This window comes from Plantactinospora sp. ZYX-F-223, from assembly GCF_039649625.1.
Taxonomy (GTDB): Bacteria; Actinomycetota; Actinomycetes; order Mycobacteriales; family Micromonosporaceae; genus Plantactinospora.
Window position 1 is genome coordinate 1 of the sequence record NZ_JBDJAV010000031.1, and the last position, 113,213, is coordinate 113,213.

Below are 113,213 nucleotides of genomic sequence, written 5' to 3' on the forward strand. Positions count from 1 at the left end.
GCGTCGCTGCGGGTCTCGGCCGGCGCTCGCGCCTACTACGACCGGCAACGCGCCCGCAGCGCCACCTACAACGCCGCGCTGCGCCAACTCGCCAACCGGCTCGTCGGCATCCTGCACGGATGCCTCAAAACCGGCACCCCGTACGACGAGACGACCGCCTGGTCTCACCACCTCAACGAGGCCGTTGCTTGACATTCAAGCTCCTGGGATGTCTTTCGGCCGCCAGGATGCCGGACGACGTCGTACCAGCGGTCTTCCACATGTCCCATCAGGCCGCCGCCTGCCGACGTACCCACGACCGGACCGCTTCCGGCTCGTACCGCAGGTGTCGACCGACCCGGGCCGCCGGCGGACCGTACTTGACCTTGCGCCAGCGGTACAGCGTCTCCGTCGGCACCCGCAGGTACGCCGCCACATCCTGCATCGTCCAGAGCCCATCGTTCGCCACCATCACAGCCCCTCCCCCGTCGTGCCGCCTGCTCCCGTCGCCGACCCGTCCTCCGGTAGCTGGGCAGCCCGGTCCTTAGCGGCGAGAAGTTCGGAGCGCCAGCGGGCACGCTCACTGATCAAGAGCGCCGCTGCGCGGCGCGCGGGCGGTAGACCGCCCGGCGGCGAGCCGCAACGGACCGCTACACGGCCGGGGCGGAAAACCACCGACTACCGCCGGCAGCCGCCCGCGTGCCGAGATGGAACAGTCAACCCAACGAACTACGGGCGTGCAGCCTCTCCCCTGGCCTGGTCGACCCCGAGGCAGGCAACGACGCGGGAGCCCTCAGGCGTGAGGAAGAGCTGGAAGAACCAGGCTGTCTCTGTACCGCCAACCTGACCGAGCAGCACCTCTCCCGGTCCTTCTGCCGAGGCCAGCCGATTCACCGCCTGGACAAACCCGAGCGTCCGGATGCCGCGTGTGCGGGTGTGACGCTCTCGACGCCGGTAGATAGTGACCAGGTTCCCGATTGGCACTGTCCCGTCGAAGATCTGAAAGTCGCAACCCGCCCGTAGAGCGTCGCGACATGCCACGTAGACGTCGCCCGCCTCAGCGCCGAGAAGGGTGACCAGGGTGTCCCGTTCCACCCGGTCATCCTGCCCGTCGGCCGAGGTTCGAGCCGAGGAGGGATCAGACTGCAACTCCGGCGAGTTCGACCACCGCCAGGCGGTACGGAAGCCGGCGGGGGTTGGCCGCCGTCGTGGTCCCGGCTTCCGGTTGCCGCGCCAGTCCAACCCCGGACTGACTTGCCACCGAGTCACCGGGAACAGCCACCAGTTCCACCGCCAGGACGTGCCCGACCCCCCTCCCCCACGGCGCCCGCCGCCCACGGAAAGACCGCCACGGAGACCGTACTCACTCAGCCTGCGGAGCCTCGCCAGGTCGGCCATGACCACACTCCAGGACATTCCCGGACCGGCCGTCGACCACCTGCACCTCGTAGGGGTCGCCAGCGTTCGCCCAGACAATCACGTGATCGGACATGACACTGACCGAGAATTCAGGATCGACGGCACCGCCAATCACGACAAAGGTCTCCTCCGGCTGCAACCAGAAGTCCTCCCCGAAGGGCTCGACGAAGAGGCAGACCACCTGGTCGCCAACGTTACTCACGGGCAGCCTGCGTCTACCATCCACGCCGGGCAGGAGCTCATCCACAGCCCGGCACCTTAACGCCTACCTGTGCCCGGCCACCCCCCGACCGCCGCGCCACAGAGAGGGCACCACTCCCCGCCCGTAGCGGAGAGCCGGGGTCCAGGTCGCCCATTCCACCAGACAAAGAAGCAGGTCACGGCCTAGATCAGGACCGCGACCTGGGGTACGACGGACGAGTCGACCTGTACGCCGGATTTTGTGCCCGGCACGCACCGTTGCCGGTGGTGCCGGCGGCGGTCATCCATCTCGGCCTACCGTTGCCGGCAGGCTCCAGCGGCCTACCCGCAGGCATCGGGCGGGCAGCCCTCGAACGCCTGCGCGGGCCGTTGCCTTTCGGCGATGGCCCTCTCTTGGCCTTGCTCCGGGTGGGGTTTACCGAGCCATCCCGGTCACCCGGGATGCTGGTGGGCTCTTACCCCACCGTTTCACCCTTACCGAACCGGTCGATCCACGCGTTTCCGTGTAAACCACCCCGGTTGGCGGTCTGTTTTCTGTGGCACTTTCCCGCGGGTCACCCCGGGTTGCCGTTAGCAACCACCCTGCCCTGTGGAGTCCGGACGTTCCTCGGCGGCGGGCTCGCGCTCCGCCGACGCGACCGCCCGGTCGACTCGTCCGTCGCGTACCCAATGGTAGCGATGATCCCGAAGAGCGATCCACCGGGCCGCCGCCACTCAGCCCGCCAGGCGATCAACCAGATCGAACCAGCCCGCCTCGATCCGCTCCGGCGGGACACGTCGGTGGCTGTGCAGCCGGTTGAGGAACGGCGTGCCGAGATAGCTGCTGAGCACCTCGGCGATCACGTCGAGGTCGCCTGGGACGCCCGCCGCCCGTAGCAGGCTCGCCAGGTGAAGGGTCCGCACCTCGTACGGCGGATGCGGGCTGTACTGGCGGGCCGGTTTCGGTTCGGCCTGGAGATAGAGGTCGAGATAGCGAATCTGGTGCCGGATCGTGGCGACCCCGAAGGCCGCCAGACGTTCCCGGGGCGGCGCCCCCGGACCCAGTGGCGGCGGACCGGACAGGAAGTCCTCTTGGAAGGTGCGTTCGGCGTGGTCGAGCAGCGCGAACATGAGGCCGACGCGGTCACCGAACCGGCGATAGACGGTGCCCTTGCCCACGCCGGCCGCGTTCGCCACCGCCTCCATGGTGACGTGCTCGGCCCCTCGCTCCCGCACCAGCCTGGCGGCGGCGTCCAGCAGGCGCACCCGGTTGCGGGCCGCGTCGACGCGTTCAGCCGCAGGCTGTCCGGCGAGCGGGAGTCCGGAGTCAGGGTCGGTTGCGGGTGACGTCACAGTCGCAGCCTAGCCAGCCCGGGAACAGAACCGGACCACAGTCCGTTTCGAAGGATGAAAAGCGGACCGCAGTCCGCTTCTATCGGAAAGGACATGTCATGGGCACACTCTCCGGGCAGGTGGCTGTCGTCACAGGAGCGGCGCAAGGCATCGGGGCCGGCCTAGCGAAGGACCTCGCGGCTGCCGGCGCGGCGGTGGTGGTCAACTACTACCCCGGTGACACCGAGCGGGCTGATCGGGTCGTGGCAGAAATCGCCGCCCTGGGCGGTAAGGCGGTCGCGGTGGCCGCGGACGTACGGAAGCCGGACGATCTGACGGCGATGTTCGATCGGGCCGTCAACCAGTTCGGCAGGCTCGACATCCTGGTGAACAACGCGGGCGTGTACGAGTTCGGCCCGCTCGAAGCGGTGACCGAGCACGACTTCCACCACCAGTTCGACACCAACGTGCTCGGCGTGATCCTGGCGACCCGGGAAGCGGTCAAACGATTCGGCCCGGACGGTGGAAGCGTGGTCAACATCAGCTCGACCGCCGTCCAGTTGTCCCAGCCCAACCAGATGATCTACACGGCCACCAAGAGCGCGGTGGAGGCGATCACCCGGGTACTGGCGAAGGAGCTAGGCCCCCGCCACATCCGGGTCAACGCCGTCGGCCCGGGCGGCACGGAGACCGAGGGAGGTCACTCGCACGGCCTGATCGGCAGTTCGTACCTCGACGAACTGGTCGCGGCGACCCCGCTCGGTCGGCTGGGGCAGGTCGGGGACGTCGCCCCGGTGGTGACCTTCCTGGCCTCGCCCGCCGCCGGATGGGTGACCGGAGAGGTACTACTGGCCTCGGGCGGCCTGCGCCCATAGGTGGTCCCGCCGTGGCGGGGGACGGAGCAGGACATCCGGGCCCTGCTCCCCCTTGCCTGTGGTGGGTGGCCTGGCGGCCTTTCCGGTGATTGGCTGGCGGCGAGACGGACCGGCAGGCCACCGAGAGGTCGGCAACGCCGCCGATTAGCCTCGACAGGCTATGGATTTTCCCGAGGCGCTGCTGCTGCTCGCTGCCGGGCTCGCCGCGGGCATTGTCAACGCGGTGGCCGGTGGCGGCTCGCTCATCACCTTTCCGGCCATGATCGCGATCGGGCTGCCGGCGATCCCGGCCAACGTGAGCAACTCGGTGTCGGTCTGCCCCGGCTACCTGGCCAGCGTGTGGGGCAGCCGGGACGATCTGCCGGACCGCCGGTGGCTGCTCCGGCTGGTCCCGGGCACCGTGCTGGGCACCGCCGCCGGCTGCGCGCTGCTGCTCTCCACTCCGGCCCGGGCGTTCGAACTGGCCGTACCGTTCCTGGTGCTGGGCGCGACCGCCGTGCTGGCGTTCCAGGACCGGCTTCGCCGTCTCATCGGACAGAGCGGCGGCCAACCCGCCCCGACCGGGTCCGGCTTCGCCGCCTCGGGCCGGACGGCGGTGCGGAGCCCCTCCCGGCAGAGCCTCGCGCTACACACCATGGTCGTGGTCGGCGCGGTCTACGGCGGATATTTCGGCGCCGCGCTCGGGGTCATGCTGGTGGCCGGGCTGGCGCTGGTGCTGGACGAGACGCTGACCCGGGTCAGCGCGATCAAGAACGTGCTCTCCGCGGTGGTCGGGCTGACCACGACCGTCGCCTTCGCCGCGTTCGGCCCGGTGAACTGGACCGCCGTCGCGGTGGTCGCCCCCGCGACCATCATCGGAGGGTACGCGGGCGCGCGGCTCGTCCGCCGGCTGCCGCCCGAGGTACTCAAGACCGTGATCGTGCTCTTCGGTACGGCAATCGGCCTGCTGCTGCTCTACCGCTCCTGGATCTGACGTCGGCCGTCCGGCAGGACGGCGGCTCAGTGCCCGCGCCGGGCGGGATAGCGCCGACGGACCTCGGTCAGCATCCAGCCGAAGAACGCCACCTCCAGCAGACCGAAAGCACCGACCAGCAGCATCTCGATCATCTGCCGCACCTCCGGTCCGGATCGGCTCGTCGTCGCTCCTCCACGCTATCAACACCCGCCGATCGGCGCTGGACAAGAGATCCCCGTGACCAGGTCGGCGTACCCGAATCTCGGGTTGCCTGCCCTGGCCACGGGGATCCCCCCGGGGGGCGGGGTGGTTGGTGTCGGTGTGTGTCGGGTCGGTCAGACCTTCGGTGCGGGTTCGACGGGCTCGCCGGCCACCTCGGCCGACTCCCTCGGGCTGGGTACGATCCGCGGGTCGCCCTCGTCGGCGAAGTAGTCGTCCTGCTCGGTCCCGTCCACCCCGTCGGCGACCTTGGCGGCCCGGAGGATCAGCGTGACGATCGCCGCGACCAGCAGGTTGACCACGACCGCGACCAGGCCGACGTAGATGGTCTTGGTTGAGCCGTCGAAGCCGAGCTTCTCCAGCGGGAACGCGGACCCGCCGAAGTGCGCCCGCTTGGTCGCCGGGTTGGGAATCTGGTAGAGCATCCACATTCCCAGGCCCATTCCGGCGACCCAGCCGGCAACCAGCGCGCCCCGGTGGAACCACCGGGTGTAGAGGCCGAGGGCGACGGCCGGCAGCGTCTGCAGGATGATGACCCCGCCGATGAGCTGGAGGTCGATCGAGAACTGCGGGTCGAGGAAGACGATGCAGGCAACCGCACCGATCTTCACCACCAATGACGTGATCTTGGAGACGTTCGCCTCCTGGGCCGCGGTGGCGTCCTTGCGCAGGTACTCCTTGTAGATGTTCCGGGTGAAGAGGTTGGCCGCCGCGATCGACATGATGGCGGCCGGCACCAGCGCGCCGATCCCGATCGCGGCGAACGCGATCCCGGCGAACCAGCTCGGGAACTGCTGCTCGAAGAGCAGCGGCACCACCGTGTTGTTGTCCACGGTGCCCTCGGTCGCGCCCGGCAACGGGGTCACCCCGGCGGCGATGGCGGCGTACCCGAGCAGGGCGATCAGACCCAGCAGCAGGCTGTACGCCGGCAGCGCCGACATGTTCCGCTTGATCACGTCCCGGCTCCGGCTGGCCAGTACGCCGGTGAGGCTGTGCGGGTAGAGGAAGAGCGCGAGCGCCGAGCCGAGGGCCAGGGTGATGTACTGCAACTGGTTGTTGGCGTTGAGCGTGATGCCGTCGTTCGGGGACGGGCTCGCGTCGAACTTCGCGTCCGCCGCGTCGAAGATGCTCCCCCAGCCACCGAGCTTGTACGGCAGGTAGACGATCGCCACCAGGATCACGATGTAGATCAACGAGTCCTTGACGAACGCGATCAGCGCCGGTGCCCGCAGCCCGGACTGGTAGGTGTAGGCGGCCAGGATGGCGAAGGCGATGATGATCGGCAGGTGCCGGGCGATGGCGCTCTCCCCGCTGACCCCCATCGTCTTGAGCACCGCCTCGATGCCCACCAACTGGAGCGCGATGTAGGGCATGGTCGCGACGATGCCGGTGATCGCGATGATCAGGGCCAGGGTCGGCGAGTCAAACCGCTTCCGGACGAAGTCGGCCGGGGTGACGAAGCCGTGCCGGTGCGAGACCGACCAGAGCCGGACCAGCACCAGGAAGACCAGCGGATAGATGATGATCGTGTACGGCACCGCGAAGAACCCGGCTGCCCCGGCCCCGAACAGCAGCGCCGGTACGGCCACGAAGGTGTACGCCGTGTAGAGGTCGCCGCCGACCAGGAACCAGGTGATCCAACCGCCGAAGCTGCGCCCACCGAGACCCCACTCGTCGAGGTGCGCCATGTCGCTCGGCGCCCGCCATCGGGCCGCGACGAAGCCCATCCCGCTGACCAGCAGGAACAGCAGCGTGAAGATGATGATCTCAGTGAGATGGTCCTGCCACACCGTCGGTCACCCCCGCTTCTTCGTCATCTGGTACACCACGGTCGTGGTGCCGACCCCGAGCAGGATGAAGGCCAACTGGAGCCAGTAGAAGACCGGAAAGCCGAACAACCGGGGTGAGTCGGCGTTGAACAGCGGCGTGATCAACGGCACCACGATCGGCAGGAAGAGCAGCCAGTTCCACGGGCTGTGGTCCTTCGCCCGGGCTCTCGCCACCACCCCACCGGCCGGCGCCGTCGGCGTCTCAGATTCGCTCATGCCGGCACTCCGCTTCGCTCCGTACCGACATGAGGCACATTGGCACTCAGTCCGATGATTCGCTCGCTGCGCTCGCTCATGCCGGCACTCCGCTTCGCTCCGTACCGACATGAGGCACATTGGCACTGAGTCCGATGATTCGCTCGCTGCGCTCGCTCATGCCGTCTCCTCTGCTGCGCTCGGCCTGGTGACCCGCCTGGTTGCGCTCGGCCGTGGTTGAACTTCGTGTGACGTCGTCGTTGACCTATGTGTGACGCCGGAGGTTAGGACAGAGTGACGGCGGTCACCTCGACGACACCGGACCGGTGCGCCCAACGGCCAGCACGGTGCGCCGAATGGTGATCAACGACCAAAATAAGGTCGCGCCAAACGGATCTATCAGGCCAAATGCTACATCGAAGTACGACGATTGCTCTTGATCGGGGGTCGGCCGGTTGCCATGCTGGCCGGGTGCCGCGATTTCCCTCGTACGACTGCATCGCACTCGGGTACCACGTGCTGGGATCCGGGCCGCCGATCGTCTGCCTGCCCGGCGGCCCTGCCCGGGCGTCGAGCTATCTCGGCGACCTCGGTGGACTGAGCCGGGACCGCACCCTGCTCAAACTCGACCTCCGGGGCAGCGGCGAGTCGGCCGTCCCCGAGGACCCGGCGAGCTACCGGTGCGATCGGCTGGTCGACGACGTCGAGGCGTTCCGGGTCCACCTCGGACTGGACCGGATGGACCTGCTCGCCCACTCGGCCGCCGGCAACCTCGCGGAACTCTACGCGGCCCGGCACCCGCACCGGCTGTCCCGGTTGGTACTCGTCACCCCGGGCCTGCGCTCGGTCGGGGTGGAGACGGTCGGCTTCGCGGAGGCGGTCGCCGCCCGCGCCACCCAGTGGTGGTACCCGGAGGCGAAAGCGGCGATGGACGCCTGGCAGGAGGCGGCGGGCCGGGGCGCCGGGCCGGACGAGGTGAACCCGTTGCGCAGCGGCGCCGCGCCGTTCGCGTACGGCCGGTGGGACGAGCGGGCCCGGGCACACGCTGAGGCCGAGCCGGAGGAACGGCCGGACGCGCCATCCGCCGGGTTCTACGACGGCTTCGCCCCGGACACCGCCGCGGTCCGCGCCGCACTGGCCGGGCTCGACGCCCCGGTGCTGGTCCTGGCCGGCGAACTGGACCCGGCACCCACCCCGGAGGCGGCCCGGGCGCTCGCCGCGCTCTTCCCGAACGCCGAGACCGTGGTGCAGGACGGTGCCAGCCACTTCCCCTGGCTCGACGACCCGGCCCGGTTCGTCAAGACCGTGCTCACCTTCCTCACCGACGAGCCCCGGACCCTCGCCGACCGGCCCTGACGGGCTTCGGCCCGGCCCGGCCCAGCCGACCCGGCCCGACCCAGCCGACCCGGCCCGATCCGATCAGCCTGCGGTCGGACCGGGTCGGCTCACGGTCAGATGCCGGTCAGGTGGGCGGTGTCGTTGACGGTCCGTACCGCCATGCCGCCGTCCGGCCAGATGTCCAACAGGGACAGGCCGGCCGGGTCGAGATAGAGCCGGTGCAGGAAGGCGTCGGTCGCGGCGAGCGCGTCGCGGAGCGCGATCTTCACCGGTGAGACGTGCGAGACCACCACCACGGTCTCCCCCGGGTACCCGGCCAACAACTTGGCCATCGCCCGGCTGACCCGGGTACCGACCTCGACGAAGGACTCCCCGCCGGGCGGGGCCACGGCCGGCGAGGCCAGCCAGGCGTCCAGCTCGGCGGGCCAGCGTTCGCGTACCTCGGCGAAGGTGCGGCCCTCCCACTCGCCGAAGTCGCACTCGATCAGATCCGGCTCGACCACCACCGGCACGCCGCCGAGCCCACCGGCGAGGATGCCGGCCATCGACGTACACCGGGACAGGGGCGAGCTGACCACGGCCGCGACCGAGTCGACCAGCCCGGCCACCCGCCGGGCCGTCGCACCGGCCTGGGCCAGGCCCCGGTCGGAGAGCGGCACGTCGCCCCGGCCCGAGTAGCGGCCCCGCGCGGTGTACTCCGTCTCGCCGTGCCGGAGCAGCAACAGCCGGGTGGCGGTCTCCGCCGGGCGTGGCTCCCAGGAACTCTTCGCGGTCGACCCCTGCGCGGCGACCTCGTGTGCCTCGGCCCGCCCGGTCGCGCCGGACGGCGGCGCGGCCGCCGGCTCGGCCGCGCTGTCCCGGGCTGCCTCCGGCACCTTGCCAGCGGCCAGGTCCATCGCCGCGTTCGCCAGCGCGTCCGCGTGCCGGTTGCGCTCCCGGGGAATCCAGGTGTACGCCACCGAGTCGAACTTCCGGACCAGCCCGGCCGCCTGGGCGGCGAGCGGACGCAGCCCCGGGTTCTTGATCTGCCAGCGGCCGGCCATCTGCTCGACCACCAGCTTGGAGTCCATCCGCACCTCGACCCCGGACGCGCCCACCTCGCGGGCGGCCTCCAGCCCGGCGATCAGGCCACGGTATTCCGCGACGTTGTTGGTGGCGACGCCGATCGACTCGGAACGCTCGGCCAGCACCTCGCCGCTGCCGGCATCCCGGACCACCGCGCCGTAACCGGCCGGGCCGGGATTGCCCCGGGCGCCGCCGTCCGCCTCCACCACGACCTTACGACCCGGCACGGGTCCACCCCCCGATCCCGCCACCGACGCCGGTCACAGCCCGGACTCGGCGGTACGCACCATGATGCGGCGACACTCCTCGCAGCGCACCACCTCGTCCGGGGCGGCGGCCTTGATCCGGGCCCGGTCCGCGCCGTAGAGCTCCAGCCGGCAGCCGCCGCAGCGCCCGCCCGCGACCAGGGCCGCGCCGAGCCCGCCCGACGTCTCCCGGATCTTGTCGTAGAGCGTCACCAGGTCGGCCGGGAGGTCGGCCGCGAGCGGCTGCCGCGAGCCGGCCTTGAACTCCTCCTCCTTGCCGATCTCGGCAAGGGCCTGGTCCCGCCGCTCCTCGGTCTGCGCACGCCGCTCCCGGGCCGCCGTCAGCCGCTGCTCGATCCCGTCGAGTACGCCCTGTGCGGTCTCCCGCTGCTCCATCAGCTCCAGCTCGGCGTCCTCCAGCTCGGTCTGCCGCCGGTTGAGCGAGGCCAGCTCGTGCTGCAACGCCTCCAGCTCGCGAGCCGGCCCCGAGCCGACGGTCAACCGGGCCTGGTCCCGGTCCTTGCGGATCCGCACCTGCTCGACATCCCGCTCCAGCCGGGCGATGTCCCGGTCCAGGTCGTCCACCGCCACCTGGGCCCGGACCCGCTCGTCCTCCAGCGCGGACAGCTCCCGAGCCAGCGCCTCCAGCTCGGCGTGCTCCGGCAGCGTACGGCGCCGGTGGGCGAGCTGGGCGAGCCCGGTGTCGATCGCCTGCAGGTCGAGCAGGCGACGCTGGTCTTTCGGGTCGGCCTTCATCGGAGGGACTCCTTGTCCACGGAGGATGCGGGGGTTAGCACGGGTGGTACCGGAGACGCCGCCTGCACCGTCCACGGATCGGTGTCCAGATCGGACACCAGGGTCTCGACGCCCAGCCGCTCGCGCAGGCGTGCGGCGAGGTCGTCGAGCCAGGGCCGCTCGGTCGCCCAGTGCGCGGCGTCCAGCAGCGCCGGCCCGTCCTCGGCGAGATATTCGCTGACCGGATGGTGCCGCAGGTCGGCGGTGAGGAAGGCGTCGACACCGGCCCGGAGGGCGTCGCCGAGGAAGGAGTCGCCGGCACCGCCGCTGACCGCCACGGTCGAGATCGTCCGTCCGGGGTCACCGGCGGCGCGTACGCCCCAGGCGGTCGGCGGGAGCGCCCGGGCCGCGTACCCGGTGAACTCGGCCAGCGTCGTCGGCTCCGGCAGCCGGCCGATCCGCCCGATGCCCCGCCCCTGGCCGGCGGCCGGACCGGAGGGGTCGGCCGGGCGCAGCGGGCGCAGGTCGGTCAGGCCGAGCCGGACGGCGAGCGCGTCGGAGACCCCCGGACTGGCCACGTCGGCATTGGTGTGCGCCACGTACAGGGCCACGTCGTTCTTGATCAACTGATGCACGATCCGGCCCTTGTACGTCGTCGCGGCCACCGACGAGACCCCGCGCAGCAGCAGCGGATGGTGCGCGACGATCAGGTCGGCACCGTACCCGAGCGCCTCGGCGACGGTCTCCGGTACCACGTCCACGACGCAGCAGACCCGGCGTACCGGTGCGGACGGCTCACCGACCACCAGTCCCACCCGGTCCCACCCTTCGGCCCACGCCGGCGGATAACGCTGGTCCAGCGCTGCCACGACGTCGGCCACGCTGACGGCCGGAGATCCGGATGCACCCACGGCGGCCCAGCTTACCGGCGTCCGGCCGGCCGCGGCGCCGACCGTCGCTACCGGCACCGCCGGACGTGCCACGGCACCGCTCCCACCCCCACCCGGTCGCCGGTGGAGGCCGGGCCGCACCCCGCCGGGCTCAGCCGAGTTGGCCGCTGACCGAGAGCCGGGCCCGCAGTGCGGTCACCGCCATCTCCCAGGGGAACCTCTCCAGGTAGCGCTCCCCGGTGCCCGGCGGGTGCAGTGGCATGACGTGGTCGCCGAAGAGCACCGTGACGTCCCAGTCCCGCAGCCGGGCGAGGCTGGTCAGGAAGGCCGGGTGGGCCGCCATCGCGGCGTTGGTGAACGGCATCGCCACGATCGGCAGCCCCTTGCCGAGTCCCTCGACCAGCAGTCCGAGGGCGAGGGTGTCGGCTATCCCGGCGGCCCACTTGTTGATCGTGTTCACCGTCGCCGGAGAGACGATCATGGCATCCGCGTCGGGCAGCACGTCCGGATCACCGGGATTCTTGTACGTCGACCGCACCGGATGCCCGGTCTGCCGGCTCAGCGCCGGTACGTCGACGAACTTCGTCCCGTCCGGGGTCAGTACCACGCACACGTCCCAGCCGTCGCGCTGCGCGCAGGTCACCAGCCGACCGACGTGCCGGGCCAGCGGCGAACCGCAGGCGAGCACGTACAGCACCCGTGACCCGGTCGACTCCGTCACCGGACGCTCCCCTGTACCGCGGTCATACGGCCACTCCCATCTGCTCAGCCAACTCCGCAATCGGCGTGGGCGGCGCACCCCGTGTGCGACGCAACACGTTCGACATCACCTCGTGCGCGATCGGCCGGCAGCGGATCTCGGACGGGGCCAGCCGGTCGCCGTCGACCAGCGCCTCGCCCGCCCGGTCCAGGTCGCCGATCTGGGCGAACCCGCGGGCCAGGTCCAGCATGTGGTGCGCCCGCCGCTCCGGCAGCAACGCGTTGAACCCCTCCCGTCGCATGATCCGCCGCTCGTGGGTGTGCACCGCGTTCCCACCCTCGCCCAACTCCACCGCCGCCGCCGCGCGGTGCAGCTCGAGGTTGGTCGGGCCGAAGCTGGTCCAGTAGTGGTTCTGGTCGCCGCCGAGCCGGTCGGCCGCCCCCTCGGCCTCGTTGACCAGGTCCTTGACCGTGTTGTTGTCGCCCATCCGGGCAGCCGCCATCGCCCCCTGCAACAGCAGCATCCCGTAGACGGAGAGCCGGTCCGGCCCGGCGTCGTTGCTGCCGCCCGGCGCGAGGCGGTTGGCGACGCTCACGTTCACCTCCAGCGCCGGCCGGGCCCGGCCGAGCGCCAGCAGGGCGTTGCCGACCCGGTAGGTGGCCACCCCGGCCAGCAGCGGATCGTCGGCCCGCTGGGAGACCGCCATCGACCGGTCGGCGGCAAGCCAGGCCAGCTCGTACTCGCCGAGTTTGCGCAGCGCCGACGAGGCGATCTGGTAGACCTGCCCGAGCAGGTGGGCCGCCTTGCCGGCGTCGTCGCCGCCGGCCACGCTGTCCAGCGCCTGGGCGTCCCGGAGCAGCTTCGGCAGCGCCCGGGTCAGCACGCCGTACCGGGCGTACTGGTACGTCAGCCAGGCATGGTTCACCGACTTGGTCATCTCGGCCGGTGAGGGCGGCTGCGGCGTGGTGGTGAAGAACGAACTCATCGAGTCGTACCGCTCCAGGGCGGAGCGGATCTCCTCGACCTCCACCTCGTCGATGCAGGTGAGCCCGTCGGCCCGGCGTTCCGGCGCCTTGCCGAGCAGGAGTTGGGCGTCGAGCTGGAGTACGTCGGCGATCTCGTACAGCACCGAGAACTTGTCCAGCCGGCGTACGCCCCGCTCGACCTTGTCCACCCAGCTCTTCGACTTTCCGAGCCGATCGGCGAAGACCTGCTGCGACATTTTGCGGCGACCGCGCCAGTAGGCGACGCGACGCCCGATCGGCAGTTCGTCCACGTCCGGCCCTCCTTTCTGCGTCGGCGGTCCGGTCAGGGGGCCCGCGCCGGTGCGAAAACGGGGTGCGACTCACGTCTGTGCTGGTCGCACAGCATGTACGTCACTCCGGAGACGGCCGCTCGTAGCTTTCGATGCAACTTGCGGCTGTCTGCCCGGACAAACGACCGCGTCAGACGCCAGTGACGGGCTTCGACCTGCGTAACTGGCCGAGATCAATAAATGTAGGGGGTTCGCAGAAATGTGGGAGAAAGTCCGTCCACGTTCGGTCCGTTTCGCCCAGCTCGACCGGGTCCGGCTGCGCCGGATCGCGCTCCGCTACGCCGGGCACGGCTGGCAGGTCACCCCCGGCGCCTGTCTGGCCCGGCACCGGTTCGTCTGTGGCCGGGCCGGCTGCCCGACCACCGGCTGCCATCCGGCGCTGGAGCAGTGGGAGCAGAGCGCCACCGCCGACCCGGCCCGGGTCGCCACCTGGTGGCGGCTCCGCCCGCACTCGATCCTGCTGGCCACCGGCCGCGCCTTCGACGTGCTGGAGGTCCCGGCCTACCTCGGGCGGTTCGCGCTGGAACAGGCCCGGCCCCGGCTGTTCGGCAGCATCTCCGGCCTGGTCCGCGGGCCGGTCGCGGCCACACCGGGCGGCCGGTGGATGTTCCTGGTACGCCCGGGCGAGCCGCTCCGGCCCGAGCTGGAGCACAGCCTCTACGTGGTCCGGCACGGCCCCGGCTCGTGGATTCCGGCCCCGCCGACCCGGCTGCCCGAGGGAACGGTGCGCTGGGTGGTGTCCCCGGAGGAGACCCGCTGGCGCCTGGCCGACCCGTACGGCGTCCAGGAGCTGATCGTCGATGCGCTGGAGGCCGTCGCACCGGCCCTGCCCGAGCCGCTCTTCCCGGCACACCTGCCCGCCCCGCGCCGGGGTTCCTGACGCCCGGGTCGTCGGGTTCCCGACTGCGCCCGAACCGGGAACATCGTCCCGCCCCGGCTGGAGCCCGGAAACGTCGGTTCCGTCCCCGCCGAACCCGGAGTGCCCGGCCAGGCCGCGTGAACCCGGAGTGCCCGGCCGACTGAACCCAGAGTGCCCGGCCAGGCCGCGTGAACCCGGCGTGCCCGGCCAGGGCCGACTGAGGCCAAGGAGGCATCCGCCGGGGCGGATCCGGCCACGAGGGACGACCCGTGGCGACCAGGTCGAAAGCCCGCGACCGGCTCAGCACGGGACCGAGCGGACGGCAACCGCGCGGGCGGGGGCCGGGGCGAGGCGCGGTCCCGGCGGCAGGGCCGGTAGCAGGGCACGAGCAGCGTGAGAGCGGCCCCGGACCGGGTAATCCGGCGCCGGACTGGTTGACGCCTGAGGAAAGGGCCCACGCCATGCTCAGCAAAGAGGATCAGCGCCGGTTTGACGAGATCACGCACCAGCTCCGGATAACCGATCCCGAGTTCGTCGCCCGGCTGGGCGACCGGGGCAAACTGCGGCGCGCTCGGCTGATACTCGTGTTGACCTTCGTACTCTGGGCCACCGTGCCGGCCCTGGTCGTACTCGGCGGCTGGCTGGCCGTCGCGATCGCCCCGGCGGTCCTGGTCGCGGCCACGCTGTTGATGTGGCAGGCCCGGCGGACCCGGTGACCCGGCGACGGCGGGGCACCGTCTCCGGCGGTGGCCGGCCGGAGTGAGCAGCCGGTCGGGCGGTCGGATGGTACGGGCCCGGTCCGGTGTGGTCGGCCCGGTGCGGTGTGCGGCTCGCTCAGTCCGGGTCGACGTCGCCGAACCGGATGTAGGCGCGGCGGAGCCGCTCGGTCAGGCCGGGGCCGCCGATCGCCGCACCCGGCGGACCGAGCTGGCGCAGCACCAGTTCCGGTTCGGTCGCCAGGGTGGGCGCGCGGGCCGGCAGCGGCACCGGGGCGACCCAGAACCGGTCGAGCATCCCGGTCAGCGGCTCGGCGGGCAGGTCGGCGAGGGCCAGTCCGGCGCCGACCGGCGGCGGGTCGACCGGGCCGGGGCCGACCGGCACCGGCAGCTCGGCATCGTCGGCGTCGGACCCACCGGTACGCGCCCGTCGCCGGCTGGCCGGCCGGCGGCCGCGCCCCGGGCCGGTGTCCCGCTCGGCCACCCCGGCGCCGGGGTCGGCACCGCGCAGCGCCCGCAGCCGGGCGAGTAGCCGTTCGCGGTCCCGCCCCCGCCAGTGCAGCAGTTGGAACGGATCCGCGTCGAACGCCTCGGCGAGCAGATAGAAGGTCGCGGCCAGGTGCTTGCACGGCACGGCGAAGTCGGGGCAGTCGCAGCGCTGCGTCAGCTCGTCGACGCCGGCCGGGAAGAGCGGCGCGCCCGCCTCGGCGAAGACCGCCTCCAGCTCCGGCGGTACGTCGCCGGCCAGCAGCCGCGCGCTGAACAGCGCCTGCGCGGCGAGCAGCGTCTCGAGCCGGGTCCAGACCCGCTCGGCCAACGGCCGGAACCGGATCGACACCTGGTACGGCTCCGGCCGGGAGCCCTGCACCACGGCGGTCACCTTGCCCGGTGCCACGTCGAGCGAGACCACCTGCCCGGCGCGGGCGTACGAGCGGCCCCGGGTGAGCCGGGTGCCCAGCGCGAAGGACTCGAGTACGTCGAGGAAGCGGCGGGACCACCACGACCGCCCGATCGCCCCCCGGGCGGTACGCGCCCGCAGTCCGCCGTCGACCTTGCGCGGGCGGCCGTACTCGCGGAAGTCGGTCATGCCGGGATTCCAGACCTGTGCGCACCGAGCGTGGCGGTTCGCTCGCTCATTCCACCACCGCCCCGCTCTCCAGGGCGAAGAGCTGGCGCAGTTCCGAGGTGGACAGCTCGGTGAGCCACTGCTCGCCGCTGCCGACGATCCGCGCGGCCAGCCCCCGCTTCTCGGCGATCATCGCGGCCACCTTCTCCTCCACGGTGCCGGCGCAGACGAACTTGCGTACCTGCACGGCGCGGCGTTGACCGATCCGGAACGCCCGGTCGGTGGCCTGGTCCTCGACCGCCGGGTTCCACCACCGGTCGACGTGGATGACGTGGTTGGCGGCGGTCAGGGTCAGCCCGGTCCCGCCGGCCTTGAGGGAGAGGACAAAGAGGGCCGGGCCGACCGACCCGTCCCCGGCGGCGTCCTGGAACCGGGCCACCATCGCATCCCGGTCCGCCTTGTCGACGCCGCCGTGCAGGTAGAGCACCTCCCGGCCGAACCGGGCGGCGAGGTGGGCCCGGAGCATCCCGCCGAACTCGGCGTACTGGCTGAAGATCAGTGCCTTCTCGCCGGCTGCGAGTACCTCGTCCAGGATCTCCTCCAGCCGGGCCAGCTTGCCGGAGCGGCCGGGCAGCGCCGAGCCGTCCCGGAGCACCTGGGCGGGGTGGTTGCAGACCTGCTTGAGCCGGGTCATGGTGGCCAGCACCAGCCCGCGCCGCTCGATGCCGTCGCTCGACTCGATCTTGGCCATCATGTCGTCGACCACCGCCTGGTAGAGGGACGCCTGCTCCCGGGTGAGGTTGCAGAGCACCTCCATCTCCAGCTTCTCCGGCAGGTCGGTGATGATCGACCGGTCGGTCTTCACCCGGCGCAGCACGAACGGGCCGGTGATCCGGCGCAGCCGGGCCGCCGCGTCGTCGTCGCCGTGCCGCTCGATCGGTTCGGCGTACCGCTTCTTGAAGGCGGTCGCGGCGCCGAGCAGGCCGGGGTTGGCGAACTCCATGATCGACCAGAGGTCGGCGAGGCGGTTCTCCACCGGGGTACCGGTGACCGCCACCCGGTGCCGGGCGGGCAGTGACCGGACCGCGGCGGCCTGCCGGGTCGCGGCATTCTTGATCGACTGCGCCTCGTCCACCACGATCCGGTGCCAGTCGACCTCGGCCAGCGCGGCGGCGTCCCGGGCCGCCAGCGAGTAGGTGGTGAGCACCAGGTCCGCCTCCCGCACCGCCGCGGCGAACTTCGCCCCGCGCGGCCGTTCCGCGCCATGGTGTACGTGCACCCGCAGCTCCGGGGTGAACCGGGCCGCCTCGCGCTGCCAGTTGCCGACCAGCGACATCGGGCAGACCAGCAGGGTCGGACCGGCGTCCGGCGGGTCACCGGCGAGCAGCGCGAGCATCATGATGGTCTTGCCCAGCCCCATGTCGTCGGCGAGGATGCCGCCGAGGCCGAGCGACTGGAGGAAGGCCAACCAGGCCAGCCCGCGCTGCTGGTACGGCCGCAGCGTCCCCCGGAACGACTCGGGCGCGTCCCGGAGTGTGAGGTGCCGCTCGGCCTGGCCGGCGAGCAGGTCTCCGAGCGGGCCGTCGGCGCTGACCCCGAGCACCGGCAGCGCCGCCGGATCGTCCTGCGTCGCCAGCCCCAGCCGGAGCAGGTCGCCCACGGTCAGCTCACCACCCGCGCGGAGCAGCTTGAGCCCGGCGGCGAGCCGCTTCGCGTCCAGCTCCACCCACTGGCCACGCAGCCGGACCAGCGGTGTCTTCAGTTTGGCCAGCGCCCGCAGCTCGGCGGCGGAGAGCGGCTGGTCGCCGAGCGCCAGCTCCCACCGGTAGTCGACCAGCGCCTCCATGCCCAGCGCGCTACGCGAGGCGACCGTCCCCGGCGCGGTACGGGTCTTGGCCTGCAACCGGGCCCCGAGCCGGGCACCCGGCCGCTGCCACCAGGAGGGGAGCAGCACCCCGAACCCGGCGGCGTGCAGCACCGGCGCCCCGTCCCGGAGGAACCGGTGCGCCCCCTCGGTGTCCAGCTCCAACGCCTCCGGCGCGGCTGTCCGCAGCGCGTCGTCCAGCTCCGGCCAGAGCCGGCTCGCCCGGCCCAGCTCGGTCAGCAGGGTCTCCTGTGGGGCGGCCAGGTGCCGGGCCAGCGCCCGCAGGTCGCCCCGGGCCGCCCAGATCCGGTCCGCCCCGACCACCAGGCTCGGCTCGTCGGCCGCCTGGAGCGCGAACTCCACCCGCCAGCGCTGCGCCGCCCCGCCCGCCCCGGCCAGCCCCTCGGCCTCGGTCAGCTCGTCCGCCTCGGTCAGCCCGGTCAGCCCCTCGGCCTCGGTCGGCTCGTCCGCCTCGGTCGACTCGTCCGCCTCGGTCGGTGCCACGTCGATGTCGACCGGCGCGGGTGGCTCGACGAGCCGGAAGCAGGCCCGCACCGAGCTACCAGCGGCATCCCGCTGCCAGGCGCGCAGTTCGCCGTCCAGCCCGGCCAGTGCCTCCGGTGCCGCGGTGAAGTCCCGCTGCCGCCCGGTCAGCGCCCGGAGCCAGGCCCGTACGGCAACGTCGGCGGCGCCGGCCCGAGCGGCCCCGATCAGCCGTACCCCCTCCAGGGCCGTCCGGGCGGCGGCGTCGGTGAGCGCGTCCAGGGCGTCCACGACGGTGGCCGCCGCCGAGCCGCTCGCGCCGGGAGCGTCGCCGGGCTGGACCGCTCCCGACCCGGTGCCGTCGTCCGGTCGGGTGGGTGCCGGCCCGCTGGTGTCGTCCGGTGCGGCGGCCCCGGCCGCGGGCGGGTCGAGCGCGGCGCGGGCCGCCGGGGGCAGCGCCATGGTCAACGCGCGGGCCCAGCCGGCGTCGGCCCCGGTCAGCAGCGGTCGCCACACCGCCCGGGCCGAGCCGACCGAGCCGGTTGAACGGCCGGAGCGATCGGAGCCGCGTGGGCTGCGGGAGCCGGCCGGAGCGCCGGGGCGGGCCGGGCTGTCCTCGGAGAAGGTGCTGGCGCCGCCGGGGGTGGTCGGTGCGGAGAGGCCGGGCAGGATCCGGCCCCGCCGGACCAGCTCGACCGCGAACTCGGCGAGCCCGGCGAGGTGGCGCAGCGACCCGCCCCGGACCGCCGGGCCCGACCCGTCGGGTTCCCGGTCGGCAGACTGCTCCGCGGCGGTCGTCCGGCGGGCGGGCGAGGGCCGGCGGGCGGGCCGTTCCGGGCCAGCGGGCGCCCCCCGACCGCCAAGCGGCTCACTCTCGCCGAAGGCGAGCAGCACCGGCAGCGCGTGGTCGGCGTCGTACTCCAGCACCGGCACCCGCCACGGCGCCAGACCGACCGGGCCGCGGCCCGGCTCGACCGGCTCGGTCCGGACCAGCTCCGCCGAGTCGACAGGTGCGCCGGCCCGGGTGGGTAGGGCGAGCAGGGCACCGCCGGTGGTCGCCTTCGCGGCCAGTTCGCCGAGCGCACCGGCCAGCCCGGCATGTCCCGCCGCGAACGGGTGCGGCCGGTGCCGGGGCGGGCGGCCGGGCCGGCGTGGCGGCCGGACGGGCAGTGTGGAGTCCTCCCCCCACACCGCGAGCCGACCGCCGGCCAGCCAGAGGGCGTGGACGACCAGCACGCACAGGTCCCTTCTCGGCCGTGGGTCAGCGGGCGGATCCCTTTCTAGCACCCCGTCCGGCACCGCCGCCGTTCCCCGTGCCGGCATTCGGCTACGGATCGACGCCGTACAGCGGGGTGATGGCCGCCGCACACCGCTCCAGGAGTTCCCGCTCGGCCGCGCCGAACGCGGCGAGGTGCTCGCTCTCCAGGTCGAGCGTGCCGAGTACGGCGCCGGTGCGCGGGTGCAGCACCGGCACGACCATCTCGGAGCGGGTGGTGCCGAACACGGTGCGGTAGCGCGGGTCAGCGGTCACGTCGTCGACCACCACGCTGCGGCCGGTCGCCACGGCCGTGCCGGTCAGCCCGCTGTCCGGGGAAAACGTCGGGTACGCCGGCTCACCCGGTCCGGAATAGCCGAGGATCCGCACCTCGGTTCCGGTCACCCGGTACACCCCGACCCACCGGTGCCCGGTCTGGCTCCGTACGGCGGCGGCGATCTGGGCACTCCGGCGCCCCGCGTCGTCGTCGGCGACCGCCGTGCCGGTGATCCCGTCGGGTCCGCCGGCACCGGTGGCGCCATCTCCGTCGGCGAGGGAGGCGACGACCGCGGTCAGTTCGTCTGGCGTCATTCCGGCAGAGTATGGGCTCGACCGCCCTGGCAGAGCGAATATCCGCGACCGCCGGGCGGTAGTTCCTGGCGATTTTCGGCCTTACCCCAGTCACGAATCGAACAGTTCCGCCCCGGCGGCCGTACTAACGGAGAAGATGACGACAGGCATGGATGCGTCGGCATCACGAGCGAGGCGGTGAGCATGGACTTCCCCATCGTGAAGCGGGCCACGCCAGGGCGCTACCTGCTGCGCGGGCTGATCTCCTGCGGGCCCTGCGACGAACTGCTGATCCCGTCCTTCTCGTCGAGCGGGCGCCGCTACTACGGCTGCCCCCGGCGGCAGTGCCCCCGCCCCTGGATCCCGGCTGAGCAGGCCGAGCAGGCCGTCTGGGCGCACGTCGCGGCGACGTACGGGGACGCGGCCCGGGACCTGCCGCAGGACCGGCGGCAGGCGCTGCTGACCGCCGTACTGGCCCGGGTCAGCATCGGGGTACGGGTCGCCGATCTGCACTACCAGTGGCGGTGACCGGCCGGGTACGCCGATCCGCTGCGCCGGGGCGGATCCGGCGGCAGGATGACCACATGGAGGCCACCACGGAGATTCCGCTGGTCGGCGGCGTGGGTGACGGCGGCAGCGTGATCGTCGACCTCGACGTGCACGGCCGCCCGCCGCTCACCCACCACCACCTGATCGACGGCGGACTCGCCCGGGCCGAGATCTACGAACTGGAGGCGGTAGTCGGCGAGGGGCCGCCCTGGCTGTACCGGTGGCGCGGGCCGGCCCCGTCCTGAGCCGGTTCCGGCCCGCCGAGGACGCTTCCGGCCCCGCCGAGGACGGTCCCGACCCCGCCCGCGTCGGCGAGTCCGCTACTTGCCCCGGAACACCCGGACCGTGGCGATGCCGCCCAGGGCCAGCGCACCGAGCAGGACCGCCCAGATGACCGTGGTGTTCAGGCCGGTGCCGAACTCCGCGTTCGCCTTCGCGTTGGCGGCCAGCGAGTTGTCCTGCGGGACGGGCACCACCACCGGGGGAAGCTCGGCGTAGCGCACCAGGCCGGTGCTCTCCAGCAGGGTCATGTGGGTCTGCACGAAGCCGTTGGCCTGCTCGGCGAGCGTGCGTACGGTCTCGTTCCGGGTCCCGGCCCGGACCGCCCCGATGACCGGGAAGATCGCGCCGTGCGCCGCCCGCAGCCGGTCCACGAAGATCCGGTCGAACCGCGCCCCGGAGGCGTTGGTCATCTCGTCGAGCCAGCCCTTCTGCTGGGCCGTCGGGTCGGTGGGCAACTGGACGCCGAGCTTGTTCGCCGCCTCGACGGTGAGCTGGTCCAGCTCCACGTGCTGCTTGGCGATCTCGGCCCCGATCTCCCGGACCCGGGCACTGTCACCCTTCTCGGCCGCCATCTGCCCGGCCGGCATCTCCCAGAGCCCGGCCAGCCGTACCCCGCTGAGCAGTGCCATGTCGGCGGCGCCGAGCTGGGTCGGCCCGGCCGGTGCGGCGATCGCCGCCCCGGGCAGCACGAGCAGCCCGACGACCAGGCCAGCCAGCAGAGCAGCCGTCCGGCGCATTGCCTTTACCGCAGATCGGGCCGTGGCCACGTACTCAACCTCCCAGAAAGCGGCGCCAGAGTGGCAATGGAGTTGTCGGCCAGGACGGTATTGCGGTGCGCGCTTATGAGTCAATCTCGGATGCCCGAGGAGAGCGAAGCTTAGGCCACATTTAAAGGAAACCTATACCGGCGGGTAGCGCCGACCCCGGTGGCGGCGGAGCCACGGGTACGAAAGTACCTGCGGTTCTGGTTCGGGAGTTCGGGACGCCGGTCGGTGCGCTCGGCGATCGGCCGGCGCACCGGGATTCGGGCCGATCCGCGGCACACCGGGATTCGGGCCGGTCGACCACGATCGGCGACCCGGCGTTGACAGCAGGTGAGACCTCGGGCGAGGTGGAGACGGATCGGTGGTGGGCGCGGCAGGTTTCGAACCTGCGACCCCTCGCTTGTAAGGCGAGTGCTCTCCCACTGAGCTACGCGCCCGGAGCGCCTGACGGCCTACCGGCGGCGGCAAGCTTACCCTGCCGCCCCGGCACCCGCTCCACCCAGTTCGCCGATCCGGGTGTCCGCGACGGCGGCCGCCCCGCCCCGCCCCGCTCGGCTCCGGTGCCGGGCTCAGGCGCGCGCCGCGGCCAGGGCCTTGCGCCAACCCGCCTGGTCGCGCGGCTCACCGGGTCCGTTGCACTCGGCGAAGCGCACCGTACCGGTTTTGTCGATCACGAAGGTGCCCCGGTCGGCGAACCCCGCGGTCTCGTTGAAGACGCCGTACGCCTTCGCCACCGCCCCGTGCGGCCAGAAGTCGGCCAGCATCGGGAACTGGTAGCCCTCCCGGTCGGCCCAGACCTTGTGCGCGTACACCGAGTCGACGCTGACCGTCAGCACCTGCACGTCGTCGTTCTGGTATTCGTCGAGGTTGTCCCGCAGCTCGCCCAGCTCACCCTGGCAGGTGCCGGTGAACGCCAGCGGATAGAAGACGAGCAGCACGGCTCGCCGCCCCCGGAAGTCGGACAGGCGTACCTGCTGGTTGTTCTGGTCCTTCAACACGAAGTCCGGCGCTGGCGCGCCAACCTCGATCGGCATCCGGCTCCCTTCCTACTTCCTGCCCTTGGCGCCACGGCGGAGGACCAGTCGCGCGCCGCTCCAGTCCTTGCCGGCGTTGACGGTCGACGTCTGCTGGAGGCCGGCGGTGACCGCCGTCTCGCTGATCTCGCTCGGCTCGACGTGGCCGTCCCGCCCGGCCTTTGGCGTCAGCAGCCACACCACGCCGTTGTCAGCCAGCGGGCCGAGGGCGTCGACGAGCATCTCGAACAGGTCACCGTCGCCGTCCCGGTACCAGAGCAGCACCGAGTCCACGACCTCGTCGGTGTCCTCGTCTACCAGCTCTCCGCAGCGATCGGTCAGGGCGTCCCGGAGATCCTGGTCGACGTCGTCGTCGTAGCCCATCTCCATGACGACCATCCCCGGCTCGATGCCGAACCGGTCCGCCAGACTCCGTACGCCGTCGGCGGCCTGACCAGCGGTCGCGCTCACTGTCACGTGCCTCCTCATCTCCACTGCCAGCGGCATCCGTGCGACGCCGATGACGCAAAGTCCACACAGTTGTCCCGCCGCGCGCAAGTGGCGCACCGAGTCGAAGGGAATTTACCGTGCCAGCAGCGTTCGGGCACCCTGGGTAATGGCCTCTTCGGAGACCAGTACGTGACGGGCGGCCGGACCCAACGGGACAAAGGTATCGATAGAAGCTACCCTACGGGCAGATCCGACAAAACCGGCATCGACCAGTGCCGCCACCACTCCCTCGCCGACCCCGCCGGACCGGCGTGTCTCGTCCACGACCAGCACCCGGCCGGTCGCCTGGGCCTCCCGGATGATGTCCGCCACCGGCAGCGGAGCCAGCCAGCGGAGATCCAGCACCCGGACGCCGACATCCTCCTCGGCCAGCTTCGCGGCGGCCCGCAGCGACATCCGAACACCATTACCGAACGTGATGATCGTGACGTCCTCCGCCGAGCCGACGCCGTACACCCGGCCCCGGCCGATCGGCACGTGGCTGGCCGTCCAGCCGCCCGGGCCGAGGTAGGGGGCGAGCCACTCCCCGTCGCCCTCGGCGTGCAGGTCCCGGGTGTGGTAGAGCGCGATCGGCTCCAGGAAGACGCAGACGCTGCCGTCGACCGCCGCGCTGGCCAGGCAGGAGCGCAGCATCGGGGCGGCGTCGTCGGCCCGGGCCGGCACCGCGAGCACCAGCCCCGGAACGTCCCGGAGTACGGCCAGCGAGTTGTCGTTGTGGAAGTGCCCGCCGAACCCGTCCTGGTACGCCAGCCCGGCGATCCGGGCCACCATCGGATTGCGGTAGGCGCCCCGGGAGAAGTACTGCATCGTCGCCGCCTCGCCCCGGAGCTGGTCCTCGGCGTTGTGCAGGTACGCCAGGTACTGGATCTCGGGCACCGGCAGCATCCCGCTCAGCCCGGCGCCGAGACCGAGCCCGAGGATCGAGGTCTCGTCCAGCAGCGTGTCGAAGACCCGGGGGGCACCGAACCGCTCCCGCAGGCCCTTGGTGACCCCGTACACCCCGCCCTTGGCCGCCACGTCCTCGCCGAAGACCGTCATGCTCGGATAGTCGAGCAGCCCGTCGGCGAGCGCGGCGTTGATGGTCTGGGCCAGGGTGAGCGGGCCGGCCTGCTCCGGCAGCTTGCCCTCGAAGGCGGCGCCGCGGGCGGCGGCGCCCGGCCCGGCGGCCCGGCCGGCGGCGTCGGTGATCGCCCGGGCGACCCGGACCGGGCGCCTCGGCGCCAACGGCGCCACGATGTCCGCCGCGCTGTCCAGCTTGCGCTCGCCGAGCACCTCCTCGGCGACCTTGCGGACCTGCCAGCCGACCTCGTCGTAGCGGGCGATCAGCTCCTCGGGCGTGCCCAGACCGGCCTCGGCGAGCAGCCGGGCGGTGGCCACCACCGGATCCCGGGCCACGTCCCGGGCGATCTCGGCGGCGCTCCGGTACGCGATCTCGGCGTCCGCCCCGGCGTGTCCCATCAGCCGCACCGTGGACAGGTGCAGTACGGCGGGCCGGCGGTGCCGGCGTACCCAGGCGGCCGCCTCGACCGCCACGTCGTACGTCTCGACCAGGTCGCAGCCGTCCGCCGAGAAGTACCGGATCCCCGGCTTGGCCCGCAGCGCCTGCGCCACCCAGCCGTCCGGCGACTTCACGCTGATGCCGAGCCCGTTGTCCTCGCAGACGAAGAGCACCGGGATGCGCAGTCCGGTGTGGTCGCACCAGCCGGCGGTGTTGAACGCGGCGACGGCGGTGGCGTGGTTGACCGAGGCGTCGCCGAACGAGCAGACCACGATGGCGTCGCTCGGCCAGGCCGACTCGGCCTCGCCGCGCTGCCAGGTCGCGCCGCCGGCCGCCCGTCGCCCGGTCGGCCGCCCCCGGCCGTCACCGAGCCGGCGCAGCCGTTCGATGGCGAAGCCGATCCCGACCGCCCGGGGCAGGTGCGAGGCGATGGTGGAGGTGGTCGGTACCACCGCGACGGCCGCGTTGCCGAAGACCTTGTGCCGGCCACCGGCGATCGGCTCGTCGGCGGAGGCCACCACCCCGCGCAGCACGTCCCGGGCGGCGTCGAGGACCGCCTCGGGTGCGGCGGCCCCGTCGTCGTCCCCACGGTCGCCGGAGTTGCCGTTGCCGTCCTGACCGCGCATCGCCTCGGCCACCCGTTCGGCGACCCCGACCCGGTGCGCCGCACCGCCGGCCTGCTCGGCCCGCGCGGCGGAGCCCTCGGCCTCGGCCTGGGCGACCCGGGCGCAGTAGAACGCGCCGGACCGGTAGTGCAGCAGGGCCGGATCGGTCGGCCGGACCGCGAGCGCCACCGCGGCGTTGCCCTCGTGTCCGGAGGAGCCGATGGTGTAGAACCCCTCGCCGAAGCTACGCAGCCAGCGAGCCGCGAGATCAAGATGCCGGCTGACCAGTTGGGCGTCGAACAGTTCCAGGGCCGTCCGGCCGTCGAGCGTGCCGCCGTCCCGGACCGGCTCGGCGGCCGTGCGCCCGGGCGCCGACACCTCGATGGCGCCGACCGCCTCCCGGAACCGTTCGTCGAGATCTTGGGGGGTGGTCACGTCCGACAGCATTACCGACGCCGGCCACCCGTGACCACTCAGACACGTCACAACCGCCCGTGGCGTCCGCGACGCCCCGCGCGGTCCGCCGGGCGCACCCCGCCCAAAGCCGGACCCTTGCGGTACGCGGGAGACGCCCTAAACTGAAAGTTCAGAACTTCTTGAATGTTCGAACAGGATAGGCGGTATCGGTGACCGAACTCTCCCCGGAACGGCGCTATGCGGAGGAGGCGGCCGTCGTCCTCGCCGGGATGGGCCTGACCCCGGCGTACGGCAAGCTGCTCGGCTGGCTGCTGATCTGCGACCCGCCGCACCAGACCAGCGGTGAGCTGGCCGCCGCGCTCGACCTGTCGAAGGGTTCGGTGAGCACCGGGATGCGGCTGCTGGAGCGCAGCGGCTTCGTCCGGCGGGTGCCGATCCCCGGGCGGCGCGGCCACGCCTACGAGGTCGCGCCGGACGCGATCATCCACACCGTCGTCCAGCCGTTGAAGTTCCGGGTGTTCCGCGAGCTGATGGACCGGGGCGTGGACCTCGCCGGTGGCCAGGACTCCCCGCGGGCCGACCGGGTCCGGATCACCCGTGACTTCTACGCCTACGTCGAGCGGGAGGTGCCCGCCCTGGTCGAACGCTTCAAGGCCGAACACCTCGGGAAAGGAGAGGCCGATGGCTGACCCGGCCATCAGCACCGAGCAACTCGTCAAGCGGTACGGCCGCAGTCGTGGCCTGGCCGGGCTGGACCTGCGGGTCGAAACCGGCGAGGTGTACGGCTTCCTCGGGCCGAACGGGTCCGGCAAGTCCACCACCATCCGGCTGCTGCTGGACCTGATCCGCCCGACCAGCGGCCGGGTGAGCGTGCTCGGCCAGGACCCGCGCCGGCACGGGGTGGCGCTGCGGCGCCGGATCGGCTACCTGGCCGGCGACTTCGTCGTCGACGGCCGGCAGACCGGCCGGGAACTCCTCGGCTACCTGGCCCAGCTGCGCGGCGGGGTGCCGCGCGGCCGGATCGAGGAGCTGGCCGAGCGGCTCGACCTCGACCTCGGCCGGCGCATCCGCAGCCTCTCCAAGGGCAACCGGCAGAAGGTCGGGGTGGTGCAGGCGTTCATGCACTCCCCCGAACTGCTGATCCTCGACGAGCCGACCAGCGGGCTCGACCCGTTCCTGCAACAGGAGTTCGTCGCGCTGGTCCGCGAGGCCCGGGCGGCCGGGCAGACCGTCTTCATGTCCTCGCACGTGATGAGCGAGGTGCAGCAGACCGCCGACCGGGTCGGCATCGTCCGCCAGGGCCGGCTGGTCACCGTCGAACGCGTGGAGGAGCTGCGCGAACGGGCGGTCCGCCGGGTCGAGATCTCCTTCGACGACCCGGTCGAGCTGGCCGAGTTCGCCGAGCTGCCCGGGGTCAGCGACGCGACCCTGGAGCGCGGCACCCTGCGCTGCCGGCTGGCCGGCCGAGCCGACGCGCTGGTCAAGGCCGCCGGTCGGCACTCGGTGCTGAGCCTGCTCTCCGAGGAACCCGACCTGGAGGAGCTGTTCTTCGACTACTACGCGACCGGGGAGGTCGAGCATGCTGCCGGGTAACCCGTTCGGCAAGGCCCTCTTCGACGCCCGGCGTTCGCTGCTCGGCTGGACCCTGGCAATCGTCGGCGTGGCCGCCGTGTACGCGGCGTTCTGGCCGACCATGCAGGCCCCGGAGATGCAGGAGGCGCTGGCGGCGTACCCGGAGGGGCTGCTGGAGGCGTTCAACTACAGCGACCTGACCAGCGCGGCCGGCTATCTCGGCAGCGCCGTCTACGGGCTGCTGGTGCCGCTGCTGGTCACCGTCTTCGCCATCACCGCCGGCACCCGGGCGGTGGCCGGCGACGAGGAGGCCGGCACCCTCGACCTGGTACTCGCGCATCCGGTCGGGCGGGTCCGGCTCGCGATGCAGCGGTTCGCCGCGCTGCTGGTCGGGCTGGCGGTGATCGCCGTACTGCTCTGGCTGGCGATGCTGGCGCTGGCCGGGCCGGCCCAGTTCGACGGGGTGGGTGCGGGCGAGTTCGCCGCGGTCAACCTCCAGCTCGCCCTGCTCGGCGCCACCTTCGGCGCGCTGGCGTACGCGGTCGGCGCGGCGACCGGCCGCCGGGCCGTCGCGCTCGGCGTCAGCGCCGGGGTGGCCGTGCTGGCGTACCTGGCGAATTCCGTGTCGCCGCAGGTCGAGGGGTTGGAGTGGGGGGCCGAACTCTCCCCGTTCCACTGGTATCTGGGCGGTCAGCCGCTGGTGCACGGGGTGCAGGCCGGCGATGCGCTGCTCCTGCTCGGCACCTCGGCGTTGCTGGTCGCCGTCGGCACCTGGGCGTTCACCCGACGGGACGTCGCAGTCTGAACCGGGCAACCCGCCCCCTTCCTTCACTTCTTGTTCGACCGGGCGTTATCGGGACGATCGGCCCGATGAACCGCTGCTCGCCAGGCTGCTCAGAGCCTGTCCACCGGATCTTGGGAGATCTCGATGGCTCTGTCCCGCCGTACCCTCCTGCTCACCGGCGCCGCGGTCGGGGCCGCCGGCGCGGTGACCGGCCTGCCCAGCGCGGCCGCCGCCGCCCGGCCGCTGGCCGCCGACCCCTTCACCCTCGGCGTCGCCTCCGGCGACCCGGACTCCGACGGCTTCGTGCTCTGGACCCGGCTCGCGCCGACCCCGCTGGCCTCCGACGGCCTGGGCGGCATGCCGAACCGGGTCGTGCCGGTGCGCTGGGAACTCGCCGCCGACGAGCGGTTCCGGCACGTGGTACGCCGGGGCACGGCGGCGGCCCGCCCGCAGTCCGGGCACACCGTGCACGTCGAACTGAACGGGTTGCAGCCGGGACGCGAGTACTTCTACCGGTTCCACGCCGAGCGGCACACCTCGCCGGTCGGCCGGACCCGTACCGCCCCGGCGGCCTGGGCCCTGGGCGGCGCCCTGACGATGGCCTTCGCCTCCTGCTCGCAGTTCGAGCACGGCTACTTCACCGCCTACCGGCGGCTCGCCGAGGAGCACCCGGACCTGGTCCTGCACCTCGGCGACTACCAGTACGAGTACACCAAGGACACGTACAACATCCCGGGCGGCAACCCGCGCGACCACGAGGGGCCGGAGACCGTCACCCTGGCGAACTACCGGCAGCGGCACGCGCAGTACAAGTCCGACCCGGACCTCCAGGCCGCGCACCAGGTCGCGCCCTGGGTCGTGGTCTGGGACGACCACGAGCTGGACAACAACTGGGCCGACGAGATCCACGAGCGGCCCGACATCCCGCAGCCGGACTTCCTGGCCCGCCGGGCGGCGGCGTTCCAGGCGTACTACGAGAACATGCCGCTACGCCGCACCTCGATCCCGAACGGCATCGACATGCAGCTCTACCGGCGGATCCGCTGGGGGCGGCTGGCCAACTTCCACATGCTCGACACCCGGCAGTACCGGGACGACCAGGCCTGCGGCGACGGTACGAAGGACTGCCCGGCGGCGCTCGACCCGGCCCGCTCGATCACCGGCGCCGAGCAGGAGCGCTGGCTGATCGACGGGTTCCGCCGCTCCGACGCCCGCTGGGACGTCCTCGGCCAGCAGGTCTTCTTCGGCCAGCGGGACACCGACGCCGGCCCGGCGAAGTTCACCTCGATGGACAGTTGGGACGGGTACGTCGGCTCCCGGGACCGGATCACCCGGGGCTGGGTGGAGGCGAAGGTCCGCAACGCCATCGTGCTCACCGGTGACGTGCACGCGCACTGGGCCACCGACCTCAAGCTCGACTACGACGACCCGACCTCGCGGACGGTCGGCAGCGAGCTGGTCTGCTCGTCGATCACCTCGGGCGGCAACGGCGCCGACTCGGTGACCGGCAGCCACCCGTACTTCCCGCACAACCCGCACCTGAAGTTCCACAACAACCAGCGCGGCTACGTGCTGACCCGGTTCACCGAGCGGGAGTTGCGAGCCGACTTCAAGGTGCTGCCGCACGTCACCACGCCGGGCGCGCCGGCGTACACCCGGGCGTCGTTCGTGGTCTCCGACCGGGTGCCGGGGCTGCACCAGACGTACGACCGGCCGGTCGACCCGGCCACCGCCACCGCCCGGTCCCTGGGCGACCAGGCGGCGGAGACCGCGGCAAGGGAGAACCTGCGGCCCTGAGGCCGCACCGCACCGCATCGACGGAGATGGTCCCGCCGGGTAGACCCGGTTCCTGGCCGGCCCGGTTCGGGTCCGGGCCGGCCAGGGCCGCCTACTCGCCGCGCCGGCCGGCCCACGTGGGTGCCGGTGCGCTACTCGCGATCCGGGGCGTGCCCGCGCGACGCGCGCGTGGCTGGCCTACTCGCGCCAGCCGAGCAGTTCGACCCCCTTGGCCAGTTCCACCCGCAGCCCGGTGACGATCTCCCGGGAGCCGCCCGGCGGCAGCTCCACCCGCCAGATCAGCTCACCGAGCGCCGCCCGCTCGTCCGGCGGCGGGTCGAGCCGCAGCTCCCGGACCGTGATCCCGTCGCTCTGCGAGACCGGAAGCTGGTCACGCACCGTCAACCGGGCCGGCCGGGGCGTGTGGTTGGCCAGGGTGATCCGGTACTCGACCTCCCGGCGCCGGGTCGAGCCCAGGGTGGCCTTGGTGTCGCTGCGCCGCACCAGCTCCCGCTTCACCCGGATCCGGTCGTCGAGCCCGAGCGCCACCTCGACCTCCTCGCCCGGCGCCCAGGTCGGCAGCGTCGTGCCGCCGACGAAGTCGCCGCCGTGGAACACCGACGCCGGCCCGGGCAGCAGGGTGTGTTCGGAGCCGTTGACGGCGGTGGCCCGCAGGTGCACCCCGGGGGTACGCACCGGCGCGGTGACGTGGTCGAGCCGGGCCGCCAGTTCCAGTACGGCGACGACGGCCCGGTGTGCGCCCCCGTCCGCCGGTACGGCCACCGGGCGGGCCGGCTCGTAGGTGGCGGCCTGCGCCCCCTGGGTGAGGGTGGCGGTGGGCTGCGCCACCGGCGCGGGCGGGCGGGGAGCGGCGCCGAACGACTGCGCCTTGCCGGCGGCGCCCGGTGCCGGCATCCCGCCGGGCGGCAGCGGCCCGCCGGCCGCCCTCGCCCGGACCGGCCCGCCGCCCCAGCCGCCCTCCTGCTCCATCCAGACCGTCGGCTCCGCCTGGCGCAGATACCACGGTTCCAGCTCCGGCAGCTCGGTGCCGGTCGCCGGGCGGGCGGTGGAGAGCAGCAGCGCACACTCCGGCCAGTCCTCGCCGGTCCGCTGGCTGACCAGCCCGAACCAGGTGAGCGTCAGGGTCTCGTCGACCAGCCGCAGGTCGTACGAGGAGGTCCAGCCCGCGCCCTCCACCACGTACGACAGCTCAAGCTGGACCTCGGCGGACGGCTCCGGCGCGGTCGGCTCGTCGTGGGTGTCCGGCTCGATCCGCAGGGTCACCTCGGCGGCCAGCCGGTCCGGCGACCGCCGGCCGGACAGCGCGGCGATCTCCCGCTCGACCGCGGCCAGCCGTTCCCGGGCCTCCTCCTGGCGGCGGGCCAGCTCCCGCCGCCGGGCCTGGCTGGCGGCGGTCTGCTCGGCCACCGAGTCGGTGAAGCCGGCGACGTCACCCGGGGTGGCCTCGCCGGCGGCGAGCGCCCGGGCGTAGCTGGCACCGGCCCGCTGGGTGAGCAGCGCCAGGAAGTCGGCGCGCTGCCCCTCGACGGCTTCGGCGTCGGCCAGCTCGGCCAGCTCGGCGGTGATGCCGCGACGCCGCTGCGCGAGTTCGGCGGCGGTCCCCTCGGTGGCCCGGGGCAGCACCTCGGTCGACACGTCCACCCCGAGTACGGTCGCCGGCCCGCGCCCGCCAACCCGCAGCGAGTCGCGGAGCAGGCCGAGCGGCAGTGGCCCGATCCGGACCCGGTGCTCCCCGGGTGGCAGCCGCAGATCTGTCCGGCGGGTCACCCGGGCCCGGTCCGGATAGACCGTCACGGCGACGATCGGCGCGTCGATTCGGGATGGCGTCATTCGCGCGAGGTTACCGATCCGCCGCCACACCGGGGCGCCTGGAAGTGCCCTACCGGCACCCGGGGAGCTGTGGTCAGCCGGGCAGGAAGGAGAACCGGACCTGGCGGGTGCTGTTGTCGCCGTTCGGGTCGACCAGGCAGATCGACTGCCAGGTGCCGAGCGCGAGCCGGCCGTCCAGCACCGGCAGCGTGGCGTACGGCGGCAGGAAGGCGGGCAGGACGTGGTCCCGGCCGTGCCCCGGCGAACCGTGCCGGTGCCGCCAGCGGTCGTCGGTCGGGAGCAGCTCGTCCAGCGCGGTCAGCAGGTCGTCGTCGGAACCGGCTCCGGTCTCGATGATCGCCAGGCCGGCGGTGGCGTGCGGCACGAAGACGTGCAGCAGCCCATCGCCCCGACCGGAGAGGAACTGCTCGGCCTCCCGGGTGATGTCCCGGACCACGGGGCGGGATCCGGTCCGAATGGTGATCACCTCACTCTGCATCCCCCCAGTCTTCCCGACCGCCGAACCGATCTTGAATCTCCGGGGCGAAGAACGCCGCGTTGCCGGAAAGTTACCGCCTGGTACCTGTGTCGCGCATCGCCTCTACCGGGTCTAGACGTGACGGAGCCAGGCATGAGGGGGCAGGATGGCGCTAGAGACCTATCCCACACACAACCTAGGGAACGCCTGTGGCCACGGAACGCAAGCGCCCGGTGATCAGCGACGGCCTGCCGAGCCAGCTTCCGGACATCGACCCCGAAGAAACCAGCGAGTGGGTCGAGTCACTCGACGGTGTCATCGACGAGCGCGGCGCCAAACGCGCCCGCTACGTCATGCTGCGCCTGCTGGAGCGGGCCAGGGAGCGCCAGGTCGGGGTGCCGCCCCTGACCACCACCGACTACATCAACACCATCCCGCCGGAGCAGGAACCCTGGTTCCCGGGGGACGAGCACATCGAGCGGCGGATCCGGGCGTACATCCGGTGGAACGCCGCGATGCTGGTGCACCGGGCGCAGCGACCGGAGATCGGCGTCGGTGGGCACATCTCCACCTACGCCAGCTCGGCGTCGCTCTACGAGGTCGGGTTCAACCACTTCTTCCGGGGCAAGAACCACCCGGGCGGAGGCGACCAGATCTTCTACCAGGGCCACGGCTCCCCCGGCATGTACGCCCGGGCGTTCATGGAGGGGCGGCTGACCGAGGACCAGCTCGACGGCTTCCGGCAGGAGCTGTCGCACCCGGGCGGCGGGCTGCCGTCGTACCCGCACCCGCGGCTGATGCCGGACTTCTGGGAGTTCCCGACCGTCTCGATGGGGCTCGGCGGGATCAACGCGATCTACCAGGCCCGGTTCAACCGCTACCTGCAGCACCGGGGCATCAAGGACACCTCCGACCAGCACGTATGGGCGTTCCTCGGCGACGGTGAGATGGACGAGGTGGAGTCGCTCGGCGCGATCGGCGCGGCCGCCCGCGAGGAGCTGGACAACCTCACCTTCGTGATCAACTGCAACCTGCAGCGGCTGGACGGGCCGGTGCGGGGCAACGGCAAGGTGATCCAGGAGCTGGAGGCGTTCTTCCGGGGCGCCGGCTGGAACGTGATCAAGGTGGTCTGGGGCCGGGAGTGGGACCCGCTGCTCGCCGCGGACACCGACGGCGCGCTGGTCAACCTGATGAACACCACGCCGGACGGCGACTACCAGACCTACAAGGCGGAGTCCGGGGCGTACGTCCGGGAGCACTTCTTCGGCCGTGACCCGCGTACCCGCAAGATGGTCGAGGGGCTCTCCGACGACGAGATCTGGAACCTCAAGCGGGGCGGGCACGACTACCGCAAGCTCTACGCGGCGTACCAGGCGGCGCTGAACCACACCGGTCAGCCCACCGTGATCCTGGCCAAGACGATCAAGGGTTGGACGCTGGGGTCGAGCTTCGAGGCCCGCAACGCCACACACCAGATGAAGAAGCTCACCCTGGACGACCTGAAGAGCTTCCGCGACCGCCTCTACCTGGACATCCCCGACTCGGCGTTGGAGAGCAACCCCTACCTGCCGCCGTACTACCACCCGGGCGAGAAGTCCGAGGAGATGGAGTACCTGCGTGAGCGGCGGCAGCAGCTCGGCGGCTACCTGCCGAGCCGGCGGACGGAGTGGGCGCCGCTGCCGGTGCCGGGCAAGGAGCGGTTCGCCGACGTCAAGAAGGGCTCCGGCAAGCAGAAGATCGCCACCACCATGGCGTTCGTCCGGCTGCTCAAGGACGTGATGAAGGACCGGGAGTTCGGCAAGCGGTTCGTGCCGATCATCCCGGACGAGGCGCGGACCTTCGGGATGGACTCGCTCTTCCCGACCCAGAAGATCTACTCGCCGCACGGCCAGAAGTACACCTCGGTGGACCGGGAGCTGTTCCTGTCGTACAAGGAGGCGATCACCGGGCAGATCCTGCACGAGGGGATCAACGAGGCGGGTTCGGTGGCCTCGTTCACCGCCGCCGGTTCGTCGTACGCCACGCACGGCGAGCCGATGATCCCGCTGTACATCTTCTACTCGATGTTCGGCTTCCAGCGCACCGGCGACGCGTTCTGGGCGGCGGCCGACCAGATGGCCCGGGGCTTCGTGCTCGGCGCCACCGCCGGCCGGACCACGCTCAACGGCGAGGGCCTGCAGCACGAGGACGGCCACTCGCACCTGATCGCCGCGACCAACCCGGCCGTGGTGGCGTACGACCCGGCGTTCGCGTTCGAGATCGCGCACATCTTCGAGAACGGCCTGCACCGGATGTACGGCGAGCGGCCGGAGAACGTCTTCTACTACCTGACCGTCTACAACGAGCCGATCCTCCAGCCGGTCGAGCCGGAGAACGTCGACGTGGAGGGGCTGCTCAAGGGGATCTACCGGTACTCGCCGGCTCCCCCGGTCGGCGGCACGGACGGCGGCGACGCGCCCCGGGCCAACATCCTCGCCTCCGGCACCGGGATGCAGTGGGCGCTGAAGGCCCAGCACCTGCTGGCCCAGGACTGGGGCGTGGCGGCCGACGTCTGGTCGGTCACCTCCTGGACGGAGCTGCGCCGGGACGCGGTGGAGTGCGAGGAGTACAACCTCCTGCACCCGGGCGACGAGCCCCGGGTGCCGTACGTCCAGCGCAAGCTGGCCGACGCCGACGGACCGGTGGTGGCGGTCAGCGACTGGATGCGCGCGGTACCCGACCTGATCTCGCGGTGGATCCCCGGCGACTACACCTCGCTCGGCACCGACGGTTTCGGGCTCTCGGACACCCGGCACGCGCTGCGCCGGCACTTCCACGTGGACGCCGAGTCGGTGACCGTCGCGACGCTGCGCCAGTTGGCGCGGCGCGGCGTGGTGCCGCCGTCGGTGCCGGCCGAGGCCGCGAAGAAGTACGCGATCGACGACATCGCGGCGGCCCCGGTGGGCGAGACCGGCGGGGACTCCTGACCGTCCACCGCTGATCCGCGACCCGGAGGGGCGGGACGTCGCCACCGCGACGACCCGCCCCTCAGCCGACGGTGGCCAACCCGGTGAGCCGGGCGAGCGAGCCCTCCAGGTCGGCACCGACCCGACGCATTCCCCAGCGCAGCAGCGCCCCGCTGACCGGGCCGGCGGGCCAGCGGACCATGATCAGGCGTACCGAGGTGCCGTCCTCCTCCGGTGCGAGTTCGACGTAGACCTCGGTGCGTGCCTCGGCCCGCGCGCCCGAGCCCTCGGCCCGCTCGCGCCACGCGATCAGGGTCGGCTCCTGATACGCGATCACCTCGGCGTCCAGCGCCCGGCCCGCCGCGTGTACCCGCTGACGGCGGCCGATCCCCTCCCCGGAGAGCACCTCCGCCTGGCGTACCCCGGCCAGCCAGCCCGGCAGGTGTTCAGCCCGCTGGACCAGGTCCCACACCGCCTCGATCGGTGCGGAGACCCGCGTGCTGCGTTCGATGAGCATCATCCTCAGTCGCCTCCATTGCGGACAACCCGTGACCATTGGCAGCTTATTCACGATTACGGACGAAACCGGACGATTGGCCGCCGACACGCCGGAAGAAACTACCGCCGTGGAATTCGCCGCCTCGGGCGCACCGGGACGGACGGCGGGGAAACCTGGTGGCGGGCCGCCCCGGGGGCGTGCGTAGGCTGGAGACCGTGACGGTACGCGTACGCTTTGCCCCTTCCCCGACTGGTATGTTCCACGTCGGCGGTGCCCGCTCGGCCCTACAGAACTGGATCTTCGCGAAGCAGCAGGGCGGCGTTTTCGTGCTGCGGATCGAGGACACCGACGCGGCCCGCAACCGGCCGGAATGGACCGAGGGGATCCTCTCCGCGCTGGACTGGATCGGGATCGCCCGGGGCAGCTACGAGGGACCGTACTTCCAGTCCGCGAACGCGGGCGAGCACCGCAACGCCGCGACCCGGCTGCACACCACCGGCCGGGCGTACTACTGCGACTGCACCCGGGAGGCGATCCAGGCCCGCACCGGCTCGCAGTACCAGGGCTACGACGGCTTCTGCCGGGACCGCGGCCTGGAGCCCGGGCCGGGGCGGGCGCTGCGGTTCCGTACCCCGGACGAGGGTGAGACCGTGGTGGTCGACCTGGTCCGCGGCGAGCCCACCTTCGAGAACAAGCTGATCGAGGACTTCGTGATCGCCCGGGGCGACGGCTCGGCGGTCTTCCTGCTGGCCAACGTCGTGGACGACCTCACCATGGGCATCACACACGTGATCCGGGCCGAGGAGCACCTGCCGAACACGCCCAAGCAGCAGCTCCTCTGGGACGCGCTCGGGGTCAAGCCGCCGATCTGGGCCCACGTGCCGGTGGTGGTCAACGAGAAGCGGCAGAAGCTCTCCAAGCGGCGCGACAAGGTGGCCCTGGAGGCGTACCGGGACGAGGGCTACCTCGCCGACGCGATGCGCAACTACCTGATGCTGCTCGGCTGGGCGCCCTCCGGCGACCGGGAGATCGTGCCGTGGTCGGTGATCGAGTCCGAGTTCCGGCTGGCCGAGGTGAACCCGTCACCGGCGTTCTTCGACGAGAAGAAGCTGCGGGCCTTCAACGGCGAATACATCCGGGCGCTGCCGGTCGACGAGTTCGTCGCGGCCTGCCAGCCCTGGCTGACCGGTACCGAGACCATCGCCCCGCCGCCCTGGCAGCCGGCCGAGTACGACCCGGCCGCGTTCGCCGCGGTGGCGCCGCTGGCCCAGACCCGGATCGCGGTACTCAGCGAGATCGTGCCGAACGTCGACTTCCTCTTCCTGGACTCGCCGCTGGTCGACGAGGCGGCCTGGGCGAAGAGCATGAAGGAGGGCTCCGCCGACCTGCTGGACGAGACGATCGCCGCCTTCGACGCCCTGCCGGAGTGGGCGGCGGAGCCGCTGAAGGCGACCCTGGAGGAGGTCGGCGCCCGCCGGGGGCTGAAGCTCGGCAAGGCGCAGGCGCCGGTCCGGGTGGCCGTGACGGGGCGCAGCGTCGGGCTGCCGCTCTTCGAGTCGCTGGCCGTACTCGGCCGGGAGCGCACCCTGACCCGACTCCGCGCGGCCCGGCTCCGACTGGTCTGACCGGCGGCCCGTTGACGCCGTCCGGACCACCGGCCGGGCACACCGGCGCGACGGTCAGTTCGCGGCACCGGATCGGCGCGAACTCCGGCGCCGGAGCAGCAGTCCGCCGGCCAGCGCGGCCAGCACGAGTACGGCACCGAGGACCCACGGCCACCACGCCGGTCCACCGGAGTCGGCGGCCGGGGTAGGTGTTCCGGCCGCGGCCGGCGGCGCGGTGGCCGGCGCCGAGCTGGCCGGGGTGACCGGGGTCGGCGCGGCGGCCGACGGCGAGGCGGTCGGGGTGGTCCCCACGGTGAGGGTGAACCGGACCTCCCCCTTGACCGGGTGCCCGTCGCCGGACGCGACCTGGTACTGGACGATGTAGAGCCCGGCGGCGCCCGGCCGGATCGGTACGGTCACCCGGGAGCCGGCGAAGGAGGGCTTTCCGGCCGCCGCGTCGACGTTGTCCGGGCCGGTTACCGTGACCCGCGTGGTGCCGGGGTCGAGCTTGTTCAGGAAGGTCAGCCGCACGCTGGCCGGCGCCTTGCCGAGCCGGGCGCCGTTGCGGGGATCGCTGCCGGTCAGCGAGTTGTGCGCGGCGGCGGGACCGGCCGGCAGCAGTACGCTCAACGCCACCAGAACGACGCTCAGCACCAGTGTTCCGACACGGGTGACCCGAGCCCCCATGATCGCCTCCGTCCCGCTACGATTTCGCCCAACTGATCAATGGCTCGCCACTTGGTCGACCCTAGATCGCAGATAGTTCCAATAACTGCTCGTTCAGGTGCAACCGAGCGGCGTTCTGCGGAGTCTTTGTAGTGAGTACGGCAGGTCCATCCGGGACAGTGCCGTGCGCTCCACCGACCAACCAGCGCGTGACCTGCATCATGGCCACCATCGAGACGGGGCGAGGAGGTCGGCGATGGCCGGAGAGGTGAGTCGTCGACTTGTCGGCGTGGCCACGCTGTTGGTCGCTGCGGCGAGTTGGCTCGGGATCGCGGGCGCCGCCCAGGCGAAGCCGGCCAAGCCGACATCGGTCGTGATCACCGGCAAGGACCTGTCGGCCCCGCTGACCGTCCAGGCCCAGGACAAGCCGGAGCTCGTCGCCGCGCTCGTCGACCAGGTGGGCTTCCTGAAGACCGGCGGCGGCAACACCCGTGGGTTGAAGGCCGCCGACCTGGGTCCGAAATACACCGTCGTGGTGCACGTCGGCAACGCCGCCCAGCAGTCGTACGACCTCTACCCGCTGGCCAAGGGCGGGCCGCGGGTCTACCGACCGGCCCGGCAGCCGGACAAGAGCCGGCCCGGCGCGGCCTGGTTCTTCGGCCGGCTGACCATGGCCGAGACCCTGCTGGCGGCCGGCGCGCCGCTGCCCGAGCAGAACGTCAGCAGCCTGCACGGCGGCGGGGTCGGCGGTGGCGAACGGGTGATCCCGGACGACGCGATCGGCACCGGCAAGGACGTCGACCGGCTGCTCGGCGAGCTGCGGCAGTTGATGCTGCTCAACGGTGCCGTGCTGCTCGCCATCACACTGGGGCTCGCCGGCATCGCCCTGCTGGTCCGGCGCCGCACCCGCTGACCCGACCGGCCAGTTAGCGCCCGGGAAGCATCCGGTTCGCCACCGGCCGGCCCCGACCACCGGCAGAGCCCCGACGGGTAGCGGTCAGCACCAGCGGCGCGGCGGGCGGTCGCGCCGGACGGAGCGTCGCGACGGGCGTACCGCGCCGTGCCGGTGCGCCCCGGCCCAGCCCGGCAGATCGGTCTGGCAACCCGGGATACGCCGGCCAGCCGGCTCGACCGGCGTCTCCGGCGAGCCGTCCGGCCTGCCCGGTGAGGTGCTGGCCTGGGCGGGCCGGTCCTGGACCTCGCCGTCCGGCTCGCCCGGGCGGGGCCGGGGAACCAGCCTCGACCGGTCGCCCAGCCGCCCCGGATCGGTCACGGAGTGCTCCGTACCGCCCGGGTCGGACGCCCGCACGGCGCCCTCCCCGGGATCCGTGGGCCGGCACATCCCGGCCTGGTCGTCCGGTGCCGCCGGTCCGGCTGGCCGTGCCGCTGTCCTCGCCGCCGCCGGACGGGACACACCGGACGGGTCGACCGGATCCGCGGCCGACTGCGGATCGTCGAGGCTGTCCGGGAGCCCGGCGACCAGCGGCTCGGCGCCGGGCCGGCCGGGCGCCGACCCGTCGAGCGGACCCGCCGGAAGCCCCGCACTGGCACCGCAGACCCAGCGGAACCGGCCGACCGGGCCAAGCGGGGGTAACGGGGGCAGCGGCCCACGATCGCCAAGCAACGAGTCCGGCTCGTCCTCCGAACAGCCACGCTCGGCGTCATGCGCCATCCAGGCCTCCTCACACTCGCCGCCGGGTGGGCGGTCGCCCCGGGGTGCGGTGGCACCCGCACGGTTGACGGTGAGCAAGTGCGGGAAAGCGCATCACCGGGACCATGTCACCGTACTGGTCTCCGACGAGGAGTTCGACGCCGCCGTGGCGAGAAACTGCAGCATTCCGTTCTGCGGAAGATCCAGGTCACGAACCGGTTAACCTCCGGCCGGCGGGACACCGCCGGTGGTCACTCCTGCCCGGCGGGCTTCGGAAAGACGGTCGCCCAGAGCGGGAAGGCGACGAGCCAGATCACGATCGCCACGGTCAACCGCGCGATCCAGGCCAGCAGTTCGGCGGTGCGGTCCGCGTCGCCGACCATGAGAATGCCGAGGCCGAGCAGCCCGCAGGCGATGAACCAGCCCAGCAGCCCCTTTGCCCACTCCCGCCACTCGTACCGGGCCCGGGCCCAACCGCCGCTCGGCGGCTTGGTGGGCGGCGGCCCGCCCGCGAACCGGTACGCGAACCGCTGGTCGGCCCAGCGGATCATGCTGTGCCCGAAGGCGACCGAGAAGCCGAGGTACGCCGCCGCCAGCCCGTGCGTGAAGTCGGCGGTGGCACCCCGACGCAGGTCGAGTACGGTGGCGGCCAGGATCACGAGATCGATCAACGGGGTACCGAGCAGCAGCACCGCGCCGAGCCGGGGCATCCGGAGCGGATAGCGGGCGATCAGTCCGGCGCCGAGCAGCACCCAGAACCCGATCTCGCCCGCGGCGATCACCGCCAGCATCCCGTACCCCCGATCCTCCGCCCGGCCACCCGGGTCTGTTCCGGCGCGGCGGCGCTGCCTGGAGCCCGTCGCCCGGTCACTGCCACCAGTCTCGGCGGGCCGACCGGCTGTGCCCTCGGCACCGGTACCGAGATCCGGGTCCACCGAAAGAGGTACGGCTACACCCTTCGACGGACCCTGACCGGGGCGGCCTCGTCGTCGGGGCCGACGGGAAGGGCCCGCCGGTGTGATGGGATCGAGGGGTGACCGCACGGCTGAGCCTGGAGCGCGGGTCCCTCGCCCGGGACATCGCGCTGGCGTCCGCGTCCCTGGCGGGCGGGCTGCTGATGATGGTGCTCGGGGTCTACCACCCGCTCAATCCCGGCCTGCTGGACGCCCCGCCGGTGCTCTTCGTCGGCACCCTCGCCCTCGCCTGCCTGGCCGTGGCGCTGCGCCGGGTGGCGACCCGGCTCGGCCTGGCGCTGGGTACCGTCGCCATCGTCGTCGACCTCGCCTACGGATCGTCGCTGGCCACCAGCCTGGTCTACACCCAGGTGCTCTTCGACTCCTGCGTCTACGGGTCGGCGCGGCTCTGGCGTCGGCTGCTCCGGGTCAACCTGGCGCTGACCGGGGTCGCCGCGCTGACCGGTGTCTTCCTGGCGTCCCCGGCCTGGCAGGGCATCGGGCTGGCAATTCCGGTGGTGCTGATCGGCGTACTGCCGGTGGTCAGCGGCATCAGCGTCCGGCAGTACCGCGACCAGGCCGCCGCCGAGCGGGCCCGGGCCGAGCAGACCGCCCGGCTGGCCGAACTCGACCGGCGCCAGGCGGTGGCGGCGGAGCGGAGCCGGATGGCCCGGGAACTGCACGACGTGATCGCCAACCACCTGAGCGCGGTCGCCATCCACGCCACCGCGGCGCTCTCGGTCTCCGGGCTGGACCGGGCCCAACTCGACCAGGCGCTGCGGGTGATCCGGGAGAACAGTGTGCAGGGGCTCGCCGAGATGCGGCAGATGATCGGCCTGCTCCGGGAACCGGCCGCCCCCGGGGCCGTACCGCCACCGACCGAAACCGAGCCCGTGCCACCCGGGGTCGACCCGCACCGGCCCGCCACCCCGGACCGGTCGCCGGACAGCCCGGGTGGGGGTGGAAGTTCCGCGTGGGGCAACCCGCCGGGCGCCGGATCGGCGCCGGGCGCAGTACCGGGGCGCGGCAGCCTCCCCGCCGCCGGACCGACCCGGCTGGGCACGGTCGACGGTCCGGTCCGGGCCCGGCTCGCCGAGGTGGGCCGGCTGGTCGGCCAGGCCCGGGACGCCGGCCTGGCGGTACGGTTCTCCACGACCGGCGAGGTACGCCCGTTGCCGATCGGCGTGGACCTGGCCGCGTACCGGATCGTCCAGGAGTCGCTCACCAACGCGCTCAAGCACGGCGCCGGCCCGACCACCCTGACCATCTGCCACGAGCGCCGGTCGGTCAGCCTCACCATCGAGAACCCGCTCGCCCGCTCCGGCGAGCCCCGGGGCGCCGGGGCCGGCCTGCCCGGTGCGGGCGCCGGACTGATCGGGATGCGGGAACGGACCGCCCTGCTGGGCGGCCGGTTCGAGGCCGGCCCGAGCGGATCGAGCTGGCGGGTGCACGCGGAACTGCCGACCGCCGAGTCCCCCGACCTGCCGACCCGGCCGGCGCCCGAGCCCGCCGCGCCGCCCGGCTCCGCCGGGGCGGCTGGCCGGCCGGCGGTGCCGCCGACGGTCCGGCCGTGACCGGGCCGGACGACCACCTGACCGGCGGCGTCACCGCCGTCGGCGCCCCGGCCAGCGGCGACCGGCCCGGTGGTGCCGGATCGGGGGCGGGCCGGGTGATCCGGGTGGTGGTCGCCGACGACCAGGACGCGGTCCGGGCCGGTCTGGTGCTGATCCTCGCCGGTACGCCAGGGCTGGACGTGGTCGGCGAGGCGGCCGACGGCGAGGAGGCGGTAGCACTGTGCCGGCGGCTCCGGCCGGACGTGGCGGTGCTCGACGTCCGGATGCCCCGGCTCGACGGTGTCTCGGCGACCGCCGAGATCGTCGCCGAGCGGTTGGCCGATGTCCTGGTGCTGACCACGTTCGACCTCGACGAGTACGTCTTCGGCGCGCTCCGGGCCGGCGCGTCCGGGTTCCTGCTCAAGGACACCGACGCCAACGGGCTTGTCGACGCGGTGCGTACCGTCGCCCGGGGCGAGGGGATCATCGCACCGGCGGTGACCCGTCGGTTGATCACCGCCTTCGCCGCCGCCACGCCGACCACCCCGGCAACCGCCCGGACCGCGGTGGCCGACCTGACACCCCGGGAGCGGGACGTGCTGGCCTGTCTCGGGCTGGGGCTGTCCAACCAGCAGATCGCCGAGCGGTTGGCGATGGCGGAGAGCACCACCAAGACCCACGTGAGCCGGATCCTCGGCAAGCTCGGCCTGCGCAGCCGGGTGCAGGCCGCGATCCTGGCGCAGGAACTGGGTCTGCCGCCGCCCTGACCGGTCCATCCCGGTCCGCCCCGGACGGTCGCCGTCCGACTCGGGCCGACCTGGTGTGCCGGCCTGCTGCGGGTCCACCGGTCCGCCACCGGACCCACCCGGTCCGCCGCCGGTCGCGCTGGCGGCCACCACCGGTCGGGCTGGCCGCCACCACCGGTCGCGCTGGCGGCCGAGCCGTCGACGACCGGAGCGGGAGGCGCTACCGGACGGCCTGGTCCGGCCGGCGGTCGGGAGCCGGCAGCCTGCCGGCCGGGGGCGGCGCCGCCCGGGCGGCCAGCGGGACGACAGCGAGCGCGAGCAGCCAGCCGCCGAGCACGTCGGTCGGCCAGTGCGCCAGCAGGGCCAGCCGGGTCAGCCCGACGAAGGCCGCGAAGGCCACGGCCAGCGCGACGATGAGCACCCGGGCCGGGCCGCCGAGCCGGTGCCAGAGCAGGAGTACGGCGACCAGCGCCGCCGACGCCGCGTTGCTGGTGTGCCCGCTCGGAAACCCGTTGCTGGTGATCACGACGAAGCCGTCCTCCGGCCGGGGATGGTGCACCAGCCAGTGCATCAGCCCCCAGAGCACCGGTATCAGCACCGTCACCACGGCGCAGAGCGCGGCCGCCCGGCGCCCGCCCCGGACGGCCAGCCCCACCGTGACGGCCAGGCCGGCGACCAGGAACGGCACCGTGGCGGCGACGTCGGTGGCGATCCGCAGCACGTCGACCACCCGGGGGCTGGTGTCGCCGTACCCCCGGAAGGTGTCGCTGACGGCGGTGTCGAACCGGTCCAGCGGCGCCCAGCCGGCCACGGTCAGTGCGAGCAGCACCAGGAAACCGGCGAGCGCGAGCAGCGGGACCACCAGCGGCGGGCGGGCGACCATCGGGCCATGATGCCATGGCCGATGGTGGTGTCCGGGATTCCGCGTGGCACGCTGGGCCGATGGCGAGCAAGGCGGGCGACGGCGAACTGGCGGCCACGCTGCGCAAGATCGAGCGGGCGGCGGGCAGCCTGGCCAGCGCCAGCGTCACCCGGATGGACGAGACGCTGCCCTGGTTCCGCGACCTGCCGGCCGAGCAGCGGTCCTGGGTGATGCTGGTCGCCCAGGCCGGCGTCCGGTCACTGGTCGAGTGGCTGCGGTCGCGGCCGGACGCCGACGACCGCAGCGGCGCCGACGCGCTGGCGGACAGTCCGGACGAGGTCTTCGCCGCCGCGCCCCGGGCGCTGGCCCGGTCGATCAGCCTCCAGCAGACGGTGGCCCTGATCAAGGTGACCATCGACGTGGTGGAGGAGCAGGTACCGCACCTCGCGGCGCCCGGCGAGGAGCGGCTGCTGCACGAGGCCGTACTCAAGTTCTCCCGGGAGATCGCCTTCGCGGCCGCCCGGGTGTACGCGCGGGCCGCCGAGTCGCGCGGCTCCTGGGACGCCCGCCTCCAGGCGCTACTGGTGGACGCGCTGCTCCGGGGCGACTCCCCGGACGTGCTGGCCAGCCGGGCAGCGGCGCTGGGCTGGTCGGACGCCCCACCGGTGGCGGTGGCGGTGGGCCGGTCCCCGGGCGGCGAGGTCGCCGCCGTGCTGCACACCATCTACCGGGTCACCCGGCGGCTCGGCCTGGAGATGATCGGCGGGGTGCACGGTGACCGCCTCGTCCTGGTGCTCGGCGGCGCGACCGACCCGCTGGCCGCCACCGCGAAGATGCTCGCCGGGTTCGGCCCCGGTCCGGTGGTGGTCGGGCCGGCCGTGCCGAGTTTGGACGCGGCGACCGACTCGGCCCGGGCGGCGCTGGCCGGCTTCCGGGCCGCACCGGCCTGGCCGGCCGCGCCCCGCCCGGTGGCCGCCGCGGACCTGCTCCCCGAGCGGGCCCTGGCCGGTGACCCGGAGGCCCGGCGGGCGCTGCGCCAGGACGTCTACGCCGCGCTGGTCCGGGCCGGCGGCGAGCTGCTGGAGACCCTGGACGCGTTCTTCGCGGCCGGCGGTGTGCTGGAGAGTGCCGCCCGGACGCTCTTCGTGCACCCGAACACGGTGCGGTACCGGCTGCGTCGGGTCGCGGATGTGACGGGATTCTCCCCACTCACCGCCCGGGACTCCTTCGCGTTGCGGATGGCGTTGACGATCGGACGGCTGGATCCGTCCGCCCCGGTCGGACCAGGGACGGGACAGTAGCCCCGGATCGGACAGACGGAACGAGAAGTCCGTGATCGCCATGGATCTTTGTAGGGTCCTCACAAAGCTGGTAGTGCGGATTGGTACATCACGGCAACCACGCTGGGACGGATGATCCAGGAGAGTCGTAAGCGTGCTCGCCGTACTCTCGCCCGGCCAGGGTTCCCAGAAGCCCGGCTTCCTGACCCCGTGGCTCCAGGTCCCCGGCACAGCCGCCCGGCTGCGCTGGTGGTCGGTGCTGGCCGGCGTCGACCTCGTCCGGCTCGGCACCGAGGGTGACGCCGACGAGATCCGGGACACCGCGCGTACCCAGCCACTGCTGGTCGCCGCCGCCCTGCTCGCCGCGGAACAGCTTCCGATGCACGACGTGACGGTAACCGCCGGGCACAGCGTCGGTGAACTGGCCGCGGCGGCGCTGGCCGGCGTACTGACCCCGGAGACGGCGGTCACCCTGGCCGGCGTACGGGGTCGGGAGATGGCCGCCGCCTGCGCACTCGAACCGACCGGAATGTCGGCAGTGATGGGCGGCGACCGGGACGAGGTGCTGGCCGCCCTCGCCGCGCACGACCTGCACCCGGCCAACTTCAACGGCGCCGGCCAGATCGTGGTGGCCGGCGCGGTCGACCGGCTGGCGAAGTTCGCCGCCGACGCGCCCGCCGGCACCAAGGTGATCGCCCTCAAGGTCGCCGGGGCTTTCCACACCCCCTACATGGCACCGGCCGAGCAGGCCCTCGCCAGCATCGCGGCCGGGATCATCCCGACCGACCCGACCCGGATCCTGCTCTCCAACGCCGACGGCGCCGCCGTCGACCACGGGCGGGAGATGCTGCACCGCCTGGTCCGCCAGGTGACCGCCCCGGTCCGCTGGGACGTCTGTGTCCGCCGCCTCGTCGACCTCGGTGTGACCGCGGTGATCGAGCTTCCTCCGGCCGGCACCCTCGCCGGGCTGATCAAGCGGGAACTCAAGGGCACCGGCCAGGTCCCCGAGATCGTCACCCTGAACACCCCGGACGACCTGGCCGCGGCCCGCGACCTGATCGCCCGGCACGGCGCACCGTCCGGGCACCGCCCGGCCACGCGGTTCCGGGTGGTGGTGGCCGGCACCGCTGGCACCTTCGCACCGGTCGAGGGCCTGGCCGAGGGCACCGCCATCGAGTCCGGGCAGGTCGTCGGCCACGTCGCCACCCGGCAGGGCGCGGTCGAGGTCACCGCGCACGGCACCGGCGTACTCACCGAATGGCTCGCCCACCACGACGACCCGGTCGCCCCGGGCCAGCCCCTCGCCCGCATCGGAGGACAGCTTTCATGACCGGTCACCGGGAGAACCCGGATCACCGCCCGGCGGTGGTCCGGTGAGCAGGATGATCGCGCTCGGCCACTATCAGCCGTCGCGGGTACTCACCAACGACGACCTGGCCCAGCTCGTCGACACCAACGACACCTGGATCCGCGAGCGGGTCGGCATCGCCACCCGGCGGATCGCCGACACCGAGACCGTCGCCGACATGGCCGCCGCCGCGGCCGACAAGGCACTGGCCAACTCGGGGCTGGCCGCCTCCGACATCGACCTGGTCGTGGTGGCCACCTGCTCGGCCGTGGACCGCAGCCCGAACACCGCCTGCCGGGTCGCCGCCAAGCTCGGCATCGACGCACCAGGCGCCTTCGACATCAACACCGCCTGCTCCGGCTTCTCCTACGCGCTCGGCACCGCCGACCACGCGCTCCGGGCCGGCGCCGCCCGCAACGCGATCGTGATCGGTGCGGAGAAGCTCTCCGACTTCACCGACTGGACCGACCGGTCGACCTGCATCCTCTTCGGCGACGCCGCCGGGGCGGCCGTACTCACCGCCACCGGGGACGACGAGCCGGACGGCATCGGGCCGGTGGTCTGGGGCTCGGTTCCGGAGCGCAGCGAGGCGGTCCGGATCGAGGGCTGGCGCCCGTACATCCAGCAGGAGGGGCAGTCCGTCTTCCGCTGGGCCACCACCGCACTGGCCCCGCTCGCCCTGAAGGCGTGCGAGCGGGCCGGCGTCGCCCCGTCGGAGATCGCCGCGTTCGTGCCGCACCAGGCCAACCTGCGGATCATCGAGGGAATCGCCAAGCGGCTCGACATGCCGCAGGCGGTGATCGCCAAGGACATCGTCGAGTCCGGCAACACCTCGGCGGCGAGCGTGCCGCTGGCCCTCTCCAAGCTGGTCGAACGCCGGGAGGTGCCGTCCGGCGCCCCGGTGCTGCTGTTCGGCTTCGGCGGCGGCCTCACCTACGCCGGACAGGTCGTCCGGTGCCCCTGATCCGGTGCTCCGGGGCCGGCACGACGCGGCCGCCGGCCCGGCTCCACCAACATCCACCGGTCGGACGCTGACCAGCGGTGGCGGACGGATCCGCCACCGCAGATATCCATCCATGGAGAGGAAAGAACCACAATGACCCGTGACGAGATCACCGCCGGCCTCGCCGAGATCCTCGAAGAGGTTGCCGGAGTGAGCCCGGACGACGTCGCCGAGGAGAAGTCGTTCACCGACGACCTCGACGTCGACTCGCTCTCCATGGTCGAGGTCGTGGTGGCCGCCGAGGAGAAGTTCGGCGTCAAGATCCCGGACAACGACGTCCAGAACCTCAAGACCGTCGGCGACGCCGTCGCCTACATCGAGGCGCAGTCCTGACCATGAGTCGTCCCGACGTCGTCGTCACCGGGCTCGGCGCGACGACCCCGCTCGGCGGGGACGTCGCGTCGACCTGGGAGGCCATGCTGGCAGGCCGCTCCGGGGTGGGTCCGCTCACCCAGGAGTGGGCCGGGCAGCTCCCGGTACGCATCGCCGCCCAGCTCGCGGTCGAACCGACCGAGAAACTGGACCGGGTCAAGCTGCGCCGGCTCGACCGGTCGGAGGCGATCGCGCTGATCGCCGCACACGAGGCCTGGGCGGACGCCGGCCTCGCCGACTCGCCGCCGGATCCGGAGCGGCTCGCGGTGAGCGTCGGCTCCGGCATCGGCGGGGCGCAGACCCTGCTCGCCCAGGACGACATCCTGGAGGCGTCCGGGCCGCGGCGGGTCTCCCCGCACACGGTCCCGATGCTGATGCCGAACGGCCCGGCCGCGTGGGTCGGGCTGGAACTGGGTGCGCAGGCGGGAGTCCACTCGGTGGCCAGCGCCTGCGCCACCGGGGCCGAGGCGATCGCGCTCGGACTCGACATGATCCGCTCCGGCCGCGCCGACGTGGTGCTGGCCGGCGGTACCGAGGCGGTCGTGCACCCGCTGCCGATCGCCGGGTTCGCCTCGATGCGGGCGATGTCGACCCGCAACGACGACCCGGAGCGCGCCTCCCGGCCGTGGGACAAGGGCCGGGACGGCTTCGTACTCGGTGAGGGGGCCGGCGCGGTCGTCCTGGAGCGGGCCGACCACGCCGCCGCGCGCGGGGCCCGGGTCTACGCCCGACTGGCCGGCGCCGCGCTCACCTCCGACGGGTACGACATCGTGCAGCCGCACCCCGAGGGGCGCGGCGTGATCCGGGCGATCAACATGGCGATCGCCGACGCCGGCATCGACCGCTCGGAGATCGTGCACGTCAACGCGCACGCCACCTCCACCCCGGTCGGTGACATCGCCGAGATCGTCGCCCTGCGGTCCGCGCTCGGTACCCACCCGGTGCTGACCGCGACCAAGTCGATGACCGGGCACCTGCTGGGTGCCGCCGGCGCGTTGGAGTCGATCGCCACCATCCTGGCCATCCGGGACGGGGTGATCCCGCCGACGATCAACCTCGACGACCCCGACGACGCCCTCGACCTGGACGTCGCCGCGCACAAGGCCCGGCAGATGGACGTGCCGGCGGCGCTCAACAACGGATTCGGATTCGGTGGCCACAACGCGGTCCTCGTCTTCGCCCGGGCCTGACCGTCCGACGGATGTCCCGCTCCACCACCGGCGGTGCCGGCCGGGTACGCCCGGAGCGCGTACCCGGCCGGCACCGTCCGGTCGGCGGCCGATGGTAGATTTCGGTCGTTCTGGCGCCTGCCGCGCCACCGGTTGCGGCGGGCGCCGTTTCGCAGGACGGCGAGCCGAGGAGAGGCGCGGATGCTGGCGGCGTTGAAGGGGTTGCTCGGGCACGAGGCGCTGTACGTGGCCCTGCAGAAGGGCCTGGGCGCGGACCGGCTCCGCTACCGCTGCCTGGACGAACTCGCGCTGGTCGACGGCGACACGATCATCGACGTCGGCTGCGGCCCGGCCTACTACTTCGGGCGGCTGCCGAAGGTCCGCTACTACGGCTTCGACACCAGCGAGAAATACATCGCGCACGCCCGCAAGCGCTGGGGCGGTGACGGCGTCGAGTTCCGCTGCGAGGTCTTCGGCGAGCAGCACCTGGCCCAGATCCCGCCGGCCAACGCGATCCTGCTGCTCGGGCTGCTGCACCACCTCTCCGACGACGAATGCCGGCACCTGTTGCGGGTCTCGGCCAAGGCGCTCGCCCCGGGCGGCCGGGTGATCGCCGTCGACCCCACCCTGGTGCCGGGCCAGCATCCGGTCTCCCGGTGGATGTCGCGCAACGACCGCGGCGAGTACGTCCGCACCCCCGAGGCGTTCATGGCACTCGGCCGGGCGACCTTCGCGGACGTCGACGGCGAGGTGGTGGACGACGCCACCCGGATACCGACCAGCCACTGGATGATGCGGATGCGAACTCCGGCGCTCGTTCCCGACGCCAACTGACGGCCGCGATGACCACCCCGCTGCGCAACTGGGCCGGCAACGTCGACTTCCGGGCACGCCGGCTGCACCGGCCGGGCTCGCTCGCCGAGCTGCGCTCGCTGGTCGCCGGCAGCGACCGGATCCGCGCCCTCGGCACCGGGCACTCCTTCAACCGGATCGCCGACACCACCGGCGACCTCGTCTCGGTCGCCGGCCTGCCGCCGGTGCTGGAGATCGATCGGGCGGCCCGCACCGTCACCGTCTCGGCGGCGCTCCGCTACGGCGACCTGGTCGACGAGCTGCACCGGGCCGGCTTCGCCCTGCACAACCTCGGCTCGCTGCCGCACATCTCGGTGGCCGGCGCCTGCGCCACCGGCACCCACGGTTCCGGCCCGGGCAACGGCAACCTCGCCACCGCGGTCGCCGCGCTGGACGTGGTCACCTCCGACGGCGGCCTGGTGACGCTGCGCCGCGGCGCCGACGACGACTTCCTCGGCACCGTGGTCGGGCTCGGCGCGCTCGGCGTGGTCACCCGGCTCACCCTCGATCTCGTCCCCACCTTCGAGATCGCCCAGTACGTCTACGACGACCTGCCCCGCGACCAGCTCGACGCGCACGCCGCCGAGATCCTGGGCGGCGGCTACAGCGTCAGCCTCTTCACCGACTGGACCGGTCCCCGGATCAACCAGGTGTGGGTGAAGCGCCGGGTGGACGCGGCCGGCGGAGGTGCCGCCGAGCCGCACTGGTACGGCGCCACCCTGGCGGCCGAGCCCCGGCACCCGGTGCCGGGGATGTCGGCGGTGCACTGCACCGGGCAGCTCGGCGTGCCGGGGCCCTGGCACGCCCGGCTGCCGCACTTCCGGCTCGAATTCACGCCGAGCAGCGGCGAGGAACTCCAGTCGGAATACTTCGTGCCGCGTGAACACCTGGTCGCGGCGCTGGCCGCGCTGGACGGCATCGCCGACCGGATCGCCGCCGTGCTGCAGATCTCGGAGATCCGCACCATCGCCGCCGACGAGCTGTGGCTGAGCCCGAGCTACCGGCGGGACAGCGCCGCTCTGCACTTCACCTGGGTCAAGGACACCGAGGCGGTGCTCCCGGTGCTGGCGGCGGTCGAGGAGCGGCTGGCGCCGTACGCGCCCCGGCCGCACTGGGGCAAGCTCTTCGTCACCCCGCCTGAGCAGCTCCGCGACCGCTACGACCGGTACGCCGACTTCGCCAAGCTGGTCCGCCGGTACGATCCAAGCGGCAAGTTCCGCAACGAGATGCTGGACCGCTACTTCCCGACCGCCGGCTAAGCCCGTCCTCGGGGGTTCAGGGAATCTGGTAGACGGCCATCCGGCCGTTCTCGTAGCGCAGCCGGGCCAGTCGGCCCAGCTCCGGGGACTCCGTACCCACCGACCGGTCCACCACCAGCCAGCGCACGGCGTGCCGGTCCCGCAGTTCACGCAGCCCGGCCTCGGTCGGCTCGGTGAACGCCGCGTCGTTGCGCCGCAACAGCTCCTGGTCCCAGAACGGGGTGTACGGGCCCGCCGCCGCCACCCGGGGCGCGAATCCCCAGCCCTCGACGAGTACCCGGCGCTCGGCGTAGGCGCTGAGCCAGAACGAGCGGGCGTCGCACCAGCCGTTCACCACCGCCAGGCAGTGCACGTTGGTCGCCAGCACGTCGCCGGGTTCACTGTGCTCCCGGGCCCACCGGGCGGCGTCGATCCGGCTCTTCGGCAGCGCGATTTTGGTGTACGCGCCGCCGTTCGGGGAGCGTTCCGACTTGCGCATGTCCATCAGCAGGCCGGGCGCTCCGACCACCAGCACGGCGGTGAGCAGCGCGATCGCGCCGCGCTTGTGCAGCGCGGCGATGCCGAGGCTGGCCGGCAGCCAGATCCCGGCGGCGATCACCGCCAGCACCGCGAGACCCGACGACCACCAGAGCAGTGGCCGCAGCCAGTCGAACATGGTCTGCCCGGCGACCGGCTGGGCGTACCGGAACTGGAACGCGACCAGCGCGGCAGCCACGGCGAGCGCGCAGAGCCCGAGCACCGTGCCGGAGCGCCGGGTCAGCTTGGCCCGCTCGGCGACCATCACGTACCCCCAGGCGGAGAGGACCACCGCGAAGGTGAACCCGGCCCGGATGAAGTACTGGTTCGCCCCGCCGGGCTGGCGCAGCAGCAGGTAGAGCACCGGGCCGGCCAGCGCGCCACCGAGCAGGAACCACTGCACCGGTTCGAGCCGGCCCCGGCGTAGCCAGAGCAGCGGGCCGATGCCCACCACCCGGAGCTGCATGTTCACTCCGAAGGCGGCGACGACGGCGAGATACACCAGCGGGGTGGGCCAGCCTCCCGGCGGCGGTGTCCAGTACGGCTCCAGGCTGTTGGCCAGCGGATCGACCTCCATCCCGTACGCCTTGAACCGGTAGAGCACGGCGGTGGCGAAGAGTTGCGCGGCGGCGGTGGCCAGCCCTGCCCCGACCACCGTCCACGGGATCCGCCGGGTGGCGACCAGCAGCGCGACCGCGGTGAACGCCAGCGCCAGCCCGACCACCGGCAGCGAGCTGGCCTTCGCCCCGCTGGAGGCGAGCATCAGCAGCGGGGCGAGCACGAACGCGCCCCGGCCGATCGCGGCCACCGGCCGGTCCGGGCGCCGGTCCACCACGTCGGCGAGGACCGCGATCAGCGCGATCAGCAGCACCCAGCTATAGATCATCGACATGCCGTGCCAGATCACGAACGACGCCTGGGTGCCGAACGGCATCGTCACCGGATCGGTGAAGTTGGTCTCGCCGATCACGAAGAAGAGCACCGCGGCGATCGCGCCGACCGCCGGCCGCCCGCTGACCCGCCAGCCCAGTACGGCGGTGAGCACGATCGCCGCCGCGCACAGCGCCGGGATGGTCAGCCGGAGCGCCACCACCGGCAGGTCGATCCCGCCGATCAGGCTGGTCGCGGCCATGTGCACGTAGCCGAACCAGTGGTAGTCGAGCGGTTCGGCGGAGACCTGGGGCAGGTGGATCGGGAACTGGTGCTTCGCCTCGCCAGCCAGGGAAAGCTGGTAGGCGAGGTCCAGGTATTGGCGGGTCCCCTCGGAGGTGGGCAGGATCGGGTTACGTTCCAGGAAGGTGCTGGAGAGATAGGTGGTGAAGAACGCCACCGCCCCGGCCACCGACCACGACCAGCCGACCGGGGTGGGCCGGTAGTCCCGGACCAGCCAGTGCCGGCGCAGCCGGGGCACCGCCAGGAAGAGCGCGACGATCGCCGCCGGCCAGGTCCAGAGCCAGCCGGCAAGGCCGAGCCAGGCGTACAGCGCCCAGGCCGGCAACTCCAGCACCAGCCCGACGGCGGCGCCCATCGCCACGTCCTCGACCAGGGTGTGCGGCCGGCGGCGCAGCGCCCGGTAGACCAGGGTGCCCGGCAGGATCAGGGCCAGCAGCAGGTAGCCGGCGTACCGGGCGAGGTCGGCGGGATCGGTGTCGGCAGCCAGCAGTACCACGGCGAAGTGGCCGGCGCCGACCAGCAGCGGTGCCCAGCGGAGCAGTGCGGGTGCCGGTGGCGGTGCGGCCGGGGCGGCGGAGTCGGCCACCGCTACTTCGGTAGCGGTCACCGTCCCGCCCGAACGCCGTCGTTGCGGCGGGCAGGGCCTTCGGAGTCCCGTCTGGCCGGGGCCGCCACCGGCTGTTCGGCGGCGTACCGCCCGGCCGGGGCGGTCGGGACGGGCTCGTCGCGCTCGGGCAGGTCGGGCGCGGCCGCGGCCGGCGTACCGGTGGGTGCCTCGGTGGCCGGGGGCGGCTCCTCGACCAGGTCGGCGGTGTCCGAGCCGACGAAGTAGGCCGGTCGGCCCTGCACCGCCGCGTAGATCCGGGCGATGTACTCGCCGAGCAGCCCGAGGCAGAGCAACTGGACGGCGCCGAGGAAGAGCACCGCGACGTAGAGCGAGGCCCAGCCGGTGACGGTCGAGTCGCGGAAGTACTCGACGACCGCGAAGACCACCATGACCAGGCAGAGCAGCATGCCGCCGGCACCGAGCCAGGTCGCCACCCGCAGCGGTGCAGCGGAGAAGCTGGTGATGCTGTCGGTGGCCAGCCGGAACATCCGGGACAGTGAATATTTGGTGCTGCCCGCGGCTCGTGCCTCGCGGACGTAGCTCACCTCGCCGCTGGGGAAGCCCAGCCAGGGCACCACCAGCCGAAGCACCGGGCGGCGTTCGGGCAACTCGCGCAGCGCCTCGACGGTCGCCCGGCTGAGCAGCCGGAAGTCACCCGCCTGGGCCGGTACGGAGTTGCCGACCAGCCGGCGCACCAGCCGGTAGTAGAGGCCTGCGGTGGAGCGCTTGAACCTGGTGTCGGTGGAGCGGTCCGCGCGTACCCCGTAGACGATGTCCAGGCCCTCGTCCCGGGCCAGCCGCAGCATCTCGACCAGGACCTCCGGCGGATCCTGGAGGTCGGCGTCGATGCTGGCGACGTAGCCGCCCCGGGCCCGGAACAGCCCGGCGAGCAGCGCCGCCTGGTGACCACTGTTGCGGCGCAGCCGGATGACCCGCAGGTGCGGCCAGCCGCGTCGCATCCCGACCAGGATCGCCGGGGTGGCGTCGCTGCTGCCGTCGTCGACCGCGACCACCTCGTACGGCTCGCCGAGCCCGTCGAGCACCGGCCGCAGCCGTTCGACCAGCAACCGGAGGACACTCTCCTCGTTGTAGATCGGTACGACCACGGAGAGGGTCGGCTCCCGGCTCGTCACCGCCCGCACACCCCCCGTCTCCAGCTCACCGGACAGCCGAACGCTACCAGCCAGCCCAGTGACTGATCTCACCAGCGGCCGGGCTGCCCGGCCCCGGTCAGGAGCAGCTCGTCCTGGGCAGCCCGCCCACCGGCACCGGGGACCGCCCGGTCGGTCGGGCCCGGCCGGCCAGCACCTCCGCGAGCGCGGTCAACGAGGCCGAATTCGACGAGTACGTCGCCAGCAGGACCTTGGAGCCGGCCCGGCCGAGCAGGTACGGGGTGTCCATCGCCACCGTCACGGCCGCGTCGCCGCGCAGGTCGGCGGCGGCGTCGCCGTACCCGACGAGGTGCACCACGGCCCCGCCGGACGGTGTCACCTCGACCCCGGCGGCGCGCAGCGCCTGGCTGAGCCGGTCCCGGCTCCGCTCCCGGCCGCTCGCCGCGGTCACCGTCACCGGCCCGGTCAGCAGCGGCCCGCCGCAGCGACCGCGCAGCATGGTGATCGCCGATGCCGCCGCCCGGCGGGCGGCCTCCTGGTGGCCGGCGCTGTTCAGCGTGCCCATCTCCGGCCTGGGCCGCTCGGCCAGCCGGAACTTGAGCGTCAGCACCCGGGTCACCGCCTCCACCAGCCGGGCCCGGGGCAGCGAGCCGTCCCGCAGCGCGGCCAGCACCCCGTTGTACGCCTCGGTCACGTTCGGCGGCATCAGCACCAGGTCGTTGCCGGCGTTCAGCGCCCGGACCGCGGTCGTACCGGGCGACTGCTTCGCCACCGCCGCCATGTCCATCGCGTCCGTCACCAGCACACCGGTGAAGCCGAGCTGCCCGCGGAGCAGGTCGGTGAGCAGCTTGCGGGAGAAGGTGGCCGGCACCTCCGGGTCGACCGCCCGTACGTCGAGGTGCCCGGCCATCACCAGCCAGGCCCCGGCGGCGATCCCGGCCGAGAACGGCGGCAGGGCGGTGGACTCCAGCTTCTTCCGGTCGGCGGTGACCACCGGCAGGCCCTTGTGCGAGTCGGCGGCGGTCTGCCCGTGCCCCGGGAAGTGCTTGAGGGTGGCGGCGACGCCCGCGCCCTGCAATCCCCGCACGGCGGCGCCGACCTGCGCCCCGGCGGCCTTCGGGTCCGACCCGTACGAGCGGGAGCCGATCACCTTGCTGTCCGCCTCCAGTACGTCGGCGCTGGGGGCGAAGTCGACGTTCACCCCGAGCGCGGCGAGTTCGGTGCCGGCGGCCCGCCAGGCCGACTCGGTGATCGCCGGGTCACCGGCCGCGCCGAAGGCCATCGGGCTGGGCAGGTTGGTCACCCCGTCGGAAATCCTGGTGACCACGCCGAACTCCTGGTCGATGCCGATCAGCGCGCCGGCGGCACCGGCCGGCAGTTTTCCGGCCGCGGCCTGTAGCCCGGCGGTCAGCTCGCGTACCTGCGCCGGGTTGTCGACGTTGGTGGTCGGCTGGGTGTCGCTGGTCGGGTCGTCGGCGGAGAAGCCGACCAGGATCAGCCCGCCCAGCCGGTACTTGGCGATCATCTCGGCCGGGGTCTCCACCCCGGCCAGCTTCCGGTTGCCGGCCGCCGAACCGCCGGACACCTTGGTTGCCGAGTTGCCGTAGGCGTACGGCATCAGCACCTGGCCGACCAGGTCCTCGTCGGCCAGGGTGCCGACCAACTGGGCGGCCCGGGTCGCCGGGTCCGGCGTCGGGGCGGCGCCGGTCGACGAGGGCGACGGCGACGCGGCCCCGGGGGCCGCCTCCGGTTCCCGCGAGCCGGCGCAGCCGGAGACGATCAAGGCGGTGACGAGGGGAAGCACGACCAGAGCGCGCCGGAGGGGAGACGACACGCCCGCTATCCCACCAGCCCGGCACCAGCCGGGCAACTTGACCAAGGGCCCGGAACGCGGGGTCCGGACGTCGTCCGACCGGCGCCGTCGACCCGACGGCGTCGCCCGTACGACGTGACCGATCCCACGGGTACGCCGGGCCGAGCGAACGGGCTCCGGGCCGAGCGAACGGCCTCCGGGCCGAGCGAACGGGCGTCGCTCAGCCGACCCGGGTGAGCAGGGTGACCGGGGCACCGTCCCCGGCATACCGGTACGGCTCGAGTTCGGCGTCCCAGGCGGTGCCCATCGCCTTGTCGAGCGCGTGCGCGAGCGCCTCCGGCGCCCGGGCCGACTCCATGATCGATCGCAGCCGGTCCTCGCCGAGCTGGATGTCGCCGGCCGCTCCGGCGGTGGCCCGGAAGAGCCCCCGGCCGGGGACGTACATGAACCGCTCACCGTCGACGCCGGGACTCGGCTCCTCGGTGACCTCGAAGCGGATCATGGGCCACTGTCTCAGGGCAGCCGCCAGTTCCGCGCCGGTCCCAGGCCGGCCGGACCACCCGCACTCCGCCCTACGGGCGCCCGGATCGACCGGCTGGGCCGTCCAGTGCAGGGTGACCGGCGCGGTGAGGACGCGCGCGATCGCCCACTCGACGTGCTGGCACACGGCGAGTGGGGTCGAGTGGACGTATACGACGCCACGCGTTGGCACGGTGACCTCCCGGAGAGCGAGGTGCGTCTTCCCCTACGACCTCGACCTCGGCGGGCTGATCCCCCGTGCGATTACTGGAACACATGATGACTTGTGTGACGGATGGTACGCCAGGGATTCACGAAACTGGCCGGGGGGAATAGCCGTACCGGTGACGGTAGTTGGACCGCACGTCAGCGGCGGTAGCCGTCCGGCCATCACCGTTGTCGTGTAAAATTTGCCCGGCGGCGTCTGCCGCCCAGGCTGTCCCCTCGGACTACCCAGTCCTCCCGTACGTCTTCAAGGAGTACCTCCGTGGCGAGCAACACCTCCAAGACCGCGCGCGCATCCGTCCGTGCCGGCCAGGCAGGCCAGGGTGGCGCCCTGAGCGTGCTCGGTGAGTTCAAGTACCTCATCCCGCTCAACGGCGGCAAGCACGCCTACGTGCGGAACCTGACCAACGGCAAGACCTCGCACCTGCGCACCGACTCCGAGGCTTTCGTCGAGGAGATCCGGACGCTGGCCGGTGCCGGCCACGCCGTCAAGATCCGGGCCGAGCTGAACAACCTGGCCGCCACGTACCCGGCCGACGGTTGGGACACCACCGAGAAGCGGCTGGTCGAGGCCGGCGTCTTCGAGGCCTGAGCGCACCGGCACGATCAGCTTCATCACCCGTAACGCCCCGACCCGGATCGTCCCGCGTCGGGGCGTTCACGTCTGTGCCCGGCGTTTCCGCACCGCTCCCGCCGGCCCGTCCCGGCCAGGGCGGATGATTCGCCGGGACGCCGCGCGGGTATCCACCGTTGCGGCGACGCGTTCCGGCAGTGGCGTGGACGTCGGCGCCGCGCCGGCCCGACCCGTCGGCGCCGCCCCGGCCGGAGCGCCCATTCGTTACCCGTGGGTACGGCTACCCCGGCTGACGCGGAGGTGAGCATGCCCGACCCGGTCCCGGTACGCCTCTCCGACGGCGTACGGCTGCACGTCGACGTCTCCGGCCCGGACACCGCCCCGCTGACCGTGGTGCTACTGCACGGCTGGACCCTGGACGGGCGCACCTGGCACCGGCAGCTCGCCGCGCTGCGCGAGACGTACGGCGCCACCGTCCGGGTGGTCTGCTACGATGCGCGCGGACACGGCCGGTCCGGCCCGACCACGCTGCGCTCGGCCACCCTCGCCCGGCTCGGCGACGACCTGGCCGAGGTGCTGGCCCAGGTGGCGCCGACCGGGCCGGTGGTGCTGGTCGGGCATTCGATGGGCGGCATGACGGTGATGGAGTACGCCCACCGGCACCCCGCCGACTTCGCCCGCCGGGTCGCCGGGCTCGTCTTCGTCGCCACCACCGCCGAGGGCCACACGCACACCGGGTACGGCGTACCGGCACCGCTGGCCCGGCTGATCCGGGTCACCGAGACCACCTGCGCCGGGCTACTGGCCCGGTGCGGCGGCTGGCGTACCCCGGCACCCCTGCTGCACGCGCTCCGCCCGACCCTGCGCTGGCTGCTCTTCGGCGACGTCTGCGACCCGGCCGACATCCGGCTGACCACGTCGGCGGTGGCCCGGGCCTCGCTCGTCTCGATCGGCGGGTTCCGGCCCTCCATCGGGGCGCAGCAACGGCTGGAGACGCTCGCCACCCTCGGCGACCTGCCGGTGGCGGCCCTGGTCGGCGACCGCGACCGGCTCACCCCACCGCCCTGCACGCTGTCGATCAGCGAGGCGCTGCCCTCGGCCGCGCTGACCGTCTGCCCCGGCGCCGGCCACATGCTGATGCTGGAACGCCCCGACGAGGTCACCGCCGCGCTCCGCTCGGTCGTCGACCGGGTCCGGCCGGCGACGAAGATCACCCGGAAGGCGACCGCCGCCGCCCGGGCGCGACGCGCCGTGACCATCCTCGAACAGCCCAGACGGGTCGCCGCCCGGCGCGGCGCTCCATGCCCCTGAGCCGGATCGGGGCGCTGCGCGACTGGCGCGGCCGAGCCGGGAGGCGCAGGCACGGCGTACCCTCGCTTCCTGGCAATTCGGCGCGCGGCCGTCCGGACCTCCGGTGCCGGACGGCCGCGTCGCCGCAGATCGATCTCCGGGAGCAGACGCGTTGACCGACCACACCACGCTGCGGCAGGAGATCGAAGCCGAACAGCGCCACCTGGACCGGGTCTACGCCCGGCTGGCGCAGTTGCGGCACTCCGCCGTGCTGGCCGAGCGGGAGGGCTACCAACTGGCCCGGGTCGGCAACTTCGGCGCGCTGGTGGAACGGGACGCGATGGTCTTCCACGCCGCCCGGCGCCGGCACACCCTGGACGCCGAGCACGAGGGGCTGGTCTTCGGCCGGCTGGACCTGAACACCGGGCAGGTGCTGCACGTCGGCCGGCTCGGCGTACGCGGCGAGCATGCCGAACCGCTGGTGATCGACTGGCGGGCACCGGCCGCCGCCGCGTTCTACCAGGCCACCGCGGCCGATCCGCAGGGGGTCGTACGCCGCCGCGTGATCACCTCCAGCGGCGAGCGGGTGACCCGGATCTCCGACGACCTACTCGACCCGGCGGCGGCACCGGACGGGATGCGGGTGGTCGGCGACGGCGCCATGCTCGCCACCCTGTCCCGGACCACCGGCCGGGAGATGCGCGACATCGTCGCCACCATCCAACGGGAACAGGACGAGGCGATCCGCTCTCCGGCCGGCGGGGTGACCGTGGTCTCCGGCGGTCCGGGCACCGGCAAGACGGCGGTGGCCCTGCACCGGGCCGCCTACCTGCTCTACTCCGACCGCAACCGGTTCGCCGGCGGCGGGGTGCTGGTGGTGGGCCCGTCCGCCGTCTTCGTCGACTACATCGCCTCGGTGCTCCCCTCGCTCGGCGAGAACGCCGCCACCCTGCACTCGCTCGGCTCGCTCTTCGACGGCGTGCAGGCCACCCGTACCGATCCGGTGGCGGTCGCGGCGGTCAAGGGCTCGCTGCGGATGCGCCGGGTGCTGGAGCGGGCGGTCCGGGACCAGGTCCCGGACGCCCCCACCGAGCTGCGGCTGCTCTACCGGGGCGAGCTGCTCCGGCTGCACGGCGCCGAGCTGGAGCGGATCCGGACCCGGGCGCTGCCGCCGGGCGCCCGCCGCAACGAGGTACGCCGGGCCGGCTTCGACGGCATCTTCGCCGCGCTCTGGGCACAGGCCCAGGAACTGCGGGTCGGCCGGCTGCCCGACCAGCGGACCTTCGAGGACGACATCGCCGAGCGGCCCGAGTTCCGGGACTTCCTGCGCGCCTGGTGGCCCCGACTGCACCCCCGACACGTACTGCCCTGGTTGGCCGAGCCGGAGCGGCTGCGCCGGTACACCGCCGGGATCCTGTCCCGGGCCGAGACCCGGCTGCTCGCCGAGGCGTACCGGACGCTGGGCAGCGCGGGGCCGACCGTCGCCGACGTCGCACTCCTGGACGAACTCGACCACCTGCTGGGCCGGCCGCCCCGACCGGCGCGGCGCAACCGCGACCCGTACCAGTTGGCCGGCGGGGTCCGCGAGGTGACCACGTACGCGGACCGGCAGCGCTCGGCCCGGACCGGCCGGGACGCCGCCGCCGAACGGCCGGCCGACTACCGCGAGTACGCCCACGTGGTGGTCGACGAGTCCCAGGACGTCTCCCCGATGCAGTGGCGGATGCTGGGCCGCCGGGGCCGGCTCGCCTCCTGGACCGTGGTCGGCGACCCGGCCCAGACCGCCTGGACCGGCGACCCGGCCGAGCTGTCCCGGGCCCAGGACAAGGCGCTGGGCCGGCGCCCCCGGCACGAGTTCACCCTCACCACCAACTACCGCAACTCGGCGGAGATCTTCGCGGCGGCGGCCCGGGTGATCCGCCAGGTCTTCCCCGACCTGCCGCTGCCGGTCGCGGTGCGGGCCACCGGGATACCCCCGGTCGAGCTGGTGGTGCCGGCCGCCGAACTACCGGACGCGGTCCGGGAGGCGGTGGCGAAGCTGCTCACCGAGGTCGAGGGGACGGTCGGGGTGATCAGCGCGGTCGACCGCCGGGCCGAGGTCGCCGGCTGGCTGGAGCCGGCCGCCGACCCGCGCCTCCAGGTGGTCGACACCATGCAGGCCAAGGGCCTGGAGTACGACGGCGTCGTGCTGGTCGGCCCGACCGAGATCCGGGCGGACTCGGCCGCCGGGGTACGCACCCTCTACGTCGCGCTCTCCCGGGCCACCCAGCGGCTCACCACCGTCGACCCGGCGTGACGGCTCCCGGCCCATGGGTCGGTGCGGGTCGGGCGCCGGAGCGGTGTCGGTTGCCGGGTCGGGTGGCCGGGCCGCCCCTGGCGGCGGCCTCCGAGATGGCGAAGCCCCCGGACCCGGGTCTACCCCGGGCCGAGGGCTTTGCGCCGTTCTGGGGCCGGCTGTGACCGGTCCTGGTGGCTGGTTCGTCGGTACCTCGGTGTCAGGCGTGCGTCTTCGCCAGGTTGACGAACGCCCGCCAGGCGGCCGGACCGAAGGTCAGCGTTCCGCCGTCCCGGTCCTTGGTGTCCCGGACCAGTACCCGGCCGGGGAGGTTGTCGGCAACCTCTACGCAGTTGCCGGCGTTGCTCCCAGAGCGGGACGACTTACGCCACTTCGGGGTCATGATCATCAATCGCCTTCAAAATGAGGTCGCGGGACATCTCACAGGGTAGTGCGCGCGCGTTGACCGACTCCCACGCGATGACCGCGTGCCGGACATCGCGCACCTGTGATCCGACGGTACCCTCTCGAAGCGCGTCCATGTAGACCACCGTCGCCCCATCCGGCAGGGTGGCGAGGGCGAACGCACCTGTCATCCCCGAATGAAGCCCGGCGGAGAATGGCACCACTCGGACGTGGACGTTCGGGCGGCACCCGACGTCTACAAGGTGCTCAAGCTGCGCCTTCATGACCGCACCACGGGGGCGCAGGACCCCCTCTCCGATGATCGCCGTCAGAATGGCCGGATCGGGTCGGTCGAGAACCCTGGCTTGTCGCGCCAGTCGGATCCTCACGGCCTCCTCGACCTGCTCCAGGGTGTGTCCGCCGATCTCAATGATCGCCCGCGCGTACGCCTCCGTTTGGAGCAATCCGGGAATGACGGAGTGCTCGAAGGTTCGGAGCGCAATCGCGCGACTCTCGTTGTCCGCCCACGGGCGCAGCCACGGTGCGACAGCCTCACCCCGGGATCGATTGGCGCTGGCCCGAAGTTCGCCGCTGGCCTGAAGTACCCCGTCCAGCCGTTCGGCCATGTCATCGGGCGGGACGCTCCGACCCGACTCGTAGTGGCCCACCTGAGAGCCACTGACGTGCACCGCAGCGCCCACGGCATCCTGAGACAGTCCTTGCTCTGTCCGAAGCTTGCGCAACAGATGACGAAACTCGTTCGTGTCGGCCAACTGCGCCCCTCCGTCCGGATGTAGGCCACGAGTGTCCTTAGTACATCTTCCGTTATCGCAACGTCACGGTCCAGGGTGGAGGCCAGACGGAGGAGCCATTACAACGGCCCGCTTCAACATGCCGGGGGCGTGGCCCGCAAGATCCGCCCCGGCAGTGGTTGTCTTTCCGTCAACGGGGGCGGTTGCTCGTACGGGACACGGGCACCGCCCCCTTTCCTGTTGTTTACCGGAACGGGAGGGCAAAAGAATGGGACAGGTTCGTGGGACCAGATTCCGCCATCGTCGGGTCTGGTGGCGCTTGTGGCGCTATTGCTGGTGCGGACATCGATGGATCTGCCCCGACTCGGATCCCTGCGTGTGCTCCTACTACCCCCGGCGGGGTAGTAGGAGCACACGATCGGCGCGTGCCGACACCGCACCCGCCGAGAGTGCGTCCCTGACGGGTGCCGAGTTCCGCCGGGCGGTCCGGGCTGCCACGGTGGACGCCAGGATCGCCCGGGAAGCACAGGTCGGGCACGAGGAAGCGCCGCCACCACCCTCGCAGCCGGCGGAGCCACAGCGCCCGTGGATCGACTTCCCCGACTCCCGCAACGCAGGCCGGTACGACGGGTGGAACGGGCCGACCCGGGCACACCTGGCCAACGGTCAGGCGGGCGGCCTGACTCCGGCACAGCAGCACCGAGCCCGGCACGCCGAGCGGGTGTAGACCGTGATCGGGCCATGGGCGCGATGGGAACGGCACATCGCCCGACGGCGGGTGCGTGACCGCCAGGTGGCCGGGCAGCACCGCTGCCTCATGGTCAGTCCACAACCGTCCATGATTGATGGTGGCCGCCGGAGTAGCTATGGGTGTGCCCAAGCGGCGGGCTGTCGTCCAGGTCCCACCCCAACTTCCCTTGTCAGACAAGGATGTTCAGTGAGCGACACACCGCATCTCGGTCCCCCGCCCCAGCGTGTTGCCGTCGACGCGGAACAGGTGCGTCGGCTCGTCGCCGGCCAGTTCCCGCAGTGGGCCGACCTCCCGGTTCAGCCCGTAGCCAACGGTGGCTGGGACAACTGGACCTTCCACCTCGGCCCGCAGATGTTGGTGCGTCTGCCGAGCGCATCCGAGTACGCCGAGGCGGTCGACAAGGAACACAAGTGGCTTCCGGCGCTCGCCCCCCGACTCCCGCTGCCCATCCCCGCCCCACTGGTGAAGGGCGAACCTGACGAGGCCTACCCCTACCCGTGGTCGATCTACCAATGGCTCGACGGCGAACCTGCGAGCACGGACCGTATCGCCGCCCCCGTCCGATTCGCGCTCGACCTGGCCGAGTTCCTGGCGGCCTTGCAGAGCATCGATACCACTGACGGCCCCCGCCCCGGACAGCACAACTGGTACCGGGGCGGCACGCTGCGTACCTACGATGGGCAAGCGCAACGCGCGCTCACAACACTCGACGGCCATGTCGATGTCGACCTGGCCCGCGAGATCTGGAAGAGCGCACTGGACGCACGCTGGGACGGTGTGGAGAGCTGGTTCCACGGTGACGTCGCCCAGGGAAATCTCCTGCTCAACGACGGCGAGCTGGCGGCTGTCATCGACTTCGGGACATGCGGCGTCGGCGATCCGGCCTGTGACCTGGCGATCGCATGGACATTGCTGACCGCCGACGGCCGGCAGGCGTTCCGGGAGCGACTGTCCGTCGACGATGCGACATGGGCGCACGGGCGCGGCTGGGCCCTCTGGAAGACGCTCGTCACCTGCTCCTACAACCTGGGCGATGCCGACGAGTCGGCCGCGAACGCACTGCGCGTCCTCGGCGAGATCTTCTCCGAATACGTCGGCGGCGCCGTCACCACGCCCAAGCCATGACCAGCCGCTACGCCCGGCAAGCCCGCAGCGATCCATGATCGTAATCCCCGGCCGGAGTATTCAGTCAGGTCCGGAGCGAGCGCGACGTTGCGGAGTCCCATCCCGCCCGCGTACAGGGCGAGGGTGTGTCCGTTCTCCTCGTCGGCGGCCCGGCCGCGCGCGCGGCAGCGCGCGTACGTCGGGCCGGCGCCGGGCTGTCCGCATCTCGACAGCTCGGCGCCGCCGCGCCCCGCCTCCGGCGACACTGGCCCGATGCGCCCCGTCGAACCGGTGCACCCCGTCGCCCGGCCCGGCGGATGAACCGCCCGCTGCTCCGGCTCGCCCTGGCCGGGCTGCGCGCGCACGCCGTACGGGTGGTGCTGACCGGGTTCGCGGTGGTGGTGGCGGTCGGCTTCCTCGCCGGCACCCTGGTCTACGGCGACACCGCCCGGGCGGCGTTCTACACCGATCTGGCCCGGTCGGCCCGGAACGTGGACGTGGTGGTGGAGCCGGAGCACGGGCTGCTCACCCCGGCGACGGTACGCCGGGTGGCGGCCGTCGACGGTGTCGCGGCAGTGGACGGGCGGGTGGTGGCCTGGCTGGGCGTACTCGACCGGAACGGCAAGCTGATCACCAGCCAGGACCACATCGGGTACGCCCTGTCGGTGCCGGGTGACGCCGCGCTGGCCCCGTACGACGTGGCGGCCGGACGGCTGCCGCACAGCGCCGGCGAGATCGCCCTGGACCGGGCCACCGTGGCCGGCGCCGGTTTCGCGCTCGACGGCCCGGTGACCGTGCTGGACCGGGCCGGCACGGCGCACCGGCTGCGCCTGGTCGGCGCGCTGGACCTCGGGGTGAACCGGCTCTTCGGCGGCTCCGCCGTCGCCGCGCTGACCCCGGCCGACCTCGGCACGCTGACCGGTACCGCCGACTACGCCCAGGTGGTGGTCCGGGCCACCGAGGGCACCGACCCGGCCCGGCTGCGGGACCGGATCGCCGAGGCGGTCGGCCCGGGCACGCGCGCCCTGACCGGGGCGGCCCTGCGGGACCGGCTCGCCCGGCAGGCGGCCAAGTACGTCGACGGCTTCCTCGCCGTACTGCTCGGCTTCGGCCTGGTCTCGCTCACCGTCTCGGCGTTCGTCATCTACAACACCTTCGCCATGCTCGGCGCGCAGCGGGTCCGGGAGGTCAGCCTGCTCCGCTGCGTCGGCGCCTCCCGGGCGCAGGTGCGCGGCGCCGTACTCCTGGAGGCGGGCATCCTCGGCCTGCTCGCCTCGGTCGGCGGGCTGCTGGCCAGCCTGCTCGTCGGGTACGGGCTGATCCGGGGTCGTGAGCTGGTCGCCTCGGACATCCCGCTGCACGCCCCGGTGGTGCGCTGGCCGACCGTACTCGTCGCGCTCGGCTTCGGCACCCTGGTCACGGTGCTGGCCGCGCTGGTGCCGGCGGTGGAGGCGAGCCGGGTGGCGCCGCTGGCCGCACTGCGGTCCCGGGACGCCGTCGAGGCCGGCGGCGGCCGGCGCCGCCGTACCCGAATCGCCGTCGCGCTCGGCCTGGCCGGGGTCGGCGGGCTGGCCGTACTGGTCGGGCTGCCGCTGGCCTTTCCCGGGCTGCCGCTGGTGCTCGGCGGCGGCATGGTCGCCTTCCTCGGCGCGGTGGTGGCGGCCCCGCTGCTGGTCCCCCGGGCGGTCCGGCTGGTCGGCTGGCTGCCGGCCCGGGTCTTCGGTCCGGTGGTACGGCTGGCCGTAGCGAACGCCCGACGCAATCCCCGGCGGGCGGCGGCGACCAGCACCGCGCTGACCATCGGGGTGGCCCTGATGGCGATGTTCAGCGTGCTGCTGGCGACCGCCCGGGAGCAGGCCGGACGGGAGCTGGCCGAGAACTTCCCGGTGGACTTCGTACTCGACCGGGTCCGCACCGACGGCTCCCCGGCGGCGGTACGCGGCCCGCTGCCGCCCGGGCTGGCGCAGCGGCTCCGCCCCGATCCGGCGTTCGGCACCGTCGCCGAGGTACGCCTGGCCAACTCGCCGCTGGACGACCGGATCCGGGTCTGGGCGGTACCGCCCGAGCGGCTGCACGGACCGATCCGCCCCGAGGTGACCGCCGGCAGCCTGGCCGGGCTGGCCCCGGGCACGGTGGCGGTGAGCCGGCAGCTCGCCGCCGACCGGGCCATCGGGGTCGGCGACCGGATCGCGCTCGGCCTCGGCCCACCGGGGCCGCTGACCGTGGTGGCGGTCTACGACGACAGCCCGGTCGACGGTGCCGCCCTGGTCCCCTGGGCGTCGTTCGTCGCCGCGTACGGCCCCGGGGAGCCGGACCGGCTGCTGGTCGACCTCGCTCCGGGGGTGTCGACGGCGGCCGGCCGGCAGGCGCTGGACGCGGCCCTGGCCGACCAACCGGCGGTCCGGGTACGCGGTCTCGCCGACCAGGCGGACGCGCTGTCCCGCACCCTCGACGAGCTGCTGGGGATCTTCGCGGCCCTGCTCGGCATGTCGGTGCTGATCGCCGTGCTGGGCATCGGCAACACGCTCGCGCTCTCGGTCGTCGAGCGCCGCCGGGAGTCGGCGACGGTCCGGGCGCTGGGCCTGTCCCGCCGGCAACTGGCGACCATGCTGCTGACCGAGGCGGGCCTGGCCGGTGCGGTCGGGGCGCTGTCCGGGATCACTCTCGGGCTCGGCCTCGGCTGGACGGCGGCGATGGGCCTGATCAGCAGCTACGGGCACGGGCTGCCGGCCGTACCCGTCGGGCAGCTCGCCCTCTGCGCCGCGCTGGCCGCCTCGGCGGCGGTGCTGGCCAGCCTGCTGCCGGCCCGCCGGGCCGCCCGGGCCCCGATCGTCGCCACCCTCGGCGACGACGGGTGAGCCGGGCACGCCCGTCCGTCGTTCTCCGGTAGGGACGGGTCACCGTCGTTCTCTGGTAGGACGGGTCACCGATTCCGCACAGGACGGGTTCCCGCCGCCGCCCGGCCGGCAGTATCGACGGCGGGGGCGACCACGGCGGAAGGAGGGGGCGTTGGGGGCCGGGCACGACCACGGGGGGCAGTTGACCCGGGCGGCGGAACGGCACCGGGGACGGCTCTGGGCCGCCTTCGGGCTGCTCGCCGTCCTGATGGTGGTCGAGACGGTCGCCGCGCTGGTCACCGGCTCGCTCGCGCTGCTCTCCGACGCCGGGCACATGTTCACCGACGTGCTCGGGATCGGGATGGCGCTGGCCGCGATCACGGCGGCCCGGCGGGCGGCCGGCGACCCGCAGCGGACCTTCGGGCTCTACCGCCTGGAGGTGCTGGCCGCGCTGGCCAACGCGGTACTGCTGTTCGGGGTGGCGCTCTACGTGCTGGTCGAGGCGGTACGCCGGTTCGACGACCCGCCCCGGGTCGCGGCCGGTCCGATGCTGCTGGTGGCCGTGCTCGGCCTGCTGGCCAACGCCGCCGCGTTCGGCCTGCTCCGGGCCGGGGCGCGGGAGAGCATCAACGTGCGCGGCGCCTACCTCGAAGTGCTCGCGGACCTGCTCAACTCGGTAGGCGTGATCGTCGCCGCTGTGGTGATCATCCTGACCGGCTGGCGCTGGGCCGATCCGATCGTGGCCCTGGCGGTCGGGCTGTTCATCCTGCCCCGCACCTGGCGGCTCGGCCGGACCGCCGTACGCATCCTGGTGCAGGCCGCGCCCGAGCACCTCGACGTGGCCGCCGTACGCGCCCGGCTGGCCGGCGTACCCGGGGTCTGCGACGTACACGACCTGCACGTCTGGACCCTCACCTCCGGCATGGAGGTGGCCTCGGCGCACCTGAGGCTGGACAGCGACGCGGAGGTCGGTACCGTACTCGCCGCGGCCCGGTCGGCGTTGCGCGAGGACTTCCACATCTCGCACGCCACCCTCCAGGTCGAGCCGAACACCGCCCCCGGGGGCTGCGGGCCCACCGACTGGTGACCGGTCGCGACGCTGCGTCACAGCGCGGCCGGCCGGAAACTGTCGGAATTCCGCCTCAGCAGACGTCGAGGCTCACCGATAGTTAGCGGCATCTTAAGTTTCGACCCGGTGCTTGAGGTTTTTGTCCGGATACATCCTTGCGAAGTAGGAGAATCGCGAATCTAACTCCGGCAACGCCACGTATCCCCGGGCGGCAACTGCCGGTAGGCTCGGCTCCGGTCTCCGCCGGGCGGCGCCCTCCGGCGCCTGCGGAGGCCGTCGCCTAATCGCACACGCGAGCCGGGGAACCACGTACCAGGGGTGCATCCGCTCCAGCGGTAGGGATCTTCCGTCCCGAACCCGTCAGCTAACCCGGTCGGCGGCTGACGGAAGGACATTGTCATATGCCGTTCCTGGCACCCACCCGACAGGCTCCGGCGTCCGCGCGGAGAGCCACGAGACCGCCCCGGAAGGCCGCGACGACCGTGGCCGTCGCCCTGGGCATGGTCCTCGCGGCACTCGGCGGCGCACCCGCCGCCGCGGCACCGGAGTACGCGACCCCCGGGACGCTGGCCGCGGCACCCGGCGGGGACGACATCGACGGAGGCACCGACAGCCTGCGCGAGCAGCTCCAGGCCGCCAGCAAGGGCTACCTGACCGCCAAGAACAGGTTGGCCAACTCCGTCAAGCGGCAGAATGAACTGAACCAGCAGCTCGCCGCGCTGCGTACCGAGGTGGCGACCCGGAGCGAACGGGTCGCCGAGATGGCCGACATGGCGTACCGGACCGGTCGGCTCGGGCAGGTCTCCGCCCTGCTCAACAGCGGTTCTCCGACCAGTCTGGTGGACCGGGCCGCCGCACTCGACACCATCTCGGCGAACGAGAGCCGGGAGTTGCGCGGGTTGCGGGAGAGCCTGGACAAGGAGACCCAGGCCAAGGCGGCGCTCGACAAGGAGGTCGGCGAGCAGCGCAAGCAGGTCGAGGTGATGGAGACCCGCAAGAAGCAGGCCGAACGGGCCTTGGCGGCGGCGAACAACAGCGGCGGCGCCGGCTCGGGGATCAGCGGCAGCGGCGGCGGGTCGGCGCGACCGGCACCCCGCAATCCCGACGGCTCCTTCCCCGACGAGTCGTGCAGTCTCGACGACCCGACCACCAGCGGCTGCATCACCGCGCGGACGCTGCACGCGCTGAAGCAGGCCCAGGCGGCCGGCTTCACCCGGTTCGTCTCCTGCTTCCGCAGTGGTGGCAGCGGCGAGCATCCGAAGGGGCAGGCGTGCGACTTCGCCGCCCAGCGGAACGGGTTCGGCGGGGTGGCGACCGGCGGCGACCGGACGTACGGCAACAACCTGGCGGCGTACTTCGTGCGAAACGCCGATCGACTGGGCGTGCTGTACGTGATCTGGTTCAAGCAGATCTGGCTGCCGAGCAGCGGTTGGAAGACGTACAACGGGGGCAACGGTGACCCGTCCAGCGACCACACCAACCACGTGCACCTGTCGATGAACTGATCGACCGCACCTGAGGCACCGATCGCGGACCGCCGGCACCGCCCGCCACCCCTGGGCAGTGCCGGCGGTTCTCGGTTCGCACCCGGCCGGAACCCCGACCGGGTGCACCGGTCAGCAGCCGATCCGGGTCGAGCCGAGCGCCACGTCGTCGAACCAGAGCGTGTCGGCGCCCTCGCCGTAGCTCTCCCAGCCCAGCCGCAGGTCGGTGAGGCTCGGCCGCCAGTTGGCCCGGTTGTACCACTGTCCGTCGACGTCGTGTGTGGGCGTACCGTCGGCGGTCAGCCCGGTCACCGCGGTGCCGTTGACCCAGGTGGAGAGCCGGCCCTGCGCGCCGTCCACCATGAACTCCAGGCAGGTCCACTGGTTGACCGGCAGCGGCGCGCTGAGCGCGACACCGTTCGGGCTCTGCTCCGGGAGGGTGGCGTCGTCCGAGGCCCGGTTCCACTGTAGGGCGGCGTTCTGGCCGCCCATCCGCAGGTCACGGTTGCCGTCGTTGGCGTCCCGCATGGCCAGGAAGGTCACGTGCGAGGTCGGCAGCGCGGTGGTGTGCCGGACCCAGAGCCGGGCGTAGCGGACCGCCCCGACGGCGCCGAGGTCCCGGGTGGAGCCGACGAAGACGTGGTTGCAGTAGCCGACGGCGCCGTTGATGCGTACCGACCGGGTGCCCTGGTGCGCGACCGAGGTGTCGATGCTGGCGGTGCCGCTGCCCGAGCAGTCCGGATAGCTGACGCTCCAGTCGCCGGAGGGCGCCGTGCCGGTCTGGTTCTCGAAGCCGTCGCAGAGCACCGCCGTACCGCAGCCGCTCGGCGGCGGGGTGGTCGGCGGGACCGTCGGCGGCGGGGTGACCGTCGGCGGGACGCTGGTGGGCGGAGTCGTCGGCGGCCTGGTCGTCGGCGGCGCCGTCGTGGGCGGAGTGGTCGGCTCGGCACCGTTGCACGGCTCGCCGTTGAGGGTGAACCCGGTCGGTGCCGCCGAACTGGCGGCATAGCTGCCCTGCACGCCGAACTCGGTGGAGCCACCGGCCGGCAGCGACCCGTTCCAGGCCACGTTCCGGGCGGTCACGGTCGCGCCGGACTGGCTGACCTGGGCGTTCCAACTGTTGGTGATCCGCTGGTCGCCACCGTAGGTCCAGGTCACGGTCCAGCCGTTGACCGGGGTGTCCCCGGCGGTCACCCGGATTGCGGCGGTGAAGCCACCGGTCCACTGGTTGGCCGTGTAGTCGACCAGGCAGCCGGCGGCGGCCCGCGCGGTCGGCGTCAACCCGGTGCCGAGCACGGCGACGCTGCTCGCGGCGATCGCGGTCACCGTGGCCAGGGCCAGGGAGACGCGACGGTACGGTGCGGAGATCCGCATGGGAGTTCCTCTCGGACGACTGCCGGCCCCGTCGCCGCCCCTGGCGCGTGCCGGCAGTGCTGTTACGACGACGAGTGGCCGGCGCGCGCGGCGCGTACCGCCCTCGTTGGACTCCCGTGACCAGCTCCCATGATCATCGATCCCCCACGACACCCGGCCAGCCCGTACCGGTCGCGTGACGGCGCCGACCAAGCTTAGAGACAACCATCGATACGAGCAACCGGCGCGCCCGCCCGCCCGGCCGGGCTCCCCCGTCAACTCAGGCACTCCGGCCAGCGACAATGACCGGGTGACGATCGCGCGCTCGCTGCTGCTGTTCCTGCTCGCCGCCGTCGCCGAGATCGGCGGGGCGTGGCTGGTCTGGCAGGGCGTACGCGAGAATCGGGGCCTGCTCTTCGTCGCCGCCGGCATGCTGGCACTGGCCGGGTACGGCTTCGTGGCGGCGTTCCAGCCCGATCCGCACTTCGGTCGGGTGCTCGCCGCGTACGGGGGCGTCTTCGTGGCCGGCTCGCTCGGCTGGGCCGTACTGGTGGACCGGTTCCGCCCGGACCGCTACGACCTGGCCGGCGCCGCCGTCTGCCTCGTCGGGGTAGCCATCATCATGTACGCCCCCCGCGGCTGACCCACCCTCGGCGTTTCACGATCAGCGAGCCCGCACCGGGTCGATCGGTCGATCGGCTTCCGGGCGGTCGCGCGCCGGGACGCGACCGCCCGTACGTCGAGTTGCGTACCCGGGCCGTCCACATCCGCACGACGCCACGGCGCGGTTCCGCCGGCACCATCACTGGCATGACGCTCTCTCCGCCCTGGCGAAAAGCCCTCCTCACCCTGCACGTGGTCACCGCGGTCGGCTGGTTGGGGGTCGACGTGGTGCTGCTGACCCTCGGCGTGGCCGGGGCGCGCGGCTCCGACCCGGACGTGGTCTATCCGGTGATGGCCCTGGTCGGGCAGGCCGTCTTCGTGCCGCTGAGCGTGCTCGCCTGGCTGGTCGGAGTCGCCAGCGCGCTGCTCACGCCCTGGGGCCTGGTCAGGCACCGGTGGGTGCTGGTCAAGATGGTGATCACCACCGTGATGCTCGGCGCGGTGCTCTTCGCCCTGCTGCCGAACCTCCAGGCCGCCGAACTCGGTGCGGCGACTCCACCGGATGCCCGGCAGGGCCTACTCGCGGCACCGATCGTCTCCAGCACCTTGTTGGTGATCGCCACGGTGCTCTCCACCTACAAGCCGTGGGGCCGGATCGGCCGGGCAGGTGCGGTCAGGACCGGGCAGCGGCCAGCGCGGCCGGCAGCCGGGTCGCGAGGTCCAGGTGCGCGGCCCGGGCCTGCCGGAACGCGTACCGAAACAGCGGTGCGGGTGCCGACAGGGTGATCTCGACGTCGACGCGTACCAGCCCGTCGGCCTCGCGGGTCAGCCGGGTCTGGTTCCGCACCGTGGTACGCGGCCACTGCCGGGCCACCATTTCCAGCTCGTCGGCCGCCAACCGGAGCAGGTCGGCCCGGTAGGTGACCTGGAACCGGAACGGTCCCCAGCGCAGCCGGTCGGTGACCAGGTCGCTGCGCAGCACTCCGGGCCCGGCCGGACGGGGGCGCACCCGCACGATCAACGGATGCAACTCGCCCTGCCGTCGCACGTCGCCGAGCAGCCGCAGCGCGTCGGCCGGCTCGCAGCGCGCGTGCACCCGGTATCGGAAAGATCCGGTACGCGGCACCCTCTGAGTGTAGGAGCCGGGAGGACCCGGCGCACCGGGTGGCAGACGAGCACGCGCGGCGGGTGGTCCCTCGTGCGGCTGACCAGCGAGGGCCCGGAGCTGCATGGATAGCGGCTAACAGGGTACCTAACGGGCATGAGCGGACATGTCATGGTCTTTGCCCCTGATCCGCAGTTGACGGTCACCATCGACCAGCCCGCCAACGAGACCGAGCTCCACCTGCACCCCGGCGGCCAGGGGGTGTGGCAGGCCCGCATGATCAAGTGCCTGGGCGTGCCCGTGGTGCTCTGCGCCGGGCTCGGCGGGGAGATCGGACAGGTGCTCGAACCGCTGCTGGCCGGCGAGGGAGTCGACCTCCGGGCGATCCACCGCGAGTCCAGCAGCGGCGGCTACGTGCACGACCGGCGGCGGGACGGCAAGCGCCACGAGATCGCCTCGGTGCCGGGCCATCCGCTCGCCCGGCACGAACTGGACGAGCTCTACAACCTCGCGCTGAGCGAGGGGCTGGGCGCCGAGGTCAGCATCCTCAGCGGTCCCGGCCACCCGTCCCTGGTCGCACCGGAGATCTACCGCCGGCTCGCCGCCGACCTCGGTCACAACGGCAGCCGGGTGGTCGCCGACCTCTCCGGTCCGCACCTGGCGGCCGTACTGGACAGCGGCGTGTCGGTACTCAAGGTCAGCCACGAGGAACTGCTCCGGGACGGCCTGGCCGCCGACGACGGCGAGGCGGAGCTGATCCGGGTGATCCAGGCGCTGCACGCCCAGGGGGCCGAGTCGGTGGTGGTCAGCCGGGCCGAGGAGCCGGCCCTGGTACTGGTCGACGGCGAGGTGGCCCAACTCGACATGCCCCGGCTGGAGGTGGCGGACCCGCGCGGTGCCGGCGACTCGATGACCGCCGGGGTGGCGGCGGTGCTGGCCCGGGGCGGCGACATCCGGCTCGCGGTCCGGACCGGAGCGGCGGCGGGCGCGCTGAACGTCACCCGGCACGGGCTCGGCACCGGTCGGCCGGACGCGATCGCCGGCCTGGTCGACCGGGTGAAACTGGCACCGATGCGGGTGGACCGGCAGGATCGGCTGACCCCCGACGAGCTGGCGCACCGGACGACGACGTCATGACGATCCGGGTACTGGTCACCAACGACGACGGCATCGCGGCTCCCGGGCTGCGCTGGCTGGCGCGTACGGCGGTGCAGCGCGGGCTGGACGTGGTGGTGGCCGCCCCGAGCGAGGAGGCCAGCGGCGCGAGCGCCGCGATGAGCGCGGTGGAGCGGGACGGCCGGGTGGTCGTCGAGGAGCACCCGATCGAGGAGCTGCCCGGCGTCCCGGCGTACGGGGTGGCCGGCTCGCCGGCGCTGATCACGCTGATCGCCCTGCACGGGGCGTTCGGGCCGGCACCATCGGCGGTGCTCTCCGGGATCAACCGGGGCGCGAACGCCGGCCGTGCGGTCCTGCACTCCGGCACGGTCGGTGCGGCGTTCACCGCCGCCGCGAACGGCTGCCACGGGCTGGCGGTCTCCCTGGACGTACTCTCCGTGCACGAGGCGAGCACCGGCAGCGGCGGCGCGGCAGTGGCCGTCCCCCGACCGGACCGGGACGAGCGGCGGCACTGGGCGACGGCGGCCCGGGTGGCGCTGGACCTGCTGCCCCGGTTGACCGCGGGACCGGTGGAGAGCGTGCTGAACGTGAACTCCCCCGACCTGCCGTACGAGCGGCTGCGCGGGATACGCCGAGGCACCCTGGCCGGGTTCGGACAGGTGCAGATGACGGTCGCCGAAGCCGGCAAGGGTTTCGTGCGTACCGCCCTGGAGGAATCCGGCCAGTACGTCGAGCCGGGCACGGACGTGGCCTGGCTGGCGGAGGGTTACGCCTCGGTGACGGCGATCCGGGCGGTCACCGAGGCGTCCGATGTGGATCTGTCCGGACTGGACGATCCGCGGTAAGGGGTGGGATTCCCGGTCCGCGATGATCAGACCGCGGGCCGGGGACGGTCAGGCGCCGGGGACCTTGACCTCCTCGGCGGCGGCCGCGGCGCCCGCGAAGTAGGGCTCCGGCGCGCCGAAGAGGCCGAGGAGCCCGGTGACCCAGAGCTGCCGGTGGACGAACCGGCTCGGTTCGGTGACCACGAGCTTGACGCCGCTGACCTCTGCGGTCTGGAAGCCGGCGACCATGGCGCTGATGCCGACGGAGTCGATGAAGCTGACCAGTCGCATGTTGAGCTCGATCCTGGACGGTCGCCCCTTGGTCAGAACTCCGGCGATCGCCTCACGAACCTCGTACGCCGTATCGACGTCGATTTCTCCACGAGGGGCGATCTCCACAACTCCACCAGGCAAGACCGACTTGACGATCGACAGGCTCACGCGAGCACCTCCACTCGCCCATGTCCGGGCGCCTAATCAGTACGCGGGCCGCGACCGAGAGTATTCCTCTCACGGCCCCGATCGCCACCCTTCCGGACGGGCAATCTATTCAACGAGCCGACAAACCTACCCGGTAACGGGGCAAACTACGCTAAATTTTCCTGCGCCGCCGGCTTCCGCACTTCCACCGTCACGCCCTCAGCGTAGCCGTGCCGCAGGTCGGAGCGGGCCACCGGTGCACTGTGTCGTACCTCGCCCGGCGCCGCTGCCCGCCGGTACCCGAATCCCTGTCGCCTATGCGACAGCCCGGCGGGCTGGACGAGGCCGGTGGGACCGCTGGGGCCGCTGGGGCCGGTGTCGCTCGGCGGGGCGGTTGTGCCGGGGAGCACCTAGCATGAGGTGATCCGTCCGTCTCGGGACGGGCGACCCAGGCTCGGGAAGGGACACCTGATGCTGAGGAAGCTGATCGGACTGGCTGGGGTCGGCGCGCTGCTGGCACTGGTACTCGCCTGCGGGTTCGGCGACGGAGGTGATGACGACGACGGTGACGACGACGATTTCGCCCAGCGCGCCCCCGTCGTCCTGCTCGGCTGACCACCTGCGGCACACCGGCACGAGATCCGACGGGTTCCGGCAGACTTCGGGAGGTGATCCCGGGTTTGCCAGGAAAGACGCCTGGGCACCTCCCGAAGTAGCAACCCGCAACCGCGCCGAACAGACGCCTCTGTCCGAAGTGGCCGCTTCGTTCGGCAACCGAGGAGGTAGCACGATGCTCGGAACGAACCTGCTGAAACATCAGAGCAAGCCCGAGCGGATCGCCGACCAGGCGTGGGAACACCTGACCGGCGCGATCAACTCGGCCGGCGAATCGGTGAAGTACACCGCCCGCTCGGCGCGGCGGACCGGCTCCCACCTCACCAGCCATGCCGGCGACCGGGTGGGTGCCGTGACCGACGAGGCCCGGGTGCGGGCCAGCCGGGCGTACGACGCCCTCGCCGGCCGCCGGCCGGGACTTCCCTGGGCGTGGCTGATCGGGGCGGGCCTGGTCGGCGCCGCCCTGGCCTGGGCCGCCTCCTCCGCGTCCCGGGCCGCGCTGGCCCGGGCCGAGAAGGAACTGCCCGCCAGCGACGGACTGGAGTTCGTGGACGTCGACCGGGCCAACTCACCGTTCCGGGTCGACACCACCTGATCCCCGCGGACCCGCCCGGCCGGTCGGGCGGGTCCGCGGAAGCCGGGGCCCGGTGCGTTCCCGCGCCGGGTCCCGCACGTGCGGGCCCGGCCCCTGGTCAGTCCCACGCGGCTTGGTCAGCTCCGCGCGCAGCTCACCGGTGCCGGTACGGCGTTCGCCCCGGTCCAACTGCCGAGGAAGCCGAACGTGGTGGAGGCGTTCGGTGCCAGGTTGCCGTTGTACGACACGTTCCGCACCGAAACCGACGAACCGGACTGGGTGTGCGCACCTCCCCAGATCTGGCTGATCGCCTGTCCGTTCCCGAAGGTCCAGCCCACCGTCCAGCCGGTCATCGCCGACGTGCCGGTGTTCCGCACGGTCACCTCGGCCTGGAAGCCACCCTGCCACGAGCCGGTCACCCGGTAGGCGGCCGTACACGCCCCGCTCGGCGGCGGCGTGCTGCTCGGGGTGGCCGTAGGCGGGCGGGTGGTCGGAGTCGCCGTCGGCGGCCGGGTGGTCGGGGTGGCGGTGGGCGGGTGGGAGGGGCCGCCGAGCCGGTCCGCGACCAGGATGCCCCGGCCGTTGGTGCCGAGGTAGACCCGGCCGTAGACCCTCGGGTCACCGGTCAGCGCCTCGCCCATGTTGCCGTACTGGTGCTGGTCGTCGTTGATCCGCACCCAGGCGCCACCGGCGTCGTCCGACCGGTACACCCCGCGGACGCCGTCGACGGTGGCGACCGCGAAGACCGCCGGGTACGTCTGCCCGGGCGCCGCCCGGCCGAACCCGACGTTTACCGCACTGCTCACGTTCGGCTGCTTCGTGAAGCTCGCTCCGGAGTCGGTGGACCGGAAGATCCCGGTCTCGCCGGCCAGCCAGATGTCCCCCTCGGCCCCGGCCACCGCCTTGAACTTCGCCCCGCCGCTCGGCAGCCCGGTGGCGGCGGTGGCGGCGAAGCTCTGGCCGCCGTCGGTGCTGAGGTAGAACCGGCCGGCCGAGTAGCCGTAGAACGTGTTCGGGTTCACCCGGTCGGCCTCGACGGTCGCGTTCGCCGGGATCCCGCTGGACTGGCCCCACGAGTTGCCGTACCCGACCGAGTAGACCACCTGCGCTCCGGAGTCGCCGGGCGCCCAGACGAACCGGCTGCCGTTGGCGGCCACCGCGACGGTGCCGCCGCTGTTGATCCCGCCCGGCTCCTGGGCCTGGAACCAGTTCGCCCCACCGTCGGTGGAGAAGGCGACGTGGCTGTCGTTCGGCCGGTCGGCGTCGGTGAAGTTGCCGGCCCGGACCATGACGCTCGGGTTCAGCTCGGCGAAGTCCAGGCTGGTGGTGCTGGTGAAGACCGGCTGGGTGAACATCGTCGCCGGTACGGCGTCCAGGCTGGTGTGCCGGAAACCGCCGACATCGCCGAGCCCGCTGACCAGCGGGGCGCCCGACGGCGGGCTGACCAGGTCGAGCACGGCCGTCTCCTCCAGTCCCCGCACCATCGGCCGGATGGTGACCGTGCCGCCGCTGTCCCAGTTGCGCAGGTTGGTGGTGCCGTAGATGGTGGCGCCGGTGCCGTACATCAGCCGGTTGCCGTCGAACGGGTCGATCTCCACCGACTCGTTCATCCAGCCGAGCTTCGGGGTCTCCTCCGGCGGGGACGGGTTGGCGCCGAAGGTCAGCCACGGCACCGAGCTGATGTCCATGGTGTAGCGCTTGGTCCGGTTCGGGTACGCCCCGAAGTCCCAGATCCGGGTCCAGGTCGCGCCGCCGTCCGTACTCCGGAAGAAGATCGCGTCCGGCCACCAGGAGATCTGCGTCGCCACCATGATGGTGTTCGGGTTCTGCCGGTCGATGGTCAACCCGCTGTACCCGTAGTACGCGTCGGCGCTGCTGGACGGGACCGGGCTGATCTGCGTCCACGCCCCGGTGGCCCGGTTGAACTTCCAGACGTCGCCCTTGCCGCCGTCGTACGGGCCGCCGGTGTCGCTGGTGGCGATGTAGAGGAAGCCGCCGACCGGGTCGACGACACCCTTGTGCGCCAGATAGCCGGTGGGCTGGCCCGCGATCCGCTCCCAGCTCGTACCGCCGTTGGTGCTCCGGTAGACCGGGTTGGACTTGTCCGCGACCCCGACGTAGATGGTCTGGGTGGTGTTGCCGGCGGTGCCGGTGCTGGAGTCGAAGCTCACCCAGGTCACGCCCTGGTTCTGGTTCAGGTAGCCGTTCGGGTCGGACGGGTCCTGGGCGTAGTTGCCGGCGTTCGGGAAGTTGCTCACCTTCGCCCAGGTGGCGCCGTGGTCGGTGCTGCGCCAGAGCCCGTTGCCGCCCTCGGCGCCGTAGTAGACGATGCTGTTCCGGTTCGGGTCGACGGCGAGCCGCTCACCCTGGCCCCGGCCCGGCATGTTGCCGCCCACCTTGAACGGCAACTGGTACGCCTGCCAGGTGTTGCCCTTGTCCGTGGAACGCAGGATCGCGCCGTTGTTCGGATCCCAGTCGTTGGTGTACATCCCGACCGCCGCGTAGACCCGGTTGGTCTGCACCGGGTCGGTGGCGATGCTGAGCACGCCGTTCCAGCCCCAGCGGTCCCAGCCGACCCAGTCCAGCAACGGGGTCCAGCTCTGGCTGGACTGCTCCCAGCGGTAGGCGCCGCCGATGTCGGTGCGGGCATAGATCAGGTTCCGCTCGGTGGGGTTGAAGACGATGCCGGGGACGAAGCCGCCGCCGTCGATCCGGACGTTCTGCCACGAGTACGGCTCGGCCGCCGCGGCCGAGGCTGGTGCCGCGGAGGGGCTGACGGCGACCTGGGCCACCACGGCCACCACGCCGGCGGCCAGTACCGCCGCGAGGGTACTGGCGAGACTTCTACGCATGTACGGCTCCCTGGGTCAAAGAGCTTGCGCTGGCCGGCGCGGCCGGGGGTTGGCACGCCGGGGGGACGGACGAACCGCCGGCGCGGCGGGCGTTCCGAGGCGGACGCCGGAGACGATCCGGACCAGTGCGGTCCCGCCGATCGCGCGCACGGACGGAAGACCTCCCGAGCCGGGAGCTGCCCTTGCTCCCGTGGCGTCGTCCTGGCTCCCGTAACGGCGTCGTGCAGACGTTCACACACGGCCGGACACCGTGTCAATAGTTGGACGTCTAAACTAAGCCGGTGGTGGGCCGGGCTCAGCCAAGCCGGAACACCACCGAGCCGGAGACCTCCTCGCGGGTGATGCCCAAGCCGTCGACCGGCCGGTTCAGCACCTCCTGCCACGGCGTCCCGGGCAGGTACTCCGGCAGCACCACGACGGTACGGACGCCGAGTTGACGCAAATGGTCGACGCTGAGCCGGTCGGGGAAGCTCGCCGTGATGCCGAGAGTCTGTGCCTGCGAGTCCGGGGTGAAGGCGGCGAGTCCGTTGACGATCTTCGGGAAGCCGTCGGTGGACCAGAGCATCACGCTGAACTCCAGGGTGCCGCTGCTCGGCAGCACCAGCAGCGGGCCCTCGGCCCCGCGCAACGCGGCCGGCTGCGGGATCACCGGGGCGTGCGGAGTGGTGTTGACCCCCTCGACGAGGATCAGCGCGAGCGGGATCAGTGCGACCAACCGGACCAGCGCCCTGCGGAACCCGGCGGCACGCCGCCCGGGTACCCGCCGGTCCGGCTGCTCCTCGGTGCCCGGCGGCGGCTGGTAGGCGGCCATCCGCAGCACCGGCACCGGGGTGCCCGGCCGCTCCCCCGCTTGCGGCGGCGGCGCGGCCCGGGCCGGACCGTCGTCCGGGCCGGGCTGTCCCGGTTCGGTGGCCGGCGGCTCCTCGTCCATGACCGCCGGCCCCGACTCCGATCGGGGCTGGCCGGCGGCGGGCTCGGCGGTGGCCGGCGGAATGGTGGCGGTTTCCGGTCGGGTGTCGGCGGGGGTGCCCTCCAGCGGCCGGTCACCGGACGGCTCCGCGCCGAGCCGGGTCAGCGCGGTCAGCGCACCGGCGGCCAGGATGCCGAGCAGCAGGGTCGTCCAGAGCACCAGCCGACCGGAGGTCCGGATGGCGTCGAAGCCGGGCGCGTGCAGCACCAGGGTGGCGTACCCGGGATCGCCGTCGCCGCCGAGCGTGGTGCCACTGGCCAGCCCGACGCTGACCAGCACACCGACCGTGAGCAGTATCCGGTGCCGCAGCCGCCACACCGAGAAGAACAGCCCGGCGAAGGCCAGCCCGATCAGCACGACCCCGGGCAGCAGGGTCATCTCCCCGGCGAAGCTGAGGCTCGCCCGGGCGGCAGCGTGCCGCTCGCCCCAGAGCCAGTTCTCCGGCGGCGCGACCAGGAAACCCCGCCACGGCGGCGAGAACATCTGCACGTGCGCCAGCGTCCGCCGGCCGGCCGGGTGCCGGGCCACCACCTCCAGGTAGGGCAGCGCCATCAGGATGCTGACCCCGCCGAACACCACCCCGCCGGCCAGGTCGGCCAGCAGCAGCCGTCGACCGAACGGCGGGCGGGACCGGCGCCGCCACCACGACCAGGCGTAGCCGGCCCCGGCGGCCAGGCAGACCAGTACCAGCACGTAACCGAACGGCAGCCCGATGCCGAAGCCCAGGGTCATCTGCCAGGCCGCCACCAGCCAGCCGGCGAAGGCCCAGCCGGGACGGCGCCGCTCCGGCCGGTAGCCGTGCCGCAGCGACCAGCCGTGTCCCCGGGCCAGCATTGCCAGGGCCAGCGCGATGCCGCCGATGGAGAGCACGTGCAGGTGCCCGGCCTGGGCCAGCTTCCAGGGGGCGTACCCGAAGGCGACTCCGGCCGCCGCGGCACCGATCCGGCCCGCGCCGAGCTGCCGGACCAGCGCGTACGCCCCGACGAAGGCGAGCGCGTGCACCAGGACGTACAGGATGTTGTAGCGGACCACGCCGGCCACCGGACCCTCACCGATCATCCCGGCCGGGGCGTAGCCGAGCAGGGTGTCGGAGTAGGCGTAGGTGTAGGGCTCCGGATAGAAGGTGTTGGAGTGCCACAACTGGCTGGGGTCGGTCAGCACCGCGTGGCCGCCCCAGGCGATCTGCCACGCCTGAAGGGTCGGATCCCCGATGTCCTGCGGGATCGTACTGGTGATGTCGCGCAGGGTCGGCCAGGTCAGCACCACGGCCAGCAGCAGCCCGCCGAGCACGGCCAGCGTCCACTCGTGGCTGACCAGGCGCACCAGGAAGGGGGCCCGGGGCACCCGACCCGGGCCGGACGGCGCGGCGCCGCTCTCCGGCGGTCCCGTCCGCTCGTCGGGCCCGTCGCCGGCCCGCCCGTCGCGGTCGTCGCCGGCCCGCTCGTCAGGTCCGGCCGGTGCCGTCTGCCGTTCGATCGTCATCCCTGCCCATTCCTTCCGGCCCGGGCCCTGTCCCCCGCACCACACCGGCGTCTGCCCCGGAGCACACCGGGATAGATGATTCCTGATGTTCGCCGGGACTGTCACGCCCCCGTCCGGCTCACCCCGCACGGGTGAGGGTCGCTCACCCGAGGGCGGGTCAGAGTCGAACCGCGGACGTGACCGGCGGGGCGCAGCCTACCGGTCCCCCGGACCCGTCGGAGGAGCGAGAATGGCCAGCCGCGCGACGAGCCGCAGTGACGAGGAGATCCAGCGCGACATCCTGGCGGAGTTGGCCTGGGAACCCCGGGTCCAGCCGAACGAGATCGGTGTGGCGGTGCAGGACGGCGTGGTGACGCTGCGCGGCTGGGTGGACAACTACGCCAAGAAATGGGCGGCGGAACGGGCCGCGCAGCGGGTACACCGGGTCCGGGCGGTCGCGAACGACCTCGAGGTACGCCTGCCCTCCTCGGCCGAGCGCGACGACCCCGAGATCGCGGCGGCGGTCACCCAGGCGCTGGAGTGGGACGCTTTCGTCTGCACCTGCGATGTCGACGTGACCGTCTCCAACGGCTGGGTCGTGCTGCGCGGCGACGTCGAGTGGGAATACCAGCGACGCGCCGCCGAGCAGGCGGTACGCCGGCTCGCCGGAGTCCGCGGCCTCACCAACGGGATCTCGGTCCAACCGCGGGAACGACCGGAGCGCGACGAGATCTCCGAGCGGATCCAGAGCGCACTGGTACGCAGCGTGGAGACGGACGCGGCGGGGATCGACATCCGGATCGAGGGCGACGCCGTGGTGCTGACCGGCAAGGTCCGGTCGTGGCTCGAACGCGAGGAGGCCGAACGGGTCGCGTGGTCGGCGCCGGGCGTCACGCAGGTCGACAACCACATCACCGTACGGCTGTGAGGCTTCGGGCTCGGGTCAGATCAGGTTGAGTTCCCGGGCCCGGCGTACGGCGTCGCGGCGCCGGGTGGCGTCGAGCTTGCGGTAGATGTTCCGGACGTGCGTCTTGACGGTGTTGACCGAGAGCGAGAGTTCCGCCGCGATCTCCACATTGGACAGGATGCTCTGCAGGTAGCGGAGCACCGTCAGTTCCCGCTCGGTCAGCGGTTCACCCAGTGGCGCCGCCGCCGGGGTCGTCGCACCGCCCGTCCCGTCGACGGCGTCGAGCAGCTCGTTCACCATCGGCCAGTACGCCGTACCCGAGTCGAGGTGCGCGGCGAGCAGCTCCCGTACCGGTGGATCGGCCCGGATGAAGACCTGCCGGAAGCCCTCCGGCTCCGCCAACCGCAGCACCTGTTCCAGGACGCGGGCCGCGCGCCGGTGGTCGCCGGTCAACCGGGCCGCGCTCGCGTCGAGCAGTCCGGCCGCCAGCCGCAGCGGAAGCGGCCCACCGGCCCCGGCCGGCGCCGCCCAGTCCGGCAGCGTCCGCAGGGCGGCCTGCGGGTCCCGCGCCCGCAGGTGGGCCCGGGACAGCGCCACCGCCACCGGCTCGACCGGAGCCGTTCCCCGCTCCAGTGCCGGAGTGAGCATGCCCCTGGCCAACTCGATGTCGCCGTGGTCGATCCACAGCTCCGCCTCGGCGGCGAGCAGCCAGTGCGCGAGGGGCTGCGTCTCGGCCCGGTCACCGAGCCGGCGGCGGCTGCCCGCCAGCGCCTGGTGCGCACCGGTCAGGTCACCCCGGTCACGCAGCAGCCGAGCCTGGATGATGCCGGCCAGTCCGTGCACGAGCGGTTCGTCGACGTACTCGGCGGCCCGGACGCCGAGCGCCAGATTCGCGTCCGCGTCGTCCGGCCGGTCCCGGTGCAGCGCGACGAGCGCCTGCGCGAGATAGCCGTGTACGCCGTCGGCCGGCCGGACCAGCCCGCCGAAGGGCGCCGTGCCGAGTGCCGCGCGGGCTGCCTCGTCGGCGCCGGTCAGTTCGCCGCGGATCGCCCGGACCAGCGCCAGCCGGCCCAGGCAGAGCCGACGGGCCCGGGGCAGCTCCGCCCGGGTCGCCTCGGCCAGCCCGTCGGCGATCTCCGGCTCGGCGGCGGTCGGGTCGCCCGTCCCGAACCGGATCGTCCCCGGCACCAGCCTGGCCACCGCCCTCACCTGGAGTTCGAGGTCGTTCCGGTCGGAATCCCCGCCGCCGGCCAGCGCGACACCGAGCCGCCCCAGGTCGGGCGGGTCCCCCAGACCGGAGTCCGACGGGCCGGCCCAACCCGCCGCCGCCACGTCGGCACGGCCGAGACCGAGGACGTCGGTCCGGGCAGCGTCGGGCAGGTCATGGCTGCCCGGATCGAGAAGGTCGGTCCGAGCGGAGTCGGGCAGGGTGAGCCGGCCCAGGTCGATCTGGTCGGCGTCCACGTACGCCTCGACATCGACGCCCACGACCGGGCTGCCGTCGAGGTCCAGCCGGGCGGCCGGGGCCGGGCCGAGCAGCGCGCCCGGGTCGGCGGTGACCGCCGCGACGTCGGCCTGGCCGGCCAGCGGATCCGGGCGGAGTAGGTCGGCGGCCCCGGCGCGTACCGCCGGTTCGTCTCCGGCCGACTGGGCGGCGGCGAGCCGCAGGGCCGCCGCGATCCGCCGGAACCGGTGCCGGCGGGCGGGGTCGAGCAGGTCGGTGTGCTGGGCGGCCAGCGCGAGGTAGCCGGTGGCGGCGGCCGGCTCACCCCCGTCCAGCCGGTCCGCGGCACAGGCCAGACCGAGTTCCGGGTCGGCACGGACCGCCTCCGGGGACGGTGCCGGCGGCGCCGGCCGGGTCGGGGCGTACTGGCCGTAGGGGACGAGATCCGGCCAGTGCCGCAGCAGCACGCCGATCGCGTACGGCCAGTCGTGCGCGGCGAGCGCGTGCCGGAGCGCCTCGGCCGGCAGCTCGTGCGCGGTGAACCAGGTGGCAGCCCGACGGTGCAGCTCGGCCACCTGGTCAGCGGGGCGGCGGGCCAACTCGGACCGGAGCAGTTCGCCGAGCATCGGATGGCACCGGTACGCCGCCGGCCGGCCGCCGAGCGGGATCACGAACCCGCCGAGACGGTCCAGTTCGGACAGTACCCGGGCCGCGTCGGTGCGCCCGGTCAGCGTGTCCAGCAGCTCCGCGGAGAAGCCCTCGACCAGTGACGCCCGGCAGAGCACCTCGCGGGCGTCACCGGAGAGGCCGGCGAGCAGTTCCTCGGTCAGATAGTCGCCGACGTCCGGATGTTCTCCGGTGAACTCGTCCACGAACCGGGCCGGGTCGGGGTGGCCCGGCAGGGCGAGCGCGGCGAACCGCAGACCGGCGGGCCAGCCCTCGGTGCGGTTGACCAGCCTGCGGGTCTGCTCCGGCGGCAGCGGCTCCCCGTACGCGGAGAACAGGTCGGCGACCTCGTCGGGGCGGAACGCCAGGTCGGTGGCGCGGATCTCGGTCAGCTCCCCGCTGAGCCGCCAGCGGTGCAGCGCGAGCCCTGGGTCGGTACGGCAGCCGATCACCAGCCGCAGCCGGCCGGCCGTGTGCCGGAGCAGGAACTCCAGCCCGCTGGAGACCTCGGGGTCGTCCACCTGGTGCAGATCGTCCAGGATCAGGGTCGCCGGCCCGGTACGCCGGGCCAACTGCTCGGCGAGGGACTCCAGCCCGTACCCCGGATCCGGTTCGTCCGGTTCCTGCCCGTCAACGGCCGGACGCAGCGCAGCGTACAGATATGACCAGAGCCGTGCCCCGCCGTCACCCGGCTCCAGCGAGAGCCAGCCCACCGGGCCCCGGTCCGGGCTCTTCCCGGCCCGGCCGTCCGTCGCGTTGCGAGCCCGGCACCAGGAGCTCAGCAGCACCGTCTTGCCCCAGCCGGCCGAGGCCGAGACCAGGGTCAGCGGGCCGGCCGTCCCGAGGTCGAGCAACTGGAACAGCCGGGGCCGGGGCAACAGCACCGCCCCGGAGCGCGGCGCGGCGGCCAGCTTCGCGGTGAGCAGCGGCGGCGCCAGACGCCCCGCCCCGCCGTCCGGCCCGGCGGGTGCCCTGTCGGTGGCCGGCGCGACCGTTCCGGCCAGGTCCTCGATCCGTTCCAACAATGCCCCACCTCCTGCGGCCCGTCCCGACGCGACGGCCCGAGGCGGATACCCGACCCGACGCGGTTCACCCCTTGCGGACGACCCTGGTTCACCCGGCACCGCCGGACGATGACGGCCCAGGAAGCGGAGGAGGGCGATGGACGTACCCGACCGGCAGGCCGCCGCCCGCTCCCGGTCGTACGCGGTGACGATCGACCGCCCACCCGCCGAACTGGCACCGGACGGGCAACTCCCTGAGCCGGTGGCCAGCCTCGGTCCCGGGGTGACGGTGACGCTGCGCCCGGCGCCCGGCGGTCGCGGCACGGAACTCGTCGCGGTGCTGTGCGAGGACGAACCGCTCCCGCTCGCCAGGCTGTCGGCGCGGCTGCTCGGCGAGGACCGCCGGGCGGCGGTACGCACCGCGCTGCGCCAGGCGAAGCAGTTGGCTGAGACCGGCGAGGTGCTGCGGTGAGAGCGCCCTGCCGGCAGGCCAGCGTGACGTCACACGGATCCCGGATTTCCTGGATCTCCGGATCCCTGGTGTCACCGGGGTCCCTGGATCTCGGCCCGGTCGGTGGCGGCCACTCGGGCCGGGACGGGCACGGCGCAGCGGCGGTCCGGCTCGCGGAGGGCGGGCCGGACCGCCGGCACGACCGCCTCGCCGGCCGGCCGGGGTGCCGCCTTCCCCGGCCGGCCGGCTCTGCCGGCGGTCGTGCCCGGTCGTCAGCCGTTCCTGGCTGCTCCCGCCATTCCTGGCTGCTCTCGCGGTTGTCGTCCGGCGGTCAGCCTCTCCCCGGCCGCCCTCCGGTGCGCTGTCGAGGTTGACGGGTTCAGTAGACGAAGACGCTCTTCGCCGGGAAGGTGAAGGACGGGGCGCTGCCACTGAGCAGCATCGGCCGGCCGGTGCAGTCGTCGTTGACGTAGAGCAGGGCCGCCCGGCTGTTCGTGTTGATCCACGAGTGGGCCCGCTCGCCCCAGCCGTGCTCGACCAGGTCGACACAGGCCCCGACGGTCGGGTCCAACGCGGAAACGGTGAACCGTGCTCCGGCGTACGAGGTCCCTTCGAACAGGCACAGCGCCCGTAGGAACTCACAGGTACCACTGCTCGTCGCCGACGTGTCCGCCAATGCCGGGGCGGCCGCCGCCGGCCCGGCGTACGCGCCGCCGATAATTGCAGCGGTGGTCAGCGACAACAGTACTTGGAGCCCTTTCCGGTAATTGACGCGCGATTTACGCATGGTGTTTCCCCCTTTTCTGACCAACTCCGGGAACGATGGCGGAAGGCAGGGAGGGGTCCTGTCCGGTAAACCGGGTGCGGGGTGTGTCGGGGTACGGCTCGACGTCGACGCCTGGGCTGGTGGCACGGGGGGCCGGGTGTAACGCCGCAACACCCGGAACGCCTCGTACGCCCGCAGCCCGATGTGCCGACGTATCCGCAGGTGACGCCGCCCCGCCCAGCACTGGTGGCGCTCGGGAACGAAAGCGGTCGCCGGACCGCCCGATGCCGGCCCGTGACCGGCAGGCGGCGGCGCGGGCATAGCCTGCGGTGGCCGTGGCCCGCGTGGTGTCAGCGAGTCATCGATCGGGTTCTTGCCCGGCACGCCATTGTGCGGCATCGAACAGCGAAATTCTCACACTCACGCGACGCCCCCGTACGCGGTCCTCGGTGGAGAAACAGGAATTACCCCGGCCAAGCCATCAAACAGCGTCGATACCATAACACGCTGTCCCGATGGCCACAACCAACCCGCAACCCGATTCGACACCGTTTATTTCAACCGTTCTATAACCACCCAAGGCCGACGTACGACTACGGCGGTACAGTTTCCGGCCCGTTACGTGTTTCTCGTACGCCGCTGCGGCGGCCGCCCCGCCCCGCCCCGGCCGGCGACCCGGCGCGGGCCCGGCGAACTGGTCGCCGGGCCCGGGTCGGGGTCTTCGAGAACGGGGGTCGGTCAGGAGGGTAGACCGCCGACCTGGGTGTTGATCCAGGACCGGATGGCGGGCAGGTCACCGTAGATGGACGGCCCGGTCGCGCAGGTCGAGTTGCTGTTACCCGCCCGGCTGGTCGCGCCGATCAGGTTCCACCGGCCGTCGATGCTGCGCACCTGCGGGCCACCGGAGTCGCCGTAGCAGGCGCCGGCGTTCCCGTTCGTGTTGTTGGTGCAGATCTCGTACGTGCCGTTGATGCCGGAGCAGCGGTTGTCGGCCACGATCGAGGTGTCCAGCTCGTTGGCGACGGTCGGCGCCGAGCCGCAGCCCCGGACCGGGCAGGTCTGCCCCCAGCCGATGATCCGGGTCGCCGTACCGACCGCGCCAGAGGTGCTGGGAATGACGGCGGGGGCATGGCTCACCGAACTGCCGAGCTGGAAGAGCTTCACGTCGATGGAGGGGTGGTTCACCGCTCGTACCACGCTGACCACCGTGCCACCGCTGGTGCGGTTGACGCTGCCCACCCGTACCGAACTCGGTGTCGGGCAGTGCTTGGCGGTGACCACCCAGTTGGCCTTGATCAGCGAGGCCGAGCAGCCCGAGGAGTAGACCAGGAACGAGTAGTTCTCCGACGCCGGCCGGCCGTTCACCACCAGCGTGCCGACGCCGCCGTCGCCGTCGGTGGCCTCCGGTGCGGGCTCACCGGAGGCCGCCGGCACGTTCGCGTACCCGGTCGACGGCGCCGCCGAGGCGGTGGCCGGCAGGGACAGGCCGGCGGCGACCAGCGCGGCCACCAGGCACGTACGCCGGACGAGTACGCGCGCCGAGTGCGGTCGGGACATGACTGACCTCCAGGGGTGTCGGAGTCGTGGTCAGGCAGCACACTAGCGCCGAATAGATGAATGTAGATACATATCCCTTCTCCCCTACCACCGCACGATGCGCCGGGCGGGCCGGACTCGGCGGGTTGACCCTCGACCCGGTCGAGGGGGCAGAATGCCTGCTCATGGACGGGGGTGGCCGGCTTCTCGGCATCGGCGAGATGGCCCGGGCGAGCGGCCTGAGCATCAGCGCGCTGCGCTTCTACGACGGTGCCGGCGTGCTGGCACCCGCGTCGGTGGACCCCGGCACCGGTTACCGCCGGTACGCGCAGCGGCAGCTACCGGCCGCCCGGCTGCTGGCCGGCCTGCGCCGGATCGGGATGCCGCTGGCCGAGATCACCCGGGCACTGGAGCTGCGCGGCTCGGATCCGGCCGCCGTGGCACGGCTACTGGACGCGCACCTGCGCCGGCTGGAGGAGGGGCTCGCCGACGCCCGCCGGGAGGTGGCCCGGCTCCGGGTACTCTGCGCCGCCGCCGAACCGTCGGCCGAGCCGGAGGTCCGGCTGACCGTACCCGGACGGGAACTGGCGGCGGCGGTCGACGCCGTCCGGTTCGCGGTCGGGGCGGATCCCGGGCTGCCGATGCTCGGCGGCGTGCACTTCGAGTTCGACCGGGACGTGCTCCGGCTGGTCGCCACCGACCGGTACCGGATGGCCGTCTCCGAGGTCTGCGCCGACCCGGACAACCTGAGTGGCGGCGGGGCGGCATCCGGGATGACCCGGTTGACCGTGCCGGTCGCGTTCGTCGACGCGGCCCGGGCGCTGCTGACCGGCGGCTGGCCGGCGACCCTCACCCTCGACTCCGCCGCCGTCAGCCTGCGGGTGCGGGACCGACGGGTCACCGGTACCCCGATGGAGCACGAGTTTCCGGACTACCGCCGGTTGCTGCGCACCGCGACCGGCGGGCCGGACCGCCGCCGGGTGACCGTCGACGTGGCCGGGTTGCGCGAGCGGCTGACCGCCGCCGAGACCCGGATGGTGGTACGGGCGGACGACGGCGCCCGCTGCGCGGTCAGCGTCCTCGCGGTCGACGACACGAACCGGCTGACCGTCTCCCCCGCCGACACCCCGACCGCACCGACCGATCCGGTGGTACGGGTCGGAGTCGACCGCGAGTTCCTGCTCGACGCCCTGGACGCGGTCGGGGCGGGCCAACTGGTCCTCGAACTCGACGGGCCGATCCGCCCGCTGGCGGTACGCCGGCTCGACGACGACAGGGCCTTCTCCATCCTGATGCCGGTGCGGATCTGAGCGCCCCTCGGCTCGGTCGCTCCTCTTGGCTCAATCGGTCCGCTTGGCTCAGTTGGTCCGCTTGGCTCAGTTGGTCCGCTTGGCTCGGCGGTCCTCCTGGGTCAGGCGTCCTCGCCCAGCTCGGTGAAGAGGGTCAGTTGCAGGTGAGCGGGCGCCGCCAGCCGCGAGTTCAACGAGTTCCAGGGCGTACGTGTCGGCTCGGCGATCACCGTCGCACCCGCATCGGCCAGGGTCGCGGTGACCGCCGGGGCGTCGTCGACCTCGAAGGCGACCCGGATGTGCCCGGCGACCCGGCGGCCCACCTCGACCTCGTCGATGTACTCGGCGTGTCCCGGATCGGTGATCTCCAGAGTGGCCCGGCCGGCCTCCAGGATCGTGACCCGGCCGTCCGGCGAGGAGAAGGCGGCCCGCTCCGGCAGGCCCAGCACGTCACGGTAGAACCGGAGGGCCTGGTCGTAGTCGTCGGTCGTGACCACCAGCCGGAGTTGCCGGACCGGAGACGGCTCAGTCATGACCCCAGTCTGGCACGCGGCCGGCCCACTGACGCTCCGCAGGCGCCCGTGCATCGCCGACTACCGCCGACCGCTGCCGCGACCGCACACGTGATACCCGGAACAGCCCGAATGACCGGCCGGGAAGAGTTGATCACCTACAGTAGTTGGATGGCTTTTGTCCGCTTCACCCAGATAGCCTCGGGGCGGGCACGCCGCCGGGCCGGTGCCGCGCTGGTCGTACTCGGCGGGATGCTCGTGCTGGCGATGGTGGTGGTCAACGACGCGCCCGGGCCACCGAGGACGGTCGACCGGCCACGGGCGGCGGACCAACACCTGCCGACCCCGGTCGCCCCGGGCACGCCACCGAGCACCGAGCCGACGCTGCCCGCGGCGCCGCCCCCGGCGCACCTGCCGGTGATCGACTACCGCCCCGCCCCGGGCGGCTTTCCCGAGGACCCGACTCCGATGTCGACGGTACGGCTCAGCGAGGGCCTCCGGCCGATCCGCCGGGTCGCCGCGTACGACGCACCGGGCGGCCGGCCCCGGGCCTTCCTCGCGCCTGCCATCAGCGGGGTGCCGGTGACCATGCCGATCGTGGCGCGCCGAGCGGGCTGGGCCGCCGTGCTGCTTCCGTCGGCGAACCGGACCATCGCCTGGGTGCCGCCCGGGCCGTGGAGCACCGCGGAGCTGCGCGACCTGCTCGTGGTGGTCCGGCAGACGCACCGGCTGTACTGGTATCGGGACGACCGGCTGGTCCGGTCCTGGCCGGTCAGTGTCGGCACCTCGGCCACGCCGACCCCGCTGGGCAGGACATTCATCCTCGGCCGGTCGACCCTGCCCGGCCGGGTGTACGCGGACACCGAGGTCTTCGCGCTCGGCGCCGTACCCGACGAACCGAATTCGGTACCGTCCGGGCTGCGCGGCGCGCACATCGGCCTGCACGCCTGGTACAACGCCCGCCAGCTCGGCCGCGACAACAGCAACGGCTGCATCCGGATAGCCCGGAAGGCACAGGAACTGCTGCTCGCCGAGATGTCCGCCGGCACCGAACTGCTGGTGCTCGACCGGTTCTCCGCTCCCGAGCGGCTCGCCGGCCCCGGCCCGGTCCCCGTGGTGGCCCGCTGACCGCTTCGGGCGATACCGACCGGGCTGGCCCTCCGGCCGATCGGCCCGCCCGCCCACGCTCAGGTCGAGAGGATCTGAGCCGGCCGCCCCTCGGTGGGCGCGGGTCGCTGCCCCCGGCCGAGGTGGTCCGAGCAACCGGCGGGGTGCTCTGGCCCGCCGATCCGGGCTACAGGTCGCGGCGCATGCAGACCCGGGGCCACCGGTCCAGCCCGTGTGCCGCCTCGCGGGCCCGGATCGCGGCCAGCCCGGGGCTCAACTCCCGCTCGTCGAGGACGACAAATCCGCACCGGGAGTAGTACGGGGCGTTCCACGGCACGTCGGTGAAGGTGGTCAGGGTCAGCGCCGGTACGCCACTGGCCGCCGCGTGCGCGGCGAGGTGCGCGATCAGTCGCCGGCCCACGCCCCGGCGGGCGGCCCGGGGGTGCACCGAGACCTGTTCGACGTGCAGGTTGCCGTCCACCGGCTCGGCGACCAGATAGCCGACCGGCAGGTCGTCGGCGTCGACCGCGACCCAGGCCAGGCCGGCGCGCTGATGCCGGGCCAGCTCCGCGACGGAGGGTGGTTCGTCGTCGGCGATCTCCGGCATCCCGATGTCCCGGAAGGCCCGTCCGGCGGCCCGCTCGATGTCCCGCAGCCCGGGCAGGTCCGGCTGACGGGCCGGTCGGATCCGCATCGGGTCATCCTCCCGGCCCGGCCAGCGGGCGGCCAGCGATTTCCGCCCGGGGTCACGTCCGGCTGTAGGTGACGAGGGCCGCGCCGGAGGCGAAGGTCCGGGTGTCGGTGACGGTGAACGGGACCGGCTGGAAGGCCCCGCCGAAGAGCGGGATGCCCGCGCCGATGACCAGCGGATAACGCTTGACGATCAGCTCGTCGATCTCCGGCAGCAGGGTGCCGGCCAGGCGGCCGCCGCCGCAGAGCCAGATGTCCAGTCCGGCGGTCTGCTTCAGCTCCCGGACCAGGGCCACCGGATCGGAGTCGACGATCTCCACCGTCGGGTCCGATCCGGTCAGGGTGCGGGAGAAGACGTACTGCCGGAGGTGGGCGTACGGGCTGGTGATGCCCTCCCGCAGGGCGGGTTCGTAGCTGTGCCGACCCATCAGGACGGTGTCGAACCGCCGGTTCGGCGCGTCGGTCAGCCCGAACACCGCCCGCAGGCCCGTGGGGACGGTCTCGGGCTGTTTCTCGTTCATCACCGCCGTCAGGTCCGGGTCGATCGGGAAGAAGTCGTACTCCCCGCCGGGACCGGCCAGGTAACCGTCGACGGTGCTGGCGACGTAGTACACGAGCTTTCGCATCTGTCTCCTCGACTGCTGGAAAGGGGTTCCTCCGCTGACCACTCCCGTTGGAGTACTTCAGGTGGAGTGGTCTGAATGTAGTACTACACTTGCAGTGGTGTCAACGGGGGTGCCGCGCCTCCGGAGAGAGCGAGGAGGCTCCATGCGACAGAACCCGGCCCGACGGACGGCGCTGCTCGACGCCGCGATCGAGGTACTCGCCCGCGACGGCTCGCGCGGGCTGACCTTCCGGGCCGTCGACGCGGAGGCGGGGGTGCCCACCGGCACCACCTCGAACTACTTCGCCAACCGGCAGGATCTGCTGGGCCAGGTGACGCAGCGGACCCGGGAACGCCTCACCCCGGTCGAGGCCGAGGTGGCCGAGACGATGCGGGCGCCCCGGGACCGTGCCCTGGTCACCCGGCTGATGCAGGACCTGCTCGGCCGGATGCGCCGGGACCCGAGCAGCTACCTCGCCATGCTCGAACTCCGGCTGGAGGCCACCCGGCGCCCCGAACTCCAGGCCGCGCTGACCGAGGTGTTCAGCGCGAACCTCCAGGACAGCATCGAGTTCCATCTCGGCGCCGAACTGCCCGGCGACCGGACCACGCCGCTGCTGCTCTATCTCGCGATGAGCGGGTTGCTGGTCGACGAACTCACCGTGCCCGAGGTGCTGGCGCCGTTTCCGCTCGACCAACTGATCACGGAGATGGTCGACCGGATCCTGCCGCCGGAGACCCCGACCGCCCCGTCGTCCTGACGCCACCCGCGCCCTGAACAGGTCGGCGGCCCGCCCGCCTTCATGATCAGTTCACCGGGTCGCCGGATCCGGTTCCGCCCGCCGAGCGGTTGGCCGGAGAGGGTCGGACGGTACGCCGACGGGTCGGGCAGAACGACGACTGACGAGGGCACGACGCTCGTCCTCGGCCGGTCCACGCGACCCGGGACGTACCCGAATCCCGATGGAGGAGATCATGCCGACCCGTACCCGGATCGCCGCCGGACTCGGCGCCTCGGTCGCCGCCGGCGCGGTCGCCCTGGCCGCCGGCCTCGTGCCCGCCCAGGCGTCCACGCCGGCCGTCGTCGCCCCCGCGCCCGCACCGAAGCCGGCGGTGGCCGCCGCCGAGCCGCCGGTCCTCTCGGCCACCCTGACCCGCAGCTACGACGCCTTCGACGCCCACCAGGGCGTCGCCGTCGACGACCGGTACTTCTACGTGGTCGACAACCGCAGCATCACCAAGCACGACAAGGCGACCGGCCGGCCGCTGCTCCAGTTCGCCTCGAACTCCGGCGGCCCGATCATCCACCTGGACAGCGGTGTGGTGGTCGGCAACCGGCTCTACGCCGCGCACTCCAACTACGACGAGTCGCCGATGGAAAGCTCGATCGAGGTCTTCGACACGAGGACGATGCGGCACGTCGAGACGTACAGCTTCGGGATCTTCCGGGGTTCGCTGACCTGGCTGGACCGGCACGACGGAGCGTGGTGGGCCGGGTTCGCCAACTACGACGAGATCGCCGACGGCGGGACCGAGCCGTACGGGGAGACGTACAACACCCAGGTGGTCAAGTTGGACGACAGGTTCCAGGTCGTCGAGGCGTGGACGATCCCGAAGCCGATCCTCGACCGGTTCACGCCGATGAGCAACTCCGGTGGCTCCTGGGGGCCGGACGGCCGGCTCTGGCTGACCGGCCACGACCTCGGCGAGGCGTACGTGCTGCGGCTGCCGTCCGCCGGCTCCGAACTGGAGTGGGTCGGCACGGTCACCCTGCCGGGCGTGGAGGGCCAGGGCATCGCCTGGGAGCACGCGGGCACCCGGTCGAAGCTCTGGACCATCAAGCGCTCCACCAAGCAGGCGTTCAGCTACACCGTGCCGTTCCGGTCGATCGCCAACCCGACGACGCCGACCTGGCAGGTTCTCGGCCCGGGTAACTTCCAGCAGTGACCGCCCTCCGCTGACGGAATGCCGGAGCCACGCACCTCGATCGGCGCCAGCGATGCCCAAGCCTTCGGGAGGCCGCGCTCGGTCCACGCGAGTCGGCGCAGTTGATCGCAACGATCGCGGCGGAGGCGACATGAGTGAGAGCCTGCCGCCGGTGGCTTGGCGCATCAGTAGCCGAAGCTCGGACGGCGGTGGCAGTTGCGTGGAGGCGGGACCGGTACTCGACGGGTCGGGGCGGGTGGCGCTGCGGCACAGCAAGGCACCGGACGCGGCGACCATCGTCTACACCCGAGCCGAGTGGGACGCCTTCGTCGCCGGAGTCAAGGACGGCGAGTTCGACTTCCACACTCCTGCTTGATCATTTCGACACGGCCAGCGCCCCGCCATACCGGCCGGGGCGCTCGCCGTACCATCGTCGCGAGATCAGCCGTATAGGAGCAGCCGATGATCACCGATGCAACGCTCGCCCGCATCAACGAAGGGGTGCAGTTGCATCATCATCAAGGCCAACCTGAGGCTGCTCGCGACTTGTTCGCACAGATCTGGGACGAGATCGGCGGGGAGCGGGGCGATCCTCTGCACGTTTGCGTCCTCGCGCACGCGATGGCCGATGTGCAGGACGACATCCACCAGGAGCTGGTCTGGGATCAGCGAGCGCTGGCGGCGGCCGACCTGCTCACCGATGCCCGGGTAGCGGAGGCTGGGGTGATGCTGCCGGTGGCCGGTTTGTATCCGTCATTGCACCTCAACCTGGGTGAGTGCTATCGCAAGCTCGGCGACCTCGGCCGTGCCCGCGAGCACCTCCAGCGTGCGCAGGCGGGGATCGGCGCGCTTGGCGATGACGAGTACGCACAGCTCATCAAGGGCGGCCTGGACCGGCTGGCGCGGCTGCTGACCTCCGAGTAGGCACGCGCTGCCGAAGAGACATCCTGCCCGCCCCCACACCGGGACGCTCGTCGTCGCGGCTGCCTCGCCCCAGCCCGAACCGCTCCGACCGGAGCACCCGTTCCGGCGAACCCGTTCGACGCAGGCCGATCGCCCCGATGCAGAGCCAGAGGGCGTACGACCACAGCATCACCCGCTCGGCGAGCCCGGTCGCCCGCCGAGCACCCTGGCCCCCGCCTGCCGCCGATCCCGGTCCAGCAAGGTTCCAGTCGGCGTCCAGTCCCACCTGGCAGTCTCGCCGGAGTCGATAGATCGACATCTACGTCTACCGCTGAGGTTGGGTCGGTCCGGTGAGCGAAGAGTCTGGCACGTTCGGCGTGTTGGTCCGGGGATACCGGACCCGGGCCGGGTTGACCCAGGCCGCTCTGGCGACCCGGGCCGGAGTGGGCGTACGGACCGTACGCGATCTGGAGCACGACCGGGTGACGCAGCCGCAGCACCGGGTGCTGACCCGGCTGGCCGCCGCCCTCGACCTCTCCGCCGCCGAGCAGGCCCGACTCCGGTCCACCATCGCTGGCCGGCCGACCAGGCCGGACCGGTCGCTCCGGATCGACGTGCTGGGTCCGCTGCGGATCCGGCACGGCGACCGGCCGGTCGACGTGGGGCCGTTGAAGCACCAGCTCCTGCTCGGTCTGCTCGCCGTCCAACCGGACCAGCCGGTGCCGATCTCGGACATCGTCGACGTGCTGTGGGATCGTCCGCCGCGTAGCTGCCGCGGCCTGATCCAGACGTACCTGACGAGGGTGCGCCGGCTCGTCGGCGCCGCGTACGCCGGCCCGGCCACCCCGGTCATCGTCCGCGACCGCCACGGGTACCGACTCGCGTTGCCGGCCGACCGGGTCGACGCGGGACGCTTCCGGGCCCTGGCCGAGCGGGCCACCCGGGCGCACCGCCGGGGCCAACTGGACCGGGCGGTCGAGCTCTTCTCCGCCGGGCTGGCCTGCTGGCGCGGACCGTTGCTGGCCGGCTGCGGGCCTGGGCTGCTCCGGCATCCCGCCGCGACGGCCCTGTCCCGGCACCGGTTGGACTGCGTGCTGACCCTGGCCGACCTGGCCTTCTCCACCAGCGCCGCCGGTCGGGTGACCACGCCGCTCGCCCAGGTCGCCGAGGTAGAACAGTTGCACGAAGGGCTGCACGCCCGGCTGATGCTCGCCCTGGCGGGCACCGGACAACAGGCGAGCGCGCTGCGGCTCTTCGGCCAGTTGCGCGAACGGCTCGCCGACGAACTCGGGGTACTGCCCGGCGCCGAACTCCGGGCGGCGCATCTGCGGGTGCTGCGCCAGCAGGTACCCGGTGCCGACGGCCGCCCGGCGTGACGGTCAGGAGTTCGAGATCACGTACGCGTTGGGCGAGGAACTGCCCCAGTTGACGACGCAACTGCTCACGTGCACGGGTCCGTAGACGATCCGCCAGCCGCCCGGGATGGGCGAGAACTGGCACACCGTCAGGGACGAGCCGGCGGGCATTCCCTCCGCCTGCTGCACGAAGAGATAGCTGGCCCGGGTGCTCGGGTCGCAGATCCCGGCGTACGCCAGCACGACCCAGCCGGCCGGCACGCTGCCACAGGACCAGCGCTGATCACCGGGTGCCGCCTGAGCCGGCGCCGGTGGCGCGACCAGTGCGGCTCCGATGACTGCCGCGGCCAGTACGGCGAGGATCCGACGCATCTTCCTGCTCCCATCGCCCGGGGTGTGCGGTACCCCCGCAACGCTATGGGCCGGCGCAGGGCGTACCTCCGGTAGCGGGACGTGCGCCGCGCCGGCTCCGGCCCACCGCGCCTGGCCTGGGCGGACCCGGGCCGCACCGCAGCGGAGACCGGCAGAACCGGCAGAACCCGGCACGCCGCCGGAAGTGCCGACGGACAGCAGGGCCACCGGACGGCAGGGCCGGGCGTCAGTTCGTCCGGTCCGCCGCCCGGAGTTGGTAGCTTCCTAATGGTCAAGACGCGAGCAAGCATCAGGGGGACGCCAGTGCTCGTCATCGCCCACCTCAGCGACACACATCTCGACAGCTCCCCCCGGTCGGCCGAGCGGACCGCCCGGGTGATGGACTACCTGCACGCCCTGCCCCGACCGGTCGACGCGATCCTGGTCACCGGGGACATCGCCGACCACGGCGAGGTGGCCGAATACGAGACCGCCGCGAAGCTCCTCGCCTCGCCGCTGCCCGTGCTGACCTGCCCCGGCAACCACGACGTGCGGGACGCGTACCGGAAGGGTCTGCTCGGCGACGCGCGCGGCGGGACCGGCCCGATCAACAGCCGGCACGACGTGGCCGGTGCCGTCTTCCTGCTCGCCGACTCGTCGGTGCCCGGCCGGGACGACGGGCACCTCGACGCGGAGACCATGGGCTGGCTCGCCGACGAACTGGGCTCGACGCCGGCCGGGGCGCCGGTCTTCGTCGCCTTCCACCACCCACCGGTCGCCCTGCACCATCCGGTGATCGACCCGATGCGCCTGCTGCCGGCCGAGCCGCTGGCCGAACTGCTCGGCACCCATCCGCAGGTCGTCGCGGTGCTGACCGGGCACTTCCACACCTCCGCCGCGAGCACCTTCGCCGGCCGGCCGCTCCGGATCGCCCCCGGGGTCGTCTCCACGCTCCGGCTGCCGTGGGAGGGCGACGGGCCGCTGGTCGACCTGGCCCAGCCGCCCGGGGTGGCGTTCCACGTCTACGACGACGCGGGGCTGCTGACCACGCACTACCGGGTGGTGGTCTGAGCCGTGCACGGCATCGCCGTACTCGGCTTCCTGGCCGCCGTCGCGCCGATCACCGCGACCCCGGGCACCAGCCTGACCCTGGTCGTCTCGCGGGTCGCCGCCGGCGGGCGCCGACAGGGCTGGTGGGTGATCCTGGGTACCCTCACCGGCCTCTACGTGCACGCCGTCCTCGCCGCCGTCGGGCTGGCCGCGCTGGTGCTCCGCTCGTCACAGGCGTTTCTGCTGGTCAAGCTGCTCGGGGCCGGCTACCTGGTCGGCCTCGGACTGTGGCTGCTCTGGTCGGCGACCCTCCGCCGTCCATCGAGCACGGTGGCCGGGCCGTCGGCGCCCCGGGCTCGGCGGCTGCCGTGGCGCGGGCACCATCCGTACCTCCAGGGGTTTCTCGGCAACGTGCTCAACCCGAAGGCGGCGGCGGTCTACCTGACCCTCGCCCCGCAGTTCCTCGACGTCGACGGTCCGGTGCTCGTCCCGATGCTGGTACTCGGCACGGCGCACGCGGTAATGGCCGGCTGCTGGCTCGCCGGCTGGACCGCGATCTCGGGCGCGGCCGCCCGACTGCTGCGCACCGTACGGGTCCGCCGGGCGCTCGACCGGGCGACCGGTGCGATCCTGGTCGGCCTCGGCGTCCGTACGGCGGTGAGCTGAGACCGCGCCGCCCGGCGCTCGCGGCTGACCGTGACACCACGCGCCGCCCTATGTAGAGTTCCGAGCATGGGTAGTGAGGTGCGGGTGACCACCGCCGTGGCGCGGGTGCTCGCCGCGTTTCTCGAAGATGCGACGACAGACCGCTACGGCCTGGACCTGATGGGCGCGACCGGGCTGCCCAGCGGCACCCTTTATCCGATCCTGGTCCGGCTGCAACGGGCCGGTTGGGTCGACTCGGCCTGGGAGGAGATCGACCCGGTCGAGGCGGGCCGGCCCGCGCGGCGCTACTACCGGCTCACCCCGGACGGTCTGGCCCGGGCCCGCACCGAACTGGCGCTGCTGCACCAGCAGCTCGGCGGCACCGCCCGGCCGGCCAGCCCGAAACCGAGACCGGCATGAACCGGCCAGCCGACCCGGGCGAGCCGGAGACCGGCGCACAGCGGCCAGCCGGCGCAGACGAACCGGAGACCGGCGCACAGCGGCCAACCGACCCGGGCGAATCCCCGACCGGCGCAAACGAGCCGGAGACCGGCGGACAGCGGCCAACCGACCCGGGCGAAACCCCGACCGGGGGCAGGGGCGTGCCGGCAATCGCCGACGTCCTGCTCCGGATCGCCGCACGGCGGTGGCCCGCCGAGTTGCGGATGCTGCCGGAGTGGCGCGCCGAGCTGGCGGCGATCCGCGCCGATCCGGGTGCCGGCCCACTGGGCCGGGCCGTCCGGCAACTGCGGTTCGCGGTCAGCCTCGCCGGCTCGCCGCCGGCCGAGGACGGACACGGCGTACCGCGTGGCTGGCGGGAGGTGCTGCCCAGTGCCGGCAGGGCCCTGCAACCGCTGCTGGCGCTGCTCGGCGCGGTGCTGTTCTGCCAGGTGCTGATCGGTGTCCTCGAGATGGTGGGCACGACCGTGTTGATGCTGACCCGGGGATACCCGGGCGGCGCCGGCCCGTCCGGCGGCATCGACTGGGCCGGCAACGTCGCCTCGGTCGCGGGTCTCGCGACCGGGGCCGCAGTCGCCGGTTGGCTCGGCGGGTGGCTGGGCCGACGGCTGCCGGTGGACCAGGCGCGGCACAGCCGGCTCGGCGCGGCCGGCCCGGCGGTGCTGGCCCCGCTGCTGATGGCCGCCGGGGCGGTGGCCCTGCACCTGGTCGCACACTCCACTCCGGAACCGCAGCCGGGCGTCACCGTGCTGACCTCCGAGCCGATACCGGCGCTGCTGCTCTGGGGCGTACTCGTCGCACCGCTCGCCGGGGCGGCCGCCCGGCTCGTCCATCGTGGACGCCGCCGGGTGGCGTCACTGCTCGCCGTCGGGGGCGGGCTGCTCGCGCTCGAACTGGTCGCGGTGGCCGCCGGCCGGCACGCGGCGGTGGCGGAGAACCTGGATTTCGGTACCGCACCGTGGTGGTTCCCGCTCAGCCTGCTGGACCCGCACGGCAGCGGGATCCGGTTCGGCCGGGTCGAGCAGGGCTACGTGGCGTCGGAGATGGTCGTGGTGATCGTCGCGAACACCCTGCGCCCGCTGCTCGCCTGCACCGCGTTCGTGCTCTGCTACGGCATGGCGGCGGCCCGGACCCGGCGGCCCGTTCCGACGGCCGACGCAGCGGACCCGGCCAGCGCAGCCGACGCCGCCGATCCGGCAACCGCAGTCGGCTCGCCGAGCGTCCGGACGCCGATCGGCCGCCGGTCGGGCTGGAGCCGGGCCGGTGCGGTGCTCCGCCGCTTCGGGGTGGCGGTCGCGGCGGTCGGGCTGGGCCTGTGGGCGTACGCGGCGACGATCCTCACGCCGGGGCTCTCCGAGGTGGCGGCGGTCGACGAGGTGCAGAGCTGGGAGCTGCACCTGTGGGCCCAGGAGTTGCGCGAGGCCGGGGTCGTGCTCGCCGTACTCGGGCTGCTGGTGGTGGCCGCCGCCCGTGGCGCGGTACTGCTGCCCGGGCTGTGTACCGCCGCGCTGCTGCTCGCCGTCGACTCGGTACTCGACGCCGCCGACCTCGCCCGGCCGGGTCTGCTACCCGCGGTCTTCGGCGTCGGCGTGGCGGTGCTGTCGCTCGGCTGGTGGCTCGGCGGCGCCCTCGCCCGCCGGACCGGACAGGGTGACCGGGCGGCGGTTCCGGAGCACGTCGTACGGCGGCGGCTCGCCTGGGTGGCCGCGGTGGCCGCCTGGTGTGCTCCGGCGCTGCTGTTCCGGGCGAGCTGGCCGGGCGAGCTGACCCCGCCGGGGTACCCGATCGGGACCGCACTCACCGCCGCCGCGTTCGCGGTGCTGGCCGGGACGACCGCGCTCGCCGTACGCGAGAACCGGCTGCCGGTCGCGGTCGCCGCTCCCCTGGTCGGCGTGCCGGCGCTGCTGATGGCCGCCCTCGGTGCCCTCAGCGGCGGCGCCACCGGCGAGGTCGGCTTCGCCGTTGCGCTCGGACCGGCCCTGCTGACCGTCGCGCTCGCCACCATGGTCCTCCGGCGGCGCCCCGGAGCCGCCTGGCGGTGGGCGGCCCTCGGCGCCGGCGCGGTGCTGCTCGGCCTGCCGTCGGCGTACGCGCAGCTCGCCCTCGCACCGCTGCTCGGCGAGCCGTTGCTGCGTGCCGCGGACTACGGTCGGCCGGTCGACGGGCTGCCCTACCTGACCGGTGCGGTGCTGCTCGCCGCCCTGCTGGCTGTAGTGCTCGCCACCCGGGTGGCGCCGGGCCCACCGAGCCGAACGATTCCTGCACCCGGCCCGAACCCGCCCGACGACGACGAAGGGGGCCACGCGGAAACGGACCCCGGGAGGGTGGATGCGCGGATGGGCTGAGCGGTACGGCCAGACGGGCCACCACCGGCCAGGAGGTCGAGTTCAGCGTCGACTTCACCTGCCCCCTCGTACGCGGCTGACCGAGACGGTCCCTTCCGGACGAGTGCGGACCTTCCGCACGCCCGATCCGCAAGCTTCGGTCAAGAAACAGTGATCAGCGGCACTACTCCGCCACGCCGGCCGCACAATCTAAGAACGTTCGGCCTAAGTGGACGGGGACAGGGCCATGACTCTTGATCCGAGCAACGTGACCTGGGGAATCAGCGCGTCGACCTTCCTGTCGGGCTATCTCCTCCTGGCGGTGGTGGCCTTCGGCCACGCGGCCGTACGGCGCCGGCAGATCCTTGCCGGGCCGGAGAGCGTCCGCACCTCGACGCTGACCGCCGACCAGGTCGCGTACCTGAACGGCGGCGGGCGGCTGGCGATCTACACGGCCCTGGCCGCGTTGCGCAACGCCGGTGCGGTGGCGATCGGTCCCGCCCCGGACCGGTATCTGGAGATCGCCGGGGACCGGCCGGCCGGGGCGAGCGGTCTGGAGGCGGCGATCTACCGGTTCGCGGGGCAGCGACGGCGTCCACGGGAGCTGACGTACGACTCGGGCGTCTCGGCGGAGCTGTACCGGCTGCGTAAGGAGCTGGAGGAGGCCGGGCTGATGCCGGGCGGCGAGGCCCGCCAGGCGCTGCGCGGCTCGACCTGGTTGCTGGTCTGCGTGCTGCTGTTCGGCGTGCTCCGGTTGTTCGCCGAGGCCGCGACCGGCGCGCTCTGGCTGCCGCTGGTACTCGTCCTGGTCGGGCTGGGCGCGGCCACCGTGCTACTGGCACGCCGGCCGCCGGTGCGGACCCGGGCCGGCAACTGGGCGCTGGCCACCCTGCGCACCGAACACGCCCATCTGGCCCCGTCCCAGCAGCCGGCCTGGAGCACCTACGGCCCGACCGGCGCGGCGATGTCGGTCGCGCTCTTCGGCCCGGCGGCGCTCTGGGCGGCGGACCCGGAGTTCGCCGCCGAGGCCGAGATCCAGCAACGGCTCGGGGTCGCCTCGGCTGGCGGGTCGGGCGGTGGCAGCGGCGGCTACGCGTGCAGCGTGGGCGGGTACGGCTCCGACAGCGGTGGCGGGCACAGTTGCGGGGGCGGCGGCGGTGGAAGTAGCTGCGGGGGCGGCGGCGGTTGCGGGGGCGGCGGAGGCGGCTGATCCGCTGTGCTGATCGACCGCACAAGCCGGCCGCCGGGGTGCGGGCCCTGTCCGGCCGGGCGGGTCAGGGCAGGGCTCCGGTGAGCCGGCGCCAGAGGAAGCGCAGCATCAGCGCCCACTTGAAGGCCAGTTGCGCGTTGTCGGCTGCCGCGCCGTGCCCGCCCTCGATGTTCTCGTAGTAGGAGACGTCGTAGCCGTACCCGCGCATCCGGGCGGCCATCTTGCGGGCATGTCCCGGATGCACCCGGTCGTCCCGGGACGACGTGACGAGCAGGACCGGCGGATACGACCGCCCCGGCCGGACGTTGTGGTAGGGCGAGTACTCGCGCAGGAACGCCCAGTCCGCCTCGTCGTCCGGGTCGCCGTACTCGGCCATCCAGGAGGCGCCGGCCAGCAGCAGGTGGTAGCGGCGCATGTCGAAGAGCGGCACCCGGGCCACCACCGCGCCGAACAGCTCCGGAAACCGGGTCAGCATCACCCCCATGAGCAGCCCGCCGTTGCTGCCGCCCTCGATGCCGAGCCGCGCCGGCACGGTGATGCCGCGGTCGACCAGGTCGGTCGCCACGGCGGCGAAGTCCTCGTACGCCCGGAGCCGGTTCTCCCGCAGCGCCGCCCGGTGCCAGCGCGGGCCGTACTCGCCACCGCCCCGGATGTTGGCGACCACGTAATTGCCGCCCCTGGCCAGCCAGCCCCGGCCGATGATCCCGCTGTAGCTCGGCGTCCAGGCCATCTCGAAGCCGCCGTACCCGGTCAGCAGGGTCGGCCCGGTCGGCTCCCCCGCCGGTCCGACCAGGAAGTACGGCACCCGGGTCCCGTCGGCGGACCGGGCGTGCAGTTGCCGGACCGCCATCCCGGCCGGGTCGAAGAACGCCGGATCCCGCTTCAGCGTCTCGGCCGGTCCGCCGACCGTGCCGTAGTGCAGCGCGGTCGGTGCCAGGAAGCCGGTGCTGGCCAGCAGGTACTCGTCGCTGTGCTCCGGGTTGGTGTCGACGATGACGACGTGCCGCTCCTCGCCCGGGGCGGCGGTCTCCAGCAGCGGCCGCCGGTGCCAGCCGTCCTCGCCGGGCGTGAAGACCTCGGCCCGGCTCCGCACGTCGACCAGGCTGCTCAGGATCAGGTGCCCCCGGGTCCAGGCGTGCCGGCCGGGCGCGCTGTCCGGACCGGGCGCGAAGACCACGGTCAGGTCGCGCTCACCGGCCAGGAACCGGTCCAGCCGGGTGACCAGCACGGTTCCCGCGGGGTACGTCCGGTCGGCCACCGTCCAGTCCGAGCGGAGCGCGATCAGCAGCCACTCCCGGTGTACGTCGGTCTCGGCGTCCTCCGGCACGTCGATCCGGACCAGTTCGCCGTCGACGGTGCGCAGGAACTCCTCCCGCCGGAAGAAGTCCAGCCGGCGGCCGAGGAAGTCACGGACGAATCCTGGGGTCGGGTCGTGCACCGCGTACACCGAGACGTCGTCGTCCCGGCCCTGGTAGACCACGGCGGCCTGCTCCAGTGGCGTGCCCCGGCGCCAGCGCTTGACGATCCGGGGATAGCCGGAGGCGGTCAGCGACCCGGGGCCGAAGTCGGTGCCGACGTAGATGTGGTCGGCGTCGATCCAGCCGACGTCGCTCTTCGCCTCGGGCAGGGTGAAGCCGTCGGGGACGAAGTCCCGGGTCGCCAGGTCGAACTCGCGGACCACGCTCGCGTCCGAGCCGCCCCGGGCCAGCCGGATCAGGCAGCGCCGGTGCCCGGGCCGCTGCACGATCGCGCCCTGCCACGTCCACGGCTCGCCCTCGTCGGCGGCCAGCGCGTCCAGGTCGAGCAGCAGCTCCCAGCTCGGCTCCGCCCGGCGGTACTCGTCGAGGGTGGTACGCCGCCACAGCCCCCGGGGGTGGGCCTCGTCCTTCCAGAGGTTGTAGAGGTAGGTTGCGTCCCAATGCACGAACGGCACCCGGTCCGCGGCGTCCAGCACCTGGCGCAGCTCCGCGTTCAGCGTGCCGAACAACGGGTCGTCGGCCAGCGCGTCGCAGGTCTCCGCGTTGCGGGCCCGTACCCAGGCGGTCACCTCGGCGTCCGAGAGCGCCTCGAGCCAGCGGAATTCGTCGTCGAGATCCGGGGACACGCAGGGTTCCTACCACAGAACGTGAACAGAGTTCCCGCTCAGTCAGAAGGCGGATTGAACTTCCCGGCGCCGGAAAACGATCTAACTGAGGTGGGACGTTCTCGGCTCCAACCCGTACCGCTGGCTCGGCTGACCGTGCTGGGGCGCGGCGTACTGGCGGTGCTGCTGTTCGGCGCGGTGGCGGTGCTGCTCGGCCCGGCGAGACCGGCGGCGGCGCACGCCGCGGTGGTCGGCACGGTGCCGCAGCAGCAGGCCGTACTCGGCTTCTCACCGACCGAGGTCACGATCACCTTCAGCGAACCGGTGACCCTGGTGCCCGGCCGGGCGCAGGTGCTGGCCCCGGACGGCAAGCGGATCAACAGCGCGGAGGCCACCGTCCGGGACGCCACGCTGCGGATCCCGATCCGGGTCGCCGACCGGCCGCTCGGGACGTACCTGGTCAGCTACCGGGTGATCTCCGCCGACAGCCATCCGGTCGCCGGCAGCTACACCTTCGCGGTCGGCGCCGCCTCGGCCACCCCGCCCGAGCCGGCCGACGAGACGGTACGCCCCGACGTGCGGCTCGCGGTGCCGGCGACCAGATACCTCGGGTACGCCGGACTCGTCCTGCTGATCGGTCCGACGCTGCTGCTCGGGCTGCTCTGGCCACGCCGGCTGCCCCGCCGGGGCGCCGTCCGGCTGGTCCGGGCCGGTCTGCTGCTGGTCGCGGCCGGCACCCTGGCCGGGTTCTGGGCACAGGCGCCCTACACCAGCGGCGCCGGGCTGCTGGACGTCTCCGGTCCCGAGCTGCGGCAGGTGCTCGACTCGGACTTCGGGCTGGCGCTCGCCGCCAGGCTGGGCATCGTGGCACTGGTCGCCGCCCTGCTGCCGCCGGTGCTGGCCGGTCGGGCCGGTCGGGTCCGGGCCGGGCTGCTGGTCGCGCTCGGGCTGGCCGGGCTGGCCACCTGGCCGCTGGCCGGGCACGCCGCCGCCTCGCCCACCCCGCTGGCCAGCGGGATCGCCGGCGTCGTACACCTGGCCGCGATGTCGGTCTGGCTCGGCGGGCTGGTGACGCTGGTCTGCTTCCCGCTGCGCGCCGCCCATCCCCGGGTGCTGGCGGTCGTCCTGCCGGTCTGGTCCCGCTGGGCGAGCATCGCGGTGCTCTGGCTGGTCGCCGGTGGGCTGGTGCAGGCGGTGATCGAGATCGGCGCACCGGGCGCACTCTTCGGCACCGGCTACGGACGGCTGGTACTGGCCAAGGTGGCGCTGCTGGCGCTGCTGCTCGGCGCCGCCGGGTACGCCCGCCGCCTGGTCCGCGGCCGGGCGACCGGCACACCCGGCCCCCCGCCCGACAGCACCCGGACCGCGCGGCGGCGGTTGCGCCGGACGGTCGGCCTGGAGGTGCTGGTCGGCCTGGTGGTGCTCGGGGTCAGCGCGGTACTGGTGCAGACCACCCCGGGGCGCAACGCCGGGATCGAGGCCGAGATCGCCGCCTCGGACACCTTCGCCCAGACGCTCAGCTCACCGCTCTACACCCTCCAGTTCGACATCTATCCGGTGCAGCTCGGGCCGAACAACACCGTGCACGCCTACGTCTACACCCCGGACGGCAAGCCGCTGCCGGCGGTGGAGTGGACGCTGACCGCCGCGCTGCCGGCGCAGGGTGTCGAGCCGACCGACACCCCGATGCTGGGCATCGAGCCGCACCACGCGGTCGGGGCGGTGAGCTTCCCGATCCCCGGCGACTGGGAACTGCGGTTCACGGTACGCACCTCGGAGATCGACCAGGCCACCGTGCGGACCGTCGTACGGGTGCGCTGAGACGGGTGCGCTGAGACGGGGGGCGGCGGGCTCAGGGCTCGACCAGGCCGGCCCGGATGGCGTACCGGGTGAGGTCGATCCGGTCCCGCATGCCGAGTTTGGCCAGGATGTTGGCCCGGTGCCGGTCGACCGTCTTCACGCTGATCACCAGCGCCTCGGCGATCTCCTTCGCCGAGTTGCCCTCGGCGATCAGCTTGATGACCTCCTCCTCCCGGGGCGTCAGGATGCTCTCCGGCAGCTTCTCGCCCTGCCGGGCCCGGTGCAGGTAGTCACGGATCAGCGCGGTGATCGCACCGGGATAGAGGAACGGCTCGCCGCGCATCGCCGCCCGGCACGCCTCCAGCAGGTCCCGGTCGGCCACCGACTTGAGCACGTAGCCGGAGGCTCCGGCCCGGAGCGCCTCGAAGAAGTACTGCTCGTTGTCGTGCATCGAGAGCATCAGGATGCGTACCCCGGGCGCCCGCCGGGAGATCTCCCGGGCCGCCTGGAGGCCGGTCATCCTCGGCATGGCGATGTCCAGGACGACCAGGTCGATCTCGGTCCGCCGGACCGCCTCCACCGCCTCGGCCCCGTCGGCCGCCTCGGCGACCACCCGCAGGTCGGGCTCGGCGTCGAGGATCAGCCGCAGGCCCCGGCGGACCAGCGCGTGGTCGTCGGCCAGCAGGATCCGGGTCTCGGTCGCGGGCATGCTCACGCTCCCCTCTCCGCCGGCCCGGCGGCGGGCACGGTCAGCCGGACCTCGGTGCCGGCGCCGGGTGCGGCGGTGATGGTCAGCCGGGCGCCGATCAGCAGTGCCCGCTCCCGCATCCCCCGGATGCCGGCGCCCTCCTGGCGTACCTCGCCGAGGCCGTCGTCGGCGACCCGCAGCACCACCGCGCCGGCCCCGGCCCGCAGCGACAGCTCGACCCGGCCGGCCCGGGCGTGCCGGGCCACGTTGGTCAGGCTCTCCTGGGCGATCCGGTAGATCACCAGCTCCTTCTCCGCGCTCAGCGCCGGCAGGTCCGGCGTCGATCGTCGCACCACCGGTACCCCGCTGACCTGTGAAAACTCCGTGGCTAACGCGTTGAGTGCGCTGAGCAGCCCGAGGTCGGTCAGTACGTCCGGCCGGAGCCGCCGGGCCACCCGCCCCACGTCGTCGAGGCTTTCCCGCAGCGTCTCCTGCACCGCGTGCAACTCCTCGCGCAGCTCGGCCGGGGCCCGGTCCACCGCCCGCTTGAGCCCGAGCAGCACCACCGTGAGGCTCTGCCCGATCTCGTCGTGCAGTTCCCGGGCGATCCGCTGCCGCTCCCCCTCCTGGGCGGCGAGCGCGTGCGCGCTGCTGGCGCTGCGTTCCGCCTCCAGCCGGTCGAGCATCGCGTTGAAGGTCTCGATCAGGTTGGTCAGGTCGCCGTTGCCGGCGTCCACCAGCCGGTCCCCGGTGCGCAGCAGGTCGACCCGGCGCATCAGCGTGGTCAGCGCGTCGAGCGGGGCCAGACTGGCCCGGAGCAGCAGGGCGTTCACCGCCAGGATCAGCGCCAGGCCGACGGTCAGCACCGGGATCTCGGTCAGCAGCACCGGCGACGAGACGGTGGCCGGGGAGAGCGCGAGCACCAGCGTGCCGACCGTGAAGACCAGGCCGTTCAGCAGGAACAGCCGGCGGAACAGCGCCCGGGCCGGGGTGCGACGACCGGGGCGGCCGGAAGCGCCGGTTCGCCCCGGTGCGTCCGGTCCGGGCACGGCTGCCCGGTCAGCGGTCTCGGTCACCCTGCCAGCCTCGCCCGGGAGCTGCCGGTTTGTCCATCTGGTCGGACACCCACCTCGACCGGGGCCGACCGACACCACCCCAGGTCACCTGCATGCTCCACCCCACCGGAGATGGGTGTCGGACCCGATGGTCGGGCGGCGCGCTGTCCCGAATTCTTGGTACCGGAACCGGCGGCCAACCCGCGACCGAGACCGGAACCGGCACCCGAACCCTGCGACTACGCCCCGAGCACCGGCCGGCGTACGGGGGTGCCGCCCCGCCGCCCCTACCCCGAGCGAGGCCACAGTGGACATCACCCGGACCACCGTTCCCGGCGTCGGCGTCGTACACCACTTCCTGACCCGGGGCGGGCAGCGGTTCGGCGTACTGCTGGACCAGAGCGGCCTTCGGTCCCTGCTGCTGTACGGGCCGGACGACCCGGACGTACCGGTGCAGCGGATTCCGCTGGACCACGACGAGGCCGACCAGATCGCCGAGGTGCTGCACAGCACGCCGATGGCCGACCGGCTGGCCAGCCTGGAGCGCCGCCTCGCCAACCTGCACGGCGGATCCGCGTGACCGCGGTACGCCCACGCGGCCGCCTCGCCGGCCAGGCTCCCTGCCGCCGGGAGAACCCGTCGCCACCGGGAGGTTACGTTGTCCAAGAGTCCCTCAGGTCCGACCGTCGCGGCGCGACGGCCGACGCCGGCCCGCGCCCGGGGAGATGGTGGAATGCAGGCGCAGCAGATCGCCGTGGTGGTACCGACGGTGACCGTCCGGGACTCGGTGGCCCGGGCAGTCCGGCTGATGGCGCTGCGCCGGCTGCCGGGCATGATCGTGGTGGACGACCGGGGCCGGCCGAAGACCGTGCTCCCCGGCACCCAGGTGCTCCGGATGGCGGTGCCGGACGCCTACCGGGAGGATCCGGTGCTGGCCCGGACCATCGACGAGGCGCACGCCGACCTCTTCTGGGAGGAGTTGGGCAACCTGACCGTGGGCGACTGCCTGCACCGGGAGCCGCCCCGGGTGACGACCGTGGGCCTTTCCGGAACGCTGCTGGAGGTCGCCGCACTGATGGCTCGGCAGCGCAGCCCGCTGGTGGGAGTGGTCGACGGCGCCGGGGTACTCGTCGGGGCGATCACCCTGGACCGGGTACTCGCCGAGTTCGCGGTGGCCGAACCGGACGTCTGACCCCGGCCCGGCCGGCCGCCGCGCGTCGTGCGGCGGCCGGCCACCCCGGCAGCGCGCCGCCAGGCAGCACGACTCGACCGGGGTGCGCCCGATGAGCGCCATCGCCGCGCTCGTCATCTTCGTGGTGGCGTTCTTCTTCATCGCCAGCGAGAAGGCGGACAAGGTCAAGGTGGTGCTGATCGCCGCCGCCGCGATGCTGGTGTTCGGCTTCGCGCCGGGGGCCGAGGTCTATTTCTCCGAGCACGAGGGGATCGACTGGAAGGTCATCTTCCTGCTGCTCGGGATGATGATCATCGTCGGCGTACTGAAGCAGACCGGCGCCTTCGACTACCTGGCGATCTGGGCCGCCAAGAGGTCGTCCGGCCGGCCGTACCGGCTGATGGTGATGCTGATGCTGATCACCGCCATCGCCTCGCCGTTCCTGGACAACGTCACGACCATCATGCTGGTCGCCCCGGTGACGGTGGTGGTCTGCAACCGGCTGCACATCCCGGCGCAGCCCTACCTGATCGCCGAGGTGCTGGCCTCCAACATCGGCGGCGCGGCGACCCTGATCGGCGACCCGCCCAACATCATCATCGGCAGCCGCGCCGGGCTGACCTTCGGGGACTTCCTGGTGCACATGGCGCCGCCGGTCGTGGTGATCTTCGCGGTCTTCGTACTCTTCACCCGGGTGCTGTTCCGCAGGTCGTTCCGGTACAACCCCGAGCACGTCGAGGCGGTGCTGGCGTTGCAGGAGCGGCGGGCGATCACCGACGTACGGCTGCTGGTCCGCTGCCTCGTCGTGCTCGGCCTGGTGGTGGTCGGCTTCGGGCTGCACTCGGTGCTGCACATCGACCCGTCCGTGGTGGCGATGGTCGGCGCCGGGGTGATGCTGCTGGTGTCCAGGATGGACGTCTCCGATGTGCTCGCGGAGGTCGAGTGGCCCACCCTGGTCTTCTTCATGGGGCTGTTCGTGATGGTCTCCGGCCTGGTGCACACCGGTGTGATCGCCACCTTCGGCGAGTGGGTGATCGACCAGGTGGACGGCGACTTCTTCGCCGCCGCGACCGCGTTGCTCTTCGGCTCGGCGGTGCTGGGGGCGTTCTTCGACAACATCCCGTATGTCGCCACCATGGCGCCGGTGGTCGAGGGGCTGGTCGCCGAGGCGCCCGACCCGGGGACCGGGCAGGCGCTCTGGTGGGCCTTCGCCCTCGGCGCGGATTTCGGCGGCAACGGCACCGCGGTCGCCGCCAGCGCCAACGTGGTGGCGATCGGCATCGCCGCCCGGACCGGTCACCGGATCTCGTTCTGGCAGTTCACCCGATACGGCATCATCGTCACGATCATGAGTACCCTGCTCGCCTGGCTCTACGTCTGGCTGCGGTACTTCATGTGACGGTGCCGGCCGTGCCCTCCGCTGATGGTTGAGGAACATCGTGCGATCGGCGCGCCGTACGACTTGGTGAGGTCGGTCAGTTCGACCGTTGGGATGGTTGTCGGCATACCCGCAATGCTGCCGGCGGCAGGGTTGGACGGGCCGGCCCGCGCGTCACGACCTGACCATGACAACTGTCAGCCGTACCCGCGCCGCCGAGCCCCGCCTGCCGGGCGGTGTCCGTGCTCGGCACTGTAGAGCTGCCCCGTCTGTGCGCCCAGTCGATCATCGGCGCCGTTCCCGGGACGGACCCGGTCTCCGCAGCGCTTCGGTCTGTCCCACCGGCGCCGGAAGATCGGAGACGAGGCCCCGGGCGACCCCCGGCCGACCGGTGCCGTGGTCGGTGGGTGCACGGACCGGGCAGCTCGACAGTGCGCGGAAGACATGCCGCGGTCGGCCGGGCCACCGAGCGGTGGTGGCCCGGCGAGCGTGCCTGGCGGCGACAGCCGGGGCGGCGACGGTGTGCGCGGCGGGCGGCGGGTCAGTGCCCCCGGGCCAGCCACTCGTCGAGGTGCGGCGCCTCGGCGCCGATGGTGGTGCTCGCACCGTGCCCGGTGTGCACCACCGTCTCCGGCGGCAGGCTCAACAGCCGCCGCCTGATCGACTCGACGATCGTGCCGAAGTCGCTGAACGACCGCCCGGTCGCTCCGGGGCCGCCCTGGAACAGGGTGTCGCCGGTGAAGACCGCGCCGAGCGCGGGCGCGTACAGCGAGCAGGCCCCCGGGCTGTGGCCAGGGGTGTGCAGGACCTCCAGCGTGCTGCCGGCCACCTCGATCGACTGCCCGTCCCGCAGCTCCCCGCCCGGCGGTACCTCCGGGTGCACCATGTCCCAGAGCACCCGGTCCGCCGGGTGCAGCAGCACCTGGGCACCGGTCGCCTCGGCCAACGCCGGCGCGACCCGTACGTGGTCGTCGTGCGCGTGCGTGGCCAGGATCGCGAGCACCCGCCGGTCGCCGACCACGGCCAGGATCCTGTCCACGTCGTGCGGCGCGTCGATCACCACGCACTCGGTGTCGTCGCCGACCACCCAGACGTTGTTGTCCACATCGAAGGTCTGGCCGTCGAGCGAGAAGGTACCCGAGGTGACCGCGTGGTCGATGCGGGCCGCCATCAGAAGATCACCACCGACCGCAGCACGTCGCCGTGGTGCATCTTGTCGAACGCGTCCTCGACCTGGTCGAGGGCGATCTCCTCGGTGACGAACGCGTCCAGGTCCAGCCGCCCCTGGAGGTAGAGCGAGGTCAGCATCGGGAAATCCCGGTCCGGCAGGCAGTCGCCGTACCAGCTCGACTTGAGCGCGCCGCCCCGGCCGAAGACGTCGAGCAGCGGCAGGTCGGGCACCTTCATCTCCGGGGTGGGTACCCCGACCAGCACGACGGTACCGGCCAGGTCACGGGCGTAGAACGCCTGCTTCCAGGTCTCCGGCCGGCCGACCGCCTCGATCACCACGTCCGCGCCGTGCCCGCCGGTCAGTTCCCGGATCGCCTCCACCGGGTCGGTTTCCCGGGCGTTGACGGTGTGCGTCGCGCCGAATCCCCTGGCCCACTCCAGCTTCCGCGGGTCGGTGTCGACCGCGATGATCGTGGTCGCGCCGGCCAGCGCCGCGCCGGCCACCGCGCCGTCGCCGACTCCACCGCAGCCGATGACCGCGACCGAGTCGCCCCGGGTGACGCCGCCGGTGTTCACCGCCGCGCCGAGTCCGGCCATCACGCCGCAGCCGAGCAGCCCGACGGCGGCCGGCCGGGCCGCCGGGTCGACCTTGGTGCACTGCCCGGCGTGTACCAGGGTCTTCTCCACGAACGCGCCGATGCCCAGCGCCGGGGAGAGTTCCGTGCCATCGGTCAGGGTCATCTTCTGCTTGGCGTTGTGGGTGGCGAAGCAGTACCACGGCTTGCCGCGCCGACAGGCCCGACAGTTGCCGCAGACAGCCCGCCAGTTGAGCACCACGAAGTCGCCCGGGGCGACGTCGGTCACCCCGGCGCCGACCTGCTCCACGATCCCGGCGGCCTCGTGTCCGAGCAGGAACGGGAAGTCGTCGTTGATGCCGCCCTCGCGGTAGTGCAGGTCGGTGTGGCAGACGCCGCACGCCTGCACCCGCACCACGGCCTCACCCGGCCCGGGATCCGGTACGACGATGGTGGTCACCTCGACCGGCGCACCCTTGGCCCTGGCGATGACCCCGCGTACTTCCTGGCTCACGCTGCCTCCTCAAGATCTCGATCCCGATCCGCCGTAGCATGTCACGGCCGTCCCCTTCGCTGGCGCGGCTCACCCGCATGCGGAACGGCACCGATGGCGCGGCGGGCGGGAGGCCGGAGCACGGCGCCGGACCGGGGACGGGCGGAGCGCACCAGGAAGTCTGGCAGGCCGGGACGCCGTACGCACCGGCCGGGACGGCGGACATTCGACGCGCCGCCGCAGTCGGACGCTCCGGGTCTGTCGTCCCGTCCGTCACC

General features: G+C 72.9%; 103 protein-coding genes, 1 tRNA gene, 1 other RNA gene, 1 pseudogene and 1 riboswitch. Of the genes and pseudogenes, 56 read left to right on the plus strand and 50 right to left on the minus strand.

What is annotated here, in order from left to right; all coding sequences use genetic code 11:
* Positions 1-192, plus strand: a pseudogene (locus AAH979_RS28015) (IS110 family transposase); the annotation flags it as partial.
* Positions 193-268: 76 nt separating this feature from the next.
* On the opposite strand, the gene AAH979_RS28020 reads toward AAH979_RS28015, so the two are convergent.
* The 5 genes from AAH979_RS28020 to AAH979_RS28040 all read right to left on the minus strand — a co-directional run bounded on the left by AAH979_RS28020 (position 269) and on the right by AAH979_RS28040 (position 2,931).
* Positions 269-451: a helix-turn-helix domain-containing protein gene (locus AAH979_RS28020; RefSeq protein ID WP_346261118.1), complete on the minus strand. Its 183-nt coding sequence runs from the start codon at positions 449-451 to the stop codon at positions 269-271.
* Between the two features lie 257 nt (positions 452-708).
* Positions 709-1,074, minus strand: a complete 366-nt coding sequence (locus AAH979_RS28025; protein ID WP_346261119.1) for a hypothetical protein — start codon at positions 1,072-1,074, stop codon at positions 709-711.
* A gap of 268 nt (positions 1,075-1,342) precedes the next feature.
* On the minus strand, positions 1,343-1,645 hold the full coding sequence (locus AAH979_RS28030) for a hypothetical protein (RefSeq protein WP_346261120.1): 303 nt from the start codon (positions 1,643-1,645) through the stop codon (positions 1,343-1,345).
* A 166-nt stretch (positions 1,646-1,811) separates the two neighbouring features.
* Positions 1,812-2,253, minus strand: an RNA gene (gene rnpB / locus AAH979_RS28035) — RNase P RNA component class A.
* A 60-nt stretch (positions 2,254-2,313) separates the two neighbouring features.
* Positions 2,314-2,931 carry a helix-turn-helix domain-containing protein gene (locus AAH979_RS28040; protein WP_346261121.1) on the minus strand — a complete coding sequence of 206 codons (618 nt, stop codon included), beginning with the start codon at positions 2,929-2,931 and terminating at the stop codon, positions 2,314-2,316.
* A gap of 98 nt (positions 2,932-3,029) precedes the next feature.
* On the opposite strand from AAH979_RS28040, the gene AAH979_RS28045 reads away from it, so the two are divergent.
* Positions 3,030-3,785: a glucose 1-dehydrogenase gene (locus AAH979_RS28045; RefSeq protein ID WP_346261122.1), complete on the plus strand. Its 756-nt coding sequence runs from the start codon at positions 3,030-3,032 to the stop codon at positions 3,783-3,785.
* Between the two features lie 160 nt (positions 3,786-3,945).
* Complete coding sequence (locus AAH979_RS28050) at positions 3,946-4,758, plus strand: sulfite exporter TauE/SafE family protein (RefSeq protein WP_346261123.1); 813 nt, start codon at positions 3,946-3,948, stop codon at positions 4,756-4,758.
* Positions 4,759-5,075: 317 nt separating this feature from the next.
* Here the strand turns inward: AAH979_RS28050 and AAH979_RS28055 are convergent, their stop codons facing one another.
* Positions 5,076-6,749 carry a sodium:solute symporter gene (locus tag AAH979_RS28055; protein WP_346261124.1) on the minus strand — a complete coding sequence of 558 codons (1,674 nt, stop codon included), beginning with the start codon at positions 6,747-6,749 and terminating at the stop codon, positions 5,076-5,078.
* 6 nt (positions 6,750-6,755) lie between these two features.
* Entirely contained in the window at positions 6,756-7,004 is a 249-nt protein-coding gene (locus AAH979_RS28060; RefSeq protein ID WP_346261125.1) for a DUF3311 domain-containing protein, read from the minus strand.
* 450 nt (positions 7,005-7,454) lie between these two features.
* Here AAH979_RS28060 and AAH979_RS28065 point away from each other — a divergent pair, with 450 nt between their 5' ends.
* Complete coding sequence (locus tag AAH979_RS28065) at positions 7,455-8,339, plus strand: alpha/beta hydrolase (RefSeq protein WP_346261126.1); 885 nt, start codon at positions 7,455-7,457, stop codon at positions 8,337-8,339.
* Between the two features lie 95 nt (positions 8,340-8,434).
* Here the strand turns inward: AAH979_RS28065 and AAH979_RS28070 are convergent, their stop codons facing one another.
* From AAH979_RS28070 to AAH979_RS28090, 5 genes are all read right to left on the minus strand, one after another.
* Positions 8,435-9,613 carry a bifunctional RNase H/acid phosphatase gene (locus AAH979_RS28070; RefSeq protein WP_346261127.1) on the minus strand — a complete coding sequence of 393 codons (1,179 nt, stop codon included), beginning with the start codon at positions 9,611-9,613 and terminating at the stop codon, positions 8,435-8,437.
* 33 nt (positions 9,614-9,646) lie between these two features.
* On the minus strand, positions 9,647-10,387 hold the full coding sequence (locus tag AAH979_RS28075; protein WP_346261128.1) for a C4-type zinc ribbon domain-containing protein: 741 nt from the start codon (positions 10,385-10,387) through the stop codon (positions 9,647-9,649).
* Positions 10,384-11,277 carry a Nif3-like dinuclear metal center hexameric protein gene (locus tag AAH979_RS28080; protein ID WP_346261129.1) on the minus strand — a complete coding sequence of 298 codons (894 nt, stop codon included), beginning with the start codon at positions 11,275-11,277 and terminating at the stop codon, positions 10,384-10,386. The genes AAH979_RS28075 and AAH979_RS28080 overlap by 4 nt, the downstream gene beginning before the upstream one ends.
* A gap of 130 nt (positions 11,278-11,407) precedes the next feature.
* Entirely contained in the window at positions 11,408-11,977 is a 570-nt protein-coding gene (locus tag AAH979_RS28085; RefSeq protein ID WP_346261130.1) for a flavoprotein, read from the minus strand.
* Between the two features lie 22 nt (positions 11,978-11,999).
* Positions 12,000-13,232, minus strand: coding sequence for a helix-turn-helix domain-containing protein (locus tag AAH979_RS28090; RefSeq protein ID WP_346261131.1), 1,233 nt, complete (start codon positions 13,230-13,232; stop codon positions 12,000-12,002).
* Positions 13,233-13,470: 238 nt separating this feature from the next.
* Here AAH979_RS28090 and AAH979_RS28095 point away from each other — a divergent pair, with 238 nt between their 5' ends.
* Together AAH979_RS28095 and AAH979_RS28100 are read left to right on the plus strand one after the other, a co-directional pair.
* Positions 13,471-14,151 carry a bifunctional DNA primase/polymerase gene (locus AAH979_RS28095; protein WP_346261132.1) on the plus strand — a complete coding sequence of 227 codons (681 nt, stop codon included), beginning with the start codon at positions 13,471-13,473 and terminating at the stop codon, positions 14,149-14,151.
* A 440-nt stretch (positions 14,152-14,591) separates the two neighbouring features.
* Complete coding sequence (locus AAH979_RS28100) at positions 14,592-14,846, plus strand: DUF3040 domain-containing protein (RefSeq protein WP_346261133.1); 255 nt, start codon at positions 14,592-14,594, stop codon at positions 14,844-14,846.
* Between the two features lie 118 nt (positions 14,847-14,964).
* Here AAH979_RS28100 and AAH979_RS28105 read toward each other — a convergent pair whose 3' ends face one another.
* The 3 genes from AAH979_RS28105 to AAH979_RS28115 form a co-directional block, all read right to left on the minus strand.
* Positions 14,965-15,933, minus strand: a complete 969-nt coding sequence (locus AAH979_RS28105; RefSeq protein WP_346261134.1) for an SWIM zinc finger family protein — start codon at positions 15,931-15,933, stop codon at positions 14,965-14,967.
* Positions 15,934-15,979: 46 nt separating this feature from the next.
* Positions 15,980-19,495 (minus strand): DEAD/DEAH box helicase, encoded by a 3,516-nt coding sequence (locus tag AAH979_RS28110; RefSeq protein ID WP_346261135.1) that lies wholly within the window; start codon positions 19,493-19,495, stop codon positions 15,980-15,982.
* 91 nt (positions 19,496-19,586) lie between these two features.
* Positions 19,587-20,105, minus strand: a complete 519-nt coding sequence (locus AAH979_RS28115) for a GAF domain-containing protein (protein ID WP_346261136.1) — start codon at positions 20,103-20,105, stop codon at positions 19,587-19,589.
* A gap of 183 nt (positions 20,106-20,288) precedes the next feature.
* On the opposite strand from AAH979_RS28115, the gene AAH979_RS28120 reads away from it, so the two are divergent.
* Both AAH979_RS28120 and AAH979_RS28125 read left to right on the plus strand, forming a co-directional pair.
* A complete protein-coding gene (locus AAH979_RS28120) occupies positions 20,289-20,612 on the plus strand; it encodes a zinc ribbon domain-containing protein (RefSeq protein ID WP_346261137.1) in 324 nt (107 codons plus the stop codon).
* A 56-nt stretch (positions 20,613-20,668) separates the two neighbouring features.
* The gene (locus tag AAH979_RS28125; RefSeq protein WP_346261138.1) at positions 20,669-20,878 is read left to right on the plus strand and encodes a hypothetical protein; all 210 of its coding nucleotides are present in this window, start codon (positions 20,669-20,671) and stop codon (positions 20,876-20,878) included.
* A 75-nt stretch (positions 20,879-20,953) separates the two neighbouring features.
* On the opposite strand, the gene AAH979_RS28130 is transcribed toward AAH979_RS28125, so the two are convergent.
* The 5 genes from AAH979_RS28130 to AAH979_RS28150 form a co-directional block, all read right to left on the minus strand.
* On the minus strand, positions 20,954-21,652 hold the full coding sequence (locus AAH979_RS28130; protein WP_346261139.1) for a DUF4142 domain-containing protein: 699 nt from the start codon (positions 21,650-21,652) through the stop codon (positions 20,954-20,956).
* A gap of 389 nt (positions 21,653-22,041) precedes the next feature.
* Positions 22,042-22,116, minus strand: a tRNA-Val gene (locus AAH979_RS28135).
* Between the two features lie 132 nt (positions 22,117-22,248).
* Positions 22,249-22,713 carry a peroxiredoxin gene (locus AAH979_RS28140; RefSeq protein ID WP_346261140.1) on the minus strand — a complete coding sequence of 155 codons (465 nt, stop codon included), beginning with the start codon at positions 22,711-22,713 and terminating at the stop codon, positions 22,249-22,251.
* Between the two features lie 12 nt (positions 22,714-22,725).
* Positions 22,726-23,163, minus strand: coding sequence for a DUF3052 domain-containing protein (locus AAH979_RS28145; RefSeq protein ID WP_346261141.1), 438 nt, complete (start codon positions 23,161-23,163; stop codon positions 22,726-22,728).
* Positions 23,164-23,274: 111 nt separating this feature from the next.
* Positions 23,275-25,752, minus strand: coding sequence for a transketolase C-terminal domain-containing protein (locus AAH979_RS28150; RefSeq protein WP_346261142.1), 2,478 nt, complete (start codon positions 25,750-25,752; stop codon positions 23,275-23,277).
* A 239-nt stretch (positions 25,753-25,991) separates the two neighbouring features.
* Between AAH979_RS28150 and AAH979_RS28155 the strand changes: the two genes are divergently transcribed.
* The 4 genes from AAH979_RS28155 to AAH979_RS28170 all read left to right on the plus strand — a co-directional run bounded on the left by AAH979_RS28155 (position 25,992) and on the right by AAH979_RS28170 (position 29,875).
* Positions 25,992-26,411 carry a MarR family transcriptional regulator gene (locus AAH979_RS28155; protein WP_346261210.1) on the plus strand — a complete coding sequence of 140 codons (420 nt, stop codon included), beginning with the start codon at positions 25,992-25,994 and terminating at the stop codon, positions 26,409-26,411.
* Complete coding sequence (locus AAH979_RS28160; RefSeq protein WP_346261143.1) at positions 26,404-27,315, plus strand: ABC transporter ATP-binding protein; 912 nt, start codon at positions 26,404-26,406, stop codon at positions 27,313-27,315. The genes AAH979_RS28155 and AAH979_RS28160 overlap by 8 nt, the downstream gene beginning before the upstream one ends.
* Positions 27,302-28,099 carry an ABC transporter permease subunit gene (locus AAH979_RS28165; RefSeq protein WP_346261144.1) on the plus strand — a complete coding sequence of 266 codons (798 nt, stop codon included), beginning with the start codon at positions 27,302-27,304 and terminating at the stop codon, positions 28,097-28,099. The genes AAH979_RS28160 and AAH979_RS28165 overlap by 14 nt, the downstream gene beginning before the upstream one ends.
* Positions 28,100-28,222: 123 nt before the next feature.
* Positions 28,223-29,875 (plus strand): alkaline phosphatase D family protein, encoded by a 1,653-nt coding sequence (locus tag AAH979_RS28170; RefSeq protein WP_346261145.1) that lies wholly within the window; start codon positions 28,223-28,225, stop codon positions 29,873-29,875.
* A 177-nt stretch (positions 29,876-30,052) separates the two neighbouring features.
* On the opposite strand, the gene AAH979_RS28175 is transcribed toward AAH979_RS28170, so the two are convergent.
* Both AAH979_RS28175 and AAH979_RS28180 read right to left on the minus strand, forming a co-directional pair.
* The gene (locus tag AAH979_RS28175; RefSeq protein ID WP_346261146.1) at positions 30,053-31,705 is read right to left on the minus strand and encodes a mucoidy inhibitor MuiA family protein; all 1,653 of its coding nucleotides are present in this window, start codon (positions 31,703-31,705) and stop codon (positions 30,053-30,055) included.
* A gap of 73 nt (positions 31,706-31,778) precedes the next feature.
* On the minus strand, positions 31,779-32,183 hold the full coding sequence (locus AAH979_RS28180; protein WP_318394219.1) for a YjbQ family protein: 405 nt from the start codon (positions 32,181-32,183) through the stop codon (positions 31,779-31,781).
* A 188-nt stretch (positions 32,184-32,371) separates the two neighbouring features.
* On the opposite strand from AAH979_RS28180, the gene aceE reads away from it, so the two are divergent.
* Positions 32,372-35,128, plus strand: coding sequence for a pyruvate dehydrogenase (acetyl-transferring), homodimeric type (gene aceE / locus AAH979_RS28185; RefSeq protein ID WP_346261147.1), 2,757 nt, complete (start codon positions 32,372-32,374; stop codon positions 35,126-35,128).
* 61 nt (positions 35,129-35,189) lie between these two features.
* Here aceE and AAH979_RS28190 read toward each other — a convergent pair whose 3' ends face one another.
* Positions 35,190-35,627, minus strand: coding sequence for an SRPBCC family protein (locus tag AAH979_RS28190; RefSeq protein ID WP_101367363.1), 438 nt, complete (start codon positions 35,625-35,627; stop codon positions 35,190-35,192).
* Between the two features lie 194 nt (positions 35,628-35,821).
* Between AAH979_RS28190 and gltX the strand changes: the two genes are divergently transcribed.
* Positions 35,822-37,231, plus strand: coding sequence for a glutamate--tRNA ligase (gltX, locus tag AAH979_RS28195; protein WP_346261148.1), 1,410 nt, complete (start codon positions 35,822-35,824; stop codon positions 37,229-37,231).
* Between the two features lie 54 nt (positions 37,232-37,285).
* Here the strand turns inward: gltX and AAH979_RS28200 are convergent, their stop codons facing one another.
* A complete protein-coding gene (locus AAH979_RS28200; protein WP_346261149.1) occupies positions 37,286-37,864 on the minus strand; it encodes a copper resistance CopC family protein in 579 nt (192 codons plus the stop codon).
* A gap of 268 nt (positions 37,865-38,132) precedes the next feature.
* Between AAH979_RS28200 and AAH979_RS28205 the strand changes: the two genes are divergently transcribed.
* Positions 38,133-38,789, plus strand: a complete 657-nt coding sequence (locus tag AAH979_RS28205) for a hypothetical protein (RefSeq protein ID WP_346261150.1) — start codon at positions 38,133-38,135, stop codon at positions 38,787-38,789.
* 84 nt (positions 38,790-38,873) lie between these two features.
* Here the strand turns inward: AAH979_RS28205 and AAH979_RS28210 are convergent, their stop codons facing one another.
* Both AAH979_RS28210 and AAH979_RS28215 read right to left on the minus strand, forming a co-directional pair.
* Positions 38,874-39,548 (minus strand): hypothetical protein, encoded by a 675-nt coding sequence (locus tag AAH979_RS28210; protein WP_346261215.1) that lies wholly within the window; start codon positions 39,546-39,548, stop codon positions 38,874-38,876.
* Between the two features lie 230 nt (positions 39,549-39,778).
* Positions 39,779-40,318, minus strand: a complete 540-nt coding sequence (locus tag AAH979_RS28215) for a hypothetical protein (protein ID WP_346261151.1) — start codon at positions 40,316-40,318, stop codon at positions 39,779-39,781.
* Between the two features lie 242 nt (positions 40,319-40,560).
* On the opposite strand from AAH979_RS28215, the gene AAH979_RS28220 reads away from it, so the two are divergent.
* Positions 40,561-42,054: a histidine kinase gene (locus AAH979_RS28220; protein WP_346261152.1), complete on the plus strand. Its 1,494-nt coding sequence runs from the start codon at positions 40,561-40,563 to the stop codon at positions 42,052-42,054.
* A 95-nt stretch (positions 42,055-42,149) separates the two neighbouring features.
* Complete coding sequence (locus tag AAH979_RS28225) at positions 42,150-42,800, plus strand: response regulator transcription factor (protein ID WP_346261211.1); 651 nt, start codon at positions 42,150-42,152, stop codon at positions 42,798-42,800.
* Between the two features lie 199 nt (positions 42,801-42,999).
* Here AAH979_RS28225 and AAH979_RS28230 read toward each other — a convergent pair whose 3' ends face one another.
* Entirely contained in the window at positions 43,000-43,662 is a 663-nt protein-coding gene (locus tag AAH979_RS28230) for a phosphatase PAP2 family protein (protein ID WP_346261153.1), read from the minus strand.
* 59 nt (positions 43,663-43,721) lie between these two features.
* Here AAH979_RS28230 and AAH979_RS28235 point away from each other — a divergent pair, with 59 nt between their 5' ends.
* From AAH979_RS28235 to AAH979_RS28265, 7 genes are all read left to right on the plus strand, one after another.
* Positions 43,722-44,942, plus strand: a complete 1,221-nt coding sequence (locus AAH979_RS28235) for a helix-turn-helix domain-containing protein (RefSeq protein ID WP_346261154.1) — start codon at positions 43,722-43,724, stop codon at positions 44,940-44,942.
* 133 nt (positions 44,943-45,075) lie between these two features.
* Positions 45,076-46,251 (plus strand): acyltransferase domain-containing protein, encoded by a 1,176-nt coding sequence (locus AAH979_RS28240; protein WP_346261155.1) that lies wholly within the window; start codon positions 45,076-45,078, stop codon positions 46,249-46,251.
* A 52-nt stretch (positions 46,252-46,303) separates the two neighbouring features.
* Positions 46,304-47,233: a beta-ketoacyl-ACP synthase III gene (locus AAH979_RS28245; protein WP_346261212.1), complete on the plus strand. Its 930-nt coding sequence runs from the start codon at positions 46,304-46,306 to the stop codon at positions 47,231-47,233.
* 132 nt (positions 47,234-47,365) lie between these two features.
* Positions 47,366-47,605 (plus strand): acyl carrier protein, encoded by a 240-nt coding sequence (locus tag AAH979_RS28250; protein WP_107261778.1) that lies wholly within the window; start codon positions 47,366-47,368, stop codon positions 47,603-47,605.
* A gap of 2 nt (positions 47,606-47,607) precedes the next feature.
* On the plus strand, positions 47,608-48,834 hold the full coding sequence (fabF, locus tag AAH979_RS28255; protein WP_346261156.1) for a beta-ketoacyl-ACP synthase II: 1,227 nt from the start codon (positions 47,608-47,610) through the stop codon (positions 48,832-48,834).
* Positions 48,835-49,014: 180 nt separating this feature from the next.
* Positions 49,015-49,647: a methyltransferase domain-containing protein gene (locus tag AAH979_RS28260; RefSeq protein ID WP_346261157.1), complete on the plus strand. Its 633-nt coding sequence runs from the start codon at positions 49,015-49,017 to the stop codon at positions 49,645-49,647.
* 8 nt (positions 49,648-49,655) lie between these two features.
* Positions 49,656-50,924 (plus strand): D-arabinono-1,4-lactone oxidase, encoded by a 1,269-nt coding sequence (locus AAH979_RS28265; RefSeq protein ID WP_346261158.1) that lies wholly within the window; start codon positions 49,656-49,658, stop codon positions 50,922-50,924.
* A gap of 16 nt (positions 50,925-50,940) precedes the next feature.
* Here AAH979_RS28265 and AAH979_RS28270 read toward each other — a convergent pair whose 3' ends face one another.
* The 4 genes from AAH979_RS28270 to AAH979_RS28285 form a co-directional block, all read right to left on the minus strand.
* Positions 50,941-53,220 (minus strand): hypothetical protein, encoded by a 2,280-nt coding sequence (locus AAH979_RS28270; protein WP_346261159.1) that lies wholly within the window; start codon positions 53,218-53,220, stop codon positions 50,941-50,943.
* Positions 53,217-54,353 (minus strand): glycosyltransferase family 2 protein, encoded by a 1,137-nt coding sequence (locus AAH979_RS28275; RefSeq protein WP_346261160.1) that lies wholly within the window; start codon positions 54,351-54,353, stop codon positions 53,217-53,219. The genes AAH979_RS28270 and AAH979_RS28275 overlap by 4 nt, the downstream gene beginning before the upstream one ends.
* 97 nt (positions 54,354-54,450) lie before the next feature.
* The gene (locus AAH979_RS28280; RefSeq protein WP_346261161.1) at positions 54,451-56,166 is read right to left on the minus strand and encodes a glycoside hydrolase family 3 protein; all 1,716 of its coding nucleotides are present in this window, start codon (positions 56,164-56,166) and stop codon (positions 54,451-54,453) included.
* Positions 56,167-56,365: 199 nt separating this feature from the next.
* Positions 56,366-56,857: a DUF3145 domain-containing protein gene (locus AAH979_RS28285; RefSeq protein ID WP_107261790.1), complete on the minus strand. Its 492-nt coding sequence runs from the start codon at positions 56,855-56,857 to the stop codon at positions 56,366-56,368.
* A gap of 294 nt (positions 56,858-57,151) precedes the next feature.
* Between AAH979_RS28285 and AAH979_RS28290 the strand changes: the two genes are divergently transcribed.
* The 3 genes from AAH979_RS28290 to AAH979_RS28300 all read left to right on the plus strand — a co-directional run bounded on the left by AAH979_RS28290 (position 57,152) and on the right by AAH979_RS28300 (position 61,049).
* Complete coding sequence (locus AAH979_RS28290) at positions 57,152-57,481, plus strand: hypothetical protein (protein WP_101367378.1); 330 nt, start codon at positions 57,152-57,154, stop codon at positions 57,479-57,481.
* Positions 57,482-57,769: 288 nt separating this feature from the next.
* A complete protein-coding gene (locus AAH979_RS28295; RefSeq protein ID WP_346261162.1) occupies positions 57,770-58,774 on the plus strand; it encodes an alpha/beta hydrolase in 1,005 nt (334 codons plus the stop codon).
* Positions 58,775-58,925: 151 nt separating this feature from the next.
* The gene (locus AAH979_RS28300) at positions 58,926-61,049 is read left to right on the plus strand and encodes an AAA family ATPase (RefSeq protein WP_346261163.1); all 2,124 of its coding nucleotides are present in this window, start codon (positions 58,926-58,928) and stop codon (positions 61,047-61,049) included.
* Between the two features lie 199 nt (positions 61,050-61,248).
* Here AAH979_RS28300 and AAH979_RS28305 read toward each other — a convergent pair whose 3' ends face one another.
* Positions 61,249-61,431, minus strand: coding sequence for a DUF397 domain-containing protein (locus tag AAH979_RS28305; protein ID WP_346261164.1), 183 nt, complete (start codon positions 61,429-61,431; stop codon positions 61,249-61,251).
* On the minus strand, positions 61,412-62,206 hold the full coding sequence (locus tag AAH979_RS28310; protein WP_346261165.1) for a helix-turn-helix transcriptional regulator: 795 nt from the start codon (positions 62,204-62,206) through the stop codon (positions 61,412-61,414). The genes AAH979_RS28305 and AAH979_RS28310 overlap by 20 nt, the downstream gene beginning before the upstream one ends.
* A 478-nt stretch (positions 62,207-62,684) precedes the next feature.
* Between AAH979_RS28310 and AAH979_RS28315 the strand changes: the two genes are divergently transcribed.
* The 5 genes from AAH979_RS28315 to AAH979_RS28335 all read left to right on the plus strand — a co-directional run bounded on the left by AAH979_RS28315 (position 62,685) and on the right by AAH979_RS28335 (position 69,451).
* Positions 62,685-62,912 carry a hypothetical protein gene (locus tag AAH979_RS28315; RefSeq protein ID WP_346261166.1) on the plus strand — a complete coding sequence of 76 codons (228 nt, stop codon included), beginning with the start codon at positions 62,685-62,687 and terminating at the stop codon, positions 62,910-62,912.
* A gap of 210 nt (positions 62,913-63,122) precedes the next feature.
* Complete coding sequence (locus tag AAH979_RS28320) at positions 63,123-64,061, plus strand: aminoglycoside phosphotransferase family protein (protein ID WP_346261167.1); 939 nt, start codon at positions 63,123-63,125, stop codon at positions 64,059-64,061.
* Positions 64,062-64,357: 296 nt separating this feature from the next.
* Positions 64,358-66,898 (plus strand): FtsX-like permease family protein, encoded by a 2,541-nt coding sequence (locus AAH979_RS28325; protein WP_346261168.1) that lies wholly within the window; start codon positions 64,358-64,360, stop codon positions 66,896-66,898.
* A 151-nt stretch (positions 66,899-67,049) separates the two neighbouring features.
* Positions 67,050-67,964 (plus strand): cation diffusion facilitator family transporter, encoded by a 915-nt coding sequence (locus AAH979_RS28330; protein WP_346261169.1) that lies wholly within the window; start codon positions 67,050-67,052, stop codon positions 67,962-67,964.
* 249 nt (positions 67,965-68,213) lie between these two features.
* A riboswitch (cyclic di-AMP (ydaO/yuaA leader) is annotated at positions 68,214-68,341 on the plus strand.
* A 105-nt stretch (positions 68,342-68,446) separates the two neighbouring features.
* Positions 68,447-69,451, plus strand: coding sequence for a hypothetical protein (locus AAH979_RS28335; protein WP_346261213.1), 1,005 nt, complete (start codon positions 68,447-68,449; stop codon positions 69,449-69,451).
* Between the two features lie 111 nt (positions 69,452-69,562).
* Here the strand turns inward: AAH979_RS28335 and AAH979_RS28340 are convergent, their stop codons facing one another.
* The gene (locus tag AAH979_RS28340; RefSeq protein ID WP_346261170.1) at positions 69,563-70,804 is read right to left on the minus strand and encodes a cellulose-binding domain-containing protein; all 1,242 of its coding nucleotides are present in this window, start codon (positions 70,802-70,804) and stop codon (positions 69,563-69,565) included.
* 289 nt (positions 70,805-71,093) lie between these two features.
* On the opposite strand from AAH979_RS28340, the gene AAH979_RS28345 reads away from it, so the two are divergent.
* Positions 71,094-71,426 (plus strand): YnfA family protein, encoded by a 333-nt coding sequence (locus AAH979_RS28345; protein WP_346261171.1) that lies wholly within the window; start codon positions 71,094-71,096, stop codon positions 71,424-71,426.
* A 167-nt stretch (positions 71,427-71,593) separates the two neighbouring features.
* The gene (locus tag AAH979_RS28350) at positions 71,594-72,172 is read left to right on the plus strand and encodes a hypothetical protein (protein ID WP_346261172.1); all 579 of its coding nucleotides are present in this window, start codon (positions 71,594-71,596) and stop codon (positions 72,170-72,172) included.
* Here the strand turns inward: AAH979_RS28350 and AAH979_RS28355 are convergent.
* Positions 72,060-72,512 (minus strand): SRPBCC family protein, encoded by a 453-nt coding sequence (locus tag AAH979_RS28355; RefSeq protein ID WP_346261173.1) that lies wholly within the window; start codon positions 72,510-72,512, stop codon positions 72,060-72,062. The genes AAH979_RS28350 and AAH979_RS28355 overlap by 113 nt on opposite strands.
* A gap of 135 nt (positions 72,513-72,647) precedes the next feature.
* Here AAH979_RS28355 and AAH979_RS28360 point away from each other — a divergent pair, with 135 nt between their 5' ends.
* Complete coding sequence (locus AAH979_RS28360) at positions 72,648-73,628, plus strand: PfkB family carbohydrate kinase (protein WP_346261174.1); 981 nt, start codon at positions 72,648-72,650, stop codon at positions 73,626-73,628.
* On the plus strand, positions 73,625-74,452 hold the full coding sequence (locus tag AAH979_RS28365) for a 5'/3'-nucleotidase SurE (protein WP_346261175.1): 828 nt from the start codon (positions 73,625-73,627) through the stop codon (positions 74,450-74,452). Before AAH979_RS28360 ends, AAH979_RS28365 begins: the two co-directional genes overlap by 4 nt.
* A gap of 48 nt (positions 74,453-74,500) precedes the next feature.
* Here AAH979_RS28365 and AAH979_RS28370 read toward each other — a convergent pair whose 3' ends face one another.
* Positions 74,501-74,872 (minus strand): STAS domain-containing protein, encoded by a 372-nt coding sequence (locus AAH979_RS28370; RefSeq protein ID WP_346261176.1) that lies wholly within the window; start codon positions 74,870-74,872, stop codon positions 74,501-74,503.
* A gap of 450 nt (positions 74,873-75,322) precedes the next feature.
* Here AAH979_RS28370 and AAH979_RS28375 point away from each other — a divergent pair, with 450 nt between their 5' ends.
* Both AAH979_RS28375 and AAH979_RS28380 read left to right on the plus strand, forming a co-directional pair.
* Positions 75,323-75,466: a hypothetical protein gene (locus AAH979_RS28375; protein WP_346261177.1), complete on the plus strand. Its 144-nt coding sequence runs from the start codon at positions 75,323-75,325 to the stop codon at positions 75,464-75,466.
* Between the two features lie 175 nt (positions 75,467-75,641).
* Entirely contained in the window at positions 75,642-76,061 is a 420-nt protein-coding gene (locus AAH979_RS28380) for a hypothetical protein (protein ID WP_346261178.1), read from the plus strand.
* A 116-nt stretch (positions 76,062-76,177) separates the two neighbouring features.
* Here the strand turns inward: AAH979_RS28380 and AAH979_RS28385 are convergent, their stop codons facing one another.
* Entirely contained in the window at positions 76,178-78,892 is a 2,715-nt protein-coding gene (locus AAH979_RS28385; protein WP_346261179.1) for a cellulose binding domain-containing protein, read from the minus strand.
* 295 nt (positions 78,893-79,187) lie between these two features.
* Positions 79,188-81,344 (minus strand): hypothetical protein, encoded by a 2,157-nt coding sequence (locus tag AAH979_RS28390; protein WP_346261180.1) that lies wholly within the window; start codon positions 81,342-81,344, stop codon positions 79,188-79,190.
* A gap of 229 nt (positions 81,345-81,573) precedes the next feature.
* Between AAH979_RS28390 and AAH979_RS28395 the strand changes: the two genes are divergently transcribed.
* The gene (locus tag AAH979_RS28395) at positions 81,574-82,251 is read left to right on the plus strand and encodes a BON domain-containing protein (protein WP_346261181.1); all 678 of its coding nucleotides are present in this window, start codon (positions 81,574-81,576) and stop codon (positions 82,249-82,251) included.
* A 15-nt stretch (positions 82,252-82,266) separates the two neighbouring features.
* Here AAH979_RS28395 and AAH979_RS28400 read toward each other — a convergent pair whose 3' ends face one another.
* The gene (locus AAH979_RS28400) at positions 82,267-85,362 is read right to left on the minus strand and encodes a LuxR C-terminal-related transcriptional regulator (protein WP_346261182.1); all 3,096 of its coding nucleotides are present in this window, start codon (positions 85,360-85,362) and stop codon (positions 82,267-82,269) included.
* 139 nt (positions 85,363-85,501) lie between these two features.
* Between AAH979_RS28400 and AAH979_RS28405 the strand changes: the two genes are divergently transcribed.
* Entirely contained in the window at positions 85,502-85,816 is a 315-nt protein-coding gene (locus AAH979_RS28405) for a hypothetical protein (RefSeq protein WP_346261183.1), read from the plus strand.
* Positions 85,817-86,174: 358 nt separating this feature from the next.
* Here AAH979_RS28405 and AAH979_RS28410 read toward each other — a convergent pair whose 3' ends face one another.
* Both AAH979_RS28410 and AAH979_RS28415 read right to left on the minus strand, forming a co-directional pair.
* Positions 86,175-86,582, minus strand: a complete 408-nt coding sequence (locus tag AAH979_RS28410) for a peptidase inhibitor family I36 protein (protein ID WP_346261184.1) — start codon at positions 86,580-86,582, stop codon at positions 86,175-86,177.
* Between the two features lie 717 nt (positions 86,583-87,299).
* Positions 87,300-88,118: a trypsin-like serine protease gene (locus AAH979_RS28415; RefSeq protein ID WP_346261185.1), complete on the minus strand. Its 819-nt coding sequence runs from the start codon at positions 88,116-88,118 to the stop codon at positions 87,300-87,302.
* Between the two features lie 164 nt (positions 88,119-88,282).
* Between AAH979_RS28415 and AAH979_RS28420 the strand changes: the two genes are divergently transcribed.
* Positions 88,283-89,407 (plus strand): MerR family transcriptional regulator, encoded by a 1,125-nt coding sequence (locus AAH979_RS28420; RefSeq protein WP_346261214.1) that lies wholly within the window; start codon positions 88,283-88,285, stop codon positions 89,405-89,407.
* A gap of 101 nt (positions 89,408-89,508) precedes the next feature.
* Here the strand turns inward: AAH979_RS28420 and AAH979_RS28425 are convergent, their stop codons facing one another.
* Positions 89,509-89,919, minus strand: a complete 411-nt coding sequence (locus AAH979_RS28425) for a VOC family protein (protein WP_346261186.1) — start codon at positions 89,917-89,919, stop codon at positions 89,509-89,511.
* Between the two features lie 150 nt (positions 89,920-90,069).
* Here AAH979_RS28425 and AAH979_RS28430 point away from each other — a divergent pair, with 150 nt between their 5' ends.
* Positions 90,070-91,026, plus strand: a complete 957-nt coding sequence (locus AAH979_RS28430; RefSeq protein ID WP_346261187.1) for a L,D-transpeptidase — start codon at positions 90,070-90,072, stop codon at positions 91,024-91,026.
* A gap of 166 nt (positions 91,027-91,192) precedes the next feature.
* Here the strand turns inward: AAH979_RS28430 and AAH979_RS28435 are convergent, their stop codons facing one another.
* Together AAH979_RS28435 and AAH979_RS28440 are read right to left on the minus strand one after the other, a co-directional pair.
* The gene (locus tag AAH979_RS28435; RefSeq protein WP_346261188.1) at positions 91,193-91,699 is read right to left on the minus strand and encodes a GNAT family N-acetyltransferase; all 507 of its coding nucleotides are present in this window, start codon (positions 91,697-91,699) and stop codon (positions 91,193-91,195) included.
* Positions 91,700-91,751: 52 nt separating this feature from the next.
* Positions 91,752-92,321 (minus strand): dihydrofolate reductase family protein, encoded by a 570-nt coding sequence (locus AAH979_RS28440; protein ID WP_346261189.1) that lies wholly within the window; start codon positions 92,319-92,321, stop codon positions 91,752-91,754.
* A 142-nt stretch (positions 92,322-92,463) separates the two neighbouring features.
* Between AAH979_RS28440 and AAH979_RS28445 the strand changes: the two genes are divergently transcribed.
* The 5 genes from AAH979_RS28445 to AAH979_RS28465 all read left to right on the plus strand — a co-directional run bounded on the left by AAH979_RS28445 (position 92,464) and on the right by AAH979_RS28465 (position 96,504).
* Complete coding sequence (locus tag AAH979_RS28445; protein WP_346261190.1) at positions 92,464-93,060, plus strand: TetR family transcriptional regulator; 597 nt, start codon at positions 92,464-92,466, stop codon at positions 93,058-93,060.
* 202 nt (positions 93,061-93,262) lie between these two features.
* A complete protein-coding gene (locus AAH979_RS28450; RefSeq protein WP_346261191.1) occupies positions 93,263-94,246 on the plus strand; it encodes a hypothetical protein in 984 nt (327 codons plus the stop codon).
* Positions 94,247-94,376: 130 nt separating this feature from the next.
* Entirely contained in the window at positions 94,377-94,601 is a 225-nt protein-coding gene (locus AAH979_RS28455; protein WP_346261192.1) for a DUF397 domain-containing protein, read from the plus strand.
* A gap of 86 nt (positions 94,602-94,687) precedes the next feature.
* Positions 94,688-95,149, plus strand: coding sequence for a tetratricopeptide repeat protein (locus AAH979_RS28460; RefSeq protein ID WP_346261193.1), 462 nt, complete (start codon positions 94,688-94,690; stop codon positions 95,147-95,149).
* Between the two features lie 329 nt (positions 95,150-95,478).
* Complete coding sequence (locus AAH979_RS28465) at positions 95,479-96,504, plus strand: BTAD domain-containing putative transcriptional regulator (RefSeq protein ID WP_346261194.1); 1,026 nt, start codon at positions 95,479-95,481, stop codon at positions 96,502-96,504.
* 3 nt (positions 96,505-96,507) lie between these two features.
* Here the strand turns inward: AAH979_RS28465 and AAH979_RS28470 are convergent, their stop codons facing one another.
* Entirely contained in the window at positions 96,508-96,855 is a 348-nt protein-coding gene (locus tag AAH979_RS28470) for a hypothetical protein (RefSeq protein WP_346261195.1), read from the minus strand.
* A 303-nt stretch (positions 96,856-97,158) separates the two neighbouring features.
* Between AAH979_RS28470 and AAH979_RS28475 the strand changes: the two genes are divergently transcribed.
* The 5 genes from AAH979_RS28475 to AAH979_RS28495 all read left to right on the plus strand — a co-directional run bounded on the left by AAH979_RS28475 (position 97,159) and on the right by AAH979_RS28495 (position 102,522).
* The gene (locus AAH979_RS28475) at positions 97,159-97,905 is read left to right on the plus strand and encodes a metallophosphoesterase (protein ID WP_346261196.1); all 747 of its coding nucleotides are present in this window, start codon (positions 97,159-97,161) and stop codon (positions 97,903-97,905) included.
* A gap of 3 nt (positions 97,906-97,908) precedes the next feature.
* Positions 97,909-98,550 carry a LysE family translocator gene (locus AAH979_RS28480; protein WP_346261197.1) on the plus strand — a complete coding sequence of 214 codons (642 nt, stop codon included), beginning with the start codon at positions 97,909-97,911 and terminating at the stop codon, positions 98,548-98,550.
* Between the two features lie 66 nt (positions 98,551-98,616).
* Entirely contained in the window at positions 98,617-98,949 is a 333-nt protein-coding gene (locus tag AAH979_RS28485) for a helix-turn-helix transcriptional regulator (RefSeq protein WP_346261198.1), read from the plus strand.
* Between the two features lie 182 nt (positions 98,950-99,131).
* Positions 99,132-101,333, plus strand: a complete 2,202-nt coding sequence (locus AAH979_RS28490; RefSeq protein ID WP_346261199.1) for a hypothetical protein — start codon at positions 99,132-99,134, stop codon at positions 101,331-101,333.
* 226 nt (positions 101,334-101,559) lie between these two features.
* Positions 101,560-102,522 (plus strand): TIGR04222 domain-containing membrane protein, encoded by a 963-nt coding sequence (locus AAH979_RS28495; protein WP_346261200.1) that lies wholly within the window; start codon positions 101,560-101,562, stop codon positions 102,520-102,522.
* 64 nt (positions 102,523-102,586) lie between these two features.
* Here AAH979_RS28495 and AAH979_RS28500 read toward each other — a convergent pair whose 3' ends face one another.
* The gene (locus AAH979_RS28500; RefSeq protein WP_346261201.1) at positions 102,587-104,626 is read right to left on the minus strand and encodes a prolyl oligopeptidase family serine peptidase; all 2,040 of its coding nucleotides are present in this window, start codon (positions 104,624-104,626) and stop codon (positions 102,587-102,589) included.
* 90 nt (positions 104,627-104,716) lie between these two features.
* Between AAH979_RS28500 and AAH979_RS28505 the strand changes: the two genes are divergently transcribed.
* On the plus strand, positions 104,717-106,426 hold the full coding sequence (locus tag AAH979_RS28505) for a copper resistance protein CopC (RefSeq protein WP_346261202.1): 1,710 nt from the start codon (positions 104,717-104,719) through the stop codon (positions 106,424-106,426).
* A gap of 31 nt (positions 106,427-106,457) precedes the next feature.
* On the opposite strand, the gene AAH979_RS28510 is transcribed toward AAH979_RS28505, so the two are convergent.
* Both AAH979_RS28510 and AAH979_RS28515 read right to left on the minus strand, forming a co-directional pair.
* Entirely contained in the window at positions 106,458-107,114 is a 657-nt protein-coding gene (locus AAH979_RS28510) for a response regulator transcription factor (protein ID WP_346261203.1), read from the minus strand.
* A 2-nt stretch (positions 107,115-107,116) separates the two neighbouring features.
* Entirely contained in the window at positions 107,117-108,169 is a 1,053-nt protein-coding gene (locus AAH979_RS28515; RefSeq protein ID WP_346261204.1) for a sensor histidine kinase, read from the minus strand.
* Between the two features lie 286 nt (positions 108,170-108,455).
* On the opposite strand from AAH979_RS28515, the gene AAH979_RS28520 reads away from it, so the two are divergent.
* The 3 genes from AAH979_RS28520 (at position 108,456) to AAH979_RS28530 (ending at position 110,718) form a co-directional block, all read left to right on the plus strand.
* Entirely contained in the window at positions 108,456-108,728 is a 273-nt protein-coding gene (locus AAH979_RS28520; RefSeq protein ID WP_346261205.1) for a hypothetical protein, read from the plus strand.
* A 153-nt stretch (positions 108,729-108,881) separates the two neighbouring features.
* On the plus strand, positions 108,882-109,340 hold the full coding sequence (locus AAH979_RS28525) for a CBS domain-containing protein (RefSeq protein ID WP_346261206.1): 459 nt from the start codon (positions 108,882-108,884) through the stop codon (positions 109,338-109,340).
* 91 nt (positions 109,341-109,431) lie between these two features.
* Positions 109,432-110,718 carry an ArsB/NhaD family transporter gene (locus AAH979_RS28530; RefSeq protein ID WP_346261207.1) on the plus strand — a complete coding sequence of 429 codons (1,287 nt, stop codon included), beginning with the start codon at positions 109,432-109,434 and terminating at the stop codon, positions 110,716-110,718.
* Positions 110,719-111,238: 520 nt separating this feature from the next.
* Here the strand turns inward: AAH979_RS28530 and AAH979_RS28535 are convergent.
* Entirely contained in the window at positions 111,239-111,868 is a 630-nt protein-coding gene (locus AAH979_RS28535; protein WP_346261208.1) for an MBL fold metallo-hydrolase, read from the minus strand.
* Entirely contained in the window at positions 111,868-112,956 is a 1,089-nt protein-coding gene (locus AAH979_RS28540; protein ID WP_346261209.1) for an S-(hydroxymethyl)mycothiol dehydrogenase, read from the minus strand. The genes AAH979_RS28535 and AAH979_RS28540 overlap by 1 nt, the downstream gene beginning before the upstream one ends.
* Positions 112,957-113,213: the final 257 nt, after the last annotated feature.

Bases quoted from the DNA above. Each gene is read 5' to 3' on its own strand.
- AAH979_RS28020 (WP_346261118.1), bottom strand. From the start codon at position 451: ATGGTGGCGAACGATGGGCTCTGGACGATGCAGGATGTGGCGGCGTAC.
- AAH979_RS28045 (WP_346261122.1), top strand. From the start codon at position 3,030: ATGGGCACACTCTCCGGGCAGGTGGCTGTCGTCACAGGAGCGGCGCAA.
- AAH979_RS28050 (WP_346261123.1), top strand. From the start codon at position 3,946: ATGGATTTTCCCGAGGCGCTGCTGCTGCTCGCTGCCGGGCTCGCCGCG.
- AAH979_RS28060 (WP_346261125.1), bottom strand. From the start codon at position 7,004: ATGAGCGAATCTGAGACGCCGACGGCGCCGGCCGGTGGGGTGGTGGCG.
- AAH979_RS28075 (WP_346261128.1), bottom strand. From the start codon at position 10,387: ATGAAGGCCGACCCGAAAGACCAGCGTCGCCTGCTCGACCTGCAGGCG.
- AAH979_RS28095 (WP_346261132.1), top strand. From the start codon at position 13,471: ATGTGGGAGAAAGTCCGTCCACGTTCGGTCCGTTTCGCCCAGCTCGAC.
- AAH979_RS28100 (WP_346261133.1), top strand. From the start codon at position 14,592: ATGCTCAGCAAAGAGGATCAGCGCCGGTTTGACGAGATCACGCACCAG.
- AAH979_RS28105 (WP_346261134.1), bottom strand. From the start codon at position 15,933: ATGACCGACTTCCGCGAGTACGGCCGCCCGCGCAAGGTCGACGGCGGA.
- AAH979_RS28115 (WP_346261136.1), bottom strand. From the start codon at position 20,105: ATGACGCCAGACGAACTGACCGCGGTCGTCGCCTCCCTCGCCGACGGA.
- AAH979_RS28120 (WP_346261137.1), top strand. From the start codon at position 20,289: ATGGACTTCCCCATCGTGAAGCGGGCCACGCCAGGGCGCTACCTGCTG.
- AAH979_RS28125 (WP_346261138.1), top strand. From the start codon at position 20,669: ATGGAGGCCACCACGGAGATTCCGCTGGTCGGCGGCGTGGGTGACGGC.
- AAH979_RS28130 (WP_346261139.1), bottom strand. From the start codon at position 21,652: ATGCGCCGGACGGCTGCTCTGCTGGCTGGCCTGGTCGTCGGGCTGCTC.
- AAH979_RS28140 (WP_346261140.1), bottom strand. From the start codon at position 22,713: ATGCCGATCGAGGTTGGCGCGCCAGCGCCGGACTTCGTGTTGAAGGAC.
- AAH979_RS28150 (WP_346261142.1), bottom strand. From the start codon at position 25,752: ATGCTGTCGGACGTGACCACCCCCCAAGATCTCGACGAACGGTTCCGG.
- AAH979_RS28155 (WP_346261210.1), top strand. From the start codon at position 25,992: ATGGGCCTGACCCCGGCGTACGGCAAGCTGCTCGGCTGGCTGCTGATC.
- AAH979_RS28160 (WP_346261143.1), top strand. From the start codon at position 26,404: ATGGCTGACCCGGCCATCAGCACCGAGCAACTCGTCAAGCGGTACGGC.
- AAH979_RS28165 (WP_346261144.1), top strand. From the start codon at position 27,302: ATGCTGCCGGGTAACCCGTTCGGCAAGGCCCTCTTCGACGCCCGGCGT.
- AAH979_RS28170 (WP_346261145.1), top strand. From the start codon at position 28,223: ATGGCTCTGTCCCGCCGTACCCTCCTGCTCACCGGCGCCGCGGTCGGG.
- AAH979_RS28175 (WP_346261146.1), bottom strand. From the start codon at position 31,705: ATGACGCCATCCCGAATCGACGCGCCGATCGTCGCCGTGACGGTCTAT.
- AAH979_RS28180 (WP_318394219.1), bottom strand. From the start codon at position 32,183: ATGCAGAGTGAGGTGATCACCATTCGGACCGGATCCCGCCCCGTGGTC.
- AAH979_RS28190 (WP_101367363.1), bottom strand. From the start codon at position 35,627: ATGATGCTCATCGAACGCAGCACGCGGGTCTCCGCACCGATCGAGGCG.
- AAH979_RS28205 (WP_346261150.1), top strand. From the start codon at position 38,133: ATGGCCGGAGAGGTGAGTCGTCGACTTGTCGGCGTGGCCACGCTGTTG.
- AAH979_RS28210 (WP_346261215.1), bottom strand. From the start codon at position 39,548: ATGGCGCATGACGCCGAGCGTGGCTGTTCGGAGGACGAGCCGGACTCG.
- AAH979_RS28215 (WP_346261151.1), bottom strand. From the start codon at position 40,318: ATGCTGGCGGTGATCGCCGCGGGCGAGATCGGGTTCTGGGTGCTGCTC.
- AAH979_RS28230 (WP_346261153.1), bottom strand. From the start codon at position 43,662: ATGGTCGCCCGCCCGCCGCTGGTGGTCCCGCTGCTCGCGCTCGCCGGT.
- AAH979_RS28235 (WP_346261154.1), top strand. From the start codon at position 43,722: ATGGCGAGCAAGGCGGGCGACGGCGAACTGGCGGCCACGCTGCGCAAG.
- AAH979_RS28245 (WP_346261212.1), top strand. From the start codon at position 46,304: ATGATCGCGCTCGGCCACTATCAGCCGTCGCGGGTACTCACCAACGAC.
- AAH979_RS28250 (WP_107261778.1), top strand. From the start codon at position 47,366: ATGACCCGTGACGAGATCACCGCCGGCCTCGCCGAGATCCTCGAAGAG.
- fabF (WP_346261156.1), top strand. From the start codon at position 47,608: ATGAGTCGTCCCGACGTCGTCGTCACCGGGCTCGGCGCGACGACCCCG.
- AAH979_RS28260 (WP_346261157.1), top strand. From the start codon at position 49,015: ATGCTGGCGGCGTTGAAGGGGTTGCTCGGGCACGAGGCGCTGTACGTG.
- AAH979_RS28265 (WP_346261158.1), top strand. From the start codon at position 49,656: ATGACCACCCCGCTGCGCAACTGGGCCGGCAACGTCGACTTCCGGGCA.
- AAH979_RS28295 (WP_346261162.1), top strand. From the start codon at position 57,770: ATGCCCGACCCGGTCCCGGTACGCCTCTCCGACGGCGTACGGCTGCAC.
- AAH979_RS28305 (WP_346261164.1), bottom strand. From the start codon at position 61,431: ATGACCCCGAAGTGGCGTAAGTCGTCCCGCTCTGGGAGCAACGCCGGC.
- AAH979_RS28325 (WP_346261168.1), top strand. From the start codon at position 64,358: ATGAACCGCCCGCTGCTCCGGCTCGCCCTGGCCGGGCTGCGCGCGCAC.
- AAH979_RS28335 (WP_346261213.1), top strand. From the start codon at position 68,447: ATGGTCCTCGCGGCACTCGGCGGCGCACCCGCCGCCGCGGCACCGGAG.
- AAH979_RS28340 (WP_346261170.1), bottom strand. From the start codon at position 70,804: ATGCGGATCTCCGCACCGTACCGTCGCGTCTCCCTGGCCCTGGCCACG.
- AAH979_RS28350 (WP_346261172.1), top strand. From the start codon at position 71,594: ATGACGCTCTCTCCGCCCTGGCGAAAAGCCCTCCTCACCCTGCACGTG.
- AAH979_RS28360 (WP_346261174.1), top strand. From the start codon at position 72,648: ATGAGCGGACATGTCATGGTCTTTGCCCCTGATCCGCAGTTGACGGTC.
- AAH979_RS28365 (WP_346261175.1), top strand. From the start codon at position 73,625: ATGACGATCCGGGTACTGGTCACCAACGACGACGGCATCGCGGCTCCC.
- AAH979_RS28375 (WP_346261177.1), top strand. From the start codon at position 75,323: ATGCTGAGGAAGCTGATCGGACTGGCTGGGGTCGGCGCGCTGCTGGCA.
- AAH979_RS28380 (WP_346261178.1), top strand. From the start codon at position 75,642: ATGCTCGGAACGAACCTGCTGAAACATCAGAGCAAGCCCGAGCGGATC.
- AAH979_RS28385 (WP_346261179.1), bottom strand. From the start codon at position 78,892: ATGCGTAGAAGTCTCGCCAGTACCCTCGCGGCGGTACTGGCCGCCGGC.
- AAH979_RS28390 (WP_346261180.1), bottom strand. From the start codon at position 81,344: ATGACGATCGAACGGCAGACGGCACCGGCCGGACCTGACGAGCGGGCC.
- AAH979_RS28395 (WP_346261181.1), top strand. From the start codon at position 81,574: ATGGCCAGCCGCGCGACGAGCCGCAGTGACGAGGAGATCCAGCGCGAC.
- AAH979_RS28405 (WP_346261183.1), top strand. From the start codon at position 85,502: ATGGACGTACCCGACCGGCAGGCCGCCGCCCGCTCCCGGTCGTACGCG.
- AAH979_RS28410 (WP_346261184.1), bottom strand. From the start codon at position 86,582: ATGCGTAAATCGCGCGTCAATTACCGGAAAGGGCTCCAAGTACTGTTG.
- AAH979_RS28415 (WP_346261185.1), bottom strand. From the start codon at position 88,118: ATGTCCCGACCGCACTCGGCGCGCGTACTCGTCCGGCGTACGTGCCTG.
- AAH979_RS28420 (WP_346261214.1), top strand. From the start codon at position 88,283: ATGGACGGGGGTGGCCGGCTTCTCGGCATCGGCGAGATGGCCCGGGCG.
- AAH979_RS28425 (WP_346261186.1), bottom strand. From the start codon at position 89,919: ATGACTGAGCCGTCTCCGGTCCGGCAACTCCGGCTGGTGGTCACGACC.
- AAH979_RS28430 (WP_346261187.1), top strand. From the start codon at position 90,070: ATGGCTTTTGTCCGCTTCACCCAGATAGCCTCGGGGCGGGCACGCCGC.
- AAH979_RS28435 (WP_346261188.1), bottom strand. From the start codon at position 91,699: ATGCGGATCCGACCGGCCCGTCAGCCGGACCTGCCCGGGCTGCGGGAC.
- AAH979_RS28440 (WP_346261189.1), bottom strand. From the start codon at position 92,321: ATGCGAAAGCTCGTGTACTACGTCGCCAGCACCGTCGACGGTTACCTG.
- AAH979_RS28445 (WP_346261190.1), top strand. From the start codon at position 92,464: ATGCGACAGAACCCGGCCCGACGGACGGCGCTGCTCGACGCCGCGATC.
- AAH979_RS28450 (WP_346261191.1), top strand. From the start codon at position 93,263: ATGGAGGAGATCATGCCGACCCGTACCCGGATCGCCGCCGGACTCGGC.
- AAH979_RS28455 (WP_346261192.1), top strand. From the start codon at position 94,377: ATGAGTGAGAGCCTGCCGCCGGTGGCTTGGCGCATCAGTAGCCGAAGC.
- AAH979_RS28460 (WP_346261193.1), top strand. From the start codon at position 94,688: ATGATCACCGATGCAACGCTCGCCCGCATCAACGAAGGGGTGCAGTTG.
- AAH979_RS28470 (WP_346261195.1), bottom strand. From the start codon at position 96,855: ATGCGTCGGATCCTCGCCGTACTGGCCGCGGCAGTCATCGGAGCCGCA.
- AAH979_RS28485 (WP_346261198.1), top strand. From the start codon at position 98,617: ATGGGTAGTGAGGTGCGGGTGACCACCGCCGTGGCGCGGGTGCTCGCC.
- AAH979_RS28495 (WP_346261200.1), top strand. From the start codon at position 101,560: ATGACTCTTGATCCGAGCAACGTGACCTGGGGAATCAGCGCGTCGACC.
- AAH979_RS28510 (WP_346261203.1), bottom strand. From the start codon at position 107,114: ATGCCCGCGACCGAGACCCGGATCCTGCTGGCCGACGACCACGCGCTG.
- AAH979_RS28525 (WP_346261206.1), top strand. From the start codon at position 108,882: ATGCAGGCGCAGCAGATCGCCGTGGTGGTACCGACGGTGACCGTCCGG.
- AAH979_RS28530 (WP_346261207.1), top strand. From the start codon at position 109,432: ATGAGCGCCATCGCCGCGCTCGTCATCTTCGTGGTGGCGTTCTTCTTC.
- AAH979_RS28535 (WP_346261208.1), bottom strand. From the start codon at position 111,868: ATGGCGGCCCGCATCGACCACGCGGTCACCTCGGGTACCTTCTCGCTC.